Origin of the sequence: Paramicrobacterium humi, from assembly GCF_900105715.1 — a bacterium.
GTDB lineage: Bacteria > Actinomycetota > Actinomycetes > Actinomycetales > Microbacteriaceae > Paramicrobacterium > Paramicrobacterium humi.
The window spans coordinates 566586-676415 of record NZ_FNRY01000001.1 but is presented as its reverse complement, the minus strand read 5'-3'; the positions used below and the strand labels follow the sequence as shown (position 1 = coordinate 676415).

General features: G+C 67.8%; 117 protein-coding genes, 7 tRNA genes and 3 pseudogenes (2 of these 127 running past the window's edge). 81 read left to right on the top strand and 46 right to left on the bottom strand.

The window, feature by feature from the left end; translation table 11 throughout:
- The 7 genes and pseudogenes from BLV49_RS03380 to BLV49_RS03350 form a co-directional block, all read left to right on the top strand.
- On the top strand, window positions 1–520 hold the 3' portion of the coding sequence (locus BLV49_RS03380) for an HAD family hydrolase (protein ID WP_091179804.1). The gene continues 275 nt to the left of window position 1, outside the view; 520 of the gene's 795 nt are visible here — the last part of the coding sequence; the start codon falls outside the window, past its left edge; the stop codon is at window positions 518–520.
- A gap of 55 nt (window positions 521–575) precedes the next feature.
- Window positions 576–660, top strand: a tRNA-Ser gene (locus BLV49_RS03375).
- A 72-nt stretch (window positions 661–732) separates the two neighbouring features.
- Entirely contained in the window at window positions 733–1191 is a 459-nt protein-coding gene (locus tag BLV49_RS03370; RefSeq protein ID WP_091179802.1) for a hypothetical protein, read from the top strand.
- A gap of 164 nt (window positions 1192–1355) precedes the next feature.
- On the top strand, window positions 1356–2591 hold the full coding sequence (locus tag BLV49_RS03365) for an LCP family protein (RefSeq protein WP_245723522.1): 1236 nt from the start codon (window positions 1356–1358) through the stop codon (window positions 2589–2591).
- A 96-nt stretch (window positions 2592–2687) separates the two neighbouring features.
- Window positions 2688–2779, top strand: a tRNA-Ser gene (locus BLV49_RS03360).
- A gap of 171 nt (window positions 2780–2950) precedes the next feature.
- Window positions 2951–3133: pseudogene (locus BLV49_RS17000) on the top strand (nucleotidyltransferase family protein); the annotation flags it as partial.
- A 223-nt stretch (window positions 3134–3356) separates the two neighbouring features.
- On the top strand, window positions 3357–3812 hold the full coding sequence (locus BLV49_RS03350) for a hypothetical protein (RefSeq protein ID WP_143033939.1): 456 nt from the start codon (window positions 3357–3359) through the stop codon (window positions 3810–3812).
- Here the strand turns inward: BLV49_RS03350 and crcB are convergent, their stop codons facing one another.
- From crcB to BLV49_RS03335, 3 genes are all read right to left on the bottom strand, one after another.
- Entirely contained in the window at window positions 3813–4190 is a 378-nt protein-coding gene (gene crcB / locus BLV49_RS03345) for a fluoride efflux transporter CrcB (protein ID WP_091179795.1), read from the bottom strand.
- The gene (locus BLV49_RS03340) at window positions 4187–4627 is read right to left on the bottom strand and encodes a fluoride efflux transporter FluC (RefSeq protein WP_091179793.1); all 441 of its coding nucleotides are present in this window, start codon (window positions 4625–4627) and stop codon (window positions 4187–4189) included. The genes crcB and BLV49_RS03340 overlap by 4 nt, the downstream gene beginning before the upstream one ends.
- A 153-nt stretch (window positions 4628–4780) precedes the next feature.
- Complete coding sequence (locus tag BLV49_RS03335; RefSeq protein WP_091179790.1) at window positions 4781–5515, bottom strand: IclR family transcriptional regulator; 735 nt, start codon at window positions 5513–5515, stop codon at window positions 4781–4783.
- A gap of 156 nt (window positions 5516–5671) precedes the next feature.
- Between BLV49_RS03335 and BLV49_RS03330 the strand changes: the two genes are divergently transcribed.
- Complete coding sequence (locus tag BLV49_RS03330; protein ID WP_091179789.1) at window positions 5672–7582, top strand: FAD-binding monooxygenase; 1911 nt, start codon at window positions 5672–5674, stop codon at window positions 7580–7582.
- 40 nt (window positions 7583–7622) lie between these two features.
- Here BLV49_RS03330 and BLV49_RS03325 read toward each other — a convergent pair whose 3' ends face one another.
- The 4 genes from BLV49_RS03325 to BLV49_RS03310 are packed head-to-tail and all read right to left on the bottom strand — an operon-like array spanning window position 7623 to window position 9967.
- Window positions 7623–8171: a type 1 glutamine amidotransferase domain-containing protein gene (locus BLV49_RS03325; RefSeq protein WP_091179786.1), complete on the bottom strand. Its 549-nt coding sequence runs from the start codon at window positions 8169–8171 to the stop codon at window positions 7623–7625.
- Between the two features lie 32 nt (window positions 8172–8203).
- Window positions 8204–9325, bottom strand: a complete 1122-nt coding sequence (locus tag BLV49_RS03320; protein ID WP_091179785.1) for a baeRF2 domain-containing protein — start codon at window positions 9323–9325, stop codon at window positions 8204–8206.
- Complete coding sequence (locus BLV49_RS03315; RefSeq protein ID WP_091179783.1) at window positions 9315–9545, bottom strand: hypothetical protein; 231 nt, start codon at window positions 9543–9545, stop codon at window positions 9315–9317. Before BLV49_RS03315 ends, BLV49_RS03320 begins: the two co-directional genes overlap by 11 nt.
- Window positions 9546–9577: 32 nt before the next feature.
- Window positions 9578–9967 (bottom strand): SdpI family protein, encoded by a 390-nt coding sequence (locus tag BLV49_RS03310; RefSeq protein WP_091179781.1) that lies wholly within the window; start codon window positions 9965–9967, stop codon window positions 9578–9580.
- Window positions 9968–10182: 215 nt separating this feature from the next.
- Between BLV49_RS03310 and BLV49_RS03305 the strand changes: the two genes are divergently transcribed.
- Window positions 10183–10389: a CsbD family protein gene (locus BLV49_RS03305; protein ID WP_091179779.1), complete on the top strand. Its 207-nt coding sequence runs from the start codon at window positions 10183–10185 to the stop codon at window positions 10387–10389.
- Window positions 10390–10488: 99 nt separating this feature from the next.
- Here the strand turns inward: BLV49_RS03305 and BLV49_RS03300 are convergent, their stop codons facing one another.
- The 3 genes from BLV49_RS03300 to BLV49_RS03290 all read right to left on the bottom strand — a co-directional run bounded on the left by BLV49_RS03300 (window position 10489) and on the right by BLV49_RS03290 (window position 12630).
- Window positions 10489–11109 carry a flavodoxin family protein gene (locus BLV49_RS03300; RefSeq protein ID WP_091179777.1) on the bottom strand — a complete coding sequence of 207 codons (621 nt, stop codon included), beginning with the start codon at window positions 11107–11109 and terminating at the stop codon, window positions 10489–10491.
- Window positions 11110–11171: 62 nt separating this feature from the next.
- On the bottom strand, window positions 11172–11645 hold the full coding sequence (locus BLV49_RS03295) for a CinA family protein (RefSeq protein WP_218132587.1): 474 nt from the start codon (window positions 11643–11645) through the stop codon (window positions 11172–11174).
- A complete protein-coding gene (locus tag BLV49_RS03290) occupies window positions 11638–12630 on the bottom strand; it encodes a DNA topoisomerase IB (RefSeq protein ID WP_091186700.1) in 993 nt (330 codons plus the stop codon). Before BLV49_RS03290 ends, BLV49_RS03295 begins: the two co-directional genes overlap by 8 nt.
- Before the next feature lie 164 nt (window positions 12631–12794).
- On the opposite strand from BLV49_RS03290, the gene BLV49_RS03285 reads away from it, so the two are divergent.
- From BLV49_RS03285 to BLV49_RS03260, 6 genes are all read left to right on the top strand, one after another.
- Window positions 12795–13247: a hypothetical protein gene (locus BLV49_RS03285; protein WP_143033938.1), complete on the top strand. Its 453-nt coding sequence runs from the start codon at window positions 12795–12797 to the stop codon at window positions 13245–13247.
- Window positions 13244–14473 (top strand): NRAMP family divalent metal transporter, encoded by a 1230-nt coding sequence (locus BLV49_RS03280; protein ID WP_091179771.1) that lies wholly within the window; start codon window positions 13244–13246, stop codon window positions 14471–14473. Before BLV49_RS03285 ends, BLV49_RS03280 begins: the two co-directional genes overlap by 4 nt.
- The gene (locus tag BLV49_RS03275) at window positions 14473–14877 is read left to right on the top strand and encodes a hypothetical protein (RefSeq protein WP_091179769.1); all 405 of its coding nucleotides are present in this window, start codon (window positions 14473–14475) and stop codon (window positions 14875–14877) included. Before BLV49_RS03280 ends, BLV49_RS03275 begins: the two co-directional genes overlap by 1 nt.
- Complete coding sequence (locus BLV49_RS03270; RefSeq protein ID WP_091179767.1) at window positions 14864–15202, top strand: PRC-barrel domain-containing protein; 339 nt, start codon at window positions 14864–14866, stop codon at window positions 15200–15202. Before BLV49_RS03275 ends, BLV49_RS03270 begins: the two co-directional genes overlap by 14 nt.
- Window positions 15203–15336: 134 nt before the next feature.
- Window positions 15337–15696, top strand: a complete 360-nt coding sequence (locus BLV49_RS03265) for a DUF7882 family protein (RefSeq protein WP_091179764.1) — start codon at window positions 15337–15339, stop codon at window positions 15694–15696.
- A 131-nt stretch (window positions 15697–15827) separates the two neighbouring features.
- Entirely contained in the window at window positions 15828–16181 is a 354-nt protein-coding gene (locus tag BLV49_RS03260; protein WP_091179762.1) for a DUF7882 family protein, read from the top strand.
- Between the two features lie 6 nt (window positions 16182–16187).
- On the opposite strand, the gene BLV49_RS03255 is transcribed toward BLV49_RS03260, so the two are convergent.
- Window positions 16188–17435, bottom strand: coding sequence for a cytochrome P450 (locus tag BLV49_RS03255; RefSeq protein WP_091179761.1), 1248 nt, complete (start codon window positions 17433–17435; stop codon window positions 16188–16190).
- Window positions 17436–17531: 96 nt separating this feature from the next.
- Entirely contained in the window at window positions 17532–18290 is a 759-nt protein-coding gene (locus tag BLV49_RS03250; protein WP_091179760.1) for a GntR family transcriptional regulator, read from the bottom strand.
- 288 nt (window positions 18291–18578) lie between these two features.
- Here BLV49_RS03250 and ehuB point away from each other — a divergent pair, with 288 nt between their 5' ends.
- Genes ehuB through ehuA form a run of 4 tightly spaced genes read left to right on the top strand, consistent with a single transcriptional unit; the run spans window position 18579 to window position 21631 of the window.
- Window positions 18579–19481 (top strand): ectoine/hydroxyectoine ABC transporter substrate-binding protein EhuB, encoded by a 903-nt coding sequence (gene ehuB / locus BLV49_RS03245; protein ID WP_091179759.1) that lies wholly within the window; start codon window positions 18579–18581, stop codon window positions 19479–19481.
- A gap of 44 nt (window positions 19482–19525) precedes the next feature.
- Window positions 19526–20209 (top strand): ectoine/hydroxyectoine ABC transporter permease subunit EhuC, encoded by a 684-nt coding sequence (gene ehuC / locus BLV49_RS03240; RefSeq protein ID WP_342706610.1) that lies wholly within the window; start codon window positions 19526–19528, stop codon window positions 20207–20209.
- Window positions 20209–20862 (top strand): ectoine/hydroxyectoine ABC transporter permease subunit EhuD, encoded by a 654-nt coding sequence (ehuD, locus tag BLV49_RS03235; protein ID WP_091179757.1) that lies wholly within the window; start codon window positions 20209–20211, stop codon window positions 20860–20862. The genes ehuC and ehuD overlap by 1 nt, the downstream gene beginning before the upstream one ends.
- A complete protein-coding gene (ehuA, locus tag BLV49_RS03230; RefSeq protein ID WP_091179755.1) occupies window positions 20846–21631 on the top strand; it encodes an ectoine/hydroxyectoine ABC transporter ATP-binding protein EhuA in 786 nt (261 codons plus the stop codon). Before ehuD ends, ehuA begins: the two co-directional genes overlap by 17 nt.
- An 18-nt stretch (window positions 21632–21649) precedes the next feature.
- Here ehuA and BLV49_RS03225 read toward each other — a convergent pair whose 3' ends face one another.
- Window positions 21650–22048, bottom strand: a complete 399-nt coding sequence (locus tag BLV49_RS03225) for a DUF5997 family protein (RefSeq protein ID WP_091179753.1) — start codon at window positions 22046–22048, stop codon at window positions 21650–21652.
- Between the two features lie 63 nt (window positions 22049–22111).
- Between BLV49_RS03225 and BLV49_RS03220 the strand changes: the two genes are divergently transcribed.
- Window positions 22112–22912, top strand: a complete 801-nt coding sequence (locus BLV49_RS03220) for a LysR family transcriptional regulator substrate-binding protein (protein ID WP_091179751.1) — start codon at window positions 22112–22114, stop codon at window positions 22910–22912.
- A gap of 9 nt (window positions 22913–22921) precedes the next feature.
- On the opposite strand, the gene BLV49_RS03215 is transcribed toward BLV49_RS03220, so the two are convergent.
- Window positions 22922–24034, bottom strand: a complete 1113-nt coding sequence (locus BLV49_RS03215) for a VIT1/CCC1 transporter family protein (RefSeq protein WP_091179749.1) — start codon at window positions 24032–24034, stop codon at window positions 22922–22924.
- 264 nt (window positions 24035–24298) lie between these two features.
- Here BLV49_RS03215 and BLV49_RS03210 point away from each other — a divergent pair, with 264 nt between their 5' ends.
- Window positions 24299–24745, top strand: coding sequence for a hypothetical protein (locus tag BLV49_RS03210; protein WP_091179747.1), 447 nt, complete (start codon window positions 24299–24301; stop codon window positions 24743–24745).
- Window positions 24746–24811: 66 nt separating this feature from the next.
- Here the strand turns inward: BLV49_RS03210 and BLV49_RS03205 are convergent, their stop codons facing one another.
- Together BLV49_RS03205 and mgrA are read right to left on the bottom strand one after the other, a co-directional pair.
- Window positions 24812–26296, bottom strand: a complete 1485-nt coding sequence (locus BLV49_RS03205; protein WP_091179745.1) for an HNH endonuclease signature motif containing protein — start codon at window positions 26294–26296, stop codon at window positions 24812–24814.
- A 108-nt stretch (window positions 26297–26404) separates the two neighbouring features.
- Window positions 26405–27463: an L-glyceraldehyde 3-phosphate reductase gene (mgrA, locus tag BLV49_RS03200; RefSeq protein WP_091179743.1), complete on the bottom strand. Its 1059-nt coding sequence runs from the start codon at window positions 27461–27463 to the stop codon at window positions 26405–26407.
- Between the two features lie 167 nt (window positions 27464–27630).
- Here mgrA and BLV49_RS03195 point away from each other — a divergent pair.
- Window positions 27631–27703: transfer RNA gene (locus tag BLV49_RS03195), tRNA-Arg, on the top strand.
- A gap of 87 nt (window positions 27704–27790) precedes the next feature.
- Here the strand turns inward: BLV49_RS03195 and BLV49_RS16655 are convergent.
- The gene (locus BLV49_RS16655; RefSeq protein WP_143033937.1) at window positions 27791–27997 is read right to left on the bottom strand and encodes a hypothetical protein; all 207 of its coding nucleotides are present in this window, start codon (window positions 27995–27997) and stop codon (window positions 27791–27793) included.
- Here BLV49_RS16655 and BLV49_RS03190 point away from each other — a divergent pair.
- Together BLV49_RS03190 and BLV49_RS03185 are read left to right on the top strand one after the other, a co-directional pair.
- On the top strand, window positions 27990–28331 hold the full coding sequence (locus tag BLV49_RS03190; RefSeq protein ID WP_091179741.1) for a hypothetical protein: 342 nt from the start codon (window positions 27990–27992) through the stop codon (window positions 28329–28331). The genes BLV49_RS16655 and BLV49_RS03190 overlap by 8 nt on opposite strands.
- 48 nt (window positions 28332–28379) lie before the next feature.
- Complete coding sequence (locus tag BLV49_RS03185; RefSeq protein WP_091179739.1) at window positions 28380–29057, top strand: HAD family hydrolase; 678 nt, start codon at window positions 28380–28382, stop codon at window positions 29055–29057.
- 49 nt (window positions 29058–29106) lie between these two features.
- On the opposite strand, the gene BLV49_RS03180 is transcribed toward BLV49_RS03185, so the two are convergent.
- The 4 genes from BLV49_RS03180 to BLV49_RS03165 form a co-directional block, all read right to left on the bottom strand.
- Window positions 29107–29700, bottom strand: a complete 594-nt coding sequence (locus BLV49_RS03180; protein WP_091179736.1) for a DUF3618 domain-containing protein — start codon at window positions 29698–29700, stop codon at window positions 29107–29109.
- Window positions 29697–30128 carry a phage holin family protein gene (locus tag BLV49_RS03175; RefSeq protein ID WP_091179734.1) on the bottom strand — a complete coding sequence of 144 codons (432 nt, stop codon included), beginning with the start codon at window positions 30126–30128 and terminating at the stop codon, window positions 29697–29699. The genes BLV49_RS03180 and BLV49_RS03175 overlap by 4 nt, the downstream gene beginning before the upstream one ends.
- Window positions 30125–30916, bottom strand: coding sequence for a hypothetical protein (locus tag BLV49_RS03170; RefSeq protein WP_091179732.1), 792 nt, complete (start codon window positions 30914–30916; stop codon window positions 30125–30127). Before BLV49_RS03170 ends, BLV49_RS03175 begins: the two co-directional genes overlap by 4 nt.
- A gap of 190 nt (window positions 30917–31106) precedes the next feature.
- Window positions 31107–32090, bottom strand: coding sequence for an SDR family oxidoreductase (locus BLV49_RS03165; protein ID WP_091179730.1), 984 nt, complete (start codon window positions 32088–32090; stop codon window positions 31107–31109).
- A 247-nt stretch (window positions 32091–32337) separates the two neighbouring features.
- On the opposite strand from BLV49_RS03165, the gene BLV49_RS03160 reads away from it, so the two are divergent.
- From BLV49_RS03160 to arfA, 5 genes are all read left to right on the top strand, one after another.
- Window positions 32338–33330, top strand: a complete 993-nt coding sequence (locus tag BLV49_RS03160) for a LacI family DNA-binding transcriptional regulator (RefSeq protein WP_342706638.1) — start codon at window positions 32338–32340, stop codon at window positions 33328–33330.
- A gap of 88 nt (window positions 33331–33418) precedes the next feature.
- Complete coding sequence (locus tag BLV49_RS03155; RefSeq protein WP_091179727.1) at window positions 33419–34768, top strand: extracellular solute-binding protein; 1350 nt, start codon at window positions 33419–33421, stop codon at window positions 34766–34768.
- Window positions 34769–34820: 52 nt separating this feature from the next.
- Window positions 34821–35753 (top strand): carbohydrate ABC transporter permease, encoded by a 933-nt coding sequence (locus tag BLV49_RS03150; RefSeq protein WP_434061449.1) that lies wholly within the window; start codon window positions 34821–34823, stop codon window positions 35751–35753.
- A gap of 1 nt (window position 35754) precedes the next feature.
- Window positions 35755–36654: a carbohydrate ABC transporter permease gene (locus BLV49_RS03145; protein WP_091179725.1), complete on the top strand. Its 900-nt coding sequence runs from the start codon at window positions 35755–35757 to the stop codon at window positions 36652–36654.
- 36 nt (window positions 36655–36690) lie between these two features.
- Window positions 36691–38223: an arabinosylfuranosidase ArfA gene (arfA, locus tag BLV49_RS03140; RefSeq protein ID WP_091179723.1), complete on the top strand. Its 1533-nt coding sequence runs from the start codon at window positions 36691–36693 to the stop codon at window positions 38221–38223.
- A 67-nt stretch (window positions 38224–38290) separates the two neighbouring features.
- On the opposite strand, the gene BLV49_RS03135 is transcribed toward arfA, so the two are convergent.
- Together BLV49_RS03135 and BLV49_RS03130 are read right to left on the bottom strand one after the other, a co-directional pair.
- Window positions 38291–38764: an SRPBCC family protein gene (locus BLV49_RS03135; RefSeq protein ID WP_091179721.1), complete on the bottom strand. Its 474-nt coding sequence runs from the start codon at window positions 38762–38764 to the stop codon at window positions 38291–38293.
- A gap of 127 nt (window positions 38765–38891) precedes the next feature.
- Window positions 38892–39803, bottom strand: coding sequence for an aldose 1-epimerase family protein (locus BLV49_RS03130; RefSeq protein WP_091179719.1), 912 nt, complete (start codon window positions 39801–39803; stop codon window positions 38892–38894).
- 118 nt (window positions 39804–39921) lie between these two features.
- Between BLV49_RS03130 and BLV49_RS03125 the strand changes: the two genes are divergently transcribed.
- From BLV49_RS03125 to BLV49_RS03110, 4 genes are all read left to right on the top strand, one after another.
- Entirely contained in the window at window positions 39922–40482 is a 561-nt protein-coding gene (locus BLV49_RS03125) for an HAD domain-containing protein (protein WP_091179717.1), read from the top strand.
- Between the two features lie 315 nt (window positions 40483–40797).
- Entirely contained in the window at window positions 40798–41016 is a 219-nt protein-coding gene (locus tag BLV49_RS03120) for a hypothetical protein (RefSeq protein ID WP_091179715.1), read from the top strand.
- A gap of 88 nt (window positions 41017–41104) precedes the next feature.
- Window positions 41105–41266 (top strand): hypothetical protein, encoded by a 162-nt coding sequence (locus tag BLV49_RS03115; RefSeq protein ID WP_176980702.1) that lies wholly within the window; start codon window positions 41105–41107, stop codon window positions 41264–41266.
- Complete coding sequence (locus BLV49_RS03110) at window positions 41250–42311, top strand: YihY/virulence factor BrkB family protein (RefSeq protein WP_091179711.1); 1062 nt, start codon at window positions 41250–41252, stop codon at window positions 42309–42311. Before BLV49_RS03115 ends, BLV49_RS03110 begins: the two co-directional genes overlap by 17 nt.
- On the opposite strand, the gene BLV49_RS03105 is transcribed toward BLV49_RS03110, so the two are convergent.
- The 3 genes from BLV49_RS03105 to upp form a co-directional block, all read right to left on the bottom strand.
- Window positions 42308–42748 (bottom strand): MarR family winged helix-turn-helix transcriptional regulator, encoded by a 441-nt coding sequence (locus BLV49_RS03105; RefSeq protein ID WP_091179709.1) that lies wholly within the window; start codon window positions 42746–42748, stop codon window positions 42308–42310. The two genes, BLV49_RS03110 and BLV49_RS03105, sit on opposite strands and share 4 nt — an antisense overlap.
- Before the next feature lie 306 nt (window positions 42749–43054).
- On the bottom strand, window positions 43055–43747 hold the full coding sequence (locus BLV49_RS03100) for a winged helix-turn-helix domain-containing protein (protein WP_091179707.1): 693 nt from the start codon (window positions 43745–43747) through the stop codon (window positions 43055–43057).
- Between the two features lie 488 nt (window positions 43748–44235).
- The gene (gene upp, locus BLV49_RS03095) at window positions 44236–44868 is read right to left on the bottom strand and encodes a uracil phosphoribosyltransferase (RefSeq protein ID WP_091179705.1); all 633 of its coding nucleotides are present in this window, start codon (window positions 44866–44868) and stop codon (window positions 44236–44238) included.
- Window positions 44869–44931: 63 nt separating this feature from the next.
- On the opposite strand from upp, the gene tadA reads away from it, so the two are divergent.
- Together tadA and murQ are read left to right on the top strand one after the other, a co-directional pair.
- Complete coding sequence (gene tadA, locus BLV49_RS03090) at window positions 44932–45396, top strand: tRNA adenosine(34) deaminase TadA (protein ID WP_245723521.1); 465 nt, start codon at window positions 44932–44934, stop codon at window positions 45394–45396.
- A gap of 50 nt (window positions 45397–45446) precedes the next feature.
- Complete coding sequence (gene murQ / locus BLV49_RS03085; RefSeq protein WP_091186689.1) at window positions 45447–46388, top strand: N-acetylmuramic acid 6-phosphate etherase; 942 nt, start codon at window positions 45447–45449, stop codon at window positions 46386–46388.
- A gap of 8 nt (window positions 46389–46396) precedes the next feature.
- Here murQ and BLV49_RS03080 read toward each other — a convergent pair whose 3' ends face one another.
- Window positions 46397–47413, bottom strand: a complete 1017-nt coding sequence (locus BLV49_RS03080; RefSeq protein ID WP_091179703.1) for a LacI family DNA-binding transcriptional regulator — start codon at window positions 47411–47413, stop codon at window positions 46397–46399.
- A 55-nt stretch (window positions 47414–47468) separates the two neighbouring features.
- Between BLV49_RS03080 and BLV49_RS03075 the strand changes: the two genes are divergently transcribed.
- Entirely contained in the window at window positions 47469–48362 is an 894-nt protein-coding gene (locus BLV49_RS03075) for a PfkB family carbohydrate kinase (RefSeq protein WP_091179700.1), read from the top strand.
- Between the two features lie 91 nt (window positions 48363–48453).
- Window positions 48454–48535, top strand: a tRNA-Tyr gene (locus BLV49_RS03070).
- Between the two features lie 35 nt (window positions 48536–48570).
- Here the strand turns inward: BLV49_RS03070 and BLV49_RS03065 are convergent.
- On the bottom strand, window positions 48571–49260 hold the full coding sequence (locus BLV49_RS03065) for a TetR/AcrR family transcriptional regulator (RefSeq protein WP_091179698.1): 690 nt from the start codon (window positions 49258–49260) through the stop codon (window positions 48571–48573).
- Between the two features lie 146 nt (window positions 49261–49406).
- On the opposite strand from BLV49_RS03065, the gene BLV49_RS03060 reads away from it, so the two are divergent.
- The 8 genes from BLV49_RS03060 to BLV49_RS03025 all read left to right on the top strand — a co-directional run bounded on the left by BLV49_RS03060 (window position 49407) and on the right by BLV49_RS03025 (window position 59694).
- Window positions 49407–51062: an ABC transporter substrate-binding protein gene (locus tag BLV49_RS03060; protein WP_091179696.1), complete on the top strand. Its 1656-nt coding sequence runs from the start codon at window positions 49407–49409 to the stop codon at window positions 51060–51062.
- 61 nt (window positions 51063–51123) lie between these two features.
- Complete coding sequence (locus BLV49_RS03055) at window positions 51124–51948, top strand: ABC transporter ATP-binding protein (RefSeq protein WP_091179694.1); 825 nt, start codon at window positions 51124–51126, stop codon at window positions 51946–51948.
- On the top strand, window positions 51945–52757 hold the full coding sequence (locus BLV49_RS03050) for an ABC transporter ATP-binding protein (protein ID WP_091179692.1): 813 nt from the start codon (window positions 51945–51947) through the stop codon (window positions 52755–52757). The genes BLV49_RS03055 and BLV49_RS03050 overlap by 4 nt, the downstream gene beginning before the upstream one ends.
- Window positions 52754–53749, top strand: a complete 996-nt coding sequence (locus BLV49_RS03045; RefSeq protein ID WP_091179689.1) for an ABC transporter permease — start codon at window positions 52754–52756, stop codon at window positions 53747–53749. Before BLV49_RS03050 ends, BLV49_RS03045 begins: the two co-directional genes overlap by 4 nt.
- 1 nt (window position 53750) lies before the next feature.
- Entirely contained in the window at window positions 53751–54770 is a 1020-nt protein-coding gene (locus BLV49_RS03040; RefSeq protein WP_091179687.1) for an ABC transporter permease, read from the top strand.
- Window positions 54770–57019: an exo-beta-d-1,3/1,6-glucosidase gene (locus BLV49_RS03035; protein WP_091179684.1), complete on the top strand. Its 2250-nt coding sequence runs from the start codon at window positions 54770–54772 to the stop codon at window positions 57017–57019. Before BLV49_RS03040 ends, BLV49_RS03035 begins: the two co-directional genes overlap by 1 nt.
- Before the next feature lie 59 nt (window positions 57020–57078).
- On the top strand, window positions 57079–57891 hold the full coding sequence (locus BLV49_RS03030) for an inositol monophosphatase family protein (protein WP_091179682.1): 813 nt from the start codon (window positions 57079–57081) through the stop codon (window positions 57889–57891).
- Window positions 57892–58125: 234 nt separating this feature from the next.
- A complete protein-coding gene (locus BLV49_RS03025) occupies window positions 58126–59694 on the top strand; it encodes a M23 family metallopeptidase (RefSeq protein ID WP_091179680.1) in 1569 nt (522 codons plus the stop codon).
- Window positions 59695–59702: 8 nt separating this feature from the next.
- On the opposite strand, the gene BLV49_RS03020 is transcribed toward BLV49_RS03025, so the two are convergent.
- Both BLV49_RS03020 and BLV49_RS03015 read right to left on the bottom strand, forming a co-directional pair.
- Window positions 59703–60425 carry a VIT1/CCC1 transporter family protein gene (locus BLV49_RS03020; protein WP_091179677.1) on the bottom strand — a complete coding sequence of 241 codons (723 nt, stop codon included), beginning with the start codon at window positions 60423–60425 and terminating at the stop codon, window positions 59703–59705.
- Between the two features lie 32 nt (window positions 60426–60457).
- Window positions 60458–62191 (bottom strand): glycoside hydrolase family 13 protein, encoded by a 1734-nt coding sequence (locus tag BLV49_RS03015; protein WP_091179675.1) that lies wholly within the window; start codon window positions 62189–62191, stop codon window positions 60458–60460.
- Between the two features lie 214 nt (window positions 62192–62405).
- On the opposite strand from BLV49_RS03015, the gene BLV49_RS03010 reads away from it, so the two are divergent.
- The 7 genes from BLV49_RS03010 to BLV49_RS02980 all read left to right on the top strand — a co-directional run bounded on the left by BLV49_RS03010 (window position 62406) and on the right by BLV49_RS02980 (window position 69276).
- Window positions 62406–63644 (top strand): sugar ABC transporter substrate-binding protein, encoded by a 1239-nt coding sequence (locus BLV49_RS03010; RefSeq protein WP_091179673.1) that lies wholly within the window; start codon window positions 62406–62408, stop codon window positions 63642–63644.
- A gap of 57 nt (window positions 63645–63701) precedes the next feature.
- Window positions 63702–65315 (top strand): ABC transporter permease subunit, encoded by a 1614-nt coding sequence (locus BLV49_RS03005; RefSeq protein ID WP_091179672.1) that lies wholly within the window; start codon window positions 63702–63704, stop codon window positions 65313–65315.
- Between the two features lies 1 nt (window position 65316).
- The gene (locus tag BLV49_RS03000) at window positions 65317–66228 is read left to right on the top strand and encodes a sugar ABC transporter permease (RefSeq protein ID WP_091179670.1); all 912 of its coding nucleotides are present in this window, start codon (window positions 65317–65319) and stop codon (window positions 66226–66228) included.
- 141 nt (window positions 66229–66369) lie between these two features.
- Window positions 66370–68211 carry a glycoside hydrolase family 13 protein gene (locus BLV49_RS02995; RefSeq protein WP_245723520.1) on the top strand — a complete coding sequence of 614 codons (1842 nt, stop codon included), beginning with the start codon at window positions 66370–66372 and terminating at the stop codon, window positions 68209–68211.
- Window positions 68212–68213: 2 nt separating this feature from the next.
- Window positions 68214–69074: a nucleotidyltransferase family protein gene (locus BLV49_RS02990; protein WP_091179666.1), complete on the top strand. Its 861-nt coding sequence runs from the start codon at window positions 68214–68216 to the stop codon at window positions 69072–69074.
- Between the two features lie 32 nt (window positions 69075–69106).
- Window positions 69107–69178: transfer RNA gene (locus BLV49_RS02985), tRNA-Thr, on the top strand.
- 24 nt (window positions 69179–69202) lie between these two features.
- A tRNA-Met gene (locus BLV49_RS02980) sits at window positions 69203–69276 on the top strand.
- Window positions 69277–69332: 56 nt separating this feature from the next.
- Here the strand turns inward: BLV49_RS02980 and BLV49_RS02975 are convergent.
- The 3 genes and pseudogenes from BLV49_RS02975 to BLV49_RS02960 all read right to left on the bottom strand — a co-directional run bounded on the left by BLV49_RS02975 (window position 69333) and on the right by BLV49_RS02960 (window position 72456).
- Window positions 69333–70706: a short-chain fatty acid transporter gene (locus BLV49_RS02975; protein WP_245723519.1), complete on the bottom strand. Its 1374-nt coding sequence runs from the start codon at window positions 70704–70706 to the stop codon at window positions 69333–69335.
- A gap of 122 nt (window positions 70707–70828) precedes the next feature.
- A pseudogene (locus BLV49_RS17125) lies at window positions 70829–71514 on the bottom strand (dienelactone hydrolase family protein).
- A gap of 45 nt (window positions 71515–71559) precedes the next feature.
- The gene (locus tag BLV49_RS02960) at window positions 71560–72456 is read right to left on the bottom strand and encodes a LysR family transcriptional regulator (protein ID WP_091179660.1); all 897 of its coding nucleotides are present in this window, start codon (window positions 72454–72456) and stop codon (window positions 71560–71562) included.
- A 69-nt stretch (window positions 72457–72525) separates the two neighbouring features.
- On the opposite strand from BLV49_RS02960, the gene BLV49_RS02955 reads away from it, so the two are divergent.
- The 4 genes from BLV49_RS02955 (at window position 72526) to BLV49_RS02940 (ending at window position 78143) form a co-directional block, all read left to right on the top strand.
- Window positions 72526–73560, top strand: a complete 1035-nt coding sequence (locus BLV49_RS02955) for a YeiH family protein (protein ID WP_091179658.1) — start codon at window positions 72526–72528, stop codon at window positions 73558–73560.
- Window positions 73561–73637: 77 nt separating this feature from the next.
- Window positions 73638–74195 carry a YceI family protein gene (locus BLV49_RS02950; RefSeq protein WP_091179656.1) on the top strand — a complete coding sequence of 186 codons (558 nt, stop codon included), beginning with the start codon at window positions 73638–73640 and terminating at the stop codon, window positions 74193–74195.
- Window positions 74196–74314: 119 nt separating this feature from the next.
- Complete coding sequence (locus BLV49_RS02945) at window positions 74315–75532, top strand: DUF8744 domain-containing protein (protein ID WP_176980700.1); 1218 nt, start codon at window positions 74315–74317, stop codon at window positions 75530–75532.
- The gene (locus tag BLV49_RS02940; RefSeq protein ID WP_091179654.1) at window positions 75519–78143 is read left to right on the top strand and encodes a multicopper oxidase domain-containing protein; all 2625 of its coding nucleotides are present in this window, start codon (window positions 75519–75521) and stop codon (window positions 78141–78143) included. The genes BLV49_RS02945 and BLV49_RS02940 overlap by 14 nt, the downstream gene beginning before the upstream one ends.
- A gap of 77 nt (window positions 78144–78220) precedes the next feature.
- On the opposite strand, the gene BLV49_RS02935 is transcribed toward BLV49_RS02940, so the two are convergent.
- Window positions 78221–78979, bottom strand: a complete 759-nt coding sequence (locus BLV49_RS02935; RefSeq protein WP_091179651.1) for an SGNH/GDSL hydrolase family protein — start codon at window positions 78977–78979, stop codon at window positions 78221–78223.
- Window positions 78976–79758: an alpha/beta fold hydrolase gene (locus tag BLV49_RS02930; protein WP_091179650.1), complete on the bottom strand. Its 783-nt coding sequence runs from the start codon at window positions 79756–79758 to the stop codon at window positions 78976–78978. The genes BLV49_RS02935 and BLV49_RS02930 overlap by 4 nt, the downstream gene beginning before the upstream one ends.
- Window positions 79759–79854: 96 nt before the next feature.
- On the opposite strand from BLV49_RS02930, the gene BLV49_RS02925 reads away from it, so the two are divergent.
- The 8 genes from BLV49_RS02925 (at window position 79855) to BLV49_RS02890 (ending at window position 85243) form a co-directional block, all read left to right on the top strand.
- On the top strand, window positions 79855–80622 hold the full coding sequence (locus BLV49_RS02925) for a sulfite exporter TauE/SafE family protein (protein ID WP_091179648.1): 768 nt from the start codon (window positions 79855–79857) through the stop codon (window positions 80620–80622).
- Window positions 80623–80691: 69 nt separating this feature from the next.
- On the top strand, window positions 80692–81204 hold the full coding sequence (locus BLV49_RS02920) for a methylated-DNA--[protein]-cysteine S-methyltransferase (RefSeq protein WP_091179646.1): 513 nt from the start codon (window positions 80692–80694) through the stop codon (window positions 81202–81204).
- Window positions 81204–82067, top strand: a complete 864-nt coding sequence (locus tag BLV49_RS02915) for a DNA-3-methyladenine glycosylase family protein (protein ID WP_091179644.1) — start codon at window positions 81204–81206, stop codon at window positions 82065–82067. The genes BLV49_RS02920 and BLV49_RS02915 overlap by 1 nt, the downstream gene beginning before the upstream one ends.
- A gap of 24 nt (window positions 82068–82091) precedes the next feature.
- Window positions 82092–82538 (top strand): FAS1-like dehydratase domain-containing protein, encoded by a 447-nt coding sequence (locus tag BLV49_RS02910; RefSeq protein ID WP_091186684.1) that lies wholly within the window; start codon window positions 82092–82094, stop codon window positions 82536–82538.
- Window positions 82535–82960 (top strand): MaoC/PaaZ C-terminal domain-containing protein, encoded by a 426-nt coding sequence (locus BLV49_RS02905; RefSeq protein WP_091179641.1) that lies wholly within the window; start codon window positions 82535–82537, stop codon window positions 82958–82960. The genes BLV49_RS02910 and BLV49_RS02905 overlap by 4 nt, the downstream gene beginning before the upstream one ends.
- Entirely contained in the window at window positions 82957–84102 is a 1146-nt protein-coding gene (locus BLV49_RS02900) for a UDP-N-acetylmuramate dehydrogenase (RefSeq protein ID WP_176980699.1), read from the top strand. Before BLV49_RS02905 ends, BLV49_RS02900 begins: the two co-directional genes overlap by 4 nt.
- Window position 84103: 1 nt before the next feature.
- Entirely contained in the window at window positions 84104–84904 is an 801-nt protein-coding gene (locus BLV49_RS02895; RefSeq protein ID WP_091179639.1) for a hypothetical protein, read from the top strand.
- 63 nt (window positions 84905–84967) lie between these two features.
- Window positions 84968–85243, top strand: a complete 276-nt coding sequence (locus BLV49_RS02890) for a hypothetical protein (RefSeq protein WP_091179637.1) — start codon at window positions 84968–84970, stop codon at window positions 85241–85243.
- Window positions 85244–85246: 3 nt separating this feature from the next.
- Here the strand turns inward: BLV49_RS02890 and BLV49_RS02885 are convergent, their stop codons facing one another.
- From BLV49_RS02885 to aceA, 4 genes and pseudogenes are all read right to left on the bottom strand, one after another.
- A complete protein-coding gene (locus BLV49_RS02885) occupies window positions 85247–86488 on the bottom strand; it encodes a pyridoxal phosphate-dependent aminotransferase (RefSeq protein ID WP_091179635.1) in 1242 nt (413 codons plus the stop codon).
- A gap of 7 nt (window positions 86489–86495) precedes the next feature.
- Window positions 86496–86624, bottom strand: a pseudogene (locus BLV49_RS02880) (VOC family protein); the annotation flags it as partial.
- A gap of 484 nt (window positions 86625–87108) precedes the next feature.
- Window positions 87109–88755, bottom strand: coding sequence for a malate synthase A (aceB, locus tag BLV49_RS02875; RefSeq protein ID WP_091179633.1), 1647 nt, complete (start codon window positions 88753–88755; stop codon window positions 87109–87111).
- Window positions 88756–88781: 26 nt separating this feature from the next.
- The gene (aceA, locus tag BLV49_RS02870) at window positions 88782–90107 is read right to left on the bottom strand and encodes an isocitrate lyase (protein ID WP_091179631.1); all 1326 of its coding nucleotides are present in this window, start codon (window positions 90105–90107) and stop codon (window positions 88782–88784) included.
- Window positions 90108–90237: 130 nt separating this feature from the next.
- On the opposite strand from aceA, the gene BLV49_RS02865 reads away from it, so the two are divergent.
- Both BLV49_RS02865 and BLV49_RS02860 read left to right on the top strand, forming a co-directional pair.
- The gene (locus BLV49_RS02865; RefSeq protein ID WP_091179629.1) at window positions 90238–91713 is read left to right on the top strand and encodes a helix-turn-helix domain-containing protein; all 1476 of its coding nucleotides are present in this window, start codon (window positions 90238–90240) and stop codon (window positions 91711–91713) included.
- A gap of 103 nt (window positions 91714–91816) precedes the next feature.
- On the top strand, window positions 91817–92674 hold the full coding sequence (locus BLV49_RS02860; RefSeq protein WP_245723517.1) for an ABC transporter ATP-binding protein: 858 nt from the start codon (window positions 91817–91819) through the stop codon (window positions 92672–92674).
- On the opposite strand, the gene BLV49_RS02855 is transcribed toward BLV49_RS02860, so the two are convergent.
- From BLV49_RS02855 to BLV49_RS02845, 3 genes are read right to left on the bottom strand one after another with little or no spacing between them, the layout of a single operon-like run.
- Window positions 92671–93597 (bottom strand): CPBP family intramembrane glutamic endopeptidase, encoded by a 927-nt coding sequence (locus tag BLV49_RS02855; RefSeq protein ID WP_245723516.1) that lies wholly within the window; start codon window positions 93595–93597, stop codon window positions 92671–92673. The two genes, BLV49_RS02860 and BLV49_RS02855, sit on opposite strands and share 4 nt — an antisense overlap.
- Entirely contained in the window at window positions 93594–94214 is a 621-nt protein-coding gene (locus BLV49_RS02850) for a DJ-1/PfpI family protein (protein WP_091179627.1), read from the bottom strand. Before BLV49_RS02850 ends, BLV49_RS02855 begins: the two co-directional genes overlap by 4 nt.
- Window positions 94215–94266: 52 nt before the next feature.
- The gene (locus BLV49_RS02845; RefSeq protein ID WP_091179624.1) at window positions 94267–95670 is read right to left on the bottom strand and encodes an HNH endonuclease signature motif containing protein; all 1404 of its coding nucleotides are present in this window, start codon (window positions 95668–95670) and stop codon (window positions 94267–94269) included.
- A 167-nt stretch (window positions 95671–95837) separates the two neighbouring features.
- Here BLV49_RS02845 and ligD point away from each other — a divergent pair, with 167 nt between their 5' ends.
- Window positions 95838–96860, top strand: coding sequence for a non-homologous end-joining DNA ligase (gene ligD / locus BLV49_RS02840; RefSeq protein WP_176980698.1), 1023 nt, complete (start codon window positions 95838–95840; stop codon window positions 96858–96860).
- Window positions 96861–96862: 2 nt separating this feature from the next.
- Here the strand turns inward: ligD and BLV49_RS02835 are convergent, their stop codons facing one another.
- On the bottom strand, window positions 96863–97915 hold the full coding sequence (locus BLV49_RS02835; RefSeq protein ID WP_091179621.1) for an ATP-dependent DNA ligase: 1053 nt from the start codon (window positions 97913–97915) through the stop codon (window positions 96863–96865).
- A gap of 200 nt (window positions 97916–98115) precedes the next feature.
- Here BLV49_RS02835 and BLV49_RS02830 point away from each other — a divergent pair.
- The 9 genes from BLV49_RS02830 (at window position 98116) to BLV49_RS02795 (ending at window position 102481) form a co-directional block, all read left to right on the top strand.
- A tRNA-Trp gene (locus BLV49_RS02830) sits at window positions 98116–98188 on the top strand.
- A 42-nt stretch (window positions 98189–98230) separates the two neighbouring features.
- Window positions 98231–98506 (top strand): preprotein translocase subunit SecE, encoded by a 276-nt coding sequence (gene secE, locus BLV49_RS02825; protein ID WP_091179619.1) that lies wholly within the window; start codon window positions 98231–98233, stop codon window positions 98504–98506.
- 79 nt (window positions 98507–98585) lie between these two features.
- Window positions 98586–99551: a transcription termination/antitermination protein NusG gene (gene nusG / locus BLV49_RS02820; protein WP_091179617.1), complete on the top strand. Its 966-nt coding sequence runs from the start codon at window positions 98586–98588 to the stop codon at window positions 99549–99551.
- A gap of 116 nt (window positions 99552–99667) precedes the next feature.
- Window positions 99668–100096, top strand: a complete 429-nt coding sequence (gene rplK, locus BLV49_RS02815; RefSeq protein ID WP_091179615.1) for a 50S ribosomal protein L11 — start codon at window positions 99668–99670, stop codon at window positions 100094–100096.
- A 73-nt stretch (window positions 100097–100169) separates the two neighbouring features.
- Window positions 100170–100859: a 50S ribosomal protein L1 gene (rplA, locus tag BLV49_RS02810; protein WP_091179612.1), complete on the top strand. Its 690-nt coding sequence runs from the start codon at window positions 100170–100172 to the stop codon at window positions 100857–100859.
- Between the two features lie 67 nt (window positions 100860–100926).
- Complete coding sequence (locus tag BLV49_RS02805; protein ID WP_091179610.1) at window positions 100927–101283, top strand: iron chaperone; 357 nt, start codon at window positions 100927–100929, stop codon at window positions 101281–101283.
- Window positions 101280–101471 carry a hypothetical protein gene (locus BLV49_RS17120; protein ID WP_245723515.1) on the top strand — a complete coding sequence of 64 codons (192 nt, stop codon included), beginning with the start codon at window positions 101280–101282 and terminating at the stop codon, window positions 101469–101471. Before BLV49_RS02805 ends, BLV49_RS17120 begins: the two co-directional genes overlap by 4 nt.
- 77 nt (window positions 101472–101548) lie before the next feature.
- Window positions 101549–101938, top strand: coding sequence for a GyrI-like domain-containing protein (locus BLV49_RS17115; protein ID WP_245723514.1), 390 nt, complete (start codon window positions 101549–101551; stop codon window positions 101936–101938).
- 9 nt (window positions 101939–101947) lie between these two features.
- On the top strand, window positions 101948–102481 hold the full coding sequence (locus BLV49_RS02795; protein ID WP_091179607.1) for a GNAT family N-acetyltransferase: 534 nt from the start codon (window positions 101948–101950) through the stop codon (window positions 102479–102481).
- Between the two features lie 6 nt (window positions 102482–102487).
- On the opposite strand, the gene BLV49_RS02790 is transcribed toward BLV49_RS02795, so the two are convergent.
- From BLV49_RS02790 to BLV49_RS02780, 3 genes are all read right to left on the bottom strand, one after another.
- Window positions 102488–103468, bottom strand: a complete 981-nt coding sequence (locus BLV49_RS02790) for an NADP-dependent oxidoreductase (protein WP_245723513.1) — start codon at window positions 103466–103468, stop codon at window positions 102488–102490.
- A gap of 31 nt (window positions 103469–103499) precedes the next feature.
- The gene (locus tag BLV49_RS02785; RefSeq protein WP_091179605.1) at window positions 103500–104087 is read right to left on the bottom strand and encodes a YqaJ viral recombinase family protein; all 588 of its coding nucleotides are present in this window, start codon (window positions 104085–104087) and stop codon (window positions 103500–103502) included.
- A 67-nt stretch (window positions 104088–104154) separates the two neighbouring features.
- Window positions 104155–105312 carry an ROK family transcriptional regulator gene (locus BLV49_RS02780; RefSeq protein ID WP_091179602.1) on the bottom strand — a complete coding sequence of 386 codons (1158 nt, stop codon included), beginning with the start codon at window positions 105310–105312 and terminating at the stop codon, window positions 104155–104157.
- Window positions 105313–105431: 119 nt separating this feature from the next.
- Between BLV49_RS02780 and BLV49_RS02775 the strand changes: the two genes are divergently transcribed.
- The 5 genes in view from BLV49_RS02775 to BLV49_RS02755 are tightly spaced (at most 18 nt apart) and all read left to right on the top strand, a layout consistent with a single transcriptional unit that may run on beyond the window.
- Entirely contained in the window at window positions 105432–106184 is a 753-nt protein-coding gene (locus tag BLV49_RS02775) for a sugar phosphate isomerase/epimerase family protein (protein WP_091186662.1), read from the top strand.
- A complete protein-coding gene (locus BLV49_RS02770; RefSeq protein ID WP_091179600.1) occupies window positions 106181–107278 on the top strand; it encodes a Gfo/Idh/MocA family protein in 1098 nt (365 codons plus the stop codon). Before BLV49_RS02775 ends, BLV49_RS02770 begins: the two co-directional genes overlap by 4 nt.
- Window positions 107275–108360, top strand: a complete 1086-nt coding sequence (locus BLV49_RS02765) for a Gfo/Idh/MocA family protein (RefSeq protein ID WP_091179597.1) — start codon at window positions 107275–107277, stop codon at window positions 108358–108360. Before BLV49_RS02770 ends, BLV49_RS02765 begins: the two co-directional genes overlap by 4 nt.
- Window positions 108357–109373 (top strand): sugar phosphate isomerase/epimerase family protein, encoded by a 1017-nt coding sequence (locus tag BLV49_RS02760; RefSeq protein ID WP_091179595.1) that lies wholly within the window; start codon window positions 108357–108359, stop codon window positions 109371–109373. Before BLV49_RS02765 ends, BLV49_RS02760 begins: the two co-directional genes overlap by 4 nt.
- An 18-nt stretch (window positions 109374–109391) precedes the next feature.
- Window positions 109392–109830, top strand: partial view of an NAD-dependent epimerase/dehydratase family protein gene (locus BLV49_RS02755; RefSeq protein WP_091179592.1) — the 5' portion only. It continues 413 nt past the right edge of the window; 439 of the gene's 852 nt are visible here — the first part of the coding sequence; it begins with the start codon at window positions 109392–109394; its stop codon lies beyond the right edge, outside the window.

Below are 109830 nucleotides of genomic sequence, written 5' to 3'. Positions count from 1 at the left end.
CCCGACCGAGGTGCTGCAGCTCATCCACGAGAACCTCGACGACGGCCGCTACATGGTCGAGTACCCCGACGGCTTCCGCCGATACACGCAGGGAATGACGGACTGGAATCTCGACGGCGCCGAGCAGGTCGAGTTCGAACAGCTCTTGCACAAGCCCGTCACGCGCGTCGTGGTGGTCTCGCCCGGGCACGACGAGCAGGAGTTCCTGCGCGTCGTCGAGGAGATGGGGCTGCACAAGGTCACCTACGCGATCGGCTGGACGGCGTGGCTCGACATCGCCCCGTTCGGCGTGAACAAGTCGACCGCCATGGAGCGCGTGCGGGAATGGATCGGCGCCCCGCAATCGCGACTCGTCGCTGTCGGCGACGGACGCAACGACGTCGAGCTGCTCAAGTGGGCCGGTGAGCTCGGGCGTGGCGTCGCGATGGGCCAGGCGCCCGATGAGGTGAAGGATGCCGCGACCGAGGTCGCGGCGAGCATCTCCGACGACGGCCTCGCTCACGTGCTCGCCTCGCTGTGACGGCGTCCTGACCCTGTCGGGTAGAATCGGTCAGCGTCGCCGCGTGCGGTGACGAGGAGGGCTGTCCGAGCGGCCGATGGAGCTGGTCTTGAAAACCAGTGGGCAGAAATGTCTCGTGGGTTCGAATCCCACGCCCTCCGCTGTGTGACGTCGCCGTCTGGACCTCGAAGACGGCAGGCGCACGTGTTCCGGGTGACGAGGGATGGAGCGCGATGACCAATCGTGAGGCAGCATCCGCATGGACGTCATGGTCGGTCATCCTTCGCTGGCCGTGGATCACGGCGTTGGTCGCCGCCGCGGTGGTTGACCTCTACTTCGCGATCATCCGTCGCTTTGACTTCGTCGGCATTACCGGATTCAGCACGCTCAACTACGGCTGGCTGGCGTTTGGGGTCGCCGGCGGGTTCGTCTTCGCCTGGCGGCTGGCACGCCGCTTCATCGGCTGGCGGGCAGTGTGGCGCACATTCATCGCTCCGCTGAGCGCGTTCTTCCTCGTGTTCGTTGCCGTCGTTCTCACCGGGCTCGTGTTCATCCCCGAGCAGCCCGTGCGCGAGACGTTTCTGACCGACGCGCCGGGGCGCGCGATCTGGGTGGGCGCTGCCGTGCTCGTCGGCAGCGCCGTGATCGAGGCGGTGCGCGCCATCAGTCACACGGCAGCTCGGCGCCGCTGACCCGCAAGAGGGGGCGATTGCGGACTCCCGCAGGCGCCGTTTACCGTGTTCTCAGCATCGTGGGCTTAAAGTAAACGTCGGTGATCTGCGCATTTGGGCCAGTTCACACTAGCGAAGGCCGATACGGCCCGAAGTCTCACTTGTTGTCTGCGAGAGGAACCCGCGTGGCGCGACGCTCGTCCACTATCGCCCGGCATGGCCGCTTGCCGCGGCGCGGCGTCTGGCAGACGGCCGGCAAGTTCGTCGCGTGCGCCGTCGCCGTGGCGCTTGTGAGCGTCGGCGGGGTCGCGGCATGGGCGGTGACCGACGTCGTGAACACGACCTCGAAGGGCGCGGTGCTCGCGGGCGAGACCCCCGGGCAGGCCGCTCCCGACATCAACTCGATCGAGGGCGGAGTGAACCTGCTGCTGATCGGAAGCGACAGCCGCGCCGGCCAGGGCGATGGCTACGGCAACCCCGCGCGCGAGACGGGAAACCTCAACGACGTCACGATGCTGCTGCACGTCGCCGAGGACCACAGCAACGCGACTGTCGTCAGCTTCCCGCGCGACATGTTCGTGCCCATCCCGTCGTGCCCCAGGTTCAATGAGGATGGCGAGCAGGTCGGCAGCTACCCGGCGATGAGCCGCCAGAAGATCAACACGACCCTCTCCTACGGCGGCATGGCGTGCACGGTGCTCGCGGTCGAGGACCTCACGGGTCTCGACATCCCGTTCGCCGCCGAAGTGCAGTTCAACGGCGTCATCGCGCTGTCGAACGCGATCGGCGGCGTCGAGGTGTGCCTCGCGAAGTCGATCAAGGACTCGAAGACCGATCTCGACCTGCCGGCCGGCAACGTCTCGCTCAAGGGCAAGGACGCGCTGCAGTTCCTGCGCACCCGACACGGCGTGAGCGACGGCTCCGACCTCGGCCGAATCAGCAACCAGCAGCTCTTCCTCTCGGCGCTCGTGCGCGAGCTCAAGTCGGCCGAGACGCTCACCGACCCGGTCAAGCTCTACAGCATCGCGAAGGTCGCCGCGACGAACATGCAGTTCTCGCAGAGCCTCAACAACATCAACACGATGGTGTCGATCGGCATGACGCTCGCCGACATCCCGACCGACAAGATCACGTTCGTGCAGTACCCGAACTACTATGTCGACGGCGGCGTCTCTCCGCTCACGACCGACGCGAACACGCTTTTCGACGCGATCAAGCAGGACAAGAACCTGTCCGTAACCGGTGGCACGGGCGGTTCGATCCCGCAGGACGGAGAGTCCACCGCCCCGCCGACGACGCCGCCGGCGACGGATTCTCCCGACAGCACGACGCCTCCCGAGGACGGCACCGTGGAACTGCCCGACAGCATCCACGGCCAGAATGCGTCGCTCGAGACGTGTGCTGACGGAAACGGATACTAGAGCGGATGCCGCCGGGCGTGGCATCCGGCACTCGATTTCGAGGCTGAGGCCCTCACCCGTTATGCTTTAACGCGTGTGTCCGCCCAGCGGGCCCACGGAGACGTCGCATAGTCAGGCCTAGTGCACCACCCTGCTAAGGTGGAGTCCCCGTAAGGGGACCGAGGGTTCAAATCCCTCCGTCTCCGCCATTCCATTCTCCTCGTGGAGAGGTCGAAGCCTTGGGATCCGGCGTCCCGGCATCTGCGCTCGCGTTGCGTGAGCGCATTGAGGTTCGTCGGGCTGAACTTGACGCGATACTCGACAAGTACGGATCGACGCGCCCGCGGCTCTTCGGGTCGGTTGCCTGAGGCGATGCGGGGCCCGACAGCGATATCGACATCCTCGTTGACATGGACCCGGCGGACGGAAACATTCTGATGCGATCGAGTGGTGTGCTCGAAGAGGTTCGCGCTCTCCTCGGCGACGATGTCGATGCATTTCCCGCGCAGCTGGTGAAGCGGCGGATATCCGAAGCGGCGTTGACCGATGCGGCGCCACTGTGAGCCGGTCGTCAGCTGACCGGGTGCACGACATTCTCGATGCAACTCCGCAGTGGTATTTCTAGTTTCACCGCGCGCTTGCCCCCACATTGCGGCACACGCCGCCTCTTCCCGCGCGACGACCGGCGGAGTACTGTGCGCCTTAAAGCCATCGGAGTCTCCGACGAACCCTGGCTCGGCAATGACGCCTCCCCGCCCACAGCGAGGCGGCGCCGGGGAGGCAATCATGAGTTCAGTGACCACGGCGCGCGTCGAGCGCGTCGCCGGCTGGCGCGTCGTGTGCGATCGCATCCTGCAATGGGTCGCATTGCTCGGTCTCGTCCTTGCGCTGCTTCAAGTGGCGTTCGCGGCGCTCGGCTTCTGGGGAGCCGAAGAGAAGCCGGGTGACCAGGCCTGGGGCATGGCGGCGTTCGAACCGCACGCGATCGACGGGCAAGTGCTCTACATCGTTGCGGCGGTGATGTTCATTCTCGGCCTCTTGTCGCGAGCGAACTGGAAGGTCTGGGTCATCCCGCTGGTCTTGTTCATCCTGCTCTACTTCGTGCAGGGTCTGCTCGTGGGGCTCGGATTCGGGATCAGCAGGTGGTTCGGCTTCCTCCACGCCGTGGACGGTGTGCTGATCATCGCCGGGTTCGCGTGGGTGTTCTTCGATCGCTTGCGTCACCCGCTGCGGGGGGAGTGATCAGAGCAGCGAGCCCAGCCACAGGCCGAGGGCGGCCGCGGCGACAGCGAGCAGCAGCATCCCGATGCCGTTGACGAGGCCGGCGAGCCAGCGCCCCTGCTGCACGAGTCGAACGGTCTCGACGCTCGCGGTGCTGAAGGTCGTGTAGCCGCCGAGAAACCCTGTGCCGACGATGAGCGCGAGGGACGACGACACCAGGCTGCCGGCCGCCGCTCCGGTGAGCACGCCGAGCGCGAACGAGCCGCTCACGTTGATGATGCTCGTGCCCAGCGGGTAGGCGATGCGAGCACGCGCGGTGATGATGCTGTCGAGCCAGAAGCGACAGGCTGCGCCGATGCCCCCGGCGACGGCGACGGCTGCGAAGACGAGGGGCGTCATGCGGCGCGTCCTCGACGTGCACGGCGCCGGTGCAGAGTCGCGCCGGCCATCACTCCGAGAACGGTCGCGAGGGCGCCCGCGACGACGGTGCCGAGCGCGTAGCCGACAGCGAGCCCGTCGTCGCCGCGCGTCAGGAAGCCGGCCGTCTCGACCGCGAACGAGCTGTAGGTCGTGAAGCCGCCGAAGAATCCCGTGCCGAGCCCGAGACGCAGCACCCGGCGATGCCCGGTGTCATTTCCGAAGCGCACGAGCGCTTCCAGCAGCATCCCGAGCCCGAACGCGCCCGCGAGGTTCACGGAGAAGGTCGCGACCGGGAACCCGTCGGTTGCGAGAGCAGTGCCGAGGCCCGCTCGAAGCGCCGTGCCAATCGCGCCGCCGACGGCGATGAGCGCGATGAACCGCCACTGCAGGTGAAGGGGCGGCCCGTGGTGCGCCATGACTGCCTCCCTGAATGCACGCCGATGAGTGAGGGAGGGACCGTTGTCGACTTGCGCCGAGGTTGGGTGCGGCGAGCCCCACCGCCGCGGCGCTTCAGCGCCGGTTCAAGTGTGCCACATGCCTCCCGGCCGCGATGGTGCGCCCTGCGTTGATCAGCTGCCGAGCGCGTCGCGGATCGTCGCGGCCGAGCGGGCGAGGCGCTCCGCGATCATCGCCGGATCGTGGGCCGGCCCGACGTACACGGCCGCGAGGGCCGCGGGCCGCCTGCCGCGCAGCGCGAGCGGCACGGCGACGCTCTTCACCGTCGGAATGACCTCGTCGTGGCTCGTCGCGTAACCGCGCTCGAGGGTTTCCGCCATGTCAGCACGCAGCCGGTCAGACACGTCTGCCGGCCACTCGGCGCTTGACAGCATCGACATGATGACCTTCCCGGGAGCGCCGACGGTGACGGGATGCCGCGCCCCGGGCCGCTGCGCCACCGAAGCCACCGCGTGCCGTGGCTCGATGCTCACGAGAGTGACGCACTGGTCTTGATCGAGCACTCCGAGGAAGCACGTGATGCCGAGCTCGTTCGCGGCCTCGGTGAGCTCGGGGAGCGCTTCCGTCTGCAGGTCGCGCGCGACCCCGGCAGCGAGAGTGGCCATGTGCGCGCCGAGCATGACCCGGCCGTTCGCGTCACGCACAACGAGGCCGTGATCCTCGAGCGTGCGCAGCAGCCGGTAGGCGATCGAGCGATGCAGCCCGAGCGCCTGAGCGACCTCGTCGATAGCGAGGGAGCCGCGCGCGTCCGCGAGAAGTTCGAGGATCTGGATGCCGCGGCTGAGCGTCTGCGAGGCGGGCGAAGAGGGGCGCGGCTTCGTGGTTCGAGCGGTCGCGGCATCCGCCATGCGGAATCTCCTTGCCCTCGGGAAGCGGCACGCGCTTGCATCGGATAGGTCGTGGCCGTAGCATTTGTTCAATAGTAGAACGGCGTGTTCGACTATAGAACACGCCGCGACGGTGCACAATACCCGACACCGAAGTCTGAGTAAGGATCAACGACGATGCAGTTTCACCACCACGGCTATGTCTCCGGCGACCCGAAGGTGCTGCCCGCGTCAGGGACCGGGATCGACCGGCCCGACGAGCTCCCCGACGAGATGGACGTGCTGATCGTCGGCTCAGGTCCTGCGGGAATGGTGCTCGCGGCTCAGCTGTCGCAGTACCCCTCGGTCACGACGCGCATCATCGAGCGTCGTCCCGGCCGCCTCGAGATCGGTCAGGCCGACGGCATCCAGGCGCGCAGCGTCGAGACGTTCCAGGCGTTCGGCTTCGCCGAGCGCATCATCGCCGAGGCGTTCCACTTGTCGTCAATGAACTTCTGGAGCCCTGACCCCGCCGACCCCTCGAAGATCATCCGCAGCCAGCGCGCGGAAGACGACCCGCACGGCATCAGCGAGTTCCCCCACCTGATCGTGAACCAGGCGCGCGTGCTCGACTACTTCGCCGAGTACGCCGCGAACGGGCCCGCGCGCATCCGCCCGGACTACGGGTGGGATTTCGTGACGCTCGACGTCGCCGAGGAGGGCGAATACCCCGTGGCTGTCACCCTGCGCGCCACGGCAGGGGAGCACGCGGGTGAGGAGCGCATCGTGCGGGCCAAGTACGTCGTGGGCTGCGACGGTGCGCGCAGCGCCGTGCGCGGCTCCATCGGTCGGTCGCTCAGCGGCGGCGAGTCGTTCCACGCGTGGGGCGTCATGGACGTGCTGTCGGTCACCGACTTCCCCGACATCCGCACGAAGTGCGCCATCCAGTCGAACACGGAAGGCAGCATCCTGCTCATCCCACGCGAGGGCGGCTACCTGTTTCGCATGTACGTCGACCTCGGCGAGACGTCGCCCGACGACAACCACGCGGTACGCGGCACGACCGTGGAGCAGATCATCGCGAAGGCGAACCGCATCCTCAACCCCTACACGCTCGACGTGCGCGACGTCGCATGGTTCAGCGTGTACGAGGTCGGGCACCGCCTGACCGACAAGTTCGACGACGTTCCCGCCGAGGCCACGGCCGAGCGCATGCCGCGCGTGTTCATCACGGGCGACGCCTGCCACACGCACAGCGCGAAGGCCGGCCAGGGAATGAACGTGTCGATGCAGGACGGCTTCAACCTGGGCTGGAAGCTCGGCCAGGTGCTCGAGGGCCGCAGCCCCGAATCGCTGCTCGCCACCTACTCGGCGGAGCGCCAGGTCATCGCGCAGAACCTCATCGACTTCGACCGTGAGTGGTCGACGATGATGGCGAAGAAGCCCGAGGAGTTCTCGTCGCCCGACGAGCTCGCGGCCTTCTACGTGTCGACGGCGGAGTTCCCGGCTGGGTTCATGACCCAGTACACGCCCTCGATGCTCACGGGTGATGCGAGCCACCAGCACCTCGCGGAGGGGTACACGATCGGCAAACGGTTCAAGTCAGCGCGCGCATACCGGGTCGGCGACACGAACCCTGTGCAACTGGGGCACCACGCCCGCGCCGATGGTCGCTGGCGCCTCTACGCCTTCGCCGACCGTCCCGCTGCGGGCCAGCCGTCGAAGCTCGCCGAATGGGCCGAATGGCTCGCGAGCGCCGAAGACTCGCCGGTGAAGCTCTTCACGCCCGAAGGCGCCGACGTCGACAGCGTCTTCGACGCGAAGGTGATCTACCAGCAGCGCTTTGAAGACGTCGACATCAGCATGGTGCCGAAGATCTTCCTGCCGGAGGTCGGACCGTTCCAGCTCATCGACTATGAGAAGGTGTACGCCGTCGACCCGGCGCACGACTACTTCGACGAGCGAGGCATCGACCGGGACGGCTGCGTCGTCATCGTGCGACCGGACCAGTACGTGGCGCACGTGCTTCCGCTCACGGCGACGAGCGAACTGCGCGACTTCTTCGCGCAGAACATGCTCTCGCACCTCCCGGCGCCGCTCGCCCGGTAGGTTTCGCGCGGTAGGTCTCGGTCAGACCGCGTGGGAACTCTCAGGCGGTCTGACCGCGGTGCTTTCCTTCGCCGATCTCCTCGATGACCTTGTCGTTGAAGGCCGGCAGGTCGTCAGGGGTCCTGCTCGAGACGAGGCCCTGGTCGACAACGACCTCCTTGTCCACCCAGGCGGCACCCGCGTTGCGCAAGTCGGTCTGCAGACTCGGGTAGCTCGTCATGGTCCGCCCGTCGACGACGCCCGCCTCGATGAGGATCCAGGCGCCGTGGCAGATGACGCCCACGGGCTTGTGCTGCTCGAAGAACGCCTTCGCGAACGCGATGGAGTCCTTGTCCATGCGCAAGTGGTCGGCGTTCACGACGCCGCCGGGGAGCACGAGCGCGTCGTAGTCCTCTGCCTTCGCATCGCGGCTGAGCAGATCCACGTCCTGGGAGTGACCGTTCTTCCCCGTGATGGCGTCGGCGTTCGGCGACACCATGGTCGGCACCGCGCCGGCGCCGTCGAGTGCGTTCCACGGGCTCGTCAGCTCGCTGTCCTCGAAGCCGTTCGTGGCGAGGAATGCGACATTCGCTCCGTTGAGTGAGGTCATAGTGTTTCCCTTCTCTGAATCTGAATGTACGGCTAGGGTGTCGGCGGCCCGACCGGCCAGCGCAGGGCTGCCACGACGCCGACTCCGACCCCGATCTCGTCGGGGTCGACGAAGCGAACCCGTGCGTTCGTGAGCACGGCGGCCCGAACGATCGCTGCGGTGGCGACGATGTCCTCGAGCACGTTCGCGTCGAGTTTGTCCTCGGGCGCTGTCGCGACCCACGGCTCGGCGTCCAGCGCGAGCAGGTCATGCTCGAGCAGCACCGTGGGATCGATGAGCACGACCTCGGCTTGGCCCTGTGCGAGCGCATGCACCACGGCTCCGATTCCGCGGGCCTGCTCCTGACCGCTTGAGGCGGCGGAGCGATCAAGGATCTCTTTGTTCGTGCGCCGGCGCGCGGCATCGAGGTGAATGTCGATGGCGTGCCGAATGCCCTCCTCAGAGGCGCCCTCGGCGTTTCCCTCTCCGGGGATGACGTGCAGCAGATGCCGAGCCTGATCGCTGAGCTGCTCGGTGAGGAGCTGCACGGCGCGCACATCACCGGAGAGGAAGATCACTCGCGGGTGGTGCGAGGCGATCAGCTCCGTGATGTGGCCGGCGATCTCGTCTTGATTGTGTTTCCACACCTCCTCGACATGTCGCTGGTGCCCGGCTTCGGACATGCGGCCGACGCTCACCTTGTTGATGTCGCTCGTGTCCCCCTCGATTCTGCGCGAGAACATCGGCTCACGATCGCCTTCGACGACCACGCTGATGTCTCCGCCGCCGCGGCTGACGCGCACGACGAGGAAGCAGTCGTCATCGGGCACTTGCATCAGAAGGGGCGTCACGTCGACGACGGGCCCGTGGTGGATGCACTCCTTGCTCGTCATGGGTCCGCCCATGACGGAGTGATAGAGCAGTCGGCCGTTGCGGGCGACGACGAATCGTGCCGATGGATCGGCGACGCCCGTCACTTGCGACATCTCGGCGATGATCGTCTCGACGTCGGAGAGGGGCGCGCCGGCATGTGTCAGCCCTTCGCGAACTCGCTTGCGTCGGTTCTCGCGCGTGCCCTCGGGATTCTCGTTGCCGACCGTCGAGTTCATGTACACCATCGACTTCGGCTGCGTGTCGCGCAGGATGTCGATCAGGAGTTCTCGCTCAACGGCCATCGTCATCCTCCTTCTCCCATGGGAGGTCGGCATCGACTTCGTTTCCCCTCATGTGGGCGGCGTCGTCGACCTCTTGGCTGTCGGTGTCGTCGGGCATGCCCTCGGTCTGACGGAATTCCTCGACGTGATCGGGCTGGGTGCCGTTCACCATGCCGCTCGTCTCGTGTTTGAGCTCGTCGTCAAGATTCGGACCGTGCTTCGAGCTTCCGCGTTCGGCCATCGTGGTCTCCTTCTCTGGTTGTGTTTCGGATGTCAGAGGGGTGAGTGTTCTGCGAACGCCGGGATGATCACGGCGATGAGGCCGACGACGGCGATAAGACAGAAGAGCACCGCGAGCCAGAACAGTCGCTTCCGTCTGTCGTCGACGACGAAGCGCACGACGAACATGCCCGCGTACAGCAGCACGATGATGATCGAGGCGATGACCGGCACAGGGGTGCCGAGCGCGATCATCGGCAGCAGCGTGACGAGACAGGCGATGACGAGCAGAGCGCCGACGATCAGCCAGATGCGCCCGCTGGAGGTGCGCAGCGCCTTCTGGTTGCGCATTTTCGTGGGATCGCCGTCCCGGCTGGCCTGCGACGACGGGAGATCGGAGTTCTTCTTCGGATCGAGCGGATCCACGGGATCCAGTTGAGCCATTGCGTCCTCCCTGCGTTGTCCCGGAAGCTTCCCGGGTGCCCAACCAGGCTCGGTCGGACCGAGAGTGCGGGCAAGGGGGTGGCACCCTTGGAAAGCGCGTGGTAACGCCGGGCTTCCGGCTTCACGCGAGCGTCTTTCTCGCCGGCACTGTCAACCCCTTGTCGGTGATTCCGCGCCCTCGTAGCGTGAAGGCTCATCCACGAAAGGAGCTCACCATGGGTCTCGGAGACAAGATCAGTAACGCTGCGGAAGACGCGAAGGGCAAGGCCAAGGAAGGCATCGGCGAGGCGACCGACAACGAGAGCATGGCGAACGAAGGACGCGTCGACCAGACCAAGGCCACGGCCAAGAAGGTCGGGGAAGACGTCAAGGATGCCGGTCGCGATGTGAAGGACGGCGCCGACGACCTCTTCGACAAGTAGTCCGCATGGAAAAGTGGCCCTCGCATCTCTGCGAGGGCCACTTCGTGTGTTCGGTCGGAATGCCCCCAGAAACGCCGCGACCGCTCTCTCACACGCCCGTCACGACGAGGGCACCGGGTAGTTCTCCGCGCGCAGCGCAGCGGCGAGGTGCGCGGCATTTGCGGCTGCCGTGCTCGTCGCGGACGCCGTCGCACTCGGTGTCGTCGTGAGGTCTTTGTAATCCGTCTTGTGCATCGCCTCGCCGTTCCAGTACGTGCAGCCTTGAGCGGGAAGCGTGTAACCGAAGTCGTTGAGCGCCTGGAAGAGATCGGCGACGATCGCATGTGCGCCGTCCTCGTTGCCGACGACGCCCACGAGAGCCACCTTCCCGAAGAGGATCGGCCGCCCGTCGGCATCCGTCTCGCTCAATTCGGCGTCGAGGCGCTCGATCACCCGCTGGGACAGACTCGAGGGATGGCCCGCCCAGGTCGGCGTGCACAGCACGAGGATGTCGGCGGCGAGGATCTTCTCGCGGATGCCCGGCCACTCGTCGCCGTCTCCCATATCGGTCTCGACACCCGGCTTCACATCGTGGTCTGCGATGCGGATCGTCTCGCCGACCACACCATGACCCGACAGCGCCTGCATGATCTGATCGGCCATGAGGTCGCTGCTCGATTGAGCCGGCGAGGGCTTGAGCGTCGTGACAAGGGCAACGGCGGAGAGAGAAGGGGAAGTCATATCCTCATGCTCCGCTTCTGCGGGCAAACGCGAAAGGGCTTGACCTCTGCGTCGCGCGTGGGTTAGGCGGGGCCGCGCATGCGCTTGAGCAGCAGAGTGAGCGCCTCGGCCACTGTCGCGTGCACGACTTCGCTCGGGGAGCCGTCGAAGCTGCGCTTCTCGACATGCACCCCGTCGGCCGAAGCGACGGCGAGGAACACCGTGCCGCCCGGCTGGCCGTCCTGCGGCTCGGGGCCACCGGCGCCCGTGACGGCGACAGCGATGTCGGAATGCAGGAGATCCCGCACGCCGGCCGCCATCTGCTCCGCCGCGCTCGCCGTCACGACGGGGCCCTTCTCGACCGAGAGCAGCTCGAACTTCACGGCGCTCGCGTAGGCGACGACTCCGCCGGTGAACCACGTCGACGCGTCTGAGGCGGCTCCCAGCACCGACGCGATGGCGCCGCTCGTGAGGGACTCGGCCACGGCGATCGTGAGCCCTCCGCGACCGGCGACCTCTGCGATTCGCTCCGCGATGTCTGCCGACTTATCACTCATCGTCGTCTCCCTCGTCATGCTGCAGGATGAGCTCGCGAAGCGCGCGCTCGGGCGCGATGTGCCCGGTCTCGATCACGAGGCCGTCCCTGTAGCGGTCGATCACCCGGGGGTCGATATAGCTCGCGCGCGCGACGGCCGGCGTGTTCCCGAGGATATCCGCCGTGCGCTGCACTGCCTCCGTGACCATCCGCTTGCGCTCGGCCGCCGACTCCTGGGGCCCGAGCGACGCGAGTTCGGCCGCTGCCGTGATGGTGCCGTGCAGCGTGCGGAAGTCCTTGGCGGTGAAGTCACCGTTCGTGCGCTCGCGCACGTACGCGTTGACATCCGAGGCGCTGAGAGCATGCCAAGCCGTGCCGTCGCGCCACGAGAGCAGGCGCTCGTCTCGCCCGCGCCGTTTGAGCGAGCGCACGGCCGACGCGAGCTCGGCGTCTGTCGTCTGTGAACCCCACTCCATGCCGCTCTTCCCCGCGAAGTCGAGGATCACCGTGTCGCCCGACACTGTCGCGTGCTGGTTCAACAGGGTCGTGAGGCCGCGGCTGCCGTGGCGGGCGGCATACCGCTCGCTGCCCACGCGCAGGAACGCGCTGTCGAGCAGCCGGAACGCGACGGCGAGGGCGCGTTCCCGGGTGCCGTAGCCCGTGCGCAAGTCGCGTGTCACGAGGCCGCGGGCGCGGGGGAGGGATGCCGCGAGCTCGAGCGCCCGCTCATACTTGAGCCGCAGCCGACGCTGCTGCCACCGCTCGTGGTAGATGTACTGACGCCGGCCGGCGGCATCCGTCCCCACCGCCTGGATGTGGGCGTTCGCCTGCGGTGCGATCCACAGATTCGTCCAGGCGGGCGGAATCACGAGCGCCTCCACCCGTGCGATCGCCTCGGCACCGGTGACGGGCTTGCCGCGCGCGTCGACGATGCGGCGCTCGGAATCGACGATCTCCAACGTCCACCCGGGCGCCGAGGTGTCGGCGGTGCGCAGGCGAACGCTCATGTCGGTGCCCTTCCTGCTCGTCGAGTCGTGCCGGGCGCTGGCGAGCGGTCGCACCGGACAACTGACGCTAAGAGCGCCGTGAGAGGCCGCTCAAGGGGTTGACACAACTTCACCCTCGCCGCAAGGGGTGACCGCGCGCGGCGCCGCGTCGCTACGTTCGAATCATGAACGGTGGAGCGCGAGTGACGGCGCGACGCGGAGTCGCCGCGCTTGTCATGGCCGCTGTTCTCGTCGTGCTCACCGCGTGCGCAGGCGGCACGGCGCAACTGCGGTCCCCGCTCGAGTCGGCGCGCTCGTCGGTGAACTCGAGCACTCTCGGACTCGACCTCTACGCCGACGGCAAGCTCACCTGGCCGGCGCTCACGGGGCTGCTCGGTGACATGACGCGAGACCTGCGCGACGCCGAGACCTCGATCGCGGCCTCCGGGAAGGGCGCCGACCACGCCGTGTACCGGGAGGCGGTCGAAGCGGTGAGGGATGCCGCCGACGCCGTGGCCTCCGCGCACGCGACTCTGTCGCAGCATCCGGACGCCTCGATCGGCGCGCAGAAGCGAGCTCTCTCGAGTGCCTCGACGTCCATCGACGCCGCCCTGCACCGGGTGGGGGAGTCGCCGTGAAGAAGCTCCTCTCGATCGCCCTCGGCATTCTCACCGCCATCGGCGGGTTCGTCGACATCGGCGACCTCGTCACGAACGCTGTCGTCGGCGCGCGCTTCGGCACCTCGCTCGTGTGGGTCGTCATCGTCGGCATCGTGGGCATCTGCGTCTTCGCGAACATGTCGGGCAAGGTCGCGGCCGTGAGCGGGCGGGCGACGTTCGAGATCATCCGCGAACGCCTGGGACCGCGCCCCGCCCTCGCGAACCTCGCCGCCTCGTTCATGATCAACCTCATGACCCTGACGGCCGAAGTCGGCGGCGTCGCCCTCGCGCTGTACCTCGCGAGCTCGGTGTCGCCCACGCTGTGGTTCCCCGTCGCGGCGTTCGCGGTCTGGCTCGTCATCTGGCGCGTCAAGTTCACCGTCATGGAGAACGTCGCCGGCTTCGTCGGACTGTGCCTCATCGTCTTCGCCGTCGCCGTGTTCCTGCTCGGCCCGGACTGGAAGGAGCTCGCGACGATGGCCGTCCCGGCCGTTCCGGCCGGCGAGAACCCCTTCTCGTACTGGTACTTCGCCGTCGCCCTGTTCGGGGCCGCGATGACGCCGTACGAAGTGTTCTTCTTCTCATCGGGCGCCGTCGAGGAGAAGTGGACCGTCAAGGACCTCTCGACGTCGAAGATGAACGTCTTCGTCGGCTTCCCGCTCGGCGGCCTGCTCTCGATCGCCATCGCGATCTGCGCGACGATCGTGCTGCTGCCGAAGCACGTCGAGGTCACGTCGCTCTCGCAAATGGTGCTGCCGGTCGTGCAGGCGGGCGGCACTCTCGCTCTCGCGATCGTCCTCGTCGGAATCGTCGCCGCGACGTTCGGCGCGGCGCTCGAGACGACGCTCTCGAGCGGCTACACCATCGCCCAGTTCTTCGGCTGGACGTGGGGCAAGTCCCAGCGCCCGGCCAAGGCGGCGCGCTTCCACATGGTCATGATCGTGTGCCTCATCGTCGGCCTCGGCGTGCTCTTCACGGGAGTCGACCCGATCACCGTCACCGAGTTCTCCGTCGTCTTCTCGGCGATCGCGCTTCCGCTCACGTACATCCCGATCCTGATCGTCTCGAACGACCCCCAGTACATGGGCGAGCATGTGAACGGGCGCGTGACGAACGTGCTCGGCACGATCTTCCTTGTGATCATCCTCGTCGCGGCGATCGCGGCGATCCCGCTCATGATCGTCTCCGGAATGGGGGAAGCCTGATGGCCGACGACAACCTGCCCACACTGCCCGCGCTCGGCGGGCGCGTCTTCGACGCGATCGTGGAGATCAGCGATCACCAGGTGGCGGATGCCGACGGGCGATCCGTCTGCACGGTGGCCGACATCCAGCTCGAAGGCGTCGAATTCGACGCGGACGTCGATGCGAGCGCCCCGCCTCCGCGAATCGTGGCTCTGCTCGACGGCCCGGTGCTCGCGACGCGCATGTTCGGCGGTCGCCCGCCGGAGTCTCGCTTTCACCGCATTCCGTGGGAGAGCGTCACCGAGATCGGAACGGTCATCCACATCGACACGTACGGCGACGACATGGACATCACCTGGACGGAGCGCTGGATGCGCGACCACGTGATCGGCCACATACCGGGAGGCCGCCATGATCCTGAGTGACCTCGAGAGGCTTGAGGTGGTGGATGCCGCCGGCGAGAGGCTCGGCCGCGTGGTCGACGCTCGCTTCGCCCTGACGGGGCCGCCCGGCCGGCACATCGCGGGAGCCGAGCTCGTCGGACTCGTCGTGGGGCCGCGTTCCGGGGCGTCGTATCGCGGCTACGAGCGCCTGAATATGAACGGTCCGCGCGCGATCGCCGCCTACATCACCTGGCGGCACCGCGGAACGTTCGTCGTCCTCTGGAAGGACGTGAAGCGCATCACGCCGCACCGCGTCGAACTGCGGGACGGCTTCACGCGGTACTCCTCCGACCTGCCGCCGGCATAGCTTTCGCGAGGTGTGCTCAGTTCTGTCACCCGAACGGGATATCGAAACCATCTATCTTATGCGGTACCTGCGCGGTTGGACTAGGGGGTGGACACAGTTACATTCAAAGGCGTATCTCGGGGCATGATTGCTCCATGGGATATCTGATCTACGGCAACGCGAGCGAGTACGAGATTGATGATCGTGCGCTCGCGCATCTCAAGGTCGTCATCGGGTCGAAGCTCCGTCGACAGGAGAGCTTCTTTCTCAATTGGGTGAACGAGCCAGAAGCGGGCTCGGGTCGAGTGTCCCTCTGGGTCTCCCCGAGCATCCCGCTGCAGTTCCGATTCTTCGGCAGCCGCCCGGCCACTCTCAATCGCATCTGGCTCGAGGTCATGGCGGATCTCTCGCACACGGTGCGCGGTCTCGTGCTCATCCCGGAGGCCGAAGCAGAAGCGATAAAGCGCGGAGAGAAGTCCGACGCCGATGAAGAAGGCGTCGGCGCCGGCGTCTAGGCGATCGGATCGTGGCGGCATCCGTATCTGCGGGTGCCGTACGGGCGCGGCTAATTGTGAAATCGCGTTCAATATGGGACAACAGGAATTATCAGCCACAAGGCTGATCGGGCACCTCGAAGGGGGCAAGCGTGGCCAAGCTTTTCTATGGCGCGAATGGAATTGAGATCGAGTTCGAGGAGCGCGTCCTCGCTCACCTGAAGATCGTCATCACGACGAAGCTCCGGCAGGGGGAGAGCTTCCTCTTCAACTGGCAGGACGACCCTGAGGTGGGGGATGGCCGGAGCAGCGTGTGGCTGCATCCCTCGATTCCGCTGTACTTCAAGTTCGACGAGCCCGTGGCGCCCGAGCTGAACCGTCGCTGGATCGACGAGATGTTCATGACGGCGAACAGCGGCCCCGGACTTCGCCTCATCCCCGAGACGAAGGACGCTCCCGCCCCGACCGGCAGGCCGTCACCCGGAGTGCGCAACGGAGAGGTCTGAGACCGGTCAGGCTGAGCGCACGCCCGTCATGATGAACCCGCTGTAGGGCGCGGCGGGGAACGTGCGCAGGCTGATCTCGAGACGCTGACTCGGCACGACGTACCGCGTCCGCGTCGTGAGCAGGCGAACGGCCTCGCACATGATCCGGATCGTCGCGCGCTCGCCGGGACACCGGTGCCCCGTGGCGACTTCTCCCGCACCCTGCGGGATGAGCGTGTACGGGTCACCCTCCCAGTCGATGAAGCGCTCGGGTGAGAATTGCTCCGGATGCCGCCAGATCTGCGCGTCGTGATTTGTCGCGTAGAGGTCGAGCACCACCCAGTCGTCGGCCGCGAACGGAGTGTCCCGCCAGGTGAACGGCTTGAGCGCGCGCCCGCCGATGACGGGGAAGAACGGGAAGAACCGTCGCACCTCCTGCACGAACGGCAGGATCAGCTCCGGCTGGTCGCGCACCTTCTCGGCCCACTCGCGTGAACGGTGCAGCGCGAGCGCGGCGAAGACGATGAAGCGCCCGATCGCGACCGTCGGCCGCAGCACGTTGATGAGCTCGATCCCGGCGACCTCGGCGGGCAGCAGAGCTCCGGAGAGGTCTCGCGCCAGGGCGAACTCGGCAGCCGGGGTGGCCTGGTCCGAGTGCTCCCGTCGGAGCGACTCGATGTAGGCGGTCGCCCACTCCTCGACCCGGCGGCGGCGAAGGCGCGTGGCCCAGTTCGCCGGTCCGAAGCGGCCGGCGTCGACGATCATGGCGGAGAGCGAGTCGCCGAGCGCCGCGACATCGACGCTCGCCGGATCGATCCCCACCCAGCGGAGCGCTGTCCGCGTCAGCAGGGGCACGAGCGCCGCCTGCAGCTCGATGCGATTGACGTTGCGGAAGCTCGCGAGCCATTCCTCCGTGAAGATCTCCGCAACGGCATCGAGCTCCGCCTCGTCCGACAGCAGGCGCACGAACAGCGACTTCCGGTGATGGTGCTCGGCGCCGGTGAGCGACTGCACGCTGCCTTCGTCCTGCAGGAGAGCGACGACGGACGCGGGCATCGACCGTTCACGGCCGAAGCGGTCGTCGCCGTAGAACATCTCGGCGGCGTCCGCGCCGCGCACGACTGTGGCACTGCGACCGAGGAGCCGGGTGGTGAAGACGTCGGTGCGCAGCCGGTCGAAGCGGCGCGTGCCGAACGCGTACCCGTCACGAAGCAGCGCGGCTGTGGCATCCAGCTCGGCGCGCGGAAAGGCTGTGGCGGTCCCCTTGGGCGACATGAGTCCTCCTCGTGTCCCTCCACGGTATGCGTGAGCGCGCCGCGAGCGAATCGGTTGACAAACCGGCCGGCCGGCCGCTAGGCAGCGGGGGAGGGGCTACGGCTCGGGCGTCTCGATCGGCTCGAACGTCGCCGGAACGTCGTCGGATCCCGGCTCGAGCGTCTCGACGTCGTGCGCCGCGCCCGTGAGTCGGGCGACGGCGTCGTCGAACTGCGACTCGAGGGCAGCGACGGCGGACGTGGCATCCCTGGCGCGCAAGGCGTCGAGGAGGAGTCGATACGTGGGGGAGACGCTGCGGCGAACGGCGTAGCCGTCGGGGACGCTGAAGCTTGCGATGCGCGTCTCGATCGCGAGCGTGCGCATGTAGTGCGAGAGCCGCGTGCTGCCGGCGGCGTCGACGAGAGCCTGATGGAACGCGATGTCGGCGTCGCCGATCGCGCGCGCGTCGGTCCCCTCGCTCAAGGCGACGAGCGTCGCGTACGGGCCCTCGAGCGCAGCGATCGCGGCCGCGTCGTCGCGACGCACGATCAGTCGGATCGCCTGCTCCTCGACGGCGGCCCGCGCGTTGTACACATCGGGAACGTGCTCGGCGGCGATGATGCTGACGCGCAGCCCGCGGCCGGGCGTCGCCGTGAGCAGCCCCTCCTGGACCAGTCGCTGGGTCGCTTCGCGCAGAGGGCTTCGGCTGACGCCGAGCTGCGAGGAGATCTCGACTTCGCCGATGGCGCTGCCGACCGGAAGAGCCCCTGAGAATATCGCGTTTCGCAGCTCGATAGCGATGAGGTCGACGGTCGATGTGCGCGGCACGCGGAAGACCGACGCCGGCACCCCGCTGTGGTGCGTGCTGCGAGCCATAGTGATCCTTCTCTTCTCGTCGACGATCGCGACAGGATGCTGCGCGATGTGACTCTCACCACTTTTACACCATCCGCGGGCAGGACTCGTGCGGGAAGGCAGCCCGCGTCGAGGCGGGCGAGCCAACGATAACAACTCTGTATACAAATAGACAATACGACCGTCTGAATGTGCGCGTGTCTGCGAATAGGCATAGGGTAAACCACGCCCATCCCCCAATTTCGGGCCGGATCTCGCGCTGCGCCTGCGCAGGGAGGTCCGCTCCGTCAGAACCGAAAGAGGAACACGATGACACAGCGACGCAGTCTTGCCCGTGTGGGCATCGCCGCCGCGGGAATCCTGACGCTCGGTCTCCTGGCCGGCTGCAGCGCGGACTCCGGCGACAAGGCCGAAGCGGGAAGCACGCTCGAGAAGGCCAAGGATTCCGGCACCATCACGATCGCGGTCGCGAACGAGCGCCCGTACTCGTGGGTCGACGGAAACGGCGACCCGCAGGGCGCAACCTACGCCATGCACAAGGAGATCTTCGAGAACCTCGGCATCGACAACATCAAGGTCGTCGAGTCCGACTGGAACTCCCTCATCCCCGGACTGAACGCGGGACGCTTCGACGTCGTGAGCGCGGGAATGTCAATTCTTCCCGACCGTTGCGCGAAGGCCGCCTTCAGCGACCCCGAGATCATGTACACGACGGCTCTCATGGTGCCGGAGGGCAACCCGAAGGGCCTCACCGACCTCGACTCCGTCAAGGCGACAGACGGTGACGTCAAGCTCGCCGTCCTCGCGGGCGGCATCGAGTCGGGTTACGCGAAGGACCTCGGTATCTCGAACACCGTCGAAGTCGACAACGCTCAGGACGGCATGGACATCGTCTCCAACGGCCGTGCCGACGCGTTCGCGATGACGGCGATATCGCTCAACTGGATGGCGGACAAGAACCCCGACGCCGGCGTCGAGACGACGGACGCCTTCGTGCAGGTCATCGACGGCGTCGAGCAGATCGGCGCGGGATCGACGGTGTTCCGCAAGGGAGACACGAAGCTCCTCGACGCGTACAACGAGGAGCTCGCGAAGATCACGGGCGACCCCGACACGTACATGGCGCTCGTCGGTGACTACGGCTTCACCGAGGAGAACCTGCCGCCGGAGGACCTCACGACCGAGCAGCTCTGCAAGGGCGACCTGGGCTGATCTTGGGCGACAATTTCGCCGCGCTGACCAGGGCGCTGCCGCTGGTGTTCGAAGGATTGTGGGTAACGATCCAGCTGACCATCGGCGGCGCCCTGCTCGCGCTCGTCTTGGCAATCGGGCTCGGGCTGCTCGCTCGAGCGCAGAACGTCGTCTTGCGCGGGATCGCGCGAGTGATCATCGAGTTCTTCCGCGGAACCTCGCTCGTCGTACAGCTGTTCTGGTTCTTCTTCGTCCTGCCGCAGCTGGGCGTCGAGCTCCCGGCGATGACCGCCGGCATCCTTGCGCTCGGCCTTAACTACGGCGCCTACAGCGCCGAGGTGGTGCGCGGGTCGATAAACGCGGTGCCGCCGGGCCAGTGGGAGGCGACGACGGCGCTCAGCATGGGGCGTGTCCACCGCATGGTGCGCGTGATCTTCCCCCAGGCGTGGGCGCTCATGATCCCGTCGCTCAACAACCTGCTCATTCAGCTGCTGAAGGGAACCGCGATCGTGAGCTTCATCACGCTCGGCGACCTCACCTTCGCGACGGACAAGCTGAGGAACACGACGGACACGTTCTTCGCCTATTCGGTGGGGCTCGTGCTGTACTTCCTCGTCGCGTACGCCCTCACGCTCATCATGAACGCCCTCGAGGTGCGCGCGAAGCACAAGCTGGGCCGCGGTGAGTCGCTGCGGGAGGCGCTCAGCTTCCGCACGCCGCGCAGCCTCAGCGGAAAGGCCGGTGCCTGATGGGACTCCAATGGGACTGGTCTCTCGTCTGGGAGGCTCTGCCCGCGCTGCTCGAAGGGTTCGTGCGGGTGACCCTGCTCGTGACGATCGTCGGCAGCGCGATCGCGGCCGTGCTCGGACTCGTCATCGCCATCGCACGGCGGTCCGCGCCGAGGCCCGTCTCCGGCGTGCTGACCTTCGTCGTGAACTTCATTCGGATGACGCCCATCGTCGTCCAGCTGCTGTTCGCCTACTACCTCTTTCTCGACATCGAGCCGCTGACGATCGGCGTCATCATCTTCGGCATCCACTACTCGACATACATGGCCGAGGTGTACCGGGCCGGAATCGACGCCGTGCCGGCCGGTCAGTGGGAGGCGACGACGGCCCTGTCGATGTCGCGCACGCGCACGTGGGTCGCCGTCGTGATCCCGCAGGCCCTGCGATCCACCATTCCCGCGCTCGGGAACTACGTCATCTCGATGTTCAAGGACACGCCGTTCCTCATCGCCATCACGGTCACCGACCTCGTGCGTGCGGGCCTCGTGTTCGGCGGCGACCACTTCACCTACATCGAATCCATCACGACGGTTGGCGTCATCTTCCTCATCGCCAGCTACCCGACCTCCCTCCTCATCGGCCGATTGGAAAAGCGACTTGCCTACTCAAGCTGAGACTCCCGCGATACGGTTCGACAACGTCGAGAAGCGCTTCGGCGACAACGTGGTCCTGCAGGACCTGAACTTCAGCGTCGCCAAGGGCGACCGGGTGACGCTCATCGGCCCGAGCGGATCGGGAAAGACGACGATCCTCCGCCTCGTGATGACGCTCGAGGAGGCGAATGGCGGATACATCTACATCGATGGCGAACCGCTCACGCACGCCGAGCGCGACGGCAAGCGCGTCGAGCTCAAGGAGAAGCACAAGAACGAGGTGCGCAAGCGCATCGGCATGGTGTTCCAGCAGTTCAATCTGTTCCCGAACATGACAGTGCTCGAGAACCTCATCGAGGCGCCCGTGCACGTGCTCAAGATGCCGAAGCGCGACGCGATCGAGAAGGCGAAGGAGCTGCTTGAGAAGGTGGGCCTCGCGGACAAGGCCGACGCTCACCCGCTCGAGCTCTCCGGCGGTCAGCAGCAGCGGGTCGCCGTCGCGCGCGCCCTTGCGATGGATCCGGAGATCCTCCTCCTCGACGAGGTGACGTCGGCGCTCGACCCGGAGATCGTGGGCGAAGTGCTGAACATCCTGCGGGACGTGGCGCGCACGACCGACATCACGATGCTCATCGTGACGCACGAAATGCAGTTCGCGCGCGACGTCTCGAACCGCGTGCTCATGTTCGACGGCGGTCGCATCGTCGAGGAGGCCGACCCGGAGACGATGTTCACGCAGCCGACGGAGCAGCGCACGCGCGATTTCCTCTCCGCCGTGCTCGGCGACTAGCCGGACCCGGTGGCGCTTCTACGCGTCGCCCTCCGCGTCGGCCCGTCTGGCGGCATCCCGAGCCTTGACTCTCGCGTTCTCCTCGCGAACCTTCGCCAGCGTCGCCCGCTCGTGCACGAGCCACTCGGGCATCTGCTGCAGAAGATCGCGGATCTGCGCGGTCGTCAGCGGGTCCGTGATGCCGCCGCGGGCGAGTCCCGAGGTCGAGACGCCGAGCTTGCGCGCGACCTCCTGCCGCGGGTGCGGCCCGTTGCGGCGCAGTTCGTCGAGCCACTCCGGCGGGTTCTGCGCAAGCGCGTTCAGCTCGTCGCGCGTGACAGGACCGGTCTGGAAGTCCTCGGGAGCGGCTGACAGCAGGATGCCGAGCTTCTTCGCCGCTGTCGCCGCCTTCATCGACTGGCTCTGGGGTGCGTTCATAGCTCTCAAGCGTACGTGACGGGCGGCCGGCGTATTACTCTGGCACGAGCGCGAGGGAGGACCATGGTCGAGAATACGGCGGATGCCGCTGACGGGCGCGTGCTGCGGGTGGCGTTCGTTCCGGGCGTCACTCCCGACAAGTGGTTCGGCGTCTGGGCGGAGCGCCGCCCCGATGTGCCGATCGTCGCCGTGCCGCTCGAGGACGAGTCCGAGCAGACGGCGGTGCTGCGCGACGGAAGAGCTGACATGGCGCTCGTGCGGCTGCCGATTCCGCGGGAGGCCCTGCACGTGATCCCGCTCTACACCGAGCAGCAGGTGGTGGTCGCGCCCAAGGGACACGTCGTGACGGCGGCGGACGAAGTGGTCGTCGCCGATCTCGCCGACGAGCATCTGCTGCAGGACCCCGATGCCGTGCCGGAATGGCGAGCGATCGCACGCGAGATCGCGGAGGGAACGCGCATCGCCGTTCCGCCGATGACGCCGAGGGGCGCGATCGAACTCGTGTCGACGGGCGCGGGAATCGTCATCGTCCCGCTCTCGGTCGCCCGGCAGTTCGAACGCAAGGACGTGATCCGCCGGCCCGTCGTCGATGTGCCGGAAACGCAGATCGGACTCGCCTGGCTCGTCGAGCGCGAGGACGACCCGCTGATCGAGCAGTTCATCGGCGTCGTCCGCGGTCGATCGGCGCGCAGCACGAGAACGAGCGAAGCCGCGACGGCGCAGAAGGAGGCGGCGGCGCGGCGCGGGGCCGAGAAGAAGGCTGAAGCGCGCAAGGCCGCCGAAGACGCGCGGGAGCGCAAGCACGCGCGTCGCACGGCGGCGCGGCGCGGCGGGAGCCGCAAGCATCCGCGCGGTCGGCGCTGATCGGGCGCGTCAGCCCACCTGCGTGCCGAACAGCAGCCCGAGAACGTAGGTGACGGCGGCCGCGCCGAAGCCGATCGCGAGCTGACGCACCGCGCGCTTGAGCGGCGGAGCTCCCGAGAGGACGCCGACCACCGCGCCGGTCAGCATGAGGGCGACGCCGACGAGAATCGCCGCGACGAGAATCGCCGCGAGTCCCGTGAGCCCGAAGAACAGCGGAATGACGGGAATGATGGCACCCGACGAGAAGAAGCAGAAGCTCGAGAACGCGGCGTACCACGCGGAGCCGACGGCCGCGTGAGCGTCTGCGTCGTCGTGCGAGGCGGCGCGCGTCACGGCCGGATCGTCACCGTGCACGCACTCGAGACCGTAGAGCCGCTCACGCGCGTGGGCTTCGGCGTCGGCCGGAGCCATGCCGCGGGCGCGGTAGACGAGCGCGAGCTCGTTCGCCTCGGCGTCGAGGTTCGGCAGGATCGCGTGAGTGCCGGGATTGGGCAGCGTCGCGCTCAGCAGTTCGCGCTGAGACCGCACGGAGACGTACTCGCCGGCGCCCATCGAGAGCGCTCCCGCGAGCAGACCCGCGATTCCGGCGGCGAGCACGATGCTGTTCGACACTCCGGTCGCCGCCATGCCGATCACGAGGGCGAGGTTCGAGACGAGTCCGTCGTTCGCGCCGAACACGGCGGCGCGGAAAGTTCCCGACAGGCTCGTCCGGCCGCGGGCGGCGAGACCCCGCACCACTTCCTCGTGGATCTGCTCATCGGCGGCCATCGCGACTGTGGCATCCGCATCGTCGCCGTACGGCGAGCGCGACTCCGCCTGCTGCATGAGCGCGAGAACGAAGATGGAGCCGAACCGGCGGGCGAAGAAGCCGAGGAGCCGGGTGCGCAGCTTCGTGCGAAGGGGAAGCCCCACGTGCGGACCGAGCAGCCGCAGCCAGTGCGCCTCGTGTCGGCGCTCGGCGTCGACGAGTCCGAGCAGGATGGCGCGCTCCTCGCCGTGCCGTCTGCTCGCGAGCTCGGCGTACACGGCGGCCTCGGCTCGCTCGTCGGCGAGGTACTGGCGCCAGCGACGAATGTCGGATGCCGAGGGCTCCGGCTCAGCCGGCAGATGAGTGTCGGTCACGGTGTTCTCCCTGGTCGTATGGCCGGAAGAATGTGGAGGGTCCGGCCATTATCGGCCGAAGGTCTCGCTCGCCCGCTTCCGCGGGTGGCCTGCCGGGCGCCCGCCAACGGGCACCAGTATGTCGACAGTCCGCTTCACCCGGTGAGCCGGGCAGTGGGAACTACTCCCCTTCAGGCTGACAAGTGTAGCCGACGGCAGAAAACTCCCCGGCGTGTCGCCCGAAGACGGGATACCGTGCGACAGCGTCGTGCGTACGCTTAAGTCATGGTGCGGTACGGCAGAGTCGCCTTTCTCGGGGTCATCCTCGGGGCCGTGCTCGGCGCCCTCGTCGGCGCGGTGGGCATCCTGCCCTCCGTGCTCGCGGGCGACAACGTCGCCGCCGATCTGCTGCCGGTCGGCATCGCGGCTGTCGCGACGGCCGGAGCGATCGTCGCTCTCGCTTCCGAGTTCACGGGAGTCGTCGCCATCATCGTGAACAACCGCTATGGCTGGAGTCCGCACCGCGATCGCGCTGCCGCTCTCGGTGCCGCGACCGGCATCGTGGCACTCGCCTTCGGCGTGTGGCTCGTGCAGGGAGCCGCCATGCTCGTCCCCGTGCCGATGCTCGTGCTCGTGCTCATCGCCGCGGTTCTGGCCGCTGCCGGCGCGTGGGCCGGTGTGCGCCACGTCGACCGTCGAGTCGCTCTCGAGGCGCAGCGCGCGGCCGCGTAGCGTTCCTCGATTGATGTGATGAGATTCACGCTCTCCGTCTCGCGCAGCCGGTGCTGCACCGCACGCTCATCCCGTGTCGGGCGGGTCGGCGCCCTTCGCCGAGCCGGAGTTGGCGCGGCGGCGCTGGCGCCGTAGTCGCCGAACCTCGCGGACGCGGTTCTGGCCGAGCCTGATCTGGCCATCTCCTCGGTGCAGATACGCGGGAGGTCGCAGATACGGCACGCCCTCGCTCATGCGGATGTCCCAGTCCTGAGCGTGCAGCACGTGGTGGTGCGGGCCGCAGAGGAGGATGCCGTTGTCGATGTCCGTCGTGCCGCCGTTGCGGCGGTAGGTGACGTGGTGCACTTCGCACCATTCCGCTGGAGCATCGCAGCCCGGCCAGGCACAGCCGCCGTCGCGAGCGGCGATTGCGAGCTTCTGCTTGCGCGTGAACATCTCGCGCTTCTTGCCCAGCCACAGCGCTTCCCCTTCGTCGCCGAGAAGCAGAGTGCGAAACCCCTGGTCGCAGCGAATGCGTTCGGTCGTGGCCGGGCCGAGAGGCTCCGACATTCCGTCTACCCACGCGACTCCGTCGCCGCAGCGCAGCTCGTCGAGACCGATCGTCGCGATCAGCTGCGTCATCGTGCGCCGGTTGTCGCCACCGCTCGCCGCCGCGCGGTGTCCGCTCGTGATGAGGCCGTCGAGAATGTCGTGGAGCTTCTGGTCGCGCGTGCGGGGATCGAGATCGTACGTGCCGACCCCATCGGGCAGCGCCGCCTCCAACTCATCGATCTTCTGCTGCTCCGCTTCGGTCGGGAACGCGACCCGCGAGACGCGCGGATTTGTGAACGTCGAGAGAGCGGTTCGCAAGTGCGCCCCGGCTTCCGGAGTAAGAAGTCCCCTCACCGGCGTCATGCCCTCCGAGTTCTCCCGGCCGATGCGGAAGAACCGAGAGCGGCGCTGCTTCTCTTCGCGCGGGCGTGCGCCGTCGGGATCGAGGGCTTCCTTCCACACGCGCATCTGCTGCCCCGTGTACTCGGGCGTGCCCTGGGAGGCGATGCGCATCATGCCGGATTCCGCGGCGTCCAGCAGATCGGAATCGGCGGAGAGCCGAACCTCTTCGAGGTGCCGGAGCACCGGAACCACGGCCTCGGCGTCCACCTCGCCGGCGAATGCCGCCTCGGACACCCGTTCCCATCGCGGCGGCAGAGGCGCTCCGGTGAGCGCATCGCGGTCGACGATGGCCTCGCCGTACGCGAGGTAGCGGCGGGCAGCGTCGCGGGAGACGCGGCCGGCGAGCTGCAGCAGGCCGGCCGCGTCCTTCTGCCCGTTCCGCGTCGCGAGCGTGTCGATGCCGTCAACCCGCGCGGAGCGCGTCGCCACCTCCGCGGCGAGCACCCCCATCGCGAGCTGGCAGGCCCTGCCGAGTTCGGCGACGCGCGCGACGGCGTCGAGAAGTCGGTGATCGGATGCCGCTGCCGCGGTATGCGGGACGGCTTCGCGCAAGCGTGCCGCCGAGTCCGCGGCGACCGCCGCGACCTCGACGACGCCGCCATGCGCTGGTGTTTCCATGCCCACATTCTGCCGTGGGCCACCGACATTCCAAGCTCACCGGAGCGCGACGAAATCCCCGGTTGTGGATAACTTCTGCGCGGCCCGGCTGTGGACGGAGAGTGCCCCCTACAGGTCGCTTGAGGTCGCCCAGATGTTGACGCCCGCGTCCCCTGCGAACTCGTCGATGCGTCGCAGCTCCTCGTCGCTGAACTCGAGGTTGTCGAGAGCGGCGAGGTTCTCGTCGATCTGCTCCGTGCGCGAAGCGCCGATGAGCGCCGACGTGACGGTGCGCAGCGCCCACGCGATGGCCATCTGCGCAAGCGACTGGCCTCGGTCAGCGGCTATCGCGTTGAGACCCTCCAGCCGACGCAGGTTGTCCTCCGACAGCATCCTCTCGTTGAACGACCGTCGCTTGGTCGCGTGCTCCTCGTGCCGGCCGCCGAGGAACTTGTCGGTGAGCAGGCCCTGGGCGAGCGGCGTGAAGCCGATCGATCCCATGCCCGACTCGGCGAGCGTCTGCGTGAGTCCGTCCTCGATCCAGCGGTTCAGCAGCGAATACGAGGGCTGATGGATGACGAGCGGCGTGCCGAGTGAACGCGCGACCTCGACCGCTTCGCGCGTGCGCTCGGGGGAGTAGGACGAGATTCCGGCGTACAGCGCCTTGCCCTGGCGGATGGCCGTGTCGAGCGCGCCGATCGTCTCGGCGACCGGCGTGCTGGGGTCGGCGCGGTGCGAATAGAAGATGTCGACGTAGTCGACGGACATGCGCTGCAACGACTCATCGAGGCTCGCGAGCATGTACTTGCGTGTGCCCAAGACGCCGTACGGTCCTGGCCACATGTCCCAGCCGGCCTTCGTCGACAGGATGAGCTCGTTCCGGTACGGCTTGAAGTCGCCTCGCATCATGCGCCCGAAGTTCTCTTCCGCACTGCCGTAGGGCGGGCCGTAGTTGTTCGCCAGATCGAAGTGCGTGATTCCGCGGTCGAAGGCATGGCGCAGCAGCTCCCGCTGTCCGTCGAACGGCTTGTTGTCCCCGAAGTTGTACCAGAGGCCGAGCGAGATCGGCGGAAGCAAGAGCCCGCTCTCGCCCACACGGCGGTAGCCGTGGTGCGTGTAACGGTCGGCTGCCGCGACGTACGGCTGGTGGGTTTCGGGTACGGGGGCGTCGAATCGCTCGTCGATCACCGGGTCTCCTTCGGCTCGGGGGTGCTGCGAGGGCAGCGCTTCTTCGAGCGTACCGAGTCGCGCTCTTCCTTGTGCGCCCGCTGTGCGCGGCGTGCGTTCGATTGGCGCGGACGGGTGCCGGTGATGTATTCTCGACTACGGCCAGCAAGCAGAGGCTCGCCGGTCATGCGCCACTAGCTCAACGGATAGAGCATCTGACTACGGATCAGAAGGTTGGGGGTTCGAATCCCTCGTGGCGCACTCTGTGTTGAGACAGTTGAGAGCGGTCCACTCCGGTGGGCCGCTTTCGTTTTGCCTGCTTCGATGAGGGAGGACACTCATTCGCCGTCACGCAATCGCCATCGCGCTCTCCGCTCTCGGCGCCATCGCGCTCGCCGGCTGCGCACCCGCCGCGACGCATCCGGGGCCGACCCGGACACCCTCCGTCCCGCACAGCCTGCCGCCCGCGGCGACCGATGTCGCCGTCGGCGAGGAAAGCGCGAACGAGCTGTGCGCCGCGGCGAAGCGATCAGCTGACGATGAGTGCGTGCTCACGGGCGCCGACATCCACGGCGACGTCATGTTCACCGGCATCCGACAGCTCACCCTCGACGAGGTCACGGTGACGGGGAGCGTGAACGTCACGGGCGCGGACAACGTCGTCGTCACCGGCAGCACCGTCTCGGGCGACCTGCAGATGACGGGCAACAGCGACGTCGTCGTCTCCGGGAGCACGGTCGGCGCGACCCTCACCGTCGACGGCGGCAAGCGCGGCACGGTGGAGAAGAACACGATCGACGGCGACCTCAACTGCACCGGCAACGCTGACGTCGCGGGAGGCGGCAACCGCGTGGGCGGCACGGCGTTCGGCCAGTGCGGCCGGCTGTAGCGAGCACAACCCCTTGCCCCGGCCTCCCGAGCGGGATTCACTGGGCACATGGTGAACGAATCCGCGCACGGAGCGGCGCTCTTCGATATCGACGGAACTCTCGTCGACTCCAACTACCTGCACGTGGAGGCGTGGTCGCACGCCTTCGCCGAGGTCGGCGTCGAGATCGACGAGTGGCGCATCCACCGGTCGATCGGCATGGACGGTGACACGCTGCTCGAGACACTGCTCGGCGACGCGGTCGACGAGCATGCGGACACCGTCAAGGAACTCCACTCGAAGTACTACCGCGACATGAGGCCCCGCTTGCGCGCGTTCGACGGCGCACGAGACCTGCTGCGCGACTTGTCGGAGCGCGACGTCGACGTCGTGCTCGCGACGTCCGCCCAGCCCGAAGAACTCGGGATGCTGCGCGAGGTGCTCGACGCCGAGAAGTTCATCGCGCAGTTCACGGCGAGCTCCGACGTGAAGGAAGCGAAGCCGCGGCCCGACATCTTCGAGGTCGCCCTGCAGAAAGTCGGTGCGGCGGCATCCGCGAGCGTCGTCGTGGGCGACACGGTATGGGATGTCGAAGCCGCTTCGCGCGCCGGACTGCCGTGCATCGGGGTTCTCAGCGGCGGCGTCTCGCGTGCGGAGCTCGACGACGCGGGCGCCGTCGCGGTGTACGCCGACGTCGCCGAGCTGCACGAACAGCTCGAGGCCAGCCCGCTCGCCCGGCTGCTCTGAGTCGAGAACGAGGACCGCGGATCATCCGCGGTCCTCGTGCCTCATGCGCCTACTGCTGGTTCTGCGACGCGTCCTGAACGCTGTGCTTCGCGTCGTTCGCCTCAGCCTTCATGTCGGATGCTGCCGACGAGGCCTCCGACTTCACCTCCTCAGCCGCATCCTGCGCCGACTGCTTGACGTTCTCCACGGCGTCCTGAGCAGGCTCCTTGAGGTTCTGCGCCATATCCTTCGCCGCGTCGGTGACCTCGTGAACAAGCGGCTGCGCGGTTTCCTTGATGGCGGCGCCCGCCTCCTTCTCCGCCGAGCTCGCGGGAATCAGCGAGGCTGCGAGCCAGCCCACGCCGAAGGCGATGAGTCCGACGGCGAGGGGGTTTCCCTCCGCCTTGTGCACAGCGCGGTGCGACAGGTCCGAAATGCTCTCCCCGGTCTCGGACGCCGTGTCCGAAACCGAGTCAGAGACATCGGATGCCGCGCCCATGACCTTGTCGCTCACGCGCCGCATCGCGCCCTTCACCTTGTCCGTCTGCCGGTGCATCGCCTTCGACGGCGACACCTTGTCGGCGAGCGCGTCGACATCGCGGCTCAGCTCGCCACGAGTCGCCTCAATATTCGACCGAATCACGTTCGGATCTTCGGCAGTCATCGGTTCTCCTCATTTCGCTTCAATGCGTCGGGTATTTCCTTGACGGTGTCGACGGTCTGGGGAGCGCCCTTCACCGATTCGAACTTCTTCTTCCCCATGAGGAAGAGCACGAGCGCGATGATGCCCCAGATCACCGCGATCACGACTCCGGACCAGCCGTTGTCGATGAGGTGGCCGAGACCCCACCAGGCTGCGATGGAGAGGAACAGCACAGCCATCATCGCGGCGTAGCCGGCGCCGCCGTAGAGTCCGGCGCCCTTTCCCGCTCGCGTCGCGGACTGCTTGATCTCGGCCTTTGCCAGCTCGACTTCCTGGCGCATGAGCTCGGAGACGTCGCGGCTCACTTCACCGAGCAGGTCGCCGAGCGATGTGTGCGCCGCCTTCTCCTCCGACGGCGTTGCGCCGGGGTCGAGGTTCGGATCTGTCATGGCTGCTCTCCGTCCCGCGATTCGCGCGGCGGAAGGAAACCGGAATCCGGCGCCGTGTACGCCTCTTCGGCCCGGCTCGGCGGGGGAGCAGGGGGCGCTGGCGGCGTCGGCGGCGTGGGCGCCTCGTGAGCCGGATTCGTCGCCTCGCCGACGGGAGCGGGCGGGACCGCACGCTCCGCCTCGCTCGGGATGGCGGGTTCGGCCGGCGTGCCGATGTTCGGAGTCCTCGCCGCGTGGGCCGGGGAACTCCCGGACACCCCCGCTGCGGAACCGCTCGTAGAGCCGCTCGAACCACCGCTGGCGATCGAGCGAGTGAGGCGGCCGGCGACGACGCCCGCGACGGCTGCGACGCCGATGAAGACCCCGGGCCGGCGTCGGGCGAAGCTCTTGACCTCCTCGAGGAGGGAGCCGGGATCGCGTTCGTCGAGCCACGACGCGAGGTCCTTCGTCTTCGACGCGGCCTGCCTGACCAGGTCGGTCGCGACTCCGCCGTTCTCCGAGCTGCTGGCCATGCTGTGCAGTTCGTCGCCGACGGAGCGGAGCCCGCCCGCGACTCGCTGCTGCTGCTGCGCGGCTTGGTCACGCAGCTCGCCGCGCGCCTCGTGCAGCAGGTCCTTGGCCTCCGACTTCGCCTCCTGGGCGACGCCGCCGGCCTCGTCTTTCGCGACGGCGCCGACGTCCTTGCCCGCGTCGACGGCGTCGCTGCCGAGTTGCGACGCCTGCTGCTTGGCCGTGTCGGCCGTGCTCTCGCCTCCCGCGCCCGGCGTTGATGAATGGGTGTTCGACATGGTGGTCCTTCCCCTGAAGCAGCCCGGCCTCCGGGCTTATGTCGCACTCTGATCCCCCGTGACGAGAACACTTCGCCAATCTCGCCTGGGATCGTGGTTGGACACGCTACGCGCGCCGATTGGCGGCAACTAGGGGCTGGAATTCGGCCGATCGGGGGTTATGATGCCGCGCTTCTCGCACGGCGTCCGATCACGCGCGGGCGGACGCGACGAGGCGGTCGAAGGCGGCGTCGAGCGCGGCATCCGTCGCTTGCCTGTCGGGGTGCGCGTCAAACCACGCGATCTGCTCGCGGGCGCCCTGCCAGTAGGGAATGCTCGTGCGGAACTCCGGTACGAGGGAGCGCAGCTTGCTCGTGTCGAAGACCATCGAGTGCGCCTTGTCGCCGAGCAGTCCGGGCCCGAGGTCGGGCAGCTCGGCGGTGATGCGGTCGGAGGCCACGTGCACGATGTCGCACGTCGCGCCGGCGGCATCCGCAAGCCACTCGTAGATCTGGTTCCACGTCGGCGCATGGTCGGACGTGATCGTGAACGCCTCGCCGAGCGCGAAGGGGTTGCCGAGCAGCCCCGCGAAGCCGACGGCGAAGTCGGTGTTGTGGGTGACGGTCCACAGGCTCGTGCCGTCGCCGTGCACGATGACGGGCTGGCCGGCGCGCATGCGGGCGATGTCGGTCCAGCCGCCGAGGGTCGGCAGCCGCGTGCGGTCGTAGGTGTGCGAGGGACGGACAATCGTCATCGGGAAGCCGGACTCGCGATACGCGTGAACGAGAACGTCCTCGCCGGCGATCTTGTCGCGGGAATACTGCCAGAACGGGTTGCGCAGCGGCGTGGACTCGGTGACGGGCAGCCGCGACGGGGGCTTCTGGTACGCCGATGCCGTGCTGATGAACACGTACTGGCCCGTGCGGCCGGCGAAGAACTCGACGTCGGCAGCGACGTGCTCGGGACTGAACGCGACGAACTGGGCGACGGCGTCGAACTCACGGTCGCCGAGGGCCTCGGTGAGGGATGCCGCCGAGCCGGCGTCTCCCGTGAGCTGCTCGACCCCGCCGGGAACGGGTCGTGGGCTCGCGTGCCCGCGGTTCAGCACGGTCACCTCGTGGCCGAGCTCGAGGGAGCGCGCGACGCACGCCGAGCTGATGGTTCCGGTTCCGCCGATGTAGAGCACGCGAGTCATGCGTTGATTCTCGCGGCTTTGGCCACGTCGCGCGAGCCCTGCGGGCCCGACAGCGGACGCGGTCGGGCTGCTTCGTTCTGCAATTTCGGGCGACACGCCGGCGGCGAGGCCCGACACGCCGGCGCGCGCGGGGGAATTGCAGAACGAAGAGCCGGTGCCCCGCGATCCGGCAGGGGAGGTGCGCTGCGCCGCGCTCTCCGCCGGTGGCGGGCGCCCGCACGGTTAGGCTGAAACGGTGCGAGCGACAATGCGTGACGTGGCCGAGCGGGCCGGTGTGTCGCCGAAGACGGTGTCGAACGTCATCAACGGCGTCGTGTTCGTGCGGCCCGAGACGCGTGAGCGCGTCGAGGCGGCGATGGCGGAGCTCGACTACGTTCCGAACCTCAGCGCTCGCGGCCTGCGCAACGGCCGCTCGGGAGTGCTCGCGCTCGCGCTGCCGCACCTCGCGACGCAGTATTCGGCGGAGACGATGGGCGCGTTCGTCGAGGTCGCGCACGAGCGCGGCTGGGCGATCCAGATCGAGCAGACCGGCGCCGAGCCCGAGCGGGAGCTCGAGCTGCTCTCGAGGGCGCGCGCACACCTCGTCGACGGACTGATTCTCAACCCGGTCACGCTCGAAGACAGCGTCATCGCGAAGGTCGACGCGCTTCCGCCGCTCGTGCTCATCGGCGAAGTGGAGCAGAGCCTCGTCGACCAGGTCGGCGTCGACAGCGTCGCCTCGGCGCACGAGATGACGCAGCACCTGATCGAACGGGGCTGCCGCCGCATCGCCGTCGTCGGCTCCCCGGTCGGCGGGTTCCAGACGGCGACGGCGCGCTCGCGCGTGACGGGCTATCGACAGGCGCTTCGGGAGGCCGGCATTCCGCTCGACGAGTCGCTCGAGATCGGCTGTGCCGAGTGGACGTCCGCGGGAGCGGCATCCGCCATGGCCGCGTATCTCGATGCGGAGAATCGGGCGCCGGATGCCGTGTTCTGCTTCACCGACACGATGGCGTTCGGCGTGCTCGGCGTGCTGTGGGAGCGCGGATATCGCGTGCCCGACGATGTGCGGGTCGCAGGATTCGATGACACGACCGACAGCCCGCACGCCGTGCCGGCGCTCACGACGGTGGGCTTCGACAGGCACGAGCTCGCGCGGCTCGCGATCGAGCGGCTGGAGCGGCGCATCGCCGATCAGCGGCTCGCGCCCGAGCGGGTCGGCCTGCCGTATCGCATCATCGAACGGGCGAGCACCCGCTGAACCGCGCGCCGGGCTATTCGGGAATCACTCTTGCGCGCTTGATTACATCGATGTAATGATGGTGCCCACCCACAAAGGAGTGACGTACATGACCCCTCTTCGACCTCACGCGCGCAGCGGTCCGCCGCTCTCGCGGCGGCACCTGCTCGCGGGCACGGCCGCTCTTCTCGGCGGCGCCTTCGCCGCACCGGCCCTCGCCGGATGCAGCTCGACCGCCGCGGCATCCGGAATCACCGACATCTCGTACTGGCACCTGCTGAGCGGCGGCGACGGCATCACCATGGCGACCCTCGTCGCCGACGTCGAGAAGAAGCTCGGCGACGTCAGCGTGAAGCAAACCGTGCTCGCCTGGGGTGCCCCGTACTACACGAAGCTCGCCATGGCGTCCGCCGGCGGTCGCGCCCCCGACCTCGCGATCATGCACGCGAGCCGCGTGACGGGCTGGGCGCCCGGCGGCCTGCTCGACCCGTGGGACCTCGACCTGCTCGCCGAATTCGACGTCACGGAAGACACGTTCAAGCCGCGGATCTGGGAGAAGGGGTTCACCGACGGCAGGCTCTACTCGGTCGCCCTCGACTCGCACCCGTTCATCACGTTCTTCAACACCGACATCGCCGACAAGGCCGGCGTCCTGACCTCGGACGGCACCCTCATCGAGACGTCGACGCCGGACGAGTTCGTCGACATGGCCCTTGAGATGCAAGCGGTCACCGGGCAGCACGGCCTCTCCTGGGGATACCTCAACGACGGCGCGCAGCTGTGGCGGCTGTTCTACACGCTCTATCGCCAGCACGGCGCCGACATGGTGCTCGAGACCGGCAAGCCCGCGGAATACGACGAGGATGCCGCTCTCGAGTCGCTCAAGTTCATGACCAGGCTCGTGGACGGGAAGATTGCCGCCAAGAACGGCGACATCAACAACGGCATCGCCGAGTTCGCCGGCCAGAAGAGCGGCATGCTGTTCTCGGGGGTCTGGGAGCTGCGGACGATGCAGGACGCGGGCATCCCGTTCGATGCGACGATCATCCCGACGCTCTACGGCACGCCGGCCGTGTACGCCGACTCGCACACCTTCGTGCTGCCGCACCAGTCCAACCCCGACGAGACGAAGCGGCGAGCGGCCTACGAATTCATGGCGACCCTCCTGAAAGGGTCGATTGACTGGGCCGGCGCCGGGCACATCCCCGCCTATCTGCCCGTCATCGAGGACCCCGCGTATGACGAGCTCATCCCGCAGGCGCACTACGCGAACGCCGCTGACCTGATCAACTACGACCCGCCGGCGTGGTTCACGGGGTCGGGATCCGACTTCCAGACGTACTTCCTCGACGCGATCCAGGGCGTCATGCTCGGCAGCACGACTCCCGAAGCCGGGTTCACGTCGTTCATCACGCGCATCAACACTCTGCTCGCCAAGCCGAACCCGGTGACGGCATGAGCCCCGCAATCCGGCAGCGCGCGGCGCTGCGCCACGACGAAGGAGTCTCGCTGTGACGACGGCAACCGCTCGAAACGTGCTCCCCGACACCGCGGCGACCGTCCGCGCGTCGCGTGCGGGCAGACCGCGTGACGGGCTAGCCGGCTGGGCGTTCATCGCCCCGTTCGGCATCCTGTTCATTCTGTTCATGCTCGTGCCCGTGCTGTGGGGCATCTACTTGAGCTTCACCAACCAGAGCCTCACGGGCGCCGGTGGCGACCTCATCGGCCTGGACAACTACGCCGAGGCGCTCGGCGACGCCGACATGTGGCGCTCGATGCTCAACACCGTGTGGTTCACGGTGCTCAGCACCATCCCGCTCGTCGTGATCTCGCTCGCGCTCGCGCTGCTTGTGAACACGGGGCTGCCGGGGCAGTGGCTGTGGCGGCTGTCGTTCTTCATGCCGTACCTGCTCGCGTCGACGGTCGTCTCGCTCATCTGGGTGTGGCTCTACAACCCGCAGCTCGGCCTGTTCAACGCCATCCTCGGCTGGTTCGGCGTGGACCCGGTCACGTGGCTGCAGGATCCGAACCTCGCGATGCTCTCCGTCGTGGTCACGACCGTGTGGTGGACGATCGGCTTCAACTTCCTGCTCTACCTCGCCGCGCTGCAGAACATTCCCGAGCACCAGTACGAGGCCGCCTCGCTCGACGGGGCGGGCCGCTGGCGCACGCTGTTCTCGATCACCGTGCCGCAGCTCGGCTCGACCACCGTCATGGTGGTTCTGCTGCAGATCCTCGCCTCGCTCAAGGTGTTCGACCAGATCTACCAGATGACCTCGGGAGGTCCCGCCGGCACGACCCGCTCGGCGATCCAGTACATCTTCGAGTCCGGGTTCACGGGGTTCCGCTTCGGCTACTCCTCGGCGATCTCCTACATCTTCTTCGTCCTCATCATCATCGTCTCGGTGATCCAGTTCCGCATCACGGCGCGAAGGAGCGCATGACATGTCGACAATGACCGAACACATGACCGTTCCCGCGGCCGCTCGCAAAGCGGCATCCAACGCTCCACGTCGACGGACGAAGCTGGGCGCAGCGGGGATCGCCGCGCTCGTGGTTCTCATCGTGCTCGCCGTGGCCTGGCTGCTGCCGTTCTTCTGGGCCATCGTCACGTCGCTCAAGACAGAGACGGATGCCGCAGGGTCGGCGACGCTGTTCCCCGAACACGGATACACCTTCGCGGCGTACGCGAAGGTGCTCGCCGAGGGCAACGTGCCGATCTGGGCGTGGAACAGCCTGTACACCTCGGCCCTCGTGACCCTCATCACCGTGGCCGCGGCCGCGCTCGCGGCCTATGCGTTCTCGCGCCTGCGGTTCCGGGGCAACAAAGCCGTGTTCGTGCTCGTGATCGCGGCCATCGCTGTTCCGCCGCAAGTGCTCATCGTGCCGCTGTTCTACGAGATGCTCGCGATGAACCTCGTCGACACGGCGTGGGGGCTCATGCTTCCGCAAGTCGTGCAGCCGATCATCGTGCTCATCCTGAAGCAGTTCTTCGACCAGATTCCGGTGGAGCTCGAGGAGGCCGCGCGCGTGGACGGCGCCAGTCGCTTGCGCGTGTTCTGGTCGATCGTGCTTCCCCTGTCGCGTCCCATTCTCGCCGCCGTCTCGATCTTCGTCTTCGTCTGGGCATGGAACAACTTCCTCTGGCCGTTCATCGTCATCAACGACCCGTCGCTCATGACGCTGCCGGTCGGCCTGCAGACGGTGAAGAGCGCCTACGGCATCCAGTACGCGCAGAACATGGCAATGGCGATCCTCGCCGCGCTGCCGCTCATCATCGTCTTCCTCTTCTTCCAACGCCAGATCATCAAGGGCATCGCGACCACCGGCTTCGGCGGCCAGTGACGCCCGGCCAGACCACCCCCAGAAACAAGGAGTTACATGAGCACCGCCCGCATCACCATCGACCGCGACTTCACCGTCGGGGAGGTTCCGCGCCGCCTCTTCGGCTCGTTCGTCGAGCACATGGGCCGCTGCGTCTACACCGGCATCTTCGAGCCGGGCCACCCGAGCGCCGACGAGCGGGGCTTCCGCCGGGACGTGCTTGAGCTCGTTCGCGAGCTCGGACCGACGATCGTGCGCTATCCGGGCGGCAACTTCGTCTCGGGCTACAACTGGGAAGACGGCGTTGGCCCCGTCGACGAGCGACCGACACGCATCGACGGCGCCTGGCACACGATCGAGACCAACGCGTTCGGGCTGCACGAATTCGTCGAGTGGGCGCGCGAGGCCGACGTCGAGGTCATGGAGGCCATCAACCTCGGCACGAGGGGAGTGGATGCCGCTCGCGCGCTCGTCGAGTACGCGAACCACCCGGCCGGCACGGCGTGGAGCGACCTGCGACGCGAGAACGGAGCGGAGGACCCGTTCGACATCAAAGTGTGGTGCCTCGGCAACGAGCTCGACGGGCCGTGGCAGATCGGCCACAAGACCGCCGACGAGTACGGCCGCCTCGCGCAGGAGGCGGGGAAGGCGATGAAGCTCGTCGACCCGTCGATCGAGCTCGTCGCCGTCGGCAGCTCGGGTTCGGGCATGCCGACGTTCGGCGAGTGGGAGTACACGGTGCTCGGCCACGTCTACGACGAAGTCGACTACCTCTCCCTGCACGCCTACTACCAGGAGCACGACGGCGACGCGAAGAGCTTCCTCGCCACCGCTGTCGACATGGACTACTTCATCGAGTCCGTGATCTCCACTGCCGACGCCGTCGGCGCCAAGCGCAAGTCGCGAAAGCGCATCAACCTCTCGTTCGACGAGTGGAACGTGTGGTACCAGACAGGGCTCGACACCCCTGATCAGCCGCACAACGTCGGCAAGCAGTGGCGGAAGCACCCGCGGCTCATCGAAGACGAGTACAACGTCACAGACGCCGTCGTCGTCGGAACCTTCCTCAACTCGCTGCTGCGCCACGGCGACCGCGTCACGATCGCGAACCAGGCGCAGCTCGTGAACGTCATCGCGCCGATCCGCAGCGAAGAGGGCGGCGCCGCGTGGCGGCAGAGCATCTTCTGGCCGTTCGCCCGCATGTCTCAGCTCGCACGCGGCAGCATCCTGCGCACGGCCGTCACGAGCGACCGCATCGATACGGCCAAGTACGGTGATGCGGATGCCGTGGACGTGAGCGCCACGTGGGATGAGGAGAGCGGGAGGCTCGCCCTGTTCCTCGCGAACCGCGGACTCGACGAGACAGCCGACGTCTCCGTGAAGCTCGGCGGCTTCGCGGCATCCGCCATCACCCGTGCCGAAGTGCTCACGGTGCCCGAGGGCGGCGACCGCTTCTCGAGCAACACGCAGGACGCCGAGCGCGTCGGTCTCACGCCGCTCGAGGGCGTCTCCGTCGAGGGCTCCGCGGTCACCCTGCGGCTGCCGGCTCTCTCGTGGGCCGTGGTCGAGGTCGCGGTGACAACGGCCTAGCCGCACAGTCGAGCCCGGCGCATCGTGGGTTGTCCGATGCGCCGGGCTTCTCCCTGACTGCGGCGGCTCAGCGCCCGGTAGCGTCGGCGTCGCGGTCGACTTCGCCGCGCCACGCGCCGGTCTCGAAGCCGTTGGACTCGATCAGCTCCTTGAACTTCCCGAGGTCCTTCTTCACCGCCATGTCGTCGAGCTGAAGCGCCGCTCCCGCCTTCTCCGTGAAGCCCTCCGGCTCCCACGTCATCTCGAGGTGCACGCGCGTCTCGTCGTCCGCGACGCGGAAGAACGTCACGACGCCGCCGTGCTCGGGACCCTCGGTTGTGCGCCACGCGATGCGCTCGTCGGGAATCTGCTCGGTGATGACCGTGTCGAACTCGCGCTCGACGCCGCCGATCGTCACCTTCCAATGGTTGTGCGTGTCATCGACCTGCGTCACGGAGTCGACGTTCGACATGAACTGCGGAAACGACTCGAACTGCGTCCACTGGTTGTATGCGACGGTCAGCGGGACGCCTACCTGCTCGGTGTCCTGGATGGTGCTCATCGTGCCCTCCTTGAACTCGGAATCCGCGCACGGGAGATCCGCGCGCCGGAACTCCAGCGACTGTATGCCGTGCTTCCGGTGAGCGTGTAGGGGGTTGCGGCGCCGAAGACGATCGCCTATCCGCGCGTCAGAGCGCGCGGATGCTCCAGCTGGCACTCGACTGCTCACCGGGCGCGAGACGGATTAGGTCCGTCCCGGAGTTGAAGGCGTCCGGCGGGCATGTCATGGGCTCGACGGCGAGGCCGAGGCGGCTGTCGGCGACGACAGGCTGATCGGCCGTGTGCACCTGGACCCACGGGCACGCACCGTCCCAGGTCATCGCGACGCCGGTTCCGGATGCCGCCGTCAGTCGCACTTCCGCGATACCGTCGCGGCGCTCGAGGTCCGTGAATGCGTGGTCGATGAACGTGTCGCCGATGCCGCGGTGCGAGCGGAAGTCGAACTCCGTCCCGCCGACCGGCGAGAGGCCGATCGGGATGAGCCGGTCCTCGGTCACGGTGAGAACGGATGCCGCCGGGATCGTCACGCTCCAGTCGTCCACGCGGCCCTCTCCCGCCACGAGGTACGGGTGCGGTCCGGTGCCGAACGGGGCGTCGGCGTCGCCGACATTGAGCGCCGTCACTTCGCAGTGCAATCCGTGCTCGTCGAGCCGCCAACTCGTGGAGATCTCGAGTGCGAACGGGTAGCCGTCCTGCGCGGGAATCATCGCGCGCAGCAGCGCAGCGCTCTCGGTCTTCTCGACGACGTCGTAATCGAGCCAGGCGCCGAGGCCGTGCAGGGCGTGGCCGCGCGCGGGCTCGGTGAGGGCGAGCTGATGCTCCGACCCGTCCCAGCGGTAGCGTCCATCCACGACGCGATTCGGCCAGGGCACGAGCGTCGCGCCGCGGTAGTTCGGCCGCACCTGGTCCTTCGCATACGGGAGAACGAGGTCCCTGCCGTCATAGAGCAGTTCGCGAAGACTCGCTCCGACGGAGGCGATGGATGCGCGGCAAGGGCCCGCGGCGAGAGACACCGTGGTGCCGGAAAGAGGAACGGGCATGCTCCTATCCTGCCGGAAACGCGACGCGCCGGTTCATGGCGTTTTCCTAGCCCGTGTCAGTGCAGTGTCAGCACCTCGTGCTTGACTGTCGTCGTCAGCCCAGAGGGCAAGGAGCACAATGCCACGCACCACCAACCCGACGCGTCTCTACCTGGATGTCGACGGTGCCATCAACGCCGACGAACCGCCGTTCTCGTCCGTCAAGTCGACTCGAGTGCAGATCGACTACGGCGGCGGAATGATGAGCAGACTGCCCCTGACGTGGGCGCCCGAAGTTGTCGACCAGCTCGATGCGCTTCGCACGGAATTCGCGCTCGAGCTGGTGTGGCTGTCCACGTGGAACGAGATGCACGCGTCGATGACGCGGCTGGCGCCCGCGCTCGGGGGACTGTTCGGCGGCCGCGCGATCATGGACGCCGACGCCGTCAGCATGGATCGCGGGCGCGGCTGGTGGAAAGCGCAGAGCATCATCCTCGACCAGGAAGCGTCGCCCGCACCGTTCGTGTGGATCGACGACGAAGCCGTCATGGCGCACGGTTCTCTCGTCGCCGAGGCCACGGCGGGAACGCCCTCGCTTCGCCTCACCACCGTGTACGAGCACGGTATCGAACGCCTTCACCTCGCCCAGATGCGCTCATTCCTCGAAGGGCTTCCGATCGAGTCGGTCGTCGCGCCCTGAGAAGCATCTTTCCCGATCAGCGCAAATTTCGCACGACTTGCCTTTCCTGGGAAACCTCGTATGGTTCAGTCAAGCCCCGTCGACCTGACGGGCCTGACGACGGAAAGGGCAGTGACATGGCTGAGAAGTCACACCGGAACGCCAAGAAGGCACCGGCGAAGACGCTGAAGGAGAAGCGGGCGGAGAAGCGGACGCAGTCGGAGCCGTTCATCAAGCCGCGCAAGCGATAGCAGATAGTCGGCCGTCAGGGTAGGTGCTTGCCGGCTCGGGCGCTTCCTCTTAGCGTGAGAGTCACACGCGACGAAGGGAACCCCGATGAGCGATTCCAACGAACGAAACGACGAGGCCCGCAACGCGAGCGGGCTGAACGCCGATCCGGGCAAGCTCGAGTCCGACGCGCAGGAGTCGAAGAAGGAGCGCTCGGAGCCGGGCGGCGAGGAGCCGTCGTTCCAGGAGCACCACGACCCCGCGACCGACGACGATTCGGTATCGGGTGGATCGGCCTCCTCCGAAACGGACGAGTCCAAGGGGTAGAGCCTTGTCCGCTCGACCCGGGCACCCGATGGTGCTCCCGACGGACCGCACGGAACGTCGGGAGCACGCCGGACCGTGGGTGCGTCAGTTGAACATCGACGAGATGCGCGAGGAGCTGTCCGGGACTCTCGCGCAGATCAAGGTCAAGGCGCCGCAGGTTCTTGCGGCGCTGGGCATCGCGGCGGTCAGTGGCGCCATCTTCGCTGCTGCCCGACTGATGAGCCGGGAGCGCGATGACCGAATCCAGTAGAGCAGCGGATCCCGGCCGCGGATCGACCCGGCACGTTCCGAAGCCCCGCCGCACCCGGCTGCGCTGGCCCAGCATCCGCACCTCCTATGTGCGCGCAGCGAAGAAGTTCAGCGCCAACAAGGCGACCGACATGGCGGCGACGCTCACCTACTTCCTCGTCCTCGCGCTTTTCCCTGGCCTCCTCGCGATCATCTCGATCCTCTCGCTCGTGAACGCGGATGGCTCGGTCAGCACGGGGATGATCCGCATTCTCGACGACGTCGCGCCGCCCGACACGGCGACGGCCCTCAAGGGCCCGCTCAAGGCGATCACGACGGCGCCCGGCGCCGGTCTCGCTCTCGTCATCGGCCTCGGGGGCGCGATCTGGTCGGCCTCGAAGTACGTCGACGGCTTCGTGCGCGCTTCGAACCGCGTTTACGGGGTGCAGGAGGGTCGAACGACCGTCAAACTGCGCCTGACCGTGCTCGCCGTGACGGCGGCGAACCTCATCATGCTCGCGATCATGGCGATACTTCTGCTCGTCAGCGGTCCCGTCGCCCGATTCATCGGCTCGCTCTTCGGCCTCGGCGACGCGACGGTCACGGCATGGAACATCGCCAAGTGGCCGGTGCTCGTGCTGCTCGCCGTGATCGTCATCGCCGTTCTCTATTACTTCTCGCCCAACGTCAAGCCGACGCAGTTCCGCTGGATCAGCATCGGCGCCGCCACGGCGCTCATCGTCTGGGCTGTCACCACGGTGGGCTTCGTCGTCTATGTGTCGAACTCCGACAGCTACAACGCCACCTACGGCTCCCTCGGCGGCATCATCGTCTTCCTGATCTGGCTCTACTTGAGCAACATGGCTCTGCTCTTCGGCGTTGAGGTCGACGCTGAGCTCGAGCGCGCCCGCCAGCTGCAGGACGGCCAGCATTCGGAGTACGCCGTGCAGCTTCCGCTTCGCGACACCGCGCGAATCGACAAGGCCGTCGAGGCGGAGGCGAAAGCGGTGATCAAGGCGCGCGAGCTTCGTCGCCGCTACGGTCGAGCCGGTGCACGCGAGTCCTAGCTGCGGGTTCCGGCGCGGACCTTGTCGGTGAGCGCCGTCAGCTCTCGCAGCTCGTCGTCGTTGAGCATGCGAGTCATCACCTCGCTGATGGACGCCATGTGCTTCACGGCCACGGTTCGGTACATTGCAAAACCGGCCTCCGTGATCCGGACGATCGTGCCGCGCCGGTCACAGGAATCGGAGCGCTTCTCGACGTAGCCGCGGGCGGCCAGCCGGTCGATGAGGCGCGAGACGCTCGGCTGGCTCAGCAGAACGAGCTTGTTGATGTCCCGCAGCCTGGCGCTGTGGTCGGGCTGCCGGCTGAGATTGAAGAGGACGTCGTACTCGTTGAGCGAGATCGTGTTCGCCGGGAAGTCGTCGTGCAGTTCGCGCATCACTTGAACCTGAGCGCGGAACAGCGATTCCCAGGCGTTCACGGCTGTGGATCTCTGTGGCATGTGAGTCCTCCTGGGGCACAAGCCTACGGATGAGCGGCGCCGCGCGCACCGCCCCACTTCGCGGATTAAAAGATCGAGGGCCGATCGTAGAGGCTTACGATCGGCCCTCTCCCTTGCACCAAGAGTGTCCTGCAATCACATTCCGCGTTAGCTGCCACAGCAAAACAACTAACGCTCTTTGAATATATAACGGAAAGGTAACGGCGTCTAGTTATCTTTTCGTTATTTTCCTGCTAAGCCTCTGGGCGATCGCTATGCGTGAGCTAAGCGCCGTTCGTGGCGTTCGGTGATTAGGATCGAGCCGATTCAGAACAGGTCGGGCGACGGAGTCGACGCGTGACGAATCGAGACGTCGGCATGGCGGTCGAAGCGGTAGCCAACGCCACGGACCGTGCGCACGATGTCCTCGTAGCGCCCGAGCTTGGCTCGCAGGCGACGCACGTGCACATCGATCGTGCGCTCGTTCGGCACGTCATCGCCGTCGGCGGCCGACCAGAGAGAGGAGATGAGTTCGGCGCGCTCGATCGTGCGGCCCTCGCGCAGCACGAGGTACTGCAGAAGCTCGAACTCCTTGAAGGTCAGAGACGCAGGCTCGTTGTCGAGAACGAGACGCTTGCGGGAGATGTCGATGACGACGCCGGCGTGAGCGCGGTCGAGTTCGTCCTCTTCCTCCTCCACCTCGCTGGGGTGCTGGCGAGCGACGGCTGAGGGCTCCTGGAGTGCGAGGCGTACGACGTCGACGTCGCGTCCGCCGACTCCCTCAGGGGCGAGAGCGACGGCCGCGTATGACTGCGCGGCCGGTGCGAGTTCGCCGATGACGTTCTTTATCGCCTCAACGATCTCGCCGAGGGAGACGCCGGCCGCGCGGGCCTTGCTCTCGTCGAGCCCGACGTAGAGGGCGAAGCCGCGGGCCTCGGGGCTCGCCGGCACGGCGCGAAGCGCGGGGGCGGCGGGCGACTGGGCGGGGACGGACTGGGGGAAGACGGTGGCGAGTGACATGGAAGATCCTTCGGATGATGGGTCGCCGCTCCACGGCCTCACCGACGGAGTCGGGGCAGGAGGGGCGATGACTGTGATGCGTTGCGTGTGAGGGGGAAGGGAGGCGTCGTGAGCGTCCCTGGCGACGCCTTCAGGCGTCGCGACTCAAAGGGTCAGGGTTAGCGACACATTCGACAACACATGACAGCACCAATGCCGGCCATCATCGACCCGGCATTCCCACGGAACTCGACGGAGCTCAGGGTGCGCGTGCTGTCTGTCATGACATCAATTCAAGACGGCGGCAAATGGGAGTGTCAAATCATTGCAGTAAATGACGCAACACTCGCGCCTGCCGATGATACTTCGAACGAAAACGCGTCAGCGTGAAGAATCTTTCAGACCCTCCCCGGTGATGGCCGCGTCGCGCAAGAAGATTCTTCGGGCATCTTCGCGACGAAAAACGCCGGCGACCCATCAGGGCCGCCGGCGTTCGAGTTGCCGTCGATTCAGACGAGACCGTACAGCCGGTCGCCCGCATCGCCGAGGCCGGGAACGATGTAGCCGTTCTCGTTGAGCCGCTCGTCGAGAGCGCCGAGCACGATCGTGACGTCGCGGCCCTCGGTCTCGCGCTCGAGCTTCTCGAGCCCTTCCGGGGCGGCGAGGATGCACACCGCCGTCACATCCACGGCGCCGCGCTTGAACAGGAACTCGATCGCTGCGCCGAGCGAGCCTCCCGTCGCGAGCATGGGGTCGAGCACGAAGCACTGCCTGTTCGACAGGTCGTCGGGCAGTCGCTCCGCATAGGTCATCGGCTGGAACGTCTCCTCGTCGCGCACCATGCCGAGGAAGCCCACCTCTGCCGTGGGCAGGAGCTTGACCATGCCCTCGAGCATCCCGAGCCCGGCCCGCAGAATCGGCACGACAAGCGGTTTGGGGTTGCTGATGGCGAGCCCGGTCGTCGTCGTCACGGGAGTCTCGATCTGGATCTCGTTCGTGCGCACGTTTCGGGTCGCCTCGTACGCCAGCAGCGTGACGATCTCCTCGGTCAGCGCCCGGAAGATCGGCGACGGCGTTGTCTTGTCACGGAGCACCGTGAGCTTGTGGGTGATGAGTGGGTGGTCCGCTACGTGCACTCGCATACTGTTAAACCTACCTGCCGGGCGAGCGCGAGACGATGCGCATCGGAAGAGAAAGGGGAACGGATGCCGCTTCCCGCAGCCGACCGCCACCACTCCGCCATGACGCTCGCGCTGGCCGAGGCGCGCGCCGCACTGCAGACGGGCGACGTTCCCGTCGGCGCCGTGATCGTGGACGCGGCCGGCGAGGTCGTCGCACACGGTCGCAACGCGCGAGAGGCACGCAGCGACCCCACGGCGCACGCCGAGCTGGAAGCGATTCGCCAGGCGACGGCGTCGCGCGGCCAGTGGCGACTCGACGACGTCACTCTCGTCGTGACGCTCGAGCCGTGCGTCATGTGCGCGGGGGCGATCCTCGCGGCGCGAATTCCCACAGTCGTGTTCGGCGCCTGGGATGACAAGGCGGGTGCTGCGGGCAGCATCCATGATCTCTTGCGCGATCGCCGGCTGACGCACCGCGTCGAGGTGATAGCGGGCGTCGACGCCGAGGCCTGCGGGCAACTGCTGACCGGCTTCTTCCGCGAACGCTGACGCGGGCTCCGTCTGCGAGGATGGGAGCGTCCGTCGACGAGGAGGAAACGATGTCCGACGCTACGCGCGATGGTCTCGAGCGGACGCTCGCAGGTCTCGCGACCGAGCGGGTGAACGCGCGCTACCGCGACCTCGACCTGCTCACCACCCCGGAGCTCGTCGCCGCGATGAACGAGCTCGACCGTGGCGTCGCCGACGCCGTCGCGACCGCGAGCGCCGAGATTGCGCGAGCCGTCGACGGAATCGCCGAGCGCATGGCGCGCGGGGGTCGCCTCATCTATGTCGGAGCGGGCACCCCCGGCCGGCTCGGCGTCCTCGACGCGAGCGAGATTCCGCCGACCTTCGGCACGGAGCCCGACCGGGTCGTCGGCCTGATCGCGGGCGGTGACGCGGCGATCCGCACGGCGATCGAAGGAGCAGAGGACGACGCAGACGCCGGCCGCGCCGCCGTGCACGAGCTCGCCATCGGCGAGGACGACAGCGTCGTGGGAATCTCGGCATCCGGGCGTACGCCGTATGTCGTCGCGGCCGTCGCCGAGGCGCGCCGTCGCGGCGCCCTGACGATCGGTGTGGCGTGCAACAGCGGCTCCGAGCTCGGCCGTACCGCCAAGGTGGCGATCGAGGTCGAGGTCGGGCCCGAGCTCGTCACCGGGTCGACGCGCCTGAAGGCCGGCACCGCGCAGAAGATGGTGCTCAACATGCTCAGCACCCTCACGATGGTGCGGCTCGGCAAGACGTACGGCAACCTCATGGTCGATGTGCGCATCACCAACGAGAAGCTGCGCGCCCGAGCTGAGCGCACGGTCAGGCAGGCGACGGATGCCGATGCGGAAACCGCCGCGCGCACGCTCGACGCTGCAGGCGGTTCGGTGAAGACGGCGATCCTGGCCCTGCTCGCCGACTGCCCGGTGCCGGACGCCGCGGCCGCGCTCGAGACCGCGGACGGGCGCATCCGCGTCGCGCTCGAGAGACTGGGTGCCGCCTCGCGCTGAGCGCCGGATCAGTCTCGCGGCGGGCGCGTCGTCGTGCCGCGCACGACGAGCTCGAATGGCAGCCCGAAATCCGTCGGCTCCTCGGGCGTCAGCTCGCCCAGCTCGGCGAGGAGGACGTCGACCGCGGCCTCGCCCTGGCGTCGCGGGAACTGGGCGATCGTCGTCAGATCGAAGAACGGCGCCTGCTGCGTGTCGTCCACCCCGACGATCGACACGTCATGCGGCACGGAGAGCCCGAGATCCCGCGCGGCGAGAATCGCGCCGATGGCCATGTCGTCGGACGCGGCGAAGATCGCGGTGGGCCGGTCGGCGGGGGAGCCGAGCAGCTGCTTCGCGGCGCGGTATCCGCCCTGCAGCGTGAAGTCGGCCGAGCGCACGAGCGTCGCATCCACAGCGAGGCCCGCGTGCTCGAGAGCCTGCTCGTATCCATGGCGGCGGTTGGAGGGGAGGTGGAAGTCGACGTCGAACTCCTGGCCGCCGCCGATGTGCGCGATGCGCGTGTGCCCGAGACTGACAAGGTGCGCGGTCGCGAGTCGAGCGAGCTCGACGTCGTCGAGCGCGAGCGTCGGCACGCCGGGCAGCGGGCCACCGATGCCGACGAGGGGCTTGTCGAGGTCGTGCAGCGCCGTGACCTCCGCCGTCGTGAGCTCAAGGTTGATGGCGATGACGGCATCCACCCGCTTGCGCAGCAGGAAGTGCGTGAAGACGCTGCTGCGCTCGGCGGCGTCGCCGCCGAGGTTGTACAGCGTCGTGTCGTAGCCGTGGCGCAGGAGGGCCCGCTCTGCGCCCTCGACGACGGACGAGAAATACCAGTGGCTGAGCATCGGAACGACGACGCCCACGTTGCGGGTGCGTCCCGAGGCTAGCCCTGACGCCGTGGAGGAGACGACGTAGCCGAGCTCGCCGGCGGCATCCTGCACCTTGAGCCGTGTCGCATCGGAGACGTAGCCGCGCCCCGACAGCGCACGCGAGACCGTGGCGGTGGAGACACCGGCACGTCGCGCGACCTCTTCGATGCCGGCCATCGTCCTCCTCGTCTGGATGAGCACCAGCATACTGAGCCCGTGTACATTGACCCGTATGCACTCGAGCCCGGCTCCCGTCGTCGTGATCGGCGACGCCCTCATCGACGAGCTCCGCTTCCCTGACGGCAACCGCGAGTTCGTCGGCGGCGCCGCCCTCAACGTCGCCGTGGGACTCGCACTGCTGCGCGTGCCGACGACGCTCGTCGCGATGGTCGGCGACGACGAGGCCGGGGACCGCATCCGCCGGTTCCTCGCCGACGCGGGCGTCGGCCTGATCGCGTCTCCCGCACCGCACGGCAGCTCCCGGGCGGTGAGCGACCGCACCGACGGCGAGCCGACGTACGTCTTCAACGAGGCCGCGCAGAAGCGACGCGTCGAGTTCGACGCCGAGGTGCGTGAGGCGATCGCGGCGGCTCCGTTCGTCGTCGTGAGCTGCTTCCCGTTCGACGACGCCGGGCAGGCGCGGCAGCTTGCGGCATCCGTCACCGGATCACGCCGACGTCTCATCGTCGACCCCAATCCGCGGGAAGGGATGCTGCACTCGCGCGAGCGCTTCATCGCGGGCTTCGAGTCCGTCGCGCCGTCGTGCCTGCTCGTCAAGGTCGGCGACGACGACGCGGAACTGCTGTACGGAACCGGGCTGCCCGAACTGGTCGAGCGACTGGACGGCCTCGGCGTCGAGCACGTGCTCGCGACGGCGGGAAAAGACGGTGCATGGCTGCGCTCGGACGGGCAGAGCGTGAGCCGGCCCATCGCCGAGATGCTCGGACCGGTCATCGACACTATGGGCGCCGGCGACGCGGTTCTCGCGGCGGCTGTGCAGCATCTTGCGGCGCACGGCGAACCTGGGAGCATCGACGGTTGGGGCGCGGTGCTCGAGCGCGCGATGCTCGTCGCCGCCGCCACATGCCGCAGCGAGGGTGCGCTCTTGCGGGAGCCGACAGTCTGAATCGGCCCTCCGATTTCTCCCACCGCTCGCGAAACGTTACTATTTCTGTGGCGCCTTCGGTTGGCTGTTCAAGTTTGGTCGAGCGCGCTCTGGCGAGTTACCCAAGCGGCCAAAGGGATCTGACTGTAAATCAGCTGTCATCGACTTCGGGGGTTCGAATCCCTCACTCGCCACTTTCTGAAAATGCCGCGAAGATCCGCGGCATTTCTCATGTGCGGGGACGGTCGGTGTCCCCGGTGGGCCGAGCCTCGTCGCTTCGGTAGCTTGACAGCTCCGGTCCCGGGCTGAGCACGGCGTTGACAATGGCTCGGATGGCGAACTCGGTGGCCCCGGCGAGCTCGATCTTGGCGGGATGCAAGAGCCACTGCAGCTGCAGGCCGTCCATGACCGCGAGGATGCTGGCAGACGCGACATCGATCGTGTCGGGTTCTGTGACCCCTTCTTGTTCGCACAGGACGCGGAACGCGTCAGACACCTCGCGGCGAAGTGTCGCGTAGCGCTCCTCGAAGAACGGCCGGGCCGGGTGATCTTCTGTGACGGATTCGGCCGAGAGGACGGTGTAGACCTGCACGATACCGGCTCGATGCGCGTTCGCGAACGCCGTTCGCACCAAGTGCAGGAAGAGCTCCGGCCCATCGGGGATGTGCTTCTCCACGAGGTCCTTGACGTCTGTCTCGTCACGATAGGCGAGCGTCTGCAGAAGGAGATTCTGCTTCGAGCCGAAGTGATGGAGCACGCCGGCGTGAGTCAGTCCCACCTGGTCGGCGATGTCGGCAAGCGTGCCGTTGGCGTAGCCCTTCGTTCCGAAGATCGAGATGGCGGCGTCGAGGATCTCGGTGTGCTTTCGGCGCGTCGAAGGCCGAGTGCGGGCAGCGCCGCCGACTGATTCGGATGCCACGTGGTCCTCTCTTCCTACTGAAAATAACGGTACGGTATCCGCGCTTGACGGATTTACTTACTGATGAGTAATCTCCCATCCAAAGCTTACTTACTCGACAGTAAGCAAAACGTCACCGTTAGGTGATGCATCAAGGAGGAGAAGCAATGAGGCTCAGATCCACTCTTGTCGCCGCGGGACTTGTCGCGGCGCTCGCCCTGACGGGATGCTCCAGTGGTGATCAGAAGGACGCTTCGGCGGATGGCGGCGCGGCACTCACCATCGCGAAGCCGGACGGCGCCATCACCACAGAATCGAACAACCCGTGGATCGGCGATTCGTCCGCGAACAAGCTCGGCTACAAGAACGTCATCATCGAGCCGCTCGCCATGGTCAACCTCGTGGGCGATAACGAGACGACGCCGTGGCTCGCTGAGAAGGTCACGTGGAACGATGACTATACCCAGCTGCGCGTCACTCCGCGCTCCGGGGTCACCTGGAACGACGGTGAGGATTTCACAGCCGACGACATCGTGTTCACCTTCGACCTCATCCGCAACACGCCGGCTCTCGACACCGGCAACCTGCAGCTGACCGATGTGGCAAAGGACGGCGACGACGTCGTACTCAGCTTCGCCGAGTCGAAGTTCGTCAAGCAGGCTCAAGTGCTCCACATCGGAATCGTCCCCGAGCACATCTGGAAGGATGTCGACGACCCGACGACGTTCGAGAACCCCGACCCTGTCGGCACGGGGCCCTACACGCTTGAGAGCTTCAGCAGCCAGTCGGTCACTCTCAAGGCGCGCGACGATTACTGGGGCGGCGACCTCGCCGTGCCGACGCTGTACTACATCTCCTACAACGACAACACTGCTCTGACGACCGCCCTCGCAAGCGGCGACGCCGACTGGGCGCAGGCCTTCATCCCCGACGTGAAGAGCGCATTCGTCGACAAGGACCCGGAGCACAACGTGTTCTGGGCTGCAAACGTCATGGCCCCGGATGTGCTGTTCGTCAACCACACGAAGAAGCCGTTCAACAACCTGGCGTTCCGCGAGGCGGTCAACATGGTCATCGACCGGCCGGCGCACACCGAGATCGCGCGTGAGAAGGCCGGTCCCGTCCTGACCTCGGTCACGGGCCTCCCGACGCCCGTCGGCGAGCAGTACATCTCCCCGGAGTACAAGGGCAAGGAGCTCGCGCTGGACGTCGACGGTGCCCGCAAGATCCTCGAAGACGCCGGCTACACCTGGAAGGGCGACGCACTCATCGACCCCGACGGCGAACCGGTCTCCTTCACGCTCCAGGTCCCGCAGGGCTGGAACGACTACGTCACCGGAATCAGCCTCATCGCCGATCAGGTGAAGAAGACGCTCGGAGCCGACGCGAAGGTCGACACTCCGGATGCCGACACCTGGTGGGCTGCCAAGCGCTCAGGCGACTTCGACGCGATCATGCACTGGACCGACAGCGGCACCACCCCGTACGACCTCTACTCCGACACGATGGACGGACGCTGGCTCCTCGCCGGCGACGACGTGGACTACAACTTCGGGCGCTACAAGAACGACCGCGCGACCGAACTGCTGAACACGTACGCGACGTCGGCGAGCGACGACGAGCGCACCGCCGCCCTCGAGGAGCTGCAGAAGATCTTCGTCGAGGACGTTCCGGTGATCCCCGTCGGCACGCACCCGTACCTGGGCGAGTACAACACCCGCAACTATGTGGGCTGGCCCAGCGAGGACGACCAGTATGCGACCGCCGACCCCACGCAGGTCACGGTCCCGCTGATCCTCACGAAGCTCAAGCCGGCCAAGTAGGCGCAGAGGGTGGGCGGATGCCGCGGCATCCGCCCACCCGACCCCACGAAAGCGAACAGCCATGTCAGACCCCCTGCTCACCGTGAGCGACTTCTCGGTCGTCTACGACGTCGATCCGCCCGTGGAGGCGGTGAAGAACGTCACTCTCGAGCTGCAGCGCGGCGAGATCCTCGGGCTCGCCGGCGAGAGCGGTTGCGGCAAGACCACGCTCGCCTTTGGTGTGCAGCGGCTCCTCAAAGCGCCCGCGGTGATCGCGAGCGGCAGCGTGACTTTCCATGACGTCTCCGGCGACGACGTCGACATCAATTCTCTGGATGCCGCGGAGATGCAGCGCTTACGCTGGGACAAGATCTCGATGGTCTTCCAAGGAGCGATGAACGCTCTCAACCCGGTTGCGACGATCGGCTCCCAACTCGATGACGTGTTCCACGTGCATCGGCCCGAGCTGAAGCGGCGCGAGCGTCGCGCCGAGAGCGAAAAGCTCCTGGAAATCGTGCGCGTTGGCCGGGACAGGTACCGGTCCTACCCGCACGAGCTGTCCGGCGGGATGCGCCAGCGTGTGATGATCGCGATGGCGCTCGCACTCAAGCCGCAGCTCATGGTCATGGATGAGCCGACTACTGCTCTCGACGTGCTCGTGCAGCGTGAGATCCTCCGGCAGATCTCGCAGCTACGGCATGAGTTCGGCTTCTCCGTGATCTTCATCACGCACGACCTGCCGCTGCTCCTCGAGATCAGCGACCGTATCGCCATCATGCGCGCCGGCGAAATCGTCGAACTCGCTACCGCGCGGCAGATCTGGGACGAGCCCCAGCACGAATATACGAAGACCCTGCTCGAGTCGTTCCCTCGCCTCACCGGCGAGAGAGGAGTCCTGGTCCGATGACGACCCTTGAGTTCTCCCATGTCTCCAAGCGCTACCGCATTCGCGGCGGGGCCCCGCTGCTCGCTCTCGACGACGTCAGCTTCACACTCCGGGAGCGTCAGACGATCGCGCTCGTCGGCCAGTCCGGAAGCGGCAAGTCCACGATCGCGAAGATCCTCACGCAGCTTGAGACGCCGACGAGCGGAAGGGTTCTCATCGACGGAGCGCCGATTCCCCGGCATGGGCGCGGCCTTCGGCGCTACCGGCAGAAGCTGCGCATGGTGTTCCAAGACCCGTTCGCCTCGCTCAACCCCTACCACTCGATCCGATACCACATCGAACGGCCGCTCCGTCTCGATCGCGTGGTGCCGAAAGCAGAGACTGAACGGGAGGTGCGGCGACTGCTCGAGCGCGTCCGCCTCGACGCCGACGCCGTAATCGACCGGCGGCCGCACGAGCTCTCCGGCGGGCAGCGTCAGCGCGTCGCGATCGCGCGCGCGCTCGCCTCGCGGCCCTCCCTCCTCGTCGCGGACGAGCCCGTCTCGATGCTCGACGTCTCGATCCGGCTCGGCGTGCTGAACCTGCTCGCCGACCTCCAGCGGGAGGAAGGGCTCGGCGTCCTGTACATCACTCACGACCTCGCCACCGCACGCCACTTCAGCGACGAGATCATGGTGCTGCACCACGGCAAGGTCGTCGAGTACGGCGCCGCCGACGATGTGATCCTCAACCCGCAGCACGAGTACACGCGAGAGCTGCGGTCGGCGTCGCCGGACCCCGAGAAGCACTTCGCGACGACAGCCGGCCGTTCGATCGGAGACGAGGCATGAGGATCCCTGTCCGCTTCATCGCGAGCCGAGTCGCGTTCTACCTCTTCACCGCCTGGGCCGCGATCACCATCAACTTCTTCCTTCCTCGAATGATGAAGGGTGATCCCGTGAGCGCCTACATGCAGCGCGCGGCGGGAAAGATCACGCCGGAGGCCGAGCGGTCGCTGCGCATCCTCTTCGGCCTCGACAAGGACACGAGCCTCTGGCAGCAGTACATCGACTATTGGAAGCTGCTTTTCAACGGTGACCTCGGTCGATCCTTCTCCAACGGTCTCGCCCCGGTCGGCGACGTCATCGCCTCGGCGCTGCCATGGACTCTCGGACTCGTGGGAATCGCGACGATCCTGTCGTTCCTCATCGGCACTTCGGCCGGGGCCGTGATCGGCTGGCGACGCGGCAGCAAGGCCGACGCGATCGTGCCCGTCTCGGTGTTCTTCAGCACAGTGCCCTACTTTTGGCTCGGTCTCATCGCAATCGCTGTGTTCTCGAGCATTCTCGGCTGGTTCCCTGCCTCGCACGCCTACGACAAAGGCGCCCGACCGGAACTCAGCTTCGACTTCATCGGCCAGGTCATCGCGCACGGGGCCCTGCCGGCCATCACTATCGTCATCGCGTCGCTTGGCGGCTGGATCCTCGGAATGCGCAACATGATGCTCACGGTGCTCGACGAGGACTACATCACCGTCGCGCAGGCGAAGGGCATGCCCAACCGACGTGTGCTGTGGAACTACGCCGCGCGCAACGCGGTCCTCCCGCAGCTGCAGAGCTTCGCGCTCTCGATCGGCTTCATCGTCGGCGGCACGATCGTCATGGAGATGGTGTTCTCCTACCCGGGCGTAGGAAAGCTCCTACTCGACGCCACGAACGCGAAGGACTACCCGCTCATGCAGGGTCTGTTCCTGATCATCACAATGGCCGTGCTCGTCGCGAACATCCTCGCCGACGTCGCCTATGCGATCCTCGACCCCCGCACACGCCAGACGGAGGCATGACATGACGACCTCGTACAACTCGCGAGCGCGCGCGGGAAGTCCCGAAACGGCGCTCCTTCACGGTGCGCTGCGGCCGAAGAAGACATTCCGGTCGCAGCTGTCAGCATCCTTCGCGATGTTCCGGAACCCGAAGTCGCTCACCGGGCTGATCATCCTCGGCATCTTCGTGCTGATCGCGATCTTCGAGGACGTCATCGCTCCGTTCGGCCCCCTCGAGAAGGATTACACGGCGCTGCGCCAAGCACCGTCGTGGGACCACCTGCTCGGGACGACCCACATGGGCGAGGACGTGTTCAGCCAGATCATCTACGGCACACGGGGAGTGCTCATCGTCGGATTCCTCTCGGGAATCATCGGGACGGCGATCGCCGTGATCATCGGAGTCGTCGCCGGCTATACGCGGGGGTGGCGCAGCGAGTCGCTCTCGGCTCTCACGAACGTGTTCCTTGTCGTGCCCGGTCTCCCGCTCATCATCATCGTGGCATCGCAGTTCGAGAACCCGCCGCTTGTGCTCATCGCCGCTGTCCTCGCGGTGACCGGGTGGGCCTGGGGTGCTCGAGTGCTCCGGGCGCAGACGATGTCGTTGAGAAACCGCGACTTCATCCAGGCCGCGCGAGCGAACGGCGAGCCGTTGCACCGCATCATCCTCGTCGAGATGCTGCCGAATCTCATGGCGATCATCGCATCGAGCTTCGTCGGGACAGTGACCGCAGCCGTGCTCGGGCTTACGACACTCGCCTTCATCGGAGTCATCCCGATCACCAACCTGAACTGGGGCACCGTGCTGTTCTGGGCGCAGCAGAACGGAGCGTTCCCGAACTACTGGTGGTGGTACGTTCCGGCGGGGCTGTGCATCGCGATCCTGGGCGTCGCCCTCTCGCTCATCAACTTCGGCATCGACGAATACGTCAACCCCCGACTGCGATCGGCGGGTGAGCGCGCCCGGGAGATGAAGAAGCGAGGGCTGAACGTCAATGATGCCGTGACGGCCGTCCGCACCACCGCAGAGAGCAGCTCCTAATGACCCTTGAGGCGCCGACCACGACCCTGCCCTATCAGGACCCCGCACTCCCGATTCCCGAACGCGTCGAGGATCTCCTCGCACGCATGACGCTCGAGGAGAAGGTCGGGCAGATGCTGCAGCTCGACGCGCGCGACGATCTCGACGACCACGTGCTCGGCAAGCACGTGGGCTCGATCCTGCACACCTCGCCCGAGCGCATCCTGCGCGCGGCCGAGCTCACGGCGCAGACTCGGTTGCGCATCCCTCTGCTCGTCGGCGAGGACTGCATACACGGGCACTCGTTCTGGCCTGGGGCGACGATCTATCCGACACAGCTCGGCATGGCGGCCTCGTGGGATCCGGAGCTCGTCGAGCGCGTCGCCCGCGCGACGGCTGTCGAGGTCTCCGCGACCGGCATCCACTGGACGTTCTCGCCCGTGCTGTGCATCGCACGCGACCTGCGTTGGGGACGTGTGAACGAGACGTTCGGCGAGGACCCGCACCTGATCGGCGAGCTCGCGTCTGCAATGGTCCGCGGTTACCAGGGCGACGGTCTCGAGGACCCCACCGCCGTCCTCGCAACCGCCAAACACTTCGCCGGGTACTCCGAGACGCAAGGGGGCAGGGACGCGAGTGAGGCGGACATCTCCCGCCGCAAGCTGCGGTCCTGGTTCCTGCCGCCGTTCGAGCGCGTCGCCAGGGAAGGATGCCGCACCTTCATGCTCGGCTACCAGACGACCGACGGCATCCCCATCACGATCAACGACTGGCTCCTCAGTGATGTGCTGCGCGGCGAATGGGGGTACGGCGGGACGCTCATCACCGACTGGGACAACGTGGGGCGAATGGTATGGGAACAGCACGTTCAGCCAGACTATGCGCACGCGGCGGCCGCAGCGGTGAGGGCTGGCAACGACATGGTCATGACCACTCCCGGTTTCTTCGAGGGTGCACTCGATGCGGTCGCGCAGGGTCTGCTCGATGAAGCCGCGTTCGACGCTGCCGTCGCGCGCATCCTCACGCTGAAATTCGAACTCGGTCTCTTCGAGAATCCGCGGCTGCCGCAGGCTGATCTCTCGAGCATCGTCGGCAGCGCGGCACACGCCGAACTCAATCTCGAGATGACGCGACGCTCGATCGTGCTTCTCGAGAACGACGGCGTGCTTCCGCTTGCGCGTTCTCGTGAGACCCGCGTCGCCGTTGTCGGACCGCTGGCCGACGACGCGCAGTCCCAGCTCGGTGACTGGGCCGGAGGTTCCGGCCAGGCAGGGTGGCTCGACGGCCAGCCGCGCGAGATGATCACCACCGTGCTCGACGGACTGCGGGCGGTCACACCGTGGACCGTCACGCATGCCCGAGGAGCCGACATTCTCACCCTCGAAGCCGACCCCGAGGGCAGTCGTTTCCCCGACGGGCAGCCGCGCCCGCCCGTCGTCGTGCCCGCCGAGCCCGACGCGAAGCTCATCGCCGAAGCGGTAGCGAACGCCCGAGCGGCCGACGTCGTCGTCGCGGTCGTCGGCGACCGCATCGAACTCGTCGGCGAAGGGCGCTCCACGGCGACTCTCGAGCTCATCGGCGGGCAGAACGCGCTGCTCGACGCCGTCATCGCGACCGGCACTCCCGTCGTCGTCGTGCTTCTGGCATCAAAGCCCCTCGTCCTCCCGGCGTCGGTCTCCCGCGCGGCAGCCGTGATCTGGGCGGCGAACCCGGGAATGCAAGGCGGCCGAGCGCTCGCCGACATCCTGACGGGAGAGGTTGAGCCCTCCGGGCGGCTGCCGGTCTCGTTCGCGCGCCACGTCGGGCAGCAGCCCACTTACTACAACCAGATCCGTGGTCAGCATGGCAGCCGCTACGCCGACCTGACGCAGTCTCCCGCGTGGGCGTTCGGGGAGGGCCGCAGCTACACGTCCGTGGGCTACGACGACCTCGCGATCGAGCGAACCTCGCTCTCGGCATCCGACACGATCGTTGCGCACGTCACGGTGCGCAATTCCGGCGATCGCCCCGTGCGCGAGACCGTGCAGGTCTATGTGCGCGACGCCGTCACCTCTGTGAGCTGGGCCGACAAGGAGCTCAAGGCCCACGTGCAGGTCGAGCTCCCGCCAGGCGCCTCCGCCCGGGTACGACTGGCGGTCCCCGCCGCCGCGTGCACGATCGTGGATGCCGCGGGGCGTCGACTCGTGGAGGCCGGGGAATTCGAGCTGCTCGTCGGCCCGTCATCCCGCGACGACGCACTGCTTCGCGCCAGCTTCCGCATCGCGGACTGAGGGGCGGAGCGAGCGAGAGACTTCGTGCCACGGACAGAAAGTGTCGGTAGCCTCGAAGAATGAGCGCACGAGAGCTGCAGAACCTGGCCAGGGACATCGCCGCGCGCGCGGGAGAGCTGGTACGTCGACGGCGTGCGGAAGGCGTCTCCGTTGCCGCGACGAAGTCGTCGCCTGAGGACATCGTCACGGCCGCAGATCGCGAATCCGAGGAGCTCATCCGTTCCCTCATCGCTGACGCGCGACCCGACGACGGCTTCCTCGGCGAGGAAGGCGGGCGCGAATTCGGCACGACAGGCGTGACCTGGGTCGTCGACCCCATCGACGGCACTGTCAACTACCTGTACGGCATCGACGACTACGCCGTCAGCATCGGCGTCGTCGAGGGAAGTCGTGATCCGCGGGAGTGGAGCGCCCTCGCGGGAGCCGTGTACGCGCCCGCTCGCGACGAGATGTACGTCGCGAGCTCCGGCGGCGGAGCGTATCGGGGGAACCGGCGGCTCGCCGTCAACACCGGTGTGGATCCGCGCCTGGCGCTCGTCGGAACCGGCTTCGGCTACGACCCGGAGCGACGCAGGCGACAGCTCGCTGTCGTCGCGGGGCTCATCGGCGATATTCGCGACATCCGCCGGATCGGGTCCGCCGCACTCGACCTGTGCCGTATCGCGGACGGGCAGCTCGACGGCTTCTACGAGGTCGGGCTCAATCCCTGGGATATGGCGGCCGGAGCGCTCATCGCCCGCGAGGCGGGCGCGCAGCTCGGCGGTCTGGGCGGAAGCCCGGCTGACGCGCACATGACGATCGCCGCCGAACCGGAGCTCTTCGCCTTCCTTGAAGCTCGGCTTGAAGGTTTGGGAGCCGCTTCGGTTTTCTGATCTCGGGAACGTTCCCACGAGATCCGCGCGATCGCGGGGGAGAAGCCCTCGTGCCCCTAATGGGGGCGCGTTTGGAAGGGTGCGGATTGTGGATCTTGCCAGCTTTTCCTTGCTACTGTTTATCAATCCGTTATCTGGTGCTCGACCCCCACGAGTGCGCCGGATCCTGAACCCCCGGACCCTGAGAAAGCAACCTAGCCTGTGACACGTCGTGCCGATGGAGAGAGCCGCTCTGTGCTCCCCACAACCGGAGACGACGCGACCCCTCAGAAGCACACGCAGACCGCTGACGAGATTCCCGAGTCCCGTCGGGCTCGTCGGCAGCGGCAGCTCGCCGAGTCCGCACCCGTGACCAGCGAGCCCGCGCCGCAGACCACCGACGCGACGGCGTTCACGTCTCGTCGCGCGCGCCGAGCCGCACTTCAGACGACGTCCGGCGAGACCGTCGAGGTGACGCCCGAGGCCGAGGTGCAGGTCGAGGTTCAGCAGTACCCCTCGCGCCGCTCGCGCCGTCACTCGGCGACGCCGCAGCCCGACATCGAGATCCTCGCGATCGAAACCGATCTTCACATCGAGGCGGAGATCGTTCCGACCGTCGACGCCGAAATCGTTCCGACCGTCGACGCCGAGCCGACACCGGTTCAGGAGCCGGCGCAGCCCGCCGCCCTGGCTCTGGAGGAGCCCGCAGCCCCTGCCGTCGAGCCCGCCCTCGCTTCTGCGTCGGAGCCGCTCAGCGACACCGACGTCGTCGAGCGGTTGACGCCCGCCGCGGTTCTCGACGACGCCGTCGACGACGCTCCCGTCATCGACCTGCACCTCGACGCGCTCGCCGACGAGGACCTGCTCCGGCCCGCACAGATCGCGGCCGAGGAGTCCACAGCTCCGGCGGCCGGCGCCCCCAGCGGTTCCGAGTCGTTCGAAGCGATCATCGCCGGGTCATACGGAGCGACTCTCGACACCGACGAGCAGCGGACCGTGAACACCGGCACCGTGCCGCAGCCGCGCGTTCAGCCGCAGGACCGGGCCCGTCATCGGGCACCGGCCGACGCTCCCGTTGACGCCCCCAAGGCGCCGCGCTCGATCCGCCGGCTCGCCACCAAGACCATGAGCATCAGTGCCCTGCTCGCGGTCGGTCTCATGACGGTGGCCACCTCGCTCCCCGCCAACGCGCTGCTGTCCGCCGACGACGTGCAGGCGCAGAAGCGCGTCGCACAGCTCAACGACACGTACGGCACCGATGCGGGAAGCCAGTCGATGGTCAACAATGCCGCGTCCGCTGACCTGTCGCTCGCTCGCGACACGTACGGAGCGCTCTCCGCTGGCGAAGCCGCGGCACAGCTCGGCATCATCCCCGAGGCGACCTTCACCAACGATCCCAACGGCACCGTGCAGTGGCCGTTCGCGGTCGGAGTCCACATCGGCAGCGGCTACGGAAAGCGCGCCGGCTGCTCGATCGGCTGCTCGACCAACCACCTCGGCCAGGACTTCAACCCCGGCTACGGCGCGCCTATTCAGTCGATCGCGGACGGCGTCGTCATCGAGTCCACCGACGGCGGCGGCGCCTTCGGCGTCAAGATCGTGATCGAGCACACGATAAACGGCCAGATGATCCACAGCGTCTACGGCCACATGATTCCCGGCTCACGCCAGGTCAAGGTCGGCGACCACGTCAAGGTCGGGCAGTTCATCGGCAAGACCGGAAGCACCGGAATCTCGACGGGACCGCACCTGCACCTGGAGATCCTCATCAACGGCACCGAGCACGTCGACCCGCTCGCGTGGCTCTACGCCAACGCGAATTGATCGGCTGATCAACCCGCCACGGTCGTGCCGAGCAGCGACCCGACGGCGAACGTCGCGGCGAGAGCGAGCGCACCGCCCGCGACCACCCGCACGGTGGGTCGCAACAGCGGGCTGTCGCCGAGCCGGCCGCTCACGGCGCCCGTGAGAGCGAGCGCGGCGAGCACGGCGACGAAAGTGACCGGTACGCGCGCCTGCTCCGGCGGCAGCATGATCGCCAGCAGCGGGAGTATCGCGCCGATGGTGAACGCGAGCGCCGAGGCGAGGGCGGCATGCCAGGGATTGGCGATCGCCTCCTCGGTCAAGCCGAGCTCGATGTCGGCGTGAGCCGCGAGCGCGTCGTGCTCCGTCAGCTCGATCGCCACGCGCCGCGCGGTCTCCGCCGAGAGTCCCTTGGCCGTGTACAGGGCGGCAAGCTCGTCGAGCTCCTCGTCCGGCATGGTGCGGAGCTCTTCGCGCTCCTTCTCGAGAAGTGCGCGCTGGCTGTCGCGCTGGCTCGAGACAGAGACGTACTCGCCGAGTGCCATCGAGATGGCGCCGCCGACGACGGCCGCCACGCCTGCCGTCAGGATCGGGGCGGTGTCGCTCGTCGCGCCCGCGACGCCGACCACGACAGCGGCAACCGAGACGATGCCGTCGTTCGCGCCGAGCACGCCCGCGCGGAGCCAGTTCATACGCGAGGCGATGTTGCCCCCGTGCGGCTCACCCTCATGTCGGCCGGTTGTGGCGCTCATGGCTCAAGCAAAGCACGCGCTCGACCGCCTTGCTACGCCGTCGTGAACCAGACCGTCGTGTCGGACGGGAGAACGCGGCCGTCGAAGGGCCCGCTCGCCAGGAGCGCGGCGCCGCGCGCGGCGACGGGAAGCTCGGCATCCTCGTCACCCGTGTTCGCGACGACGGTCACGCCGCCGTTGACGAACGCGATGACGTCGCTGTTCCCGGTCTCGAGCCACGCTACGTCGCCAAGACCGAGTCCGTGCTCGTCGCGCAGCGCGAGGGCGCTGCGATACAGCTCGAGCGTCGAACCGGGGTCGCCCACCTGGCTCGCGCGCGCGTAACCGTCCCAGTCGTCCGGCTGCGGCAGCCACGCGGCGCCCGTCGAGTTGAAGCCGTAGGCGGGGCTGCCCGCCTCCCACGGCAGCGGCACGCGGCATCCGTCCCTGCCGTATCGTTCACCGTTCGTGCGGAACCAGGTCGGGTCCTGACGCGCGTCGTCGGGGAGCTCGATCACCTCGGGCAGGCCCAGCTCCTCGCCCTGGTACAGGTACGCGCCGCCGGGAAGCGCGAGCATGAGAGCGGATGCCGCCCGCGCGCGCTTCAGCCCGAGAGCGGTGTCGGGCTTACCCTGGGTGCGCGGTCCGATGCCGTGGCCCTGCGGGTTGTCGATCGTGAGCGCGAGGCGCGACGCGTGCCGCACGACGTCGTGGTTCGAGAGCACCCACGTGCTCGGCGCGCCGACAGCCGAGAAGGCGCTGATCGAGTCGTCGATGACGCTGCGCAGGCGCGCGGCGTTCCACGGCGTCTCCAGGTAGGGGAAGTTGAAGGCCTGCTGCATCTCGTCCGGACGCACCCACAGCGCCATCTTCGACAGCGGGTCGACCCATGCTTCCGCGCACAGCACGCGCTCACCGTCGTACTCGGCGAGCACGGCGTGCCAGTCGCGGTAGATCTCGTGCACGCCATCCTGCCCCCAGTAGGGCGCAGACACGGGCTCGCTCTCGTCGTCCTCGGCGCCGGGCATGAGACCGCCCATGCTGCCCGAGTCCTGCGCCGGCGTGTAGTCGGGCAGGCCGTCGGCCTTGATCATGCCGTGCGCGACATCAACGCGGAAGCCATCGACTCCGCGATCCAGCCAGAACCGGAGCACGTCGCGGAACATCGCCCGCACCTCTTCGTTGTGCCAGTTGAAGTCCGGCTGGCTGGGGTCGAACAAGTGCAGGTACCACTGGCCCGGCGTGCCGTCGGGCTCAACCACGCGGGTCCAGGCCGAGCCTCCGAAGACCGCCTCCCAGTTGTTCGGCGCCTCGTCCCCGTTCTCGCCGCGTCCATCGCGGAACATGTACCGCTCCCGCTCCGGTGAGCCCGGCGCGGCGGCGAGGGCCTCGCCGAACCACGGGTGCTGGTCTGAGGAATGGTTCGGCACGAGGTCGACGATGACTCGGATGCCGTGACCGTGCGACGCTGCGATCATGGCGTCGAAGTCGGCGAGCGTGCCGAACAGCGGATCGACGTCGCAATAGTCGGCGACATCATAGCCCGCGTCCTTCTGGGGTGACGTATAGAACGGCGAGAGCCAGATCGCGTCCACGCCCAGCTGCTCGAGCGCCTCCAGCCGGCTGGTGATGCCGGCGATGTCGCCGATGCCGTCGCCGTTCGAATCCGCGAACGAGCGGGGATAGATCTGGTAGATGACGGCGGAGCGCCACCATTCCGAGCCGGTTCTCGCTGCGGCGGAGTCGGCGGCGGCCAAGGGGCGACCGTTGAGGCTGGCGGTTGTCATGCCGACACTGTACGGCAGAAACAGCCGAACATGGAAACGCTTACCTACTTTTGGGTCACGAGAACATCACGATCGCGCAATCAGCTCGCCATTCCCGGTTGAAACGGTCATGATGTTCGTGTAAGCATGGAAACGCTTGCAGTCGCAGGCGAGCGGGTGGGTACGTCGTGACGTCGCCGCCTGTTCGGCACACAGCACTATGAAAGGCACACCAATGAGGGTGAAGAACCATCCGATTCTCGCTATCGGGGCGATGACCGCGGCCGCTGCGCTCGCACTGACCGGCTGCTCCGCCGGCGGCAGCAGCGATTCCGGTGATTCCGGCAAGTCCGGCTCGACCACTCTGACGGTCTGGGTCGACGCCGACCGGGCGAGCGTCATGAAGGATGCCGCGGCAGCATTCACGAAGGAGTCCGGCGTCAAGGTCAAGCTGGTCCAGAAGGACTTCGGCAAGATCCAGGATGAGTTCGTCCAGCAGGTGCCGACGGGCAAGGGCCCCGACATCACGATCGCCGCGCACGACTGGCTGGGCAACTTCGTCACGAACGGCGTCGTTCAGCCGATCGAGCTCGGCGACACGGCCGGCGACTTCCAGGAGATCGCGATCAACGCGATGAGCTATGAGGGACAGACCTACGGACTGCCCTACTCGATCGAGAACATCGCGCTCCTGCGCAACACCGATCTCGCGCCGAAGGCACCGACGAGCTACGACGAGATGGTGCAGATGGGCAAGGATGCCGGAACCGAGTTCCCGTTCCTCGTGCAGGTCGGCGAGCAGAGCGACCCGTATCACCTCTACCCCTTCCAGACCTCGTTCGGCGCACCCGTCTTCGGAACCAACGATGACGGAAGCTACAACCCCGAAGACCTTCAGATCGGCAACGAGGGCGGCGTGAAGTTCGCGAACTGGCTCGCCGAGCAGGGAAAGGCCGGGCTTCTCAAGACCACCATCGACGGTGACATCGCCAAGGAGAAGTTCGTGAGCGGCGCCTCGCCGTTCCTCATCACCGGTCCGTGGAACGTGCAGGCGGCCCAGGATGCCGGCATCAACCTCGCGGTCGACCCGATCCCCTCGGCCGGCGGCCAGGACGCTCAGCCCTTCGTCGGCGTTCAGGGCTTCGTGATCTCGGCGAAGAGCAAGAACGTTCTCGCGGCGACCGAGTTCCTCACGAACTACATCGGCACGAAGGACGTGCAGGTCGACCTGTACAACGTCGGCAAGCGCGCACCGGCTCTGACCGCCGCGTTCGAAGAGGTCAGCTCCAACCCGATCACGGCCGCGTTCGGCAAGGTCGGCGCGAACGGCGTCCCCATGCCCAGCATCCCGGAGATGGGTGCGGTCTGGCAGTACTGGGGCGTCACCGAGGCCGACATCATCAATGGCAAGGGCGACCCGACAGCGCTCTGGCAGAAGATGGCCGACGACATCAAAGCCGCCATCGAAGGTTAGTCAATCTGATGCGGCGGCCGAGCGATCGGCCGCCGCATCTCACCGCATCGGGGAACCATGAGCACGACCACAGAGTCGCCGCGCGAGACGCGCGAACAACTGAAGAGACGCCGCAGAGCGGCCAGCATCGCCGAACACGCCTCCGGCGGCATCACCGTGCTGCTCGTGAAGATCCTGCTCATCGCCGTCATCGACGCCGTATCGCTCTACGCGCTGTTCGTCTCGCTGACCTCGGGCGACTGGATCGTCTTCGGCGTCATCCTCGTGATCGCCGCGGCGATCAACCTCATCTACTTCAAGCGCGGGTGGCTTCCCGCGAAATACCTCGCACCCGGCATCGTCTTCCTTCTGATCTTCCAGGTGTTCGTCATCGGCTACTCCGGTTACATCGCCTTCACGAACTACGGAACCGGCCACAACAGCACGAAGGACGATGCCGTGCTCGCGCTCGTCCAATCGGCTGAGGAGCGCGTTCCCGACTCGCCCGCGTACGACCTCACCGTCGTCGAGCAGCTCGGCACCTTCAGCTTCCTCGTCACGTCACCAGACGGCGATGTCAGCATCGGCAACGACGACACGCCTCTGAGCCCCGTCGCCAATGCGGAGATGGAGGGCGGAAAGGCCGTCTCCGTCCCCGGCTACAACTCGCTCGACTTCGACGACATCCTGAAGAACCAGGAAGCGATAGCCGACATCACGGTGCAGATCTCGGACGACCCCAACGACGGATCGCTGCGCACCCCCGATGGCTCGAGTGCCTACTTGTACACCTCATCGCTCAAGTACGACCCCGCCGCGGGCACGATGACCGACACGAAGACGGGAACCGTCTACCGCGACACGGGCGAAGGCGCGTTCACCGCCGAGAACGGCGAGCAGCTCATGCCCGGCTGGAGCGTCACCGTCGGCTTCGACAACTTCGTCAAGGCGTTCACCGAGGAGTCCATCCGCGGTCCGCTCATCAGCGTGACGGTATGGACGTTCATGTTCGCGCTGCTCAGCGTCGTCACCACCTTCCTGCTCGGGCTCTTCCTCGCGATCGTGTTCAACGACGCGCGAATGAAGGGGCGCAAGTTCTACCGGGTCCTGATGATCCTCCCGTATGCGTTCCCCGCCTTCCTCGGCGCCATCGTCTGGGCAGGCCTGCTCAACCGCGACTTCGGCTTCGTCAACCTCGTGCTGTTCGGCGGCGCAGAGATTCCGTGGCTGACGAACGAGTGGCTCGCGAAGATCAGCATCCTCTGGGTCAATCTCTGGCTCGGCTTCCCCTACATGTTCCTTGTCTGCACGGGTGCGCTGCAGTCCATCCCGGACGAGCTCACCGAAGCCGCGACGGTCGACGGCGCCCGGCCGTTCGCCGTGTTCCGGCTGATCAAGTTCCCGCTGCTTCTCGTCTCGGTCGCACCGCTGCTGATCTCGTCGTTCGCGTTCAACTTCAACAACTTCAACCTGATCTACATGCTCACCGAGGGCGGGCCGCGCGATGCCTCTGCCGACGTGAACGTCGGTGCGACGGACATCCTCATCTCGATGGTCTACAAGGTCGCGTTCGTCGGAGCGAACCGCGACTACGGCCTCGCGAGCGCGTTCTCGATCATCATCTTCGTCGTCGTCGCGCTCATCGCGATCCTCAGCTTCAAGCAGACGAAGGCCCTGGAGGACTTGAACTGACATGACAACGACAAGGCAGTCACGCACCTCCGTCGACGACATCCCCGCGAAGCGGCCGTTCCGCTTCGGCCGCTGGTTCGCGGCGACCGGGTGGCGCCACCTCATCGGCATCATCATCGTCGTGTACGCCGTGTTCCCGCTGCTGTACGTGCTCTCGGCATCCCTCAACCCCAACGGAACCCTGCTGAGCTCGAACGGCTTGTTCTCCAAGATCGGCGCAGACAGCTACGTCACGCTCTTCAACTCACCGCAGCAGCCCTACGCGGCATGGTTCGGCAACACGCTGTTCATCGGGCTGACCGCATCCGCATGCACCGTCTTCCTCGGTGCGCTCGCCGCATATGCCTTCAGCCGCATGCGCTTCACCGGGCGGCGATTCGGTCTCATCACCCTCCTTGTCGTGCAGATCTTCCCGCAGCTGCTCGCCGTCGTCGCGATCTTCCTGCTCCTCAACACGATCGGCGACATCTTCCCGGCGCTCGGCCTCGACAACCAGGTCTCCCTCATCATGGTGTACCTCGGCGGGGCCCTCGGCGTGAACACCTATCTGATGTACGGCTTCTTCAACACCGTTCCGCGAGCGCTCGACGAGGCTGCGCGCATCGACGGCGCCGGGCACGCGCGGATCTTCTTCACGATCATCCTTCCGCTGGTCGCGCCGATCCTCGCCGTCGTGGGACTGCTGTCGTTCATCGGCACGACGAACGACTTCGTCATCGCGAGCGTCGTCCTCGTCACGCCGGAGAAGCAGACGCTCGCCGTCGGGCTCTACCAGTTCGTGTCTCAGGAGTTCACGAGCAACTGGAGCGTCTTCGCCGCGGGCGCGGTTCTCGCCGCGCTTCCGGTCATGGCGCTGTTCCTCTATCTGCAGAAGTACATCGTCGGCGGGCTGACCGCCGGCAGCGTCAAGTAAGGTGTGCGCTGCCGCGGCCGACCGCGGCGGCGTCACTCACAACCGAATAACAATCTGAGGGCTCTGCCGCGGCTTCCCCGCGCAACCACGTCACCTTCATCCTCCGCGCCCGTTCGGCGCAGATCACAAGGAGTCTTCTCGATGACCATGGACACCGCCCTCGAGCCCCACCACGACGGCTCTCCTCTCTATGTGTCGACGCAGCATCCGCGTCTCGGCGAATCGGTGACGGTTCGCCTGCGCGTTCCGCAGGCGCTTGGCGAGCTGCACGGGGTTCGGGTGCGATCGAACCCCGACCGCGAACCGCGCTTCGCCGTGGCGGAACGCGTCGCGACGACGCCGGGCTGGGACTGGTGGCAGGCCGAGATCGAGGTCGCGAACCGCGTGCACGGCTACCGGTGGCTGCTTCGCCTCGCCGACGGAACCGACATCTGGGTGAACGCGCGCGGGGTCTTCAACACCGAGACGCTCGACAGCGAAGACTTCAGGCTCGTCGCGTACGACGCGCCGCCCGAGTGGGTGCCGTCGACCGTTCTCTACCAGATCTTCCCCGACAGGTTCGCGCGATCGGATGCTGCCGCGCAGCGCGTCGCGCCCGACTGGGCCGTGCCTGCCGAATGGGGCGACGACGTGCGGCTCGACCCGCCCGCGCGTTCGACGCAGTTCTACGGCGGCGACCTCGACGGCATCATCGACCGTCTCGATCATCTCGAGCGGCTCGGGGTGACGATGATCTACCTCACCCCCGTCTTCCCCGCGCGCTCGAACCACCGCTACGACTCGGCGAACTTCGACGTCGTCGACCCGCTTCTCGGCGGAGACGAGGCGCTCGTGCGCCTCGTCTCCGCTGCGCATGCGCGCGGCTTCACCGTTATCGGCGATCTCACGACGAACCACTCCGGCGACGCGCACGAGTGGTTCCTCGCCGCCCACCGGCATCCGGAAGCGCCGGAGAGCGACTTCTACTACTGGCTCGACGACGAGCATGAGCGCTACGAGTCATGGCTCGGCGTTCCGAGCCTTCCGAAGTTCAACTGGAACTCGACCGAGCTGCGCCGCCGCTTCATCGAGGGCGACGACTCGGTCGTTGCGAAGTGGCTTAAGGCGCCGTACAACCTCGACGGGTGGCGCATCGACGTCGCCAACATGACCGGTCGCTTCCGCGACGACGACCTCAACAAAGAGGTGCGGCAGATCATCCGGCGCACGATGACCGAGGTGAACCCCGATACCATCCTCCTCGCCGAGTCGACGAACGACGCCGCAAGCGACTTCACGGGCGATGCCTGGCACGGCGCGATGACCTACGCCAACTTCACGCGTCCGCTGTGGGGCTGGCTGTCCGAGCCGCTCAGCGACGCGGGCGGCGGTCTCGGCATGGCGATGCAGACGATCCCGCGCTACAACGGCTGGCAGTTCTATGCCGCGCACCGCCAGTTCAGCGCCGGCTTCCCGTGGCGCACGCGCCTCGGCAACATGAACGCGCTCGACACCCATGACACCCCGAGGTTCCTCACGCGGGCGCTGCCCGGCACGCTTCCCGTCGCGGTCGGCATGTCGGTCACACTGCCCGGCATCCCCGTCGTGTGGGCCGGCGACGAGTTCGGGCTCACCGGGATCGACGGGGAGGACTCGCGAACGCCGATTCCGTGGGGCGCCGCCGATGCAGCATCCGACACCATCGACCTCTATGCCCGGCTCATCGCCCTTCGCCGATCGCACAGTGCACTCAACACCGGCGGCATGCGGTGGGTTCACGTGAGCGACGACGTGCTCGCCTACGTTCGTGAGGACGAGTCCGAGTCTCTCCTGATCGTCGCGGCACGCGCCGACGTCGACATCACGCTGCCGGCCGAAACCGTGAACGGGGCGGATGCTGCGGCGCGCTCGTTCGGCGACCTCGACCTCCACGCGGACGAGACCGGCATCCGCATCAGCGGCACAGGTCCGGCCTTCGCGGTGTGGCAGGCGGCAGGGGCCTGAGCATGCGGAACGTTGAGGAGTTCTCTCGACTGAGCGACGAGCTGGAGCAGGCGTGCCGAGAGACCGACGGTGTCATCGGGTTGGTGCTGCTCGGCTCGGCGGCGGACGCGACGCGTCGCGACGAATGGTCCGATCACGACTTCTTCGTGCTCCTCGAACCGGGCCGCGAGCACGATGTGCGCCGTGACCTGAGCTGGCTTCCACGATTCGAGACCAGCGTGTTGCTCGGGCGAGAAGGCGATATCGGCTTCGTCGTCGTGTACTCAGATGGCCACGTTCTTGAGTTCGCAGCGGCAACAGCTGACGAGCTCACGGGCGCAGTGGCCGATGACGCCCTGATCGTCTACGACAGCGAAGGCCGTGTTGCACGGATCATCGCGGAAGCGCGGGAGCGCGCAGACTCAGCAGACAGGCTTGCCGCTCCCTCCGACGACCGTGCCGCGAACGACATGCGGCTCGTTCTCGTGAAGCTCCTGATCGGCGTCGGCCGTGCACGTCGCGGGGAGGTGCTCAACGGTTCGAACTTCGTGCGCGGCTGGGCTGTCGGGTTGCTGGCCCGGGTGGTGCGCGCCCGGATTCCGTCGCAGCTGCCGAGCTCGCGCGACAAGATCGATCCGCTTCGCCGTTTCGAACGCGGTTACCCCGAGCTTGCGGCGCGGATCGACGCCGCCCTCGCGCAGGATGTCGAATCTGCTGCGCGTGGCCTCTTCGACCTGGCACGGGACGTGCTCGAGCCGGGCTGGGACGGCTTTCCGAGCGGCGCGGCGGATGCTGTCGCCGCACGTCTTGATTGGCGCGACGATGACGGCGCTGATGCGCAGGCGCCGTGTTCACGAACCGCTCAAAGGTTTGATATTCTTTAGCGGTTGCCGTTTGCGAACCAGCAGGCGGCGTCGCCCCGATAGCTCAGTGGTAGAGCACTTCCATGGTAAGGAAGGGGTCGTCAGTTCAATCCTGACTCGGGGCTCGCACGTTCTTCGGAACGTCGAGCGGCAGGGTAGCTCAGTTGGTGAGAGCGCACGACTCATAATCGTGAGGTCGCGGGTTCGAGTCCCGCTCCTGCTACAGCCCAGCCCCGGTCCGAGGAACTTCTCTCGGCCGGGGCTTTCGCGTGTGCCGGGTCAGAGGCTGATGATCAGCAGCACCGCTGCCATCACGACACCGGAGCCGAGCAGGGTGACGAATGTGTAGCCGAGGATGTCGCGCATCTTCAGCCCCGCTATCGCGAGCACAGGGAGCGCCCAGAACGGCTGGATCATGTTCGTCCACTGGTCGCCGTAGGCGACCGCCATGATCGCGACGGAGGGGTCGATGCCGAGCTGATGCGCCGCATCGATCATGATCGGCCCCTGAACGGCGAACTGGCCGCCGCCCGAGGGCACGAAGAAGTTGACGATGCCCGCCGACAGCAGGGCCAGCACGCCGAAGGTCGTGGGCGTGGAGATCGACACGAACGCGTCGGAGAACATCTTGATGAGCCCCGACGACGCCATGATGCCGAGGATTCCGGCATAGAGCGGGAACTGCAGAAGGATCTCGCCGACGTTCGAGGCGGCCTTCTTCGTCAGGTGGATGAGCTCGAACGGATTGCGTACGAGCAGCAGGATGAGCGCGAGGAACGACCAGTTCACGATGTCGAGAGTGAGCGTTCCGCCCTGCACAAAGTGCACGATGAGGTAGGCGACGAGGCCGAGGCCCAGGACGAGAGTCAGGATGCGTGACGCGTCGATGCGGTCGGCCGGCGTGACGATCTCCTCGTCGACCTCATCGGCGGCCTCTGAGCCGACACTCGCCGGCAGCTCGTAGATGGGATCGCCGTTCTTCGGCCGGATGAGGAAGAACAGCAGGCCGCAGACGACGATGACGCCGAGCGCGGCGAGCATGTTCCACGACGAGAAGGTGGTCTCGGTGACGGGAACAACGGTGCCGCCAAGGCTTTCAGCCAGGAACGAGTCGGGTGTGGCCGCCGTGAGCGGACCCGAGCCGGAGTAGCCCATGTGCCACACGACGAATCCCGAGTAACCGGCGGCGACGAGCAGCGGGAAGTGCACCTTCATACCGCGCTTGCGTCCCTCGACGGCGATCTCACGTGCGAGGAGCGTCCCGACGATGAGTCCGAGACCCCACGTGATGAGGCTCGCGACCGCGCCGATGACGAAGACGAAGACGTACGCCATGCCGGGCGTCGATGGCAGGCGCGCGAGCCAGCCCAGCAGCTTCCGCACGGGTCGGGTGTTGGCGAGCATGTAACCCAGCAGCAGGATCAGACACATCTGCGTCATGAAGGCGAGGAGTCCGGCCAGCCCGTCGCCCCAGCCCTTGACGACATCGACGGGGCTCGACGGCGTGAGCGTCATGGCCAGGATCGCCACGATTATCGTCAGGACGATGGCGAACGTCAGAGCCGAGGGAATCCAGCGCTCGAGGAACCGGTTCACCGGCCTCATCACGCTGCGCCGTGACGTGCTCGTCTCTTGGGGTGGGGCGGTCGACATCAGGAACTCCTTCGTTCACTCGAACAGATCCGGTGCTTTCGACCCTATCGACGCATAGCCGGCTCACAGGTCAGCGAGGCGGCGAGCCGGTGTGACGACGCCGCGCCGCCACCGAGCAACGGCTACGGGCCGACGTGCAGGGTGCGTTCCTCGAAGGCCCGCTCGAGGAACGCGAGCACTCGCGAGTACGCGTCCGTGGCGGCATCCGCGTTGTAGGTGACAGCGTTCGTGTCGTTGAAGAAGGCGTGCCGCGCACCGGGATAGACGACGGTATCGAGATCGGCTCCAACAGCCTGCGCGTCGGCCTTCAGCTGCGGCAGCTGCGCCATGAGCCGCTCGTCCTGTTCTCCGTAGAGGGCGAGAATGCTCCCCGTTGTGCGTTCGAGCGCGTCACGGTCGGGCGCCGAGCCGTAGAACGGGACGGCGGCGCGGACCCGATCGTCGGCGGCAGCGAGCTGGAACGCCAGACTGCCGCCGAAGCAGAAGCCGACGACGGCGATGCGCCCGTCCACGCCCGCGATGCGGTCGAGAAGGCCTCGCGAAGCCGCGGCTGCTCGCGCGAGCGTTCTTCTTCGGATGCCTCGAAGCTCAGCCGCTGCAGCTCCGCCCCCGTCGCCGTGTCGATTCCGGCGTGCGAGAGCACGTCGGGTGCCAGAACCGCATAACCCTCCGCGGCGAAACGGTCCGCGACGTCCCGGGTGTGATCCTGCAATCCCCAGATCTCGTGGACGACGATGACCCCACCACGAACGGGAGCTGTCGGCAATGTGATGTAGGCGTCGAGTCCGGCCGATGCATCGTGTGACATGGCGGCAGACTACTCCCGCGAGCGAACCACGCGGAGGGGCGGGTGTCAGAATCGGCGGTCGCGACGAGCGATGGCGACGAGAGCTTCTGCTTCCGCGCGGACAGCGCCGGGAAGACGGACGGCTCGAATGCGACGCGGGAGCTCGAGAGCCGTGGGAACGACGACGAGTTCCCCGGCCCGCACGGCAGATGCGACGGCGAGCTCGCTCAACACGGCGACGCCTGCTCCGGACGCGACGCTGACGCGCACCGCGGCGTTGCTGTCAAGCTCCAACGCGGGCTTGGCCCGATCGATGCCGTTCAGCGCCGTGTCGAGCGTGGTGCGGGTGCCAGAGCCGGACTCGCGCACGATGAGGGGCGTCCGAGCGAGTTCCGCCGCTGTCACCGGTCGCTTCCGGTCGGCCCAGGGGTGGGCAGGCGCCACGACGATGACGAGGCTGTCACCGGTGACGTCAACCGATCGCAGGCCGCCGCGCGCACGAGGAGATTCGATGAACCCGACATCGCTCGTCCCCGCGCATACGCGTTCACACACGTCGACCGAGTTGCCCACGTGCAGGCGGATATCGAGGTCCGGGCGCTCCGCTCGCAGCGCGGCGAGCCACTGCGGCATGAGGGCCTCCGCCACCGTCTGGCTCGACGACACCGTGAACGACGACGCTCGCTCGCCGCGGAGGCTCTCGGTCGCTGAGCGGAACCGCCGGGCAGCGTCGAGCGTGTCGGCCGCCCATTCGGCGACGAGGACGCCCTGCGCGGTGAGAGCCGATCCGCGCGGACCTCGGTCAAGCAGCCGCAAACCGAGGTCGGCCTCGAGTCGAGTCATCGTTCGCGACGCGTTCGGCTGCGCCGTGCCGAGGCTGGCCGCAGCCGCAGTGAGGCTGCCATGCTCCGCGACGGCGCACAGCAGGGCGAGCCCCGGGAGATCCGGCAGTCCAGAAGCCATATCACGATGATATGCCTGCATGCCCGAATCGTTGTTCTCGACGGCGACCGCCAACGCAACAGTGGGAGAATGACCGTCGACGAACCCCTGACCCGATCCCGTCCCCGAACCGGCGCCCTCCTGGCGTCCGCGCGCGCCGTCCTTCCCGGCCTTGGCCTCTGCGCGCTCGCCGTAGCGGCATCCCTCATGATCAACCGCTTCCTGCCGACGGTGAGCGCGCTGCTCGTCGCCATCGTCCTCGGGGTGCTGTTGCGCAACCTCGCGCCGATCCCCGGGGTGTTCGAAGCCGGGCTCGCTTACGCCGCAAAGAAGCTGCTGCGGCTCGGAGTCGTGCTCCTCGGGCTGCAGCTCGTGCTCGGGGACATACTCGGGCTCGGCGTCGGAATGATCATCGTCGTGATCCTCATCGTCGCCGGCGGCATCACCGCCACCATGCTCATCGGAAAATGGCTCGGGATCAGCGCCACCCAGCGGCTGCTCATCGCGTGCGGCTTCTCGATCTGCGGTGCCGCAGCGGTCGCCGCGGTCGACGGCGTCATCGAGACGGACGACGACGAGGAGGTCGTCACGGCCATCGCGCTCGTCGTTCTCTTCGGAACCCTGATGATCCCCGCCGTGCCGCTCGTCGCCGGCGCCATGGGGCTCGCAGCTCACGACGCTGGCCTGTGGGCGGGAGGCTCCATCCACGAAGTCGCCCAAGTCGTCGCGGCCGGCGGCATCATCGGAAGCGGCGCGCTCGGTGTCGCCGTCATCGTCAAGCTCGCGCGCGTGCTCATGCTCGCACCCGTCATGGCCGTCATCAGCGGCATCCGTCGCCGTCAATCGGCCGCCTCCGTGGGGAAGCGGCCGCCGATCATTCCTCTGTTCGTCGCCGGCTTCATCGCGATGGTGCTCGTGAGATCGACGGGCATCGTGCCGGCGGGAGTGCTCGGTGCGGCATCCGTCGTGCAGACCGCTCTGCTGTCGGCCGCGATGTTCGCCCTCGGCGCGGGAGTGAGGATCCGGAGCCTCATTCGCGTGGGACCGAAACCGTTCCTTCTCGCTTTGTGCAGCACCATCGTGGTCGCGGCAATCGCGCTCTCAGGGGTGCTTCTGCTGGGCTGAGAGCCGCGCCGGATAAATCTCGAAAAAAGTTGTCGCGGCAAGGAATAGATTGAAATTGCATGCGGTTGCATAGACACATGACTGAAAACACACTCGTTCACCCCCAGTACGTTGCCGGCACCTGGAAGCTCGACCCCACGCACTCGAAGGTCGCCTTCAGCGTCAAGCACCTCATGATCAGCAAGGTCCGCGGAACCTTCGACGTCGTCGACGCCACCGTCGTCACGGCCGAGAACCCCGCTGACACGACCGTCGAGGCGACAATCGACGTCTCCTCGGTCAACACGAACCAGGCCGACCGCGACAACCACCTGCGCACGAATGACTTCTTCAAGGTCGACGAGTTCCCGACCATGACGTTCCGCTCCACCTCGTACGAGGTCGACGGCGACGACGTCACGATCGAGGGCGAGCTCACGCTGCGCGGCGTCACCAAGCCCGTCACCCTGAAGGGCGAGTTCGGCGGTGTCATCGTCGACGGCTACGGCCAGACCAAGGCCGCCCTCGAGGCGACGACCGTCATCAACCGCATGGACTTCGGCGTCAACTGGAACGCGGCGCTCGAGGCCGGCGGCTTCACGCTCGGTGAGAAGGTCACCGTCGAGCTCGACCTGCAGTTCACGCTCCAGGCGTAGTCTTCCCCCAAACCGCACAAGGGGTCGTGACCGGTAGTCGGTCACGACCCCTTCTCTCTGACTGAATAGTCCCCGCCCACTCTTCTACGCGTCGTAGAAACGAGCGGTACTCTAGAGTTGTGCAGTCGCCCAAGGGATCCTCGATCGCCGGGCGCGGACCCTCTGCCGCGCGCGTGCGCGTCATTCGTCTGCTCTTCCTCCTGCCGGGCGGCGTCGCTCTGATCGTCGGCATGACAGCGGGGCTCGCGCGACTCGGCGTTCTCGGCGCGGACGCCGCCGCTCGACTCACAGAGATCCACGCGCCCGCCATGGTGTTCGGGTTCGTCGGCTCTCTCGTCGTGCTCGAGCGCGCGGTCGCGATCCGGCGAGCGTGGGCCTTCGCGGCGCCTCTCCTGCTGAGCCTCGGCGCCCTCAGCCTGCTCACGCCTCTGCCCAGCACCGTCGGACGCGCCGCCATCGTGCTCGGCTTCCTCGTCGTTCTCGCCATCTACCGGGTGATCTGGACGCGGCAGCAGGCGATCGCCACGAGCGTGCAAGTGCTCGGCGCCGTGTGCGGACTCCTCGCCGGCCTCTTGTGGCTCTCCGGCGTGCCGTTTGCGAGTTTCGTGCCGATCGCCGAGATGTTCCTCGTGCTCACGATCGTGGGGGAGCGCATCGAGCTCGGCCGTGTGGGCGGGCTCACGGCGCGCGGCGAAGCGGTCGGCCTCGGACTCTCGATCATCGTCGCCGCCCTCTCGCTCGCCACCGTCATCTGGCCGCCGGCCGGGTATCCGCTTCTCGGCGCCGCTCTTCTCGCCCTGGTCGGCTGGCTGCTCGCCGTCGACGTCGCCCGCGCGACGATCAGCGCGACTGGAGCGGCTCGCTTCATGGCGGCGTGCCTGCTGAGCGGCTACCTGTGGCTCGGCGTCGCGGGCGCGATCTGGCTCGTCGGCGGCCCGCCCGGCGCATCGGCAGCCTACGACGCGGTCACGCACGCGGTTCTTCTCGGCTTCGTGATGTCGATGATCATGGCGCACGCCTCGGTCATCCTCCCGGCTGTGCTGCGCGTCGCGCTGCCCTACCGCCCCGAGTTCTACCTCCCGGCCGCCGTGCTCCAGCTCTCGATCGCCGTTCGGCTCATCGGCGACGCGCGCGGCTCGGATGCTCTCGTGCAGGCGGGCGGCATCGGCAACGTCGCCGCGATCGTGCTCTTCCTGCTGTTTGCGATCGTCTCGGCCGTGCGGGCCACGCGCTCGCGGCCGCCCGGCCTGCGGCATCCGACCCCGACTGCTCCCGCAACACCCGCGCCGACCGGTCTCAGCCTCTCGACCCGGAAAGCCGACAATGCGAAGCCTTGAGCGCCGCACCTGGTACATCCTCACCAACTCCCTCGTCGGCCTGTGGATGCTGGCGGCCATCGTCGTCGTCACGGCGCACCGCTTCCTGCCGATCAGCACGTGGCTCATGGTGCACGTCACGATGCTCGGCGCGGTGAGCACCGCGATCATCATCTGGAGCCAGCACTTCGCCGACACCCTCACGCGCAAACAGCCGCCCGGCGGTCGCGTCGTTCTCGGCTCGCGACTCGCCGCGCACACGCTCGGCGCCATCACCGTCGTCGTCGGCATGATCGGCAACGCCGGCTCGGTCGTGCTCGTCGGCGCGATCCTCGTCGGCCTCGCGGCTCTCGCGCACTCGATCGTGCTCTCGCTGCAGCTGCGCGGGGCGCTGAGCTCCCGATTCGGGCCGCTCGTGCGCTTCTACGTCGTCGCGGGGCTGTGGCTCATCGTCGGCGTCTCCTTCGGCTTCTGGATGTCACAGCTCTCGTCCGACGACCCGATGCGTTCGCGCCTGTTCGTGGCGCACGTCGCGATAAACCTGCTCGGCTGGGTCGGCACGACCGTGCTCGGCACCGTCATCCTGTTCTGGCCGACGGTGCTGCACGCGCGCATGCGCCCCGGCGACGGCTCACGCTCGGAACTCGTGCTCGTGCTCTCGTCGGCGGGCCTGCTGTTCATCGTTCTCGCCGCGCTCACCGACCAGCTGCCCGGCGTTCTGCTCGGCGGTGCACTGTGGCTCGGCGCGCTCGTGCTCGTCGCGATCGAGGGAGTGCGGCAAGTGAAGGACGCGTCGGGCGTGAGCTATGCGGCGCTCAGCATCGGCGCGGCCGTGTGCTGGCTGGCGGCGAGCGTCGTGCTGCTCGCGGTCGGAGTAGGCACCGCGGCGGAGATCGGCGCCGCCGTGAACGCGCTCGCCTGGATCGTGCAGCCGTTCATCGCCGGGTTCGCCGTGCAGATCGTCCTTGGGGCGCTCAGCTACCTGCTTCCCGTGATCATGGGCCGGCCCAACGCGCGCAAGGCCGCCGAACGGGAGCTCGACCGCGGCGCCGTGTTCCGCGCCGTCGTCATCAACGCCGGCATCCTCGTCTACCTGCTCGACGTGCCGAGCGTCGTGAAGGTGCTGTTGAGCCTGACCGTGTTCGCGGTGTTCATCAGCTTCCTCGTGCTGGCCGTTCGGGCGATCGTCGCCGGGCTCAGGGCGCGCAGGGCCGAGCCGGCGCCCGCCACCCACACGCCGGGCGAGCAGCTGACCCTCGGAGCGCCGCGGAAGCCGGTGCGCCGCGCGCTGAGCGGCCAGATCGTGACGGCGGCATCCGTCATCCTCCTCGCCGTGACCGGAGGCGTCGCCGTCGATCCGGCCGCCGCAGGGATCAACACCGTCTCCGCGGCGACGGTCGCTGAGACCGGTCACACGACGACGATCGACGTCACCGTGAAGGGCATGCGCTTCGTCCCGGACACGCTCGAGGTTCCCGCTGGGGACACCCTCGTCGTCAACTTCACGAACACGGGAACCGACGTGCACGACATCACGTTCGCGAACGGCACGAGCTCGGGGCGGCTCAATCCGGGGGAGTCCGCGACGGTCGACGTGGGCGTTATCTCCGCAGACATGGACGTGTGGTGCTCGGTCACCGGCCACCGCGCCATGGGCATGGTCGCCAAGGTCATCGCGGTCGGCGGGGCCTCCGTGGGCGCGACGCACGACCACGACGACATGCCCGGCCTCGCCGACGGCGGCGCGGCCGCCGACCTCGACTTCTCGCTGTCCCCCGAGGCGGGCTTCGTGCCCTATGACGCCAGCCTTCCGGCTGCCGAGGGCAGCAGCATCCACAAGGTCAGCTTCGACGTCGAGGACGTGACCGCCGAGGTCGCGCAGGGCGTCACGCAAGCGCTGTGGACGTTCAACGGGACCGCCCCAGGGCCCGTGCTGCACGGCACGGTCGGCGACGTGTTCGAGGTCACCCTCGTGAACAACGGCTCGATGGGCCACTCGATCGACTTCCACGCCGGTGTGCTTGCGCCGGATGAGCCGATGCGCACGATTCTGCCGGGGGAGAGCCTCGAGTACCGATTCACGGCCACGCGGGCGGGCATCTGGATGTATCACTGCTCGACGATGCCGATGTCGACGCACATCGCGAACGGCATGTTCGGCGCCGTCGTCATCGACCCGCCGGACCTCGCCCCTGTCGACGAGGAGTTCGTGCTCGTGCAGTCCGAGTTCTACCTGGGCGCCGAGGGCGGGCCGGTCGACTCCGCGAAGGTGGCCACGCAGATGCCCGACATCGTCGCGTTCAACGGCTACGCCAACCAGTATCGCGACCGGCCGCTGCGCGTGAAAACGGGCGACAGCGTGCGCGTGTGGGTGCTCGACGCGGGGCCGAACGTCGCCTCGTCGTTCCACGTCATCGGCGGGCAGTTCCACACGGTCTGGAAGGAAGGCGACTACTCGCTCAAGGACGGCGGATCAACCGGTGTCGGCGGCGCGCAGGCCCTCGACCTCGCGCCTGCGCAAGGCGGCTTCGTCGAGCTGACGTTCCCCGAGGCGGGGCACTACTCCTTCGTGTCCCACATCATGTCGGATGCCGAGAAGGGCGCGACCGGCGTCTTCGAAGTCACCGACTGAGCGTCGCCGCGTTCATTCTTGGCGAAATGCTCACATCGAGCGGGCAAGTGCGCAGAATGCCAGGAGCGAACGCGCTGCTACGCGTCGACGGGCTGCAGCGTCGGTCGCTTCGCCGTGCGGCCGTCGCCCGAGGAACGGCCCGTGAGGCGGCGGCCGATCCAGGGCAGCACATAGTCGCGGTAGTAGCGGATGCTGCTGCGCCCGCGACCGCCGGTCCCCGCCTCCTCGACCTCCTCCACACCCCACTCGGCGGGCACGGGGACCTCGAGCGCGGTCAGCACATTGGCGGCGACGCGCGCGTGCCCGAGCGCGTTCAAGTGCAGCTTGTCGGCCGACCAGTACCGGAGGTCCTCGAGCGACTCGTCGTGCCAGTTGTCCACGAGAAGCACGCCCGTGCCCTTCAGCGCCGCGCTCACGGCATCCGCGAGAGCGTTCCCGCGCTTGCGCGTCACTCGGCCGAGCGGCAGGTTGCGTGAGGGATTCGCGCCGGCGAGGATCACGGGTCGCGTGTCCGTCTGCAGCACGCGCTCGACGAGACCCATCGTGCGATCGACGACCCAGCCGATCGACACGCGCGGGCGCAGGATGTCGTTCCCGCCGCCGTTGAAGGTGAGCAGATCGGCGCCGAGCGCGAGCGCCGGCGCCAGCTGCTCGTCGATGATCGGGCCGAGCTTGCGGCCTCGGATCGCGAGATTCGCGTAGCCGACCGGCTCGTCCGAGGCCGCCTGCAGGCCGAGCGCGACGAAGTCGGCCCAGCCGCGCACGCTCCCGTCGGGCATGTCGTCGCCGACTCCCTCGGTGAAGCTGTCGCCGAGCGCCACATAGCTGCGGATCATACTCGTCCCTCCCTTAAGAACTCGATCGCGCCCTGTCGGAACGCGCGCGCCGTCGGCGCGTTGAAATGATGACGCCCCGGGATCTCGAGAAAGCGGGCGTCGGATGCCGCTGCGGCCAGCGCCCGCGACTGATCGAGCACCGGGTCGGCGCTGCCCGTCGCGAGCAGCAGCGGCTGCGAAGGGCTCCGCTCGAAGCCGGCCTGATCGCCGCCGCGCATCCCCTCGACGAGGGCGATGAGCGCCCAGAGGTCGTTTCCCTCGAGCCCCGCGGCCATCTCGATGAACGTGCGCGTCAAGGCGTCTCCGATCGGCGTCCGGTCGGCAGCGAACGCTCGCGCCGCCTCAAGGTCGAAGCGGGCGAGGGGGTCGCCTGCCGGGATGCCGCCGAGAACCGCGCGCGTGACGCGCCCCGGCTCGGCGAGCGCCGCCTGCCACGCGACGCGCGCGCCGAGCGAGTAGCCGACGAGCGGAGCGCTCGCGACGCCGTATGCGTCGAGAAGCGTCAGCACGTCGGCGACGAGCGCCGCCATCGTGTAGGCGCTCGCCTCGTGCGGCTTGTCGCTCGCGCCGTGAGCGCGCTGATCGAGCGCGAGCACGCGCCAGCCCGCGCGCGTGAGCTCGCGGGACCAGCCCGTGAGCACCCAGTTGAGCTCCGCGCTCGAGGCGAAGCCGTGGACGAGCACGACGGGAGCGGCATCCGCATCACCGATTTCGTACGTCGCGAGCTGCAGTCCGTCCGGCGCTGTGATCATGTAAGGCAGCGGCGCGGAAGGAAGCATGCACCCATTCGACCACGATTTTCGGCTCACGTTGTGAGAACAGAGCGCGAGCGGGGTGCGCGATAGTCTTGCGTGGGCACGGCAGGAAGGAGCCGCATGAGGCGACGCGTCGACTGGCTCTGGTTCGTGCTCATCGGTCTTGTCGCGGGATTCCTCTCCGGGCTGTTCGGCGTCGGCGGCGGCATTCTCATGGTCCCGCTGCTGACGATGCTCGCGAAGTTCGACCAGAAGAAGGCCGCGGGCACGTCGCTCGGCGCGATCGTTCCGATCTCGATCGCCGGCGTCGTCAGCTATGCGCTCCACGGCGATGTCGCGCTCGTCGTCGCGCTCATCCTGTGCATCGGCTCCATCGTCGGCGCCCAGCTCGGCAGCCACTTGCTGCACCGGCTGCCGAAGCGGGCGGTGCAGTGGGCGTTCATCGTGTTCATCGTCGCCGTCATCGTGTCGATGTTCTTCGTCATCCCCTCCCGCGATGCCGACATCCACCTCGATGCGCTGTCCGTCATCGGGCTCATCGTTCTCGGCCTGTTCGTCGGGGTGCTCTCCGGCATCCTCGGCATCGGCGGCGGCGCCGTGATCGTGCCCATGCTGATTCTGCTGTTCGGCGCGAGCGACCTCGTCGCCAAGGGCACCTCCCTCGCCGTCATGATCCCGACCGCGATCTCCGGCACCATCGGAAACGCCCGCCGCCGCAACGTCGACCTCGCCGCCGCGATCACGGTCGGCGTCTCCGCGTGCGTCACGACATCTCTCGGCGCCGTGCTCGCCGGCGCGATCGACCCGATGGTCGGCAACATCCTGTTCGCGTGCTTCCTCGTCTTCATCGCCGTGCAGATGACGGTCCGCACGATCCGCGGTCGCTGAGCTCACACTCCGTCCCGCTCCCGAGTTGTCCTCGTGTCGGCCCGTGCGACCATACTGGGAGGAACGACAATGACCCTCAGCCACACCATCATCGACTCGCCCATCGACGCGCTCACCCTCGTCGGGGAGGCCGAGCGCGGTCGCGTCGCCTTGCGCGCGGTGTGGATGCGCTCGCCCCGGCACGTTCAGGATGCCGCCGAGCTCGGCGTGCGCGACGATGATGCCTTCGCCGCGCCGATCGAGCAGCTGAACGAGTACTTCGCGGGGGAGCGCACGCAGTTCGACCTGACGCTCGACGCGCAGGGAAACGACTTCCAGAAGCGGGTGTGGGTGCAGCTGCTCGCGATTCCGTACGGGCAGACGCGCTCCTACGGGCAGCTCGCCGCCGACCTCGGCGACCCCAACCTCTCGCGCGCCGTCGGGTCCGCGAACGGCCGCAACCCGATCTCCATCATCGTGCCCTGCCACCGCGTCATCGGCGCCGACGGCTCCCTCACGGGCTACGGCGGCGGCATCGAGCGCAAGCGGTTCCTCCTCGCCCTCGAGCGCGGCGACGGCGCGGCGGACGACCAGCTGTTCTGATGCTGCCCTCCTTCCGCCACCACGCCCGACTGCCGTTCACACCGCCGTACGACGCGGCAGCGCTGCTCGCTGCCCAGCGCGTCCACGCCGTCACGGGGCTCGACGAACCGTACGAGCCGGATGCCGCGAGCATCACGCGCAGCATCCGAACCGCAGACGGCCCCGCCGTCATCCGCGCGCGCTTCGGCGACGACCTCGTCGACCTCGACGCGACGGTGCCGATCGACGACGACCTCACAGCGCGAGTGCGCCGCTGGCTCGACCTCGACGTCGATCCCCGAAGCGTTCTCACGGCCCTTGGAGAGGATCCCGTGCTCGGCACGCTCATCGATCGACGGCCGGGGCTGCGCATTCTTGGGCACCTCGACGACTTCGAAGCGGCGAGCTTCGCCGTGCTCGGCCAGCAGGTCTCGCTCGCCGCGGCGCGCACCTTCCAGCGCCGCTTCGTCGTCGCCTACGGTGACCCGGTGGCCGGTACCGACTACCGTGCGTTCCCGACCGCGCGCGCGATTGCCGCGCTCGACGTTCTCCGCGTGCGCGAGGCGATCGGCCTCACGCGTTCTCGCGCCGCGACGCTGCACGCAGTCGCCGTCGCGCTCGCCGACGGCCTCGCCTTCGACGGCGAGCCGGGGCTCGTCCGCGAGCGACTGCTCGCCCTGCCCGGGATCGGGCCGTGGACGGCCGACTACCTCGCGGTGCGCGCCGTCGGCGACCGCGACGCGTTCCCGGTCGGCGACCTCGTCTTGCGTCGCGCGCTCGGCTCTGTCTCCGCGGCGCACGCGGAGCGGCTCTCGCAGCCGTGGCGGCCGGTGAGGGCCTACGCGGCATTCCACTTGTGGACCGCTCACGCGTATCTGCCGTGAGAGCCGGAAGGTAGGCTGGTGCTCGTGTCTGTGAATCCCGAACTGCAGGGGCGCACGCTGCCCCCGACCGAGCCGTACCTCGTCGGCCGTGAGAAGGTGCGCGAGTTCGCGCGCGCCGTCTTCGCCACGAACCCCATGCACCTCGACCCGGACGCGGCGGCGGAGTCGGGGCACCCCGACATCATCGCGCCGACGACGTTCCCCGTCGTCGTGCAGGAGAAGGCGCTCGCCCAGCTGCTCGCCGAACCCGATGCGGGCATCGACTTCAGCCGCGTCGTGCACGGCAACCAGCGCTTCAGCTACTCGCGTGCGATCGTCGCGGGCGACGAGCTCACGGCGACGCTCACCGTCTCGAGCGTCAAGACGCTCGGCGCCCACGCGATGGTCACGGCCGATACCGTCATCGTCGACGCCAACGGCGACCACGTCGTGACCGCCATCTCCACTCTTGTCGTGCGAGGAGACGAATGAGCACCCCCGAACTCGAGGCACTGACCGTCGGCGACCTCGTCGCCGAGCGCACGATCACGTTCACGCGCGACGCTCTCGTGCGTTACGCGGGCGCCTCCGGCGACTTCAACCCCATCCACTACCGCGATGACGTCGCGGCATCCGTCGATCTCCCCGGCGTCATCGCGCACGGCATGCTCACGATGGGCGCCGCCGTGCAGCCCGTCATCGACTGGGTCGGGGACCCCTCGCGCGTATCCGACTACCAAGTGAAGTTCACGCGGCCCATCGTCGTCGACCCCCAGAGCGGCGCCGACGTCACGACCGTCGCGAAGGTCGGAGCGCTCGACCCGGAGGGGAGCACCGCCCGCATCGACCTGACCGTCACCGTCGACTCCGCCACCGTGCTCGGCAAGGCGCAGGTGGTCGTGGCGCTGGCGTGAGCGAGCTGAGCGAACCGCGCCCGCTTCGGGAGCTCACGACCCTCGCGGTCGGCGGGGCGCCCGAGCGGATGCTGCAGGCCGACGACGCCGAGGAGCTCGTCGACCTGCTCACCGAGCTGTGGGCCGATGACGAGCCGTGGACGGTTCTCGGCGGCGGCTCGAACACGCTCGCGGCCGACGACGGCATCGAAGGCGCCGTCGTTCTCATGCGCACGCGAGGGATCGAACGCGTCGACGAGCCCGACAGCGTGCTCCTGCGCGTCCAGGCCGGCGAGAACTGGGACGCGCTCGTCGCGCACACGGTCGAGACCGGGCTGACCGGCATCGAGGCGCTCTCCGGCATCCCCGGCTCTGTCGGCGCGGCGCCGATCCAGAACATCGGCGCCTACGGCCAGGAGCTCTCGAGCGTTCTCGAATCCGTCGAGCTGCTCGATTACGAGTCGGGGGAGCGCGTGCGTGTCCCCGCGACCGAGCTCGAGCTCGGCTACCGCAGCTCCGTGCTCAAGCGCCACGGCGGCGAGCCCGCCGCTCGCGAAGCCGTCGTGCTCTCGGTCGACCTGCGGCTCGCCCCCGCCGAGGACGGCCTCAGCCGGCCGGTCGCCTACTCGCAGCTCGCGCGTGCCCTCGACGTCGAGCTCGGTGACCGGGTTCCGCTCGAGCAGGTGCGCGAGGCCGTGCTCGCCCTCCGCTCCTCGAAGGGCATGGTCCTCGACGCCGCCGACCGCGACACGCACAGCGCCGGCTCATTCTTCACGAACCCGATCGTGACCGACCAGCTCGCCCGGACGCTGCCGGCCGAGGCGCCGCGCTGGCCCCTCGCCACCGCCGATGCCGCCGACACGGTGCTGCCGCTCGACGGCTCAGCCGGAACCGAGATTCCGCCGCTCGCCGCGGACGCGGAGCCACAGCTCGTGAAGCTCAGCGCCGCATGGCTCATCGAGCGTGCGAGCATCCCGCGCGGATTCGCGCTTCCCGGGTCCCGCGCCGGCATCTCGACCAAGCACACCCTCGCCCTCACGAACCGCGGAGGCGCGACCGCCGACGACATCGCCTCGCTCGCGCGCTTTGTTCAGTCTCGCGTGCAAGCCGAGTTCGGCATCCTCTTGCGGCCTGAGCCCGTGCTGCTTGGCATCGAGCTCTGACATGACCTTCCAGCCGCCGCCTCCGCCGCCCGGCGTGAACGACGACGGAGCGAGCGAGGATCCGCAGCAATCGCGTCGACGGCGCATCGTCACGTGGACGCTCGCCTCGCTCGGCATCGCCGCGCTCACGATCGTCGCCGTCACGGCCGTCGTCAGTCTCATAGCGAGCAGCATCCCGAGCGCGGCTCCGCTTCCCGCCGTGAGCCCGACCGCGAGCCTTCCGCGCGGCGTGCCGACGCCGCAGCCCACGCAGACGGGAACCGGAGCGAAGCCCGACTTCGACCCGCCCGCCTACTCCACGGCCGTGAACGGGGTCTACCCTCTCGACAGCTACGCGTACTTCCCGCACGACGTGGACGTCACGTACGACCTCCCCTCGAACTGGTACTCCGCGCACGACAAGTTCGGCGAGTACTGGCTCAGCGACGACCCGGTCTGCAACCTCACCGCCATGCCGAAGTGGATCTACATCTGGGGTGATCCCGAGCCCGGCAAGTCGGACGGCTACTACACGAAGCGCGACCTCGACCTGAGCGAGGCGAACCTGCGCGCCCAGTTCCCCGACCTCACCGACCACGGCGACGACATCGTCGTCGACATGCCCGTGTCCGACGGCAACGTCATCGAATTCGCCGGCCGGCGCCTCGACTACTCCGGCGGCTTCTTCCTGCAGCTCACGCGCGGCATGGTGTGGCAGGACTCGTCCTACGGCATCACCCTCTCGTGCCTCGGCGGTGACACCTTCGACCATGAGGCGCTTGCGCAGCGCATTCTCGACCGGTTCACAATGGTTCTGAAGTAGTCACCGCATCCTCGGCCGACTGGGTTAGGGTGAAATCCCACGCGGCAAGGAGGAGAGCTCCCTGTGAACAAGACTCCGCACGATTCCGGGTCGGATGCCGCCGCGCACGGCGAGCGGCAGACAGAGCCGAGCGCCCGCACGGGTCCGTGGACCGGCGCGGGCCCCATCATCCGCAACCCGCCTAACCCGTCACAGCCCTACGGCGTGCCGGCCGATGAGTCGGTCGGCGGCCGCCGGCCGCGTTCGATCGCGCGACGGGCCGCGGTATGGCTCGTCGCAGCCCTCGTGATCCTCGCACTCGTCGTTGTCGGCCTCGCCGGTCTGCTCGGCGCGCTCTGAGCGCTACGCGAACAGCTTCTGCAGCCGCTGCACGCCCTCAAGCAGGGCGTCGTCGCCGAGAGCGTAGCTGAACCGCAGGAACCCGGACGGCCCGAACGCCTCGCCGGGCACGGCGGCGACCTGCGCCTTGTCGAGAAGCAGGTCGGCGACCTCGAGCGAGCTCGACGCGGTCACGCCGTCGATGTCGCGACCGAACACTCCCGTCACGTCGGCGTAGACGTAGAACGCGCCCTTCGGCGTCGGCACCGAGAAGCCGTTCACCTTGTTGAGCTCTTCAACGATGGTGCGGCGGCGACGGTCGAACGAGGCGCGCATCTGGCCGACGGCATCCTGAGGTCCCGTGAGGGCGGCGATCGCGGCGCGCTGGGCGATGTTGTTGACGTTTCCCGACAAGTGGGACTGCAGGTTCGTCATCGCCGTGATGGCGTCCTGCGGGCCGACCGTCCAGCCCACGCGCCAGCCGGTCATGGCGTACGTCTTCGCGACGCCGTTCACGAGAAGCGTCTGGTTCGCGAGCTCGGGAACCGCCGCGACGATCGACGTCGCCTCGACGCCGTCGTAGGTCAGGTTCTGGTAGATCTCGTCCGTGATCACCCAGATGCCGTGCTCGAGCGCCCACTCGCCGATCGCGCGGGTCTCTTCCGGCGTGTACACGGCGCCCGTCGGGTTCGAGGGGGAGACGAACAGCAGAACCTTCGTGCGTTCGGTGCGCACGGCCTCGAGCTGCGCGACGGTCACCTTGTAGTCCTGTGAGGCGTCGGCGAAGACGTCGACGGCGACGCCGTCGGCCAGTCCGATCACCTCGGGGTACGTCGTCCAGTACGGGGTGGGCACGATGACCTCGTCGCCCGGGTTGAGCAGCACCTGGAACGACTCGTACACCGACTGCTTGCCGCCGTTCGTGACGAGAACCTGCTTCGCGTCGACGGTGATCTTCGAGTCGCGGGCGGTCTTCTGCACGATCGCCTCACGCAGGTCGGGGAGCCCCGCCGCCGGCGTGTAGCGGTGGTTCCGCGTGTCGCTCGCGGCGGCGATCGCCGCTTCGACGATGTGCTCGGGCGTCGCGAAGTCGGGCTCGCCCGCGGCGTAGCTGATCACGGGGGCGCCCGCCGCCTGCAGGGCCTTCGCCTTGGCATCTACCTTGAGGGTCGCCGACTCGGCGATCGCGGAAATCTTCTGGGAGAGTCTCGGTGTCGTAGCCACCCTTCGAGGGTAGCGCCTGCGTGTGGCGCCGACGAGGTGCATGACGAGCTCAGGCTAAGCCCTCCAGGTACGCCCCAGGGCCTTCGTCGATCGCTTGCTGCTCCATATAGACGAAGCCGAGGCTGTTGCCGTCGGGATCGTCGAGGTCGCGGCTGTACATGAAGCCGAGGTCCTGCGCAGCCTGCTCGGGAAAGAGAAACAGGGCGGATGCCGCTGCGGTGTGGCCGCGGCATCCGCCCTGTCTCTTGTGTTTTGCGTTGTCGGTATCGCGCGGTCGGCGCGATTGTCGCTGCGGCGAGTGTGGGCCGCGCGGCTGCTTTGTCAATCCATCGGAACGGTGAGGTCGCAGAACGGGTCGTCGCTCCACTCCGTCGCAAGTTCCACAGCCGCGTGGCTCTGCTCAGCGTGTCGCAGAGTGTTCGTTGTCATGATGACTCCTTTCGCGGTTGCGTTGCGGGGTGTTTCTACTGTGCGCCTTGCGCAAGCGCTGCGGACCGGATTGGCGTGGCGAAGAAGAACCGAGTTTCCCGATTTGCGAAAGAACGGGATATTTCCGCTCCGTCCGGTCACGTCGGCGGGATCTCCGCCGGAATGTGCCGGTACAGCCAGAAGAACAGGGATTTTTCCGCTCACGTGGCCGTGGTGTGCGGATCCGGAGGCGCTCACGAGCGCTCCACGAGGTGGCGCTCGTACGCGCCGGTCGTGAGGAACGCGGGGAAATCGTCGCCGAGGGCGACGTCTCGGAAGATTTCTGCGGCGTCCTCGAGACGGTCCCCGTCAGCGCGAGGTAGGTCGACGAGCAGTCGGCTGAGCTCCGCGTCGATCTGGGCCCGTGTGATCGGGGTGCCCTCTTCCGTTCGCACACCGCGGCGGATCCACTGCCACACTTGCGAGCGGCTGATCTCCGCCGTCGCGGCATCCTCCATGAGATCGTCGATGGCGGCCGCCCCGACCCCGCGCAGCCACGACGCGATGTAGCGCACCGCGACAGACACGTTTCCTCGAACGCCGGCGTCGGTGACGGGGCGATCGATGCGCAGGTCGAGGAGCTGCTGCGCCGTGATGCTCGCCGCGGTGCGCCGATGAAGCTGATGCGGACGCTCGCCGAGCACGCTGTCGAACTGCTCGCGCGCCGCGGGAATGAGGCCCGGGTGCGCGACCCACGTGCCGTCGAATCCGTCCGTCGCCTCGCGCCGCTTGTCCTCCGCGACCTTCCGCAGCGCGTTCTGGGTCACTCCCGGATCGCGTCGGCTGGGAATGAACGCCGACATTCCGCCGATCGCGTGCGCACCGCGCTTGTGGCACGACTGCACGAGAAGCTCGGTGTACGCGCGCATGAACGGCACCGTCATGCTCACCTCGCCGCGATCCGGCAGCACGCTCGTGTCGTCACGCCCCGCGAAGCACTTCAGGATCGAGAATATGTAGTCCCAGCGGCCCGCGTTGAGACCGGCGCAGTGGTCGCGCAGGGCATAGAGGATCTCCTCCATCTCGAACGCCGCCGGCAGCGTCTCGATCAGCACGGTCGCCCGAATCGTCCCGTGCGGCAGACCGAGCCGCCGCTCCGCAAACGCGAACACCGCGTCCCACAGCGCCGCCTCCTCGGCCGACTCGAGCTTGGGCAGGTAGAAGTACGGCCCCGTGCCGCCCGCCATGAGCGGCTCGGCGTTGTGGAACGCGTACAGCCCGAAATCGACGAGAGATCCGGATGCTGCGCGCTCACGCCCGGCCTGATCGGTGTGCCGCACGTGCTCCTCGGGCAGATGCCAGCCGCGCGGTCGCATGACGATCGTCGGCTGCCGCTCGGCCGTGACCCGATACTGCTTGCCGTCAGCGCTCGTGTGCGAGAGGCGCCCGCGGATCGCGTCGAGGAGCGACAGCTGACCGCCGATGACGTTGCGCCAGGTCGGGCTCGTCGCGTCCTCCTGATCGGCGAGCCACACCTGTGCTCCCGAATTGAGGGCGTTTATCGTCATCTTCGGATCGGTGGGACCCGTGATCTCGACCCTGCGGTCGAGAAGACCAGGGCCTGCGCCGGCGACCTGCCAGTCCGGGTCCTCCCGGATGTGCGCCGTCTCCGGGCGGAAGTCGGGGTCTGCCCCCTGGCGGAACTGCTCCCGACGCCGGTCGCGCGCGGCAAGCCGCTCCTCGCGCTCGCCGGCGAACGCGTCGTGCAGCTCCGCGAGGAAGCGAAGCGCCTCGGGCGTGAGGATCTCCTCGAAGCGCTCGTGCATCGGGCCCGCGACGCGCATCCGACCGACAGTCGCGGGCGGGGAGGCTGCGGAAGCGGACTGATCTGTCACAGTCATGGGGTTCTCCTTCCTGATGTCCGGTCTCAGTGCTGCCCGGCGGAGCCGGCGAACTGCTCCTCCTCGGTGGATCCGACGAGGGCGAGCGTCGTGCTGCCCGGGTTGAGCGCCGTCGCGATGCGGTCGAAGTAGCCCGTGCCGACTTCGCGCTGGTGCTTTGTGGCGGTGTAGCCGTTCGCCTCCGACGCGAACTCGGCCTCCTGCAGGTCGACATACGCGCTCATGGCGCGGTTCTTGTAGTCGCGGGCGAGCTCGAACATCGAGTGGTTGAGCGAGTGGAACCCGGCGAGGGTGATGAACTGGAACGCGTAGCCCATCGCGGCGAGCTCCCGCTGGAATCGCTCGATCTGCGCATCGTCGAGGTGCGACTTCCAGTTGAACGACGGCGAGCAGTTGTAGGCGAGCTTCTTCCCCGGGAACTCTTCGTGGATGCGCTCGGCGAAGCGTCGTGCGAGTTCGATGTCGGGCTCGGCGGACTCGACCCATAGCAGGTCGGCGTACGGGGCGTACGCGAGACCGCGTGCGATGACCGGTTCGATGCCGTTTCGCACCTGGTAGAAGCCCTCGGCGGTCCGGTCGCCCTCGATGAACGCACGATCGCGCTCGTCGACGTCGCTCGTCAGCAGGGTCGCCGCGAGCGCGTCGGTGCGCGCGATGATGACGCTCGGCACGCCCGCGACGTCCGCGGCGAGGCGCGCGGCGTTGAGGGTGCGGATGTGCTGGCTCGTCGGCACGAGAACCTTTCCGCCCATGTGCCCGCATTTCTTCTCGCTCGCGAGCTGGTCCTCCCAGTGCACGCCCGCCGCACCCGCCTGGATCATCGACGACATGAGCTCGTAGGCATTGAGCGGGCCGCCGAAGCCGGCCTCCGCGTCGGCGACGATCGGTGCGAGCCAGTCCCTCGCGGGCGATCCGGCCTCCGCCGTCTCGATCTGGTCCGCGCGCAAGAGCGCATTGTTGATGCGGCGAACGACCTGCGGAACCGAGTTCGCCGGGTACAGCGACTGGTCGGGGTAGGTCTGGCCGGCCAGGTTGGCGTCGGCGGCGACCTGCCAGCCGGAGAGGTAGATGGCCTTGAGTCCCGCGCGAACCTGCTGCACGGCCTGGTTGCCGGTGAGCGCTCCGAGAGCGGGCACCCACTCCTCGGTGTGGATGAGATTCCACAGGTTCTCGGCGCCGCGGCGAGCGAGAGTCGCCTCCTCACGGACGCTGCCGCGCAGCGCGATGACGTCCTCGGCGGTGTAGTCGCGTCGCACGCCGTCCCATCGGGGTTCGCTCGCCCACTCCGCGGCGAGCTCCGCCGCGGTCTGGGTCTGGTCGCCGGCCCGGAACGGTCGTCGGTGTGTTGTCATTTTCTGCTCCTTCGCGTTGTGGTGACATCAACTCTGGAGGGCAGCGACGTGCGTCGACCGGAATTCATGCGCAGAAATTCACGGGTTCTTCTCATTGCCAGAAAGCCGACATCGTGTCACCATCAAGAGCATGATCACGGCAGAGGCTCTCACCCCCGACGACGGCCCGGCGGAGCGCGTGGATGCGCTCACGCTCGGTCGCCGCGTCCGCGACTTGCGCGTCTCGCGCGGAATGACGCTCGAGCAGCTGGGGCGGGCCATCGACCGGGCTCCGTCGCAAGTGTCGATGATCGAGAACGGGAAGCGCGAGCCCCGGCTCTCGATGCTGCGGCAGCTTGCGCTCGCCCTCGGTACAACAATCGACGATCTTCTCGACGAGGAAGCGCCGAACGAACGTGCGGCCCTCGAGATCGCCGTCGAGCGGGCGCAGCGCGGTCCGGTGTTCGAAGCTCTCGGCATCCATCCGTTCCGCATCTCGAAGTCGTACAGCGACGAGACCCTCCGCACGATCCTGTCGCTGCACCAGGAGGTCGAGCGGCTGCACAAGGAGCGAGCGGCGACGCCTGAGGAGGCGCGACGCGCGAATGCGCAGTTGCGAGCCACGATGCGCGCTCGCGACAACCACTTCCCCGAGCTCGAGGCGGAGGCTCGCAAACTCCTCGACGCCGTCGGCCACCGCGGCGGCCCCGTGAGCCAGCAGCTCGTCGGCGACATGGCCCTGCACCTCGGGTTCACCTTGCACTACGTGCCCGACCTGCCGCACTCGACGCGGTCGGTGACCGACAAGAAGAACGGCCGCATCTACCTGCCGACCCAGCAGTCGGCCTCGCGCGACTCCCGCAGCCCGGTCGTGCAGGCCTTCGCGAGTCACCTGCTCGGCCACGAGGAGCCCGCCAACTACGCCGACTTTCTGCGGCAGCGCATCGAGACGAACTACCTCACGGCCGCGATACTGCTGCCCGAGGCCGACGCCGTGCGATTCCTCGCCGAGGCGAAGAACTTTCGACGCATCTCGATGGAGGACCTGCGCGACGCGTTCGCCGTTTCGTACGAGACGGCGGCGCATCGGTTCACGAACCTCGCGACGGCGCACTTCGGAATTCCCGTGCACTTCACGAAGGTGCACGAGTCGGGGACGATCGTGAAGGCGTACTCGAACGACGGCGTGCGGCACCCGACCGACGCCCTCGGCGCGGTGGAGGGCACGACGGTGTGCCGCAAGTGGACCGCATTCACCGTGTTCGCCGCCGAAGACCGGTTCAGCCCGTGGTATCAGTACACCGACAACCCCAACGGAACGTACTGGTGCACCTCGCGCGTCGAGAAGGCCAAGGAGGGCGAGTACTCGATCACCGTGGGCGTGCCGTTCGAGCACGTGAAGTGGTTCAGGGGGCGCGACACGCGCAACCGATCGCAGTCGACCTGCCCCGACGAGGCGTGCTGCCGGCGTCCGCCGACCGAGCTCGCCGAGGTGTGGGCGCGGCAGTCGTGGCCGGCGGCGCGCACACCGACGAGCCTGCTCGCGGCTCTGCCGACGGGGACGTTCCCGGGCGTCGACGACGCGGAGGTGTACCGCTTCCTCGACCGGCACGCGCCGCGGGAGTAGAACGCGCCAGCTCTCCCTTGTCTCAGGTAAGGCTGTGCTAAGTTTCTGACGGTACCGGGCGCACGACCCGGCCCAACGCCGCCACGTCACTGAAGGGCCGCTGTTGACCATCGCACACGAGACCCTCGCCGGGCACGATCTGACGATCGGCTACGACGGGAAGATCATCTCCGCGGATCTCGACGTGGCGATCCCCGACCAGTCGTTCACGGCAATCATCGGTCCGAACGCGTGCGGAAAATCGACGCTTCTTCGCGCCTTGTCCCGATTGCTCTCACCGCGGTCGGGCCGTGTGATCCTCGACGGCCGCGCGATAACCGAGTACGGCTCGAAGGAAGTGGCGAGGCGGCTCGGACTGCTGCCGCAGTCCTCGATCGCGCCGGACGGCATCACGGTCGTCGATCTCGTCTCGCGCGGCCGATTCCCGCATCAGAGCCTGCTGCGGCAGTGGTCTGACGCCGACGAGGCCGCCGTGCGCGACGCCATGGAGGCGACGAACGTGCTCCATCTGGCCGACGCGCACGTCGACGAGCTCTCGGGCGGACAGCGTCAGCGTGTGTGGCTCGCTCTCGTCCTCGCGCAGCAGACGCCGCTTCTGCTTCTCGACGAGCCAACCACGTTCCTCGACATCGCCCACCAGATCGACGTGCTCAATCTGTGCCGCAGCTTGCACGCTCGCGGCGGCTACACGCTCGTCGCTGTTCTGCACGACCTCAACATGGCCTTCCGCTACGCCGACCACATCATCGCCATGCGCGACGGTCGCATCGTCGCCGAGGGTGCGCCGGCCGACATCGTCTCGGCTGAGCTCGTGCACGAGGTGTTCGGCCTGCGCGCGGTGTGCGTCGCCGATCCCGTGACGGGCAAGCCCATGGTCGTGCCGCTCGATGCCGAACCGGAGACCCCCGGCGACATCGACGAGGCCGACGGAGAATGGGCCGACGAGAACGACGCCGGCTAGAAGGCGCGTCGCCGACGCTGCTCGGCGGGCGTCGGCCACCGGAACTGGCCCGCGATGAGCAGCACGATCACGACGACCGCGGGCGCGATCCAGCCCGACCAGCCGAGAATCGTCGCCTGAACGGTGTCGACGCTCTCCCCGGCGCGCGCATACACGGCCGAGAGGCCGACGGAGGCGTTGAGCGCGCCGTGCGCGAGGGCGGCCGGCCATACCGAGCGGGAGCGAATGCGGAGCCAGCCGAAGATCCCGCCCATGACCACGCACATGCCCATCATGAGCAGCACGCCGAGCCACCCGGACGCGGTCGGGTAGTTGTAGCCGAGCAGAATGAGCGGGGCATGCCACAGCCCCCAGACCGCCCCTGAGATCAGCAGCGCCGGCACGGTGCCGAGCGGCAGGAGCTTCGGCAGGAGCCAGCCGCGCCAGCCGAGCTCCTCGCCGAGCGCGGGGATGAGATTGAGCGCGGCGCCGACGACGATGTTGAGGTACTGCGCGGCGACGAGGAGCCCGATCGGAATCGGAAGGGATGCCGCCCCCGTCGCGGCGAGAAGCGATCGGTATCCGGAGAACCGCGCGAAATCCGCCGGGTAGGTGCCGAGGAGCGCGCCGATGACGAGCGCGGCGACGACGAGGGCGACGGGCACGACGAGGCCGAGCCCCAGGTACATCCAGAACCGACCGGCCGGTCGCAGCGGCCACAGACCGAGCCGCTCTGCGCGGTTCGGTCCGCGTTCGACGACGAAGACAGCGACGAGCGCGCCGATCGCGGGCGTGGCCATCATGCCGACGGCGATCGCACCGAACAGCGGGTGCTGCAGTCCCTGGCCGCTGAGCCAGAGCGGCAGCGCGATCAGCCACGACAGCCCAAATGCGATCACGAGGTACACCGTGAGCGACAGGGCGGTGCGACGCCCGCCGATCACGAGGTCTCGCTCTCGCGTGCGAAGGGATCCCGCTCCGCATCCGTGTGCGGCTCGTACTCGATGCCCGCGGCCGCCTCCCGCGCAGCATCCCGGCCGACGAGAGCGGCGATGAGCGCGTGCGTCATGTCCATTCCGGCAGCGACTCCTGACGACGTCCAGCGGTTGCGATCGACGACCCAGCGCGCCTGTCGAACCCACTCGACGTTCTCGCCGTGGTGGGACGCCCAGTCGAAGGCGCGCTTGTTCGACGTCGCGCGATACCCCTCGAGAAGACCGGATGCCGCGAGCAGCGCCGACCCGGTGCACACCGACGTCACGAACTCTGCGCCGCGCGCCCACCGCGCGAGCCACTCGAGAAACGGTGCGTCATCGACGAGCGTGCGCGTTCCCATGCCACCCGGAACGAGCGCGATGTCGGGTGTCACCGCGTCGTCGTAGGACGTGTCGGCGACCACTTCGGCGCCCTGTCGGCTGCGCACGGGCCCGGCATCGGGACCGAGGAGGGAGACGGCGAAGTCATGGGGCAGCCGGCTGAACAGCTCGATGGGACCGACGGCGTCAAGCAGCTCGAAGCCCTCGAAGAGAATGACGGCGACGCTGCGCGAAGTGGGCGGCATGCGACCATCATTCCACGCCGATTCCCTCCCTCGGAGGAGCGCCTCCCGCTCGTCACCCGGAGTCGAGCTCCCGTCGTTGGCGGCGCAGATACCGCCGGCCGACGTACCAGGCCGGCGGGATCATGCGCGCCCTGCCGTCGACGATGCGGACGCTCCATTCGCCGCGCTCCAGCAGCCGATGGTGAAACCAGCACACCATGACGCCGTTGCGGAGGTCTGTGCGGCCTCCGTCGGCCCACGCGACGATGTGGTGTGCTTCCGTGAGCCATGCGGGGATCGTGCATCCGTCGGCGACGCACGTTGGCCCGTCTCGGGCGATCAGCGCGAGGCGCTGGGCGGCCGCGAAGAAACGCTCCGCGGCGCCGAGGTTGAGCACTTCTCCACGCCGGAAGTCGAGCGGGCGGGTGTCGCCGTCGCACTGCATCTGCCGGACGAACGACTGCGGGAGCGGTTCCGGAGTGCCGGGAGAGCAAGCCGCGCCCGTTCCGTTCTGCAGGTCGTTCCCGTTCGTGACGACAAGAACTGTCGGCCCGCGGCCGTGCAGCTTCGGGGTGGCATCCTGCTTCCCGACGCCGCCGATGATGGCGGTGAACACATCGGAGCGCTCCTGCGACCTGCTCCGCTGCTCGGGCTGCGCGTTCTTGGCCGCGAGTTCCTCCTCGGTGAGGAAGACGGGCCCTGTGCGCGGGGACATGAAAGCATCGAACACCGGCGTGACGATAGCCGCCTGCTCCGGCGAGAGCCGGCCGGCGATCCGGAGCATTCCGTCATCCTGAGCGGTGAAGGTGAGGCTGCGCGCCTGATGCTGCTGCTCGGCGGTCGGCTCGGCCCCGTCCGGATCGAGAGCGATGCAGAACGCCTTGGCCTGCAGTCGCAGCTCATCGGCGGGCAGGGGCGCGTTTCCCGACGCTCCCGTCGCGTTGCCGAGCAGGGTCCGCTCGGCCTCGTCGAGTTCCGCGGGAATCGCCCGGGGCAGAACGGCCGCGAGGGTTGCGGTGAGCGCCTCGGCGGCGTCGAGGCCGATGATCCCCTCGGCGAGGACCGCGGCGGTGTGCTCGAACAGAGGAGGCAGCGGAGCCCCGGCATCCGACACTCGAGGCGTCGCGTGCTTGGCGGTGCGCGCGTAGCGGTACGCCGTCGAGTTCTTCGCCCCCGTGATCTTCTCGAACAGCGCCGCGGGCGTCGCCGCGCCGTGACGGGCGGCCAGCCCGTCGAGCCCGGCGTCGGCGCCGGAGCGGCGGGCGATCTCGCCCACGTTGCCGACCTGCCGACCCTCCACGACCCGGGCGATGTTTCCCAGAAGTCCCGTGTACTCGAGCAGTCCGTTCGCCGTGAGATCGCCAGGGTCGATGTCGATGAGCTCGGCGACCGCCGAGAGAGCTGTCTCGGCGGCGCGCATGGCCGCGGCATCCGCCACGTGAGGGATGCCGTCCGACCACCTCGCCTGCTCGTTCATGGCTCAAGTCAACCAGCACCCACCGACATTCGCGTCCGACGGAACCGCAGATCAGAGGCGACTTGTGGACAACCTCTTTGCGCCGGCTCCTGTGGAGGACGAGTGAACCGACGACCGCGACGCGCAGGACCTTCGACACGCCGGCGACAGCGGGGTAGCGTTGGCGCATGGCAACCGACGCCGTGATGCTTGCGGTCGACGGGCCGCACGGGCAGCGGGAGGTGCGGCTCTCGTCGCCCGGTCGTGTGCTGTGGCCCGAGCTCGGCATCACGAAACTCGATCTCGCGAACTACATCATCGCCGTCGGCGACGCCTTCGTGCGCGCGAACGGCGACCGGCCGGTGTCACTGCAGCGCTTCCCGGAAGGCGTCGACGGAGAGCAGTTCTTCTCGAAGAACCCGCCGCGCGGAGCGCCCGATTACGTGCGGGCTGTCACCGTCGTCTACCCGAGCGCACGATCGCACCCGCAACTGGTGATCGACGAGCCGGCCGCGGCGGTGTGGGCGGTGCAGATGAACACGATCGTGTTCCACCCGTGGCCGTCACGGGCAGAGGACTCCGACAATCCCGACCAGCTGCGCATCGACCTCGACCCGCAGCCCGGAACAGACATCGACGACGCGATTCCGGCGGCACTCGAACTGCGGAAGGTGCTCGACGAGGCCGGACTCGAGGCCTACGTCAAGACGTCCGGCAACCGCGGCCTGCACGTCTTCGCGCCCATCGCGCCGACGCGGGAGTTCCTCGACGTCAGGCACGCCGTCATCGCGGCCGCTCGCGAACTCGAGCGGCGCATGCCCGATCGGGTGACGACGGCGTGGTGGAAAGAGGAACGCGGACAGAAGGTCTTCGTGGACTTCAATCAGGCCAACCGCGACCGCACGATGGCGGGCGCCTACAGTGCCCGCGCCCTTGGCCACGCGCCCGTGTCGTGCCCGATCACCTGGGACGAGGTCGAAACAGTGGACCCGCGCGCCTTCACGATCGAGACGGTGCCCGAGCGGTTGCGCACGATCGGCGACCCCTTCGCCGACTTCGGCGAACGACAGGGCACGATCGACACGCTGCTCGCCTGGTGGCAGCGGGACTGCGACAACGGCTTGGGAGAACTGCCGTTCCCGCCCGACTACCCGAAGATGCCGGGGGAGCCGCCGCGCGTGCAGCCGAGCCGTGCCAGACACGACGACTGAGACTACGAGATCACTTTCGACAGGTCGTAGGCGATCGGGCGCTCGAGCTGCTCGAAGGTGCAGGAGCGGGCCTCGCGATCGGGGCGCCAGCGTTCGAACTGGGCCGTATGCCGGAACCGTGCGCCCTCCAGCTGGTCGTACCTCACCTCGAGCACCACCTCGGGCTTGAGCCGGACATACGAGAGGTCCTTGCCCGACGAGAACCGGCTGCGCTCGGTCTCGCCTTTCAGCGGCATCCCGGCGGCATCCCGGTCGACGTGCGGCGCGAGCTCGTCGACGAGTTGCCGTCTGCGCTTGTCGGTGAACGCCGACACCGCGCCGACATTGCGCAAGACCCCGTCGTCATCGAACAGACCGAGCAACAGCGAGGCAAGACCCGTGCCGTCCGAGGTCAGGCGGTAGCCGAGCGCCACGACGTCGGCCGTGCGATGGTGCTTGACCTTGAGCATCTGCCGCTTTCCCGGCGCATACGGTTCCGCGAGCCGCTTCGCCACGACGCCGTCGAGACCCGCTCCCTCGAACTCCACGAGCCAGCGGCGAGCGAGCTCCACATCCGTCGTCAGCCGCGTTATCGACAGCGGATGCCGCAACTCGGCGGCGAGCGACTCGAGAGCGGCACGACGCTCGCGAAACGGCGCGGACAGGTAGTCGCGGTCTCCGAGCGCGAGCAGATCGAAGGCGACGAACATCGCGGGCGTCTCCTGCGAGAGCTTCTCGATGCGCGTCGCGGCCGGGTGAATGCGCTGCGACAGCGCCTCCCAGTCGAGGTGCTCGTGCCCGGGCGTTCCCGTGCGCACGACGATCTCGCCGTCGAGAACACAGGGAACGCGCAGCTGCTCTGTCAGGGCCGCGACAAGCTCAGGGAAGTAACGGGTGAGCGGTTTGGAGCCGCGGCTGCCGATCTCACAGCGGGGGCCGTCGACATATGCGATTCCTCGAAAGCCGTCCCACTTGGGCTCGTAGGCCAGTCCACCCTCGACGCTGTCGGGTTCCGGAACGGCATCGACGGCGCGCGCGAGCATGGGAGCGACAGGTGACTCGGCGGTGGGCTGCATGCTCGCGATCCTGCCACGTAGGACGCCGCCAGGCGAGGGGCGCCTCCTCGGCTTGGAGTTGCCGAAGTCGTCGCGTACACTTATCCGAGGTAGTTGAAGTCTGCCAAGCTTCTCTATGCCCATTTTTGGCGTCGAGCGCGCCAATCGGTTCAGTGGAGCTATGCAGATTTCGACCCTAGAGTAGGTGCAACCCCACTCATAGGGCGGTGGCTCAATTGGTAGAGCAGCGGTCTCCAAAACCGCAGGTTGCAGGTTCGAGTCCTGTCCGCCCTGCGCGTCGGTGCATGATCACCGGCACACGAAAGGTGTAACACGTTGGCCCGTAAAGTAATCGACACCCCGAGCGAGGATGTCGTCGCTGCTGCGAAGAGCGCGCGTGCTGAGAAGCGCGGCCCCTTCGCCGGGATCGTCTTGTTCCTGAAGCAGGTCATCGCCGAGCTCAAGAAGGTCGTCACGCCGACCCGTCGCGAGCTCTGGAGCTACACCGCCGTCGTGCTGGTGTTCGTGGTCTTCATGATGGCGATCGTCTACGGGCTCGACCAGCTGTTCAGCTGGCTCGTGATCTTCGTCTTCGGAACGCCAGCGACCTGAGCCGCACCGCACCTGAGACGGCCCCCGGGCTCACCGCATATTCGGGCCGGAGCCGCACGACAGAAATGGAATGAATTCAGTGTCTGAGAGAAACCGAGACGACGTCGACTGGGCGACCGCGGCTGAGCAGTCGTCAGAGGTCGACGAGGCGCAAGAGGGCAACGTGCTCGCCGGCAACGAGCAGTCCGTGCAGCCCGCAGAGAACCGCGCCCTCCATGTCGAGGACCTCGACGTCGAGGGCAGCCTCGACGCCGCGCTCGACGCCCTCGGGCAGACGCAGGACCCCGAGGCCGACTCCGTGACGGAGGAGGCGCTCGACGCCGACACTCCTGAGGAGATCGAAGCCGCCGCCGAGGCTGTCGAAGACGAGCAGGATGCCGACGAGGCCGCCGCGGCCGCGGAAGAGACCCCGGAGCCGGCAGAGGTCGACCCGTACGAGGCCTTCCGTGCCGAGCTGCGCGTCATGCCGGGCAAGTGGTACGTCATCCACTCGTACGCCGGTTTCGAGCGTCGCGTGAAGGCCAATATAGAGCAGCGCAAGGGCACGCTCGAGGTCGAGGACTACATCTACCAGGTCGAGGTCCCCATGGAAGACGTGGTGGAGATCAAGAACGGCCAGCGCAAGATGGTCACGCGCGTGCGCATCCCCGGCTACGTGCTCGTGCGCATGGAGCTCAACGAAGACAGCTGGTCGGTCGTGCGTCACACGCCGGGCGTCACGGGCTTCGTGGGCAACGCCCACAACCCCACGCCGCTACGCTTCGAAGAGGCGTTCAACATGCTCAAGAGCCTCGTCGAGATCAAGGACACGGCTCCCGCGAAGAGCGGCGCGGCCGGCGGCGCGAAGGGCGCACAGCGCTCGATTCCCGCCGAAGTCGACTTCGAGATCGGCGAGACCATCACGATCAAGGAAGGCTCGTTCGCCGGGCTGCCCGGGTCGATCAGCGAGATCAAGCCCGAGAGCGGCAAGCTCACGGTCCTCGTCTCGCTCTTCGAGCGTGAGACCCCGGTCGAGCTCAGCTTCGACCAGGTCACCAAGCTTTAAGACCTCGGTCGGATGCCGCCAGCGGCATCCTGCCGATTTACCGCGGCCTGCAACGGGCCGTCGGGAGAGCATCCGCCAACACCGGCGGAGTTCGAATACCAGAAGAAGGAAGAATCATGGCACCGAAGAAGAAGGTCACTGGTCTGATTAAGCTTCAGATCAACGCCGGCGCCGCCAACCCCGCCCCGCCGATCGGTCCGGCGCTGGGTCAGCACGGCGTCAACATCATGGAGTTCTGCAAGGCGTACAACGCCGCGACCGAGTCGCAGCGTGGAAACGTCGTGCCGGTCGAGATCACCGTGTACGAGGACCGCTCGTTCACGTTCATCCTCAAGACCCCTCCGGCCGCCGAGCTCATCAAGAAGGCTGCGGGCGTCAAGAAGGGCTCCGGAGTTCCCCACACCACAAAGGTCGGCAAGCTCACGAACGACCAGGTGCGCGAGATCGCCGAGCAGAAGATGGCCGACCTCAACGCGAACGACATCGACGCCGCGTCGAAGATCATCGCCGGAACCGCGCGTTCCATGGGCATCACCGTCGAGTAGCACTCGACCCCCGACAGACTACGTGGCAGCGCCGGCCAGGCGCAGATGACCACACTCTCAACAGGAGAACAACATGGCACAGAAGTCAAAGGCCTACCGGGCCGCAGCCGAGAAGATCGAGGCTGGAAAGCACTACACCCCCGAAGAGGCCGTCGCTCTCGCGAAGGAGACCGGCTCCTCGAACTTCAACTCGACCGTCGAGGTCGCGCTGAAGCTCGGTGTCGACCCCCGCAAGGCGGACCAGATGGTCCGCGGTACCGTCATTCTTCCTCACGGTACCGGCAAGACCGCGCGCGTCATCGTGTTCGCGACCGGTGCGGCCGCTGAGGCCGCGATCGCAGCGGGCGCTGACGAGGTCGGCGGCGACGAGCTCATCCAAAAGGTCGCAGACGGCTACACCGATTTCGACTCGGCCGTCTCGACGCCCGAGCTCATGGGCAAGGTCGGCCGCCTCGGTAAGGTCCTCGGACCCCGCGGCCTCATGCCGAACCCGAAGACCGGAACCGTCACGCCCGACGTGGCGAAGGCCGTGGGCGACATCAAGGGCGGAAAGATCGCCTTCCGCGTCGACAAGCACGCGAACGTGCACTTCGTCGTCGGAAAGGCCGCCTTCACCGCCGAGCAGCTGAACGAGAACATCTCGGCGGCGCTCGAAGAGGTCGTCCGCCTCAAGCCGACGAGCGCGAAGGGCCGCTACATCCAGAAGGGCGCCGTGTCGACCACGTTCGGCCCCGGCATCCCGCTGGACGTCAACGCGATCTGATCCACGGACCCTCGAAGGGCTCCGTCGCTATAGGCGACGGGGCCCTTCGCGTCTATGCTCTGCTGTCATGGGCAGTGTCGCGGAGTACCTCACGACGATGGCAGCATCCGACCGGGCGGCGCTCGAGCGGATCTACGCCATCGCGCGCGAGCAGGTGCCGGAGGCGGTCGAGGGAAAGAGCTACGGCATGCCCGCCCTGCTCTACCGCGACAAGGGCCTCATCGCCGCGATGCGCACACGAAGATTCCTCTCCCTCTACCCGTTCAGCGGGGCCGTCGTCGCTGAGCTGGCGGAGGCACTGACGGGGTTCGAGACGACGAGCGGCAGCGTCCACTTCAGCGCCGACTCGCCCGTGCCTGACGAACTCGTGCGCCGAATCGTCGATTCCCGGCGCACGGAGATCGAGGCGAGGACGTCACGATGAGCCCCGCCGGTGAGAAGTACGACATCAAGAAGGCGGCGCGCGAACTGTACGCGCCGCCCGCCGGGCGCTTCGTCGAAGTCGACGTGCCGCCGCAGCACTATCTCGCCGGCGACGGCGCCGGTGACCCAATACGGCGACCGCCTATGCCGAGATCGTCACAGCGCTCTACGCGGTCGCCTACACGCTGAAGTTCGACAGCAAGCGCTCGGGCCGCGACTTCGTCGTCGCACCGCTCGAAGGCCTGTGGCGCGCCGACGACCCTGCCGTGTTCGCGACGCGGCGCGACAAGCGGCAGTGGCAGTGGACGATGCTCCTCGCCCTCCCGCACTGGATCACCGGCGATGACGTGCGAACAGCGCTGGACACGGTCGAACGCGCGAAGGGCGTCGACGTTGCGCACATTGTCGGCATGCGCCACCTTCTCGAGGGCCGCTCCGTGCAGACGCTCCACATCGGAGCCTACGATGACGAAGGTCCGACGCTCGCGCGGCTGCACGACGAGTATCTCCCGCAGAACGGGCTCACCTTCAACGGCGACCACCACGAGATCTACCTGAGCGACCCGCGGCGCACGCCGCCCGAGAAGCTCAAGACCGTGCTGCGGCAGCCCGTGCGTCCCGTCATCGACATGGGCGCGTCCCCGCCCGACCAGTAGGCTCGACGTATGGTGCACATCCGACGCGCAGACCGAGCGGATGCTGCTGCGCTCTCCCAGCTCGCCGCGCAGACGTTCGCCTTGGCGTGTCCGCCTGACATGGCGCCCGCCGACGTCGACGCGTTCGTGTCACGGCATCTCAGCGAAGAGCGCTTCGGCGAATACCTCGCCGATCAGAGGCGGATGCTGCTCGTCGCCGCGGACGGCGACGCCCTCGTCGGCTACACCATGCTCGTCGACGAGGCGCCCGAGGATCCCGCCGTCGCCGAAGGGCTCACCGTGCGGCCGTCCGTCGAACTCAGCAAAGTGTACGTGCACGCGAGCGCGCACGGCACGGGCGCGGCAGGTTCGCTCATGCGGGCGACGCTCGAGTCGGCCGCATCCGTCGGCGCTCGCGGCGTGTGGCTCGGCGTCAATCAGCTCAACGCGCGCGCCGTGCGGTTCTACGAGAAGAGCGGGTTCCGTCGTGTCGGCACCCGCCGCTTCAAGGTCGGCGACCGCTGGTGCGACGACTTCGTGATGGAGTGCGTGCTCGAGGCCTGAACGGCGCTACTCGACCTCGAGAACGATCTTGCCGCGAGTGTGCCCCTTCTCGAGCTCCGCGTGCGCGGCGGCGGCCTCGGCGAGCGGGTAAACGGCGTCGACGTGCACCGAGACGTCGCCCGCGTCGATGATGCGCCCGATCTTGGCGAGCGTGTCCCCGCTCGCCACGAGCTTGAACGTCGTGGCCCGCACGCCGGCGGCATCCGCTTCTTCGAACAGGGTCGGGAACGACCCGGTCGGCACGTTCACGATGAGTCCGTCGGGACGCAGCACGCGCAGCGACCGCGACCCGGTGTCGTCGTGCGCGTTGCCCATGAGGTCGATGACGACGTCGATGTCGCTCAGCACCTCGTCGAAACGCGTCGTCGTGTAGTCGACGACGGCTTTCGCGCCGATCGACCGGAGGAACTCGATGTTCCGCCCCGAGGCGGTCGTGACGACGTCGGCTCCGAAGTAGCGCGCGAACTGCACGGCGAACTGGCCCACGCCGCCGGCTCCCGCGTGGATGAGCATGCGCTGACCGTGGTGCGCCTTCGCGACGTCGACGACGGCGCCCCACGCCGTGAGGGCTGCGAGCGGCACCGCGGCCGCCTGCGTGAACGAGAGCGACGTCGGCTTCGGCGCCACCGCGAGGGTCGGTGCGGCGACGTACTCGGCGTAGCTGCCGGCGTAGCGCGGAAGCGTCGTCATGCCGAACACCTTCGTGCCGGCCCGGAGCGGGTGCGCCTCGTACGGCTCGCGCACGATCGTGCCGGCGAAGTCGTGCCCGAGGATCGCGGGGAAGCGCAGCGCTGCCGCTGTCGGGTTCTTCCCCGAACGCGTCTTGAAGTCGACGGGGTTGATGCCGGCAGCGGCGACCTTCACGAGAACGTCGCCGAGAAAGCTCGGCGGCACGGGAACCGTCGCCGTGTGCAGGTTCTCGGCCGGACCGGTCTTGTCGATCACGGCGGCTGTCATCGTCTCGGGAATGTCTACGGGCTGGCTCATGCTCCGAGTCTGCCACGCTCGCGCGAGCGGTTCAGCGCCGTGTCGTGCGCACGTGCAGTTCGTCGATGAGCTGGTTCGCGAGCGAGACGAGCTTCGCGATCTCCGTCTCGTCCCGGTCGACCCAGCGGCACAGCGGCTCGTCGCCCACCGGGACGAAGTTGTCGTGCTGCTCCCACACGACGAGGGTGCGCTCCGCGCCGAGCACGTACTGCTGCCACCACACCTGCCGCAGGTAGTTGCGCGGAATCGAGCGCCACGGCTTCGTCGTCGTCTTGATCTCGGCGAGGATGACCCCGCCGGTTGTCATGCTGCCGACGCCGTCCGGCGTCGCGAGGTGACGCGTCTCCGTCTCGGCGTGGAACAGCGCCGACGACGGCTGGATCCCGTGGGTGGCGGCGACCCACGCCGCGATCTCCGGCTCCCGGCGCCTCCCGTGGTCGGTGTAGGCGTTGCCCGTGAAGCCCGTGCCGTGCAGCTTCGCTGTCGCCGCGACCTGGATGGAGTGCGGCGTCGACAGCTTCGCCACGTCCGTCGCCGTGATTCCGCGTGAGCGGGCCCGCAGCCAGCCGACGCGATCGCTCGAGTCGGCGATGATGCGGTTGGCGAGGCGGGGATTCACCCTTCCATTCTCACCCCGTCGAGCGGATGCCGCCGACAGCGGTGCGCGCGTTGCGGCAGGAGAGCCTTCAGAACCGGCCGTTCACGATCGCGTCGACCGATTCGGCGTCGAGCGTCGCGTCGATCGCCATGATCGCCGCACCGAGCGCTCCCGCGGACTCTCCACCGCGGGACGGCGCGATCGTCAGGTCCTGCGTCGCGAGCGGTATGGAGCGTCGGTACACGACTTCGCGCACGCCGGCGATGAGATGCTCGCCCGCTCTCGTGATGCTGCCGCCGATGACGATGACGGAGGGATTGAGCAGGTTCACGACGCCGGCGAGCACTTCGCCGACATCACGACCCGCCTGCCGCACCGCTTCGGCGGCTCGGGCATCGCCGCCGCGGACCGCGGCTATCACGTCCTCGCTCGTCGAGCCGTCGAGCGACGCGGCGATCGCGGGTCCCGAGGCGACCGCCTCGAGGTCGGGGGAGTGGGCGCCGTCGGTTACGGGGACTCGCACGTGCCCGAGATCCCCGGCCGAACCGCGCGCGCCGCGCTGCAGGCGGCCGCCCATGATGACTCCCGCGCCGATTCCCGTCGACACCTTCACGAAGACGAGATCGTCGGCGTCCGGCCAGAACATCGCCTGCTCGCCGAGAGCGAGCACGTTGACGTCGTTGTCCACGAGAACCGTGACGGGGAGTCGCCGCCGCACGAAGGCGGGGATGTCGAAGCGGTCCCAGCCGGGCATGATCGGCGGATTCACGGGGCGCCCTGTGTCGTGCTCGACGGGGCCAGGGACGCCGATGCCGACGCCGAGCACGTCGTCGGCATCGCGGCCGACGTCGGCGAGCAGCTCGAGGGTTTCGCCGACCGCCCAGTCGAGAACGCTCTCGGGGCCGTCGGTGATGCGCAGCCGCGCCGCGCTCTCGGCGAGGATGGTGCCGGCGAGATCGCTGAGGGCGACGACGCCGTGGGTCGCGCCGAGATCGATGCCCACGACGAGCCGGGAAAGCGGCGAGAACGCGACGCGAGACGGCCGCCGGCCGCCGGAGGACGCGGCCTCACCCGCCGGCATGGCGAAACCGGAGGCGAGCAGCGCGTCGATGCGGGCCGCTACCGTCGAGCGCGACAGCCCCGTGAGCGCCGCGATCTCCGCCTTCGTGCGAGGCTCGCCATCGCGCAGAAGCTGGAGCAGGTCGCCCGCCGATGCGGCGCGCGGCGCGCTCGGAACCGTGACCATGTTGTGAGTAAAGCACAGCCGACTACTGATCGGCTAGTCACAACTTTTGATTGACAGAAACCAAAAGTCGTCGTTCAATGGTTGCGGGCCACTCGGGTCCGCGATTCACCGAGGAGATCATGAACACGTCCCCGCTGTCCGTTCAGCTCTACACCGTCCGCGAACTCATCACGAAGGATCTGCCCGGCACACTGCAGCGCCTCGCCGACGCCGGCTTCACTCGCGTGGAGCCCTTCGCCTTCACGCAGTTCGAGGGGCTCGGCGACGCGCTCACGGCGGCCGGTCTCACCGCTCCCACCACTCACCAGGGATTCCTCGCCGACGGCTCGATCGCCGTGGTCGCCGCCGCGGCTTCAGCCCTCGGCATCCGCAGCGTGATCGATCCCTTCGTCGGCCCCGAGAAGTGGACGAGCGCCGAGGACGTCGCCGACACGGCCCGTCGCCTCAACGAGGCCGCGACGGTCGCCGCCGAGCACGGCATCACCGTCGGCTACCACAACCACGCGCACGAGCTGCAGAGCCGCATCGAGGGCACGACCGCGCTCGAGTACTTCGCGTCGCTCCTCGACCCTGAGGTCGTGCTCGAGATCGACACGTACTGGGCTGCCGTCGGCGGTGTGGACCCCGTTGACCTGCTCGGCCGCCTCGGCGACCGGGTGGCCGCGATCCACGTGAAGGACGGCCCCGGCACGGCAGAGACGAAGGACCAGGTCGCCGTCGGAAGCGGCAGCCTCGACATCCCGGCGATCCTCGCCGCCGCGCCGAGCGCACTGCGCGTCATCGAGCTCGACGACTCCCGCGGCGACCGCTTCCAGGCCGTCGTGGACAGCTTCGGCTACCTCCGCTCGCTCGAGAACGGGGCGAACGCGTGAGCCGCGTCGGAGTCGGCGTCATCGGCGCCGGAGTGATCAGCACCCAGTACCTCGAGAACCTGACGTCCTTCCCCGACCTCGACGTGCGCTTCATCGCCGACCTCGACACCGAGCGGGCCGCCGCCCAGGCGCAGAAGTTCGGCGTCGCGGCATCCGGAACCGTCGATGAGCTCCTCGTCGACGACGACATCGAGATCGTCGTCAACCTCACCATCCCCGCCGTGCACGTCGAGGTCGCGCTGCAGGCGCTCGAGGCGGGCAAGCACGTGTGGAGCGAGAAGCCGTTCGCGCTCGATCGCGAGTCGGGCCGGGTGCTGCTCGACGCTGCCCACGCGGCCGGCCGACGCGTCGCGACCGCTCCCGACACGTTCCTCGGCGCCGGCATCCAGTCGGCGCGCCGTCTCATCGAGGGCGGCCGCATCGGCGCTCCGCTGACCGCGCTCACGCTCATGCAGAACCCGGGCCCTGAGGCCTGGCACCCGAACCCCGACTTCCTGTTCCAGCACGGGGCGGGACCGCTGTTCGACATCGGACCGTACTACCTCACGGCCCTCGTGCAGATCTTCGGCCCCGTCTCGCGCGTCACCGCGAGCGCCTCGACCGCGAAGCCGTTCCGCATCATCGGATCGGGTCCGCGCGCGGGCGAGCGCTTCGACGTCACCGTGCCGACGCACGTCGGCGCGATGTACGAGTTCGAGGGCGGGCAGAGCGCGCAGAGCATCTTCAGCTTCGACTCGAAGCTCGGTCGCACCCAGTTCGAGGTCGCGGGCATCGACGGCACGCTCGTCATCCCCGATCCGAACATGTTCGAGGGCGACCTGCTGCTGCACGGCGAGGGCGGCGAGATCGAGACGATACCCTCGCTCGGCACGCGCACCACCCGCGGAACGGGCGTGGCAGAGCTCGCGCAGGCGATCCGCGAGAACCGGCCCGAACGGGCGTCGGGGGAGCAGGCCTTCCACGTGCTCGACGTCATGGTATCGACGATCGAGTCGGCGAACGAGCGTCGCCCGATCGACATCGCGAGCACCGTCGAGGTCGCGCCGCCGCTTCCCGAGGATTGGGACCCGCGCGCCGGAGTGATCGGACGATGAGCCGCCTGCGCGTCGGCATCGTCGGCGGCGGCTTCATGGCGACCGTGCACTCCCGCGCCGCACGGGCCGCGGGCGCCGAGCTCGCGGGCATCGTCTCGTCGAGCCCGACGCGCGGCGCCGCAGCCGCCGAGGCGCTCGGCATCGAACGCGCGTTCCCCGACCTCGACGCGCTCCTCGGCGAGGTCGACGTCGTGCACGTGTGCACGCCGAACGCCTTCCACGCCGAGCAGGCTCTCGCCGTCGCCCGTGCGGGCGTGCACGTGGTGTGCGAGAAGCCGCTCGCGACGACCGTCGCCGACTCCCGGCAGCTCGTCCGGGCGGCGTCCGGCGTCACGGCGACCGTGCCGTTCGTGTACCGCTTCCATCCGCTCGTGCGCGAGGCTCGGGCCCGCGTCGCTTCCGGAGAGGCCGGCCGCGTGCTCAGCATCCGCGCCTCCTACCTGCAGGACTGGCTGCTGAGCGCCGACGACGACAATTGGCGCGTCGACCCGGAGACGGGCGGCCGCTCCCGGGCGTTCGCCGACATCGGCTCGCACCTCGTGGACCTGCTCGAGTTCATCACCGGTGACCCGATCGCGCGCGTGGCGGCGACGCGCCGCACGTTCGTCGAGAAGCGCGCCGAGCATGCCGCGGTGAGCACCGAGGACGCCGCCGCCGTCACGATCGAGACCGCGGGCGGGGCGATCGGGACGCTGCTCGTCTCGCAGGCCGCGCCCGGTCGCAAGAACGCGCTCACGCTCGAGATCGCCGGAAGCGCGGAGAGCATCGCGTTCGAGCAGGAGAACCCCGAGACGATCTGGGTCGGCCGCCGCGGCGGCAGCCTGTCGATTCCGCGCGACGCCGACCAGCTGAGCCCCGACGCCGCGCGCCTGTGCACGGTTCCGGCCGGTCACCCGCAGGGCTACCAGGACGCGTTCAACGCGTTCGTCGCCGACAGCTACGCCGCGATCGCGGGTGGCGAGCCCGAGGGGTTGCCGCGCTTCACCGACGGGCTGCGCGCCGTGCAGCTCACCGAGACCGTGATGGATGCCGCCGAGCGCGGCGCCTGGCTGGATGTCCCGAGCGAAGGAGACACGCAATGACGAACGAATCAACACACCCGGTCACCCTGTTCACGGGGCAGTGGGCCGACCTGCCGTTCGAGGAGGTCGCGCGCCTCGCCTCCGAGTGGGGCTACGACGGTCTCGAGATCGCGGCGAGCGGCGACCACCTCGATCTCGAGCGCGCGGACCAGGATGACGCATACCTGAAGAGCCGCCTCGAGATCCTCGAGCGCAACAACCTGCGGGTGTTCGCGATCTCGAACCACCTCACCGGACAGGCCGTGTGCGACGACCCGATCGACTTCCGCCACAAGGCGATCGTGCGGCCCTCCACGTGGGGCAACGGCGACCCGGAGGGCGTGCGGCAGCGCGCTGCGGAGGACATGAAGCGCTCCGCCCGCGTCGCCCGCAAGCTCGGCGTCGACGTCGTCGTGGGCTTCACGGGCTCGAAGATCTGGCCCTACGTCGCGCAGTTCCCGCCGGTTCCGGCATCCGTGATCGATGAGGGCTATGAGGACTTCGCCCGCCGGTGGAACCCCATCCTCGACGTGTTCGACGCCGAGGGCGTGCGCTTCGCCCACGAAGTGCACCCAAGCGAGATCGCGTATGACTACTGGACGAGCGTGCGCACGCTCGACGCCATCGAGCACCGCGAGGCGTTCGGCTTCAACTGGGACCCGAGCCACATGATGTGGCAGCAGATCGACCCCGTCGGCTTCATCTGGGACTTCAAAGACCGCATCTACCACGTCGACTGCAAGGACACGCGCATGCGCCCCGTGCAGGGCCGCGCGGGCGTGCTCGGCTCGCACCTACCATGGGGCGACCCGCGGCGCGGCTGGGACTTCGTCTCGACCGGACACGGCGACGTGCCGTGGGAGGACGCGTTCCGCGCGCTCGAGGCGATCGGCTACACGGGCCCCATCTCGATCGAGTGGGAGGATGCCGGCATGGACCGCCTGCACGGGGCCAAGGAGGCGGTCGGCTACATCCGCTCGCTGCTGTGGAAGCAGCCGGAGGCCTCGTTCGACGCCGCGTTCAGCAACCAGTGACAGTGACAGAATGAGCGCATGAGAATCGCCGTCACCGGAGGATCCGGAAAGCTCGGCCGTGCCGTCGTCGCGCACTTGCGCGAAGAGGGGCACGACGTCACGAACCTCGACAGCGCGGGAGAGCGCGGTCCCGGCTTCCTCCGGGTCCGGCTCACCGACTACGGCGAGGTCATCGATGCGCTCTCCGGAGTGCGCGACGGCTCGGACGGCCCCGGCTACGACGCGCTCGTGCACCTCGCGGCGATTCCCGCGCCCGGGATCGTGAGCGATGTCGCCACGTTCCACAACAACATGCTCGCGTCGTTCAACGTCTTCCACGCGGCGAGGCGCTGCGGCATCCGCTCAATCGTCTACGCGTCGAGCGAGACCGTTCTCGGGCTGCCGTTCGACACGCCGCCGCCGTACATCCCCGTGGACGAGGATTACCCGGCGCGGCCGGAGAGCGTGTACTCGCTCG

Coding starts and splice junctions, on each gene's coding strand:
- BLV49_RS03220 (WP_091179751.1), top strand. CDS start 22,112: ATGGTCGAGAATACGGCGGATGCCGCTGACGGGCGCGTGCTGCGGGTG.
- BLV49_RS03285 (WP_143033938.1), top strand. CDS start 12,795: ATGAACGGTGGAGCGCGAGTGACGGCGCGACGCGGAGTCGCCGCGCTT.
- BLV49_RS02995 (WP_245723520.1), top strand. CDS start 66,370: ATGACCATGGACACCGCCCTCGAGCCCCACCACGACGGCTCTCCTCTC.
- BLV49_RS03100 (WP_091179707.1), bottom strand. CDS start 43,747: ATGTCACTCGCCACCGTCTTCCCCCAGTCCGTCCCCGCCCAGTCGCCC.
- BLV49_RS02765 (WP_091179597.1), top strand. CDS start 107,275: ATGAGCCGCCTGCGCGTCGGCATCGTCGGCGGCGGCTTCATGGCGACC.
- BLV49_RS02920 (WP_091179646.1), top strand. CDS start 80,692: ATGACCCTCAGCCACACCATCATCGACTCGCCCATCGACGCGCTCACC.
- BLV49_RS03155 (WP_091179727.1), top strand. CDS start 33,419: ATGACCCCTCTTCGACCTCACGCGCGCAGCGGTCCGCCGCTCTCGCGG.
- BLV49_RS03075 (WP_091179700.1), top strand. CDS start 47,469: ATGCACTCGAGCCCGGCTCCCGTCGTCGTGATCGGCGACGCCCTCATC.
- BLV49_RS02940 (WP_091179654.1), top strand. CDS start 75,519: ATGCGAAGCCTTGAGCGCCGCACCTGGTACATCCTCACCAACTCCCTC.
- BLV49_RS02850 (WP_091179627.1), bottom strand. CDS start 94,214: ATGCCGCCCACTTCGCGCAGCGTCGCCGTCATTCTCTTCGAGGGCTTC.
- BLV49_RS03145 (WP_091179725.1), top strand. CDS start 35,755: ATGTCGACAATGACCGAACACATGACCGTTCCCGCGGCCGCTCGCAAA.
- BLV49_RS03305 (WP_091179779.1), top strand. CDS start 10,183: ATGGGTCTCGGAGACAAGATCAGTAACGCTGCGGAAGACGCGAAGGGC.
- BLV49_RS03315 (WP_091179783.1), bottom strand. CDS start 9,545: ATGGCCGAACGCGGAAGCTCGAAGCACGGTCCGAATCTTGACGACGAG.
- BLV49_RS03340 (WP_091179793.1), bottom strand. CDS start 4,627: ATGGCGCACCACGGGCCGCCCCTTCACCTGCAGTGGCGGTTCATCGCG.
- BLV49_RS02805 (WP_091179610.1), top strand. CDS start 100,927: ATGGGCAGTGTCGCGGAGTACCTCACGACGATGGCAGCATCCGACCGG.
- upp (WP_091179705.1), bottom strand. CDS start 44,868: ATGCGAGTGCACGTAGCGGACCACCCACTCATCACCCACAAGCTCACG.
- BLV49_RS02795 (WP_091179607.1), top strand. CDS start 101,948: ATGGTGCACATCCGACGCGCAGACCGAGCGGATGCTGCTGCGCTCTCC.
- BLV49_RS02935 (WP_091179651.1), bottom strand. CDS start 78,979: ATGATCCGCAGCTATGTGGCGCTCGGCGACAGCTTCACCGAGGGAGTC.
- BLV49_RS03205 (WP_091179745.1), bottom strand. CDS start 26,296: ATGGAAACACCAGCGCATGGCGGCGTCGTCGAGGTCGCGGCGGTCGCC.
- BLV49_RS02835 (WP_091179621.1), bottom strand. CDS start 97,915: ATGCAGCCCACCGCCGAGTCACCTGTCGCTCCCATGCTCGCGCGCGCC.
- BLV49_RS03080 (WP_091179703.1), bottom strand. CDS start 47,413: ATGGCCGGCATCGAAGAGGTCGCGCGACGTGCCGGTGTCTCCACCGCC.
- BLV49_RS03170 (WP_091179732.1), bottom strand. CDS start 30,916: ATGTCGAACACCCATTCATCAACGCCGGGCGCGGGAGGCGAGAGCACG.
- BLV49_RS02930 (WP_091179650.1), bottom strand. CDS start 79,758: ATGCTTCCTTCCGCGCCGCTGCCTTACATGATCACAGCGCCGGACGGA.
- BLV49_RS03120 (WP_091179715.1), top strand. CDS start 40,798: ATGAGCGATTCCAACGAACGAAACGACGAGGCCCGCAACGCGAGCGGG.
- BLV49_RS03325 (WP_091179786.1), bottom strand. CDS start 8,171: ATGACCTCACTCAACGGAGCGAATGTCGCATTCCTCGCCACGAACGGC.
- murQ (WP_091186689.1), top strand. CDS start 45,447: ATGTCCGACGCTACGCGCGATGGTCTCGAGCGGACGCTCGCAGGTCTC.
- BLV49_RS03135 (WP_091179721.1), bottom strand. CDS start 38,764: ATGAGCACCATCCAGGACACCGAGCAGGTAGGCGTCCCGCTGACCGTC.
- tadA (WP_245723521.1), top strand. CDS start 44,932: ATGCCGCTTCCCGCAGCCGACCGCCACCACTCCGCCATGACGCTCGCG.
- BLV49_RS03180 (WP_091179736.1), bottom strand. CDS start 29,700: ATGACTGCCGAAGATCCGAACGTGATTCGGTCGAATATTGAGGCGACT.
- BLV49_RS02865 (WP_091179629.1), top strand. CDS start 90,238: ATGATCACGGCAGAGGCTCTCACCCCCGACGACGGCCCGGCGGAGCGC.
- BLV49_RS17120 (WP_245723515.1), top strand. CDS start 101,280: ATGAGCCCCGCCGGTGAGAAGTACGACATCAAGAAGGCGGCGCGCGAA.
- BLV49_RS03175 (WP_091179734.1), bottom strand. CDS start 30,128: ATGACAGATCCGAACCTCGACCCCGGCGCAACGCCGTCGGAGGAGAAG.
- BLV49_RS03335 (WP_091179790.1), bottom strand. CDS start 5,515: ATGGCGGATGCCGCGACCGCTCGAACCACGAAGCCGCGCCCCTCTTCG.
- BLV49_RS03370 (WP_091179802.1), top strand. CDS start 733: ATGACCAATCGTGAGGCAGCATCCGCATGGACGTCATGGTCGGTCATC.
- rplA (WP_091179612.1), top strand. CDS start 100,170: ATGGCACAGAAGTCAAAGGCCTACCGGGCCGCAGCCGAGAAGATCGAG.
- BLV49_RS02845 (WP_091179624.1), bottom strand. CDS start 95,670: ATGAACGAGCAGGCGAGGTGGTCGGACGGCATCCCTCACGTGGCGGAT.
- BLV49_RS03125 (WP_091179717.1), top strand. CDS start 39,922: ATGCCACGCACCACCAACCCGACGCGTCTCTACCTGGATGTCGACGGT.
- BLV49_RS03300 (WP_091179777.1), bottom strand. CDS start 11,109: ATGACTTCCCCTTCTCTCTCCGCCGTTGCCCTTGTCACGACGCTCAAG.
- BLV49_RS02790 (WP_245723513.1), bottom strand. CDS start 103,468: ATGAGCCAGCCCGTAGACATTCCCGAGACGATGACAGCCGCCGTGATC.
- BLV49_RS03160 (WP_342706638.1), top strand. CDS start 32,338: ATGCGTGACGTGGCCGAGCGGGCCGGTGTGTCGCCGAAGACGGTGTCG.
- BLV49_RS02780 (WP_091179602.1), bottom strand. CDS start 105,312: ATGGTCACGGTTCCGAGCGCGCCGCGCGCCGCATCGGCGGGCGACCTG.
- crcB (WP_091179795.1), bottom strand. CDS start 4,190: ATGACGCCCCTCGTCTTCGCAGCCGTCGCCGTCGCCGGGGGCATCGGC.
- BLV49_RS03030 (WP_091179682.1), top strand. CDS start 57,079: ATGAGCGCACGAGAGCTGCAGAACCTGGCCAGGGACATCGCCGCGCGC.
- BLV49_RS02950 (WP_091179656.1), top strand. CDS start 73,638: ATGACTGAAAACACACTCGTTCACCCCCAGTACGTTGCCGGCACCTGG.
- BLV49_RS03330 (WP_091179789.1), top strand. CDS start 5,672: ATGCAGTTTCACCACCACGGCTATGTCTCCGGCGACCCGAAGGTGCTG.
- BLV49_RS02760 (WP_091179595.1), top strand. CDS start 108,357: ATGACGAACGAATCAACACACCCGGTCACCCTGTTCACGGGGCAGTGG.
- BLV49_RS03265 (WP_091179764.1), top strand. CDS start 15,337: ATGGGATATCTGATCTACGGCAACGCGAGCGAGTACGAGATTGATGAT.
- rplK (WP_091179615.1), top strand. CDS start 99,668: ATGGCACCGAAGAAGAAGGTCACTGGTCTGATTAAGCTTCAGATCAAC.
- BLV49_RS03040 (WP_091179687.1), top strand. CDS start 53,751: ATGACGACCTCGTACAACTCGCGAGCGCGCGCGGGAAGTCCCGAAACG.
- BLV49_RS03020 (WP_091179677.1), bottom strand. CDS start 60,425: ATGAGCGCCACAACCGGCCGACATGAGGGTGAGCCGCACGGGGGCAAC.
- BLV49_RS02885 (WP_091179635.1), bottom strand. CDS start 86,488: ATGCACCTCGTCGGCGCCACACGCAGGCGCTACCCTCGAAGGGTGGCT.
- BLV49_RS03055 (WP_091179694.1), top strand. CDS start 51,124: ATGTCAGACCCCCTGCTCACCGTGAGCGACTTCTCGGTCGTCTACGAC.
- BLV49_RS03270 (WP_091179767.1), top strand. CDS start 14,864: ATGATCCTGAGTGACCTCGAGAGGCTTGAGGTGGTGGATGCCGCCGGC.
- BLV49_RS03310 (WP_091179781.1), bottom strand. CDS start 9,967: ATGGCTCAACTGGATCCCGTGGATCCGCTCGATCCGAAGAAGAACTCC.
- BLV49_RS02905 (WP_091179641.1), top strand. CDS start 82,535: ATGAGCACCCCCGAACTCGAGGCACTGACCGTCGGCGACCTCGTCGCC.
- BLV49_RS03250 (WP_091179760.1), bottom strand. CDS start 18,290: ATGGCTCGCAGCACGCACCACAGCGGGGTGCCGGCGTCGGTCTTCCGC.
- BLV49_RS02895 (WP_091179639.1), top strand. CDS start 84,104: ATGACCTTCCAGCCGCCGCCTCCGCCGCCCGGCGTGAACGACGACGGA.
- BLV49_RS02955 (WP_091179658.1), top strand. CDS start 72,526: ATGACCGTCGACGAACCCCTGACCCGATCCCGTCCCCGAACCGGCGCC.
- BLV49_RS03295 (WP_218132587.1), bottom strand. CDS start 11,645: ATGAGTGATAAGTCGGCAGACATCGCGGAGCGAATCGCAGAGGTCGCC.
- BLV49_RS03010 (WP_091179673.1), top strand. CDS start 62,406: ATGAGGGTGAAGAACCATCCGATTCTCGCTATCGGGGCGATGACCGCG.
- BLV49_RS03015 (WP_091179675.1), bottom strand. CDS start 62,191: ATGACAACCGCCAGCCTCAACGGTCGCCCCTTGGCCGCCGCCGACTCC.
- BLV49_RS03275 (WP_091179769.1), top strand. CDS start 14,473: ATGGCCGACGACAACCTGCCCACACTGCCCGCGCTCGGCGGGCGCGTC.
- BLV49_RS03350 (WP_143033939.1), top strand. CDS start 3,357: ATGAGTTCAGTGACCACGGCGCGCGTCGAGCGCGTCGCCGGCTGGCGC.
- BLV49_RS03130 (WP_091179719.1), bottom strand. CDS start 39,803: ATGCCCGTTCCTCTTTCCGGCACCACGGTGTCTCTCGCCGCGGGCCCT.
- BLV49_RS02990 (WP_091179666.1), top strand. CDS start 68,214: ATGCGGAACGTTGAGGAGTTCTCTCGACTGAGCGACGAGCTGGAGCAG.
- BLV49_RS02960 (WP_091179660.1), bottom strand. CDS start 72,456: ATGGCTTCTGGACTGCCGGATCTCCCGGGGCTCGCCCTGCTGTGCGCC.
- BLV49_RS02925 (WP_091179648.1), top strand. CDS start 79,855: ATGAGGCGACGCGTCGACTGGCTCTGGTTCGTGCTCATCGGTCTTGTC.
- BLV49_RS03185 (WP_091179739.1), top strand. CDS start 28,380: ATGGTGAACGAATCCGCGCACGGAGCGGCGCTCTTCGATATCGACGGA.
- aceA (WP_091179631.1), bottom strand. CDS start 90,107: ATGACAACACACCGACGACCGTTCCGGGCCGGCGACCAGACCCAGACC.
- BLV49_RS03000 (WP_091179670.1), top strand. CDS start 65,317: ATGACAACGACAAGGCAGTCACGCACCTCCGTCGACGACATCCCCGCG.
- BLV49_RS03110 (WP_091179711.1), top strand. CDS start 41,250: ATGACCGAATCCAGTAGAGCAGCGGATCCCGGCCGCGGATCGACCCGG.
- BLV49_RS03225 (WP_091179753.1), bottom strand. CDS start 22,048: ATGAACGCACCCCAGAGCCAGTCGATGAAGGCGGCGACAGCGGCGAAG.
- BLV49_RS02775 (WP_091186662.1), top strand. CDS start 105,432: ATGAACACGTCCCCGCTGTCCGTTCAGCTCTACACCGTCCGCGAACTC.
- BLV49_RS03165 (WP_091179730.1), bottom strand. CDS start 32,090: ATGACTCGCGTGCTCTACATCGGCGGAACCGGAACCATCAGCTCGGCG.
- arfA (WP_091179723.1), top strand. CDS start 36,691: ATGAGCACCGCCCGCATCACCATCGACCGCGACTTCACCGTCGGGGAG.
- BLV49_RS03060 (WP_091179696.1), top strand. CDS start 49,407: ATGAGGCTCAGATCCACTCTTGTCGCCGCGGGACTTGTCGCGGCGCTC.
- ehuB (WP_091179759.1), top strand. CDS start 18,579: ATGACACAGCGACGCAGTCTTGCCCGTGTGGGCATCGCCGCCGCGGGA.
- ligD (WP_176980698.1), top strand. CDS start 95,838: ATGGCAACCGACGCCGTGATGCTTGCGGTCGACGGGCCGCACGGGCAG.
- BLV49_RS03255 (WP_091179761.1), bottom strand. CDS start 17,435: ATGTCGCCCAAGGGGACCGCCACAGCCTTTCCGCGCGCCGAGCTGGAT.
- aceB (WP_091179633.1), bottom strand. CDS start 88,755: ATGACTGTGACAGATCAGTCCGCTTCCGCAGCCTCCCCGCCCGCGACT.
- BLV49_RS03005 (WP_091179672.1), top strand. CDS start 63,702: ATGAGCACGACCACAGAGTCGCCGCGCGAGACGCGCGAACAACTGAAG.
- BLV49_RS03320 (WP_091179785.1), bottom strand. CDS start 9,325: ATGGCCGTTGAGCGAGAACTCCTGATCGACATCCTGCGCGACACGCAG.
- BLV49_RS03210 (WP_091179747.1), top strand. CDS start 24,299: ATGGTGCGGTACGGCAGAGTCGCCTTTCTCGGGGTCATCCTCGGGGCC.
- BLV49_RS03035 (WP_091179684.1), top strand. CDS start 54,770: ATGACCCTTGAGGCGCCGACCACGACCCTGCCCTATCAGGACCCCGCA.
- BLV49_RS02975 (WP_245723519.1), bottom strand. CDS start 70,706: ATGTCGACCGCCCCACCCCAAGAGACGAGCACGTCACGGCGCAGCGTG.
- BLV49_RS02915 (WP_091179644.1), top strand. CDS start 81,204: ATGCTGCCCTCCTTCCGCCACCACGCCCGACTGCCGTTCACACCGCCG.
- ehuD (WP_091179757.1), top strand. CDS start 20,209: ATGGGACTCCAATGGGACTGGTCTCTCGTCTGGGAGGCTCTGCCCGCG.
- BLV49_RS03045 (WP_091179689.1), top strand. CDS start 52,754: ATGAGGATCCCTGTCCGCTTCATCGCGAGCCGAGTCGCGTTCTACCTC.
- BLV49_RS03050 (WP_091179692.1), top strand. CDS start 51,945: ATGACGACCCTTGAGTTCTCCCATGTCTCCAAGCGCTACCGCATTCGC.
- BLV49_RS03290 (WP_091186700.1), bottom strand. CDS start 12,630: ATGAGCGTTCGCCTGCGCACCGCCGACACCTCGGCGCCCGGGTGGACG.
- BLV49_RS03105 (WP_091179709.1), bottom strand. CDS start 42,748: ATGCCACAGAGATCCACAGCCGTGAACGCCTGGGAATCGCTGTTCCGC.